Source organism: Pseudoxanthobacter soli DSM 19599, assembly GCF_900148505.1.
GTDB classification, from domain to species: Bacteria; Pseudomonadota; Alphaproteobacteria; order Rhizobiales; family Segnochrobactraceae; genus Pseudoxanthobacter; species Pseudoxanthobacter soli.
In genome coordinates this window covers 172,179-287,521 of record NZ_FRXO01000006.1, presented here as the reverse complement: position 1 = coordinate 287,521, position 115,343 = coordinate 172,179, and the positions used below count along the sequence as shown (strand labels likewise).

The 115,343-nt window shown below is 67.6% G+C and carries 91 protein-coding genes (1 of these 91 only partly in view); 64 read left to right on the top strand and 27 right to left on the bottom strand.

From position 1 onward, the window contains the following. The 7 genes from BUF17_RS16035 to BUF17_RS16005 form a co-directional block, all read left to right on the top strand. Positions 1–870: the 3' portion of a sugar-binding transcriptional regulator gene (locus tag BUF17_RS16035; RefSeq protein ID WP_073630498.1), read on the top strand. 75 nt of this gene lie to the left of the window's left edge; the window shows 870 of its 945 coding nt (coding positions 76–945); its start codon lies beyond the left edge, outside the window; it ends in the stop codon at positions 868–870. 82 nt (positions 871–952) lie between these two features. Next, on the top strand, positions 953–1,582 hold the full coding sequence (locus BUF17_RS16030; protein ID WP_073630496.1) for an SIS domain-containing protein: 630 nt from the start codon (positions 953–955) through the stop codon (positions 1,580–1,582). A 4-nt stretch (positions 1,583–1,586) separates the two neighbouring features. Then, positions 1,587–3,056: a xylulokinase gene (gene xylB / locus BUF17_RS16025; RefSeq protein WP_073630494.1), complete on the top strand. Its 1,470-nt coding sequence runs from the start codon at positions 1,587–1,589 to the stop codon at positions 3,054–3,056. Beyond that, entirely contained in the window at positions 3,053–4,066 is a 1,014-nt protein-coding gene (locus BUF17_RS16020) for an ABC transporter permease (RefSeq protein WP_073630492.1), read from the top strand. Before xylB ends, BUF17_RS16020 begins: the two co-directional genes overlap by 4 nt. 171 nt (positions 4,067–4,237) lie before the next feature. After that, positions 4,238–5,197, top strand: coding sequence for a substrate-binding domain-containing protein (locus tag BUF17_RS16015; protein WP_084564762.1), 960 nt, complete (start codon positions 4,238–4,240; stop codon positions 5,195–5,197). A 181-nt stretch (positions 5,198–5,378) separates the two neighbouring features. Continuing rightward, positions 5,379–6,869, top strand: a complete 1,491-nt coding sequence (locus tag BUF17_RS16010) for a sugar ABC transporter ATP-binding protein (RefSeq protein ID WP_073630490.1) — start codon at positions 5,379–5,381, stop codon at positions 6,867–6,869. Next, positions 6,851–7,588: a beta/alpha barrel domain-containing protein gene (locus BUF17_RS16005; protein WP_073630488.1), complete on the top strand. Its 738-nt coding sequence runs from the start codon at positions 6,851–6,853 to the stop codon at positions 7,586–7,588. The genes BUF17_RS16010 and BUF17_RS16005 overlap by 19 nt, the downstream gene beginning before the upstream one ends. 26 nt (positions 7,589–7,614) lie before the next feature. On the opposite strand, the gene BUF17_RS16000 is transcribed toward BUF17_RS16005, so the two are convergent. Together BUF17_RS16000 and BUF17_RS15995 are read right to left on the bottom strand one after the other, a co-directional pair. Beyond that, a complete protein-coding gene (locus tag BUF17_RS16000; RefSeq protein WP_073630486.1) occupies positions 7,615–8,817 on the bottom strand; it encodes a glycoside hydrolase family protein in 1,203 nt (400 codons plus the stop codon). 79 nt (positions 8,818–8,896) lie between these two features. Beyond that, positions 8,897–10,126, bottom strand: coding sequence for a CaiB/BaiF CoA transferase family protein (locus BUF17_RS15995; protein WP_073630483.1), 1,230 nt, complete (start codon positions 10,124–10,126; stop codon positions 8,897–8,899). Positions 10,127–10,611: 485 nt separating this feature from the next. Here BUF17_RS15995 and BUF17_RS15990 point away from each other — a divergent pair, with 485 nt between their 5' ends. Continuing rightward, complete coding sequence (locus tag BUF17_RS15990) at positions 10,612–12,213, top strand: GMC family oxidoreductase (protein WP_073630481.1); 1,602 nt, start codon at positions 10,612–10,614, stop codon at positions 12,211–12,213. Between the two features lie 67 nt (positions 12,214–12,280). Further along, positions 12,281–13,762 (top strand): aldehyde dehydrogenase family protein, encoded by a 1,482-nt coding sequence (locus BUF17_RS15985; protein WP_073630479.1) that lies wholly within the window; start codon positions 12,281–12,283, stop codon positions 13,760–13,762. 98 nt (positions 13,763–13,860) lie between these two features. Here BUF17_RS15985 and BUF17_RS15980 read toward each other — a convergent pair whose 3' ends face one another. Further along, positions 13,861–15,576: an FAD-binding protein gene (locus BUF17_RS15980; RefSeq protein WP_073630477.1), complete on the bottom strand. Its 1,716-nt coding sequence runs from the start codon at positions 15,574–15,576 to the stop codon at positions 13,861–13,863. 414 nt (positions 15,577–15,990) lie between these two features. On the opposite strand from BUF17_RS15980, the gene BUF17_RS15975 reads away from it, so the two are divergent. From BUF17_RS15975 to BUF17_RS15960, 4 genes are read left to right on the top strand one after another with little or no spacing between them, the layout of a single operon-like run. Next, a complete protein-coding gene (locus tag BUF17_RS15975) occupies positions 15,991–17,205 on the top strand; it encodes a CaiB/BaiF CoA transferase family protein (RefSeq protein WP_244530912.1) in 1,215 nt (404 codons plus the stop codon). A gap of 47 nt (positions 17,206–17,252) precedes the next feature. Beyond that, on the top strand, positions 17,253–18,206 hold the full coding sequence (locus BUF17_RS15970; RefSeq protein ID WP_073630475.1) for a dihydrodipicolinate synthase family protein: 954 nt from the start codon (positions 17,253–17,255) through the stop codon (positions 18,204–18,206). A gap of 35 nt (positions 18,207–18,241) precedes the next feature. After that, complete coding sequence (locus BUF17_RS15965) at positions 18,242–19,072, top strand: enoyl-CoA hydratase/isomerase family protein (RefSeq protein WP_073630467.1); 831 nt, start codon at positions 18,242–18,244, stop codon at positions 19,070–19,072. After that, positions 19,065–20,690: a GMC family oxidoreductase gene (locus BUF17_RS15960; protein WP_073630464.1), complete on the top strand. Its 1,626-nt coding sequence runs from the start codon at positions 19,065–19,067 to the stop codon at positions 20,688–20,690. Before BUF17_RS15965 ends, BUF17_RS15960 begins: the two co-directional genes overlap by 8 nt. A 184-nt stretch (positions 20,691–20,874) precedes the next feature. Here the strand turns inward: BUF17_RS15960 and BUF17_RS15955 are convergent, their stop codons facing one another. Further along, entirely contained in the window at positions 20,875–21,990 is a 1,116-nt protein-coding gene (locus BUF17_RS15955; RefSeq protein WP_073630462.1) for a mandelate racemase/muconate lactonizing enzyme family protein, read from the bottom strand. A 339-nt stretch (positions 21,991–22,329) separates the two neighbouring features. On the opposite strand from BUF17_RS15955, the gene BUF17_RS15950 reads away from it, so the two are divergent. Beyond that, entirely contained in the window at positions 22,330–23,055 is a 726-nt protein-coding gene (locus tag BUF17_RS15950; protein ID WP_073630460.1) for an FCD domain-containing protein, read from the top strand. A gap of 136 nt (positions 23,056–23,191) precedes the next feature. Further along, entirely contained in the window at positions 23,192–24,841 is a 1,650-nt protein-coding gene (locus BUF17_RS15945; protein WP_073630458.1) for a GMC family oxidoreductase, read from the top strand. 105 nt (positions 24,842–24,946) lie between these two features. Here the strand turns inward: BUF17_RS15945 and BUF17_RS15940 are convergent, their stop codons facing one another. After that, positions 24,947–26,008, bottom strand: coding sequence for an aldose epimerase family protein (locus tag BUF17_RS15940; RefSeq protein WP_073630456.1), 1,062 nt, complete (start codon positions 26,006–26,008; stop codon positions 24,947–24,949). A gap of 684 nt (positions 26,009–26,692) precedes the next feature. Here BUF17_RS15940 and BUF17_RS15935 point away from each other — a divergent pair. From BUF17_RS15935 to BUF17_RS15910, 6 genes are all read left to right on the top strand, one after another. Then, positions 26,693–27,151: a MaoC family dehydratase gene (locus BUF17_RS15935; RefSeq protein ID WP_073630454.1), complete on the top strand. Its 459-nt coding sequence runs from the start codon at positions 26,693–26,695 to the stop codon at positions 27,149–27,151. 615 nt (positions 27,152–27,766) lie between these two features. Continuing rightward, a complete protein-coding gene (locus BUF17_RS15930; RefSeq protein ID WP_073630452.1) occupies positions 27,767–28,747 on the top strand; it encodes an ABC transporter substrate-binding protein in 981 nt (326 codons plus the stop codon). 116 nt (positions 28,748–28,863) lie between these two features. After that, the gene (locus tag BUF17_RS15925) at positions 28,864–30,393 is read left to right on the top strand and encodes a sugar ABC transporter ATP-binding protein (RefSeq protein ID WP_073630450.1); all 1,530 of its coding nucleotides are present in this window, start codon (positions 28,864–28,866) and stop codon (positions 30,391–30,393) included. 8 nt (positions 30,394–30,401) lie between these two features. After that, a complete protein-coding gene (locus BUF17_RS15920; RefSeq protein ID WP_073630678.1) occupies positions 30,402–31,409 on the top strand; it encodes an ABC transporter permease in 1,008 nt (335 codons plus the stop codon). Then, the gene (locus BUF17_RS15915) at positions 31,409–32,437 is read left to right on the top strand and encodes an ABC transporter permease (RefSeq protein WP_073630448.1); all 1,029 of its coding nucleotides are present in this window, start codon (positions 31,409–31,411) and stop codon (positions 32,435–32,437) included. Before BUF17_RS15920 ends, BUF17_RS15915 begins: the two co-directional genes overlap by 1 nt. A 173-nt stretch (positions 32,438–32,610) precedes the next feature. Further along, on the top strand, positions 32,611–33,732 hold the full coding sequence (locus BUF17_RS15910; protein WP_084564754.1) for a LacI family DNA-binding transcriptional regulator: 1,122 nt from the start codon (positions 32,611–32,613) through the stop codon (positions 33,730–33,732). A 69-nt stretch (positions 33,733–33,801) separates the two neighbouring features. Here the strand turns inward: BUF17_RS15910 and BUF17_RS15905 are convergent, their stop codons facing one another. Next, positions 33,802–34,566 (bottom strand): SDR family oxidoreductase, encoded by a 765-nt coding sequence (locus BUF17_RS15905; RefSeq protein WP_073630446.1) that lies wholly within the window; start codon positions 34,564–34,566, stop codon positions 33,802–33,804. Positions 34,567–34,691: 125 nt separating this feature from the next. Between BUF17_RS15905 and BUF17_RS15900 the strand changes: the two genes are divergently transcribed. Continuing rightward, positions 34,692–35,633, top strand: coding sequence for a LysR family transcriptional regulator (locus BUF17_RS15900; protein WP_073630445.1), 942 nt, complete (start codon positions 34,692–34,694; stop codon positions 35,631–35,633). Between the two features lie 126 nt (positions 35,634–35,759). On the opposite strand, the gene BUF17_RS15895 is transcribed toward BUF17_RS15900, so the two are convergent. Continuing rightward, a complete protein-coding gene (locus tag BUF17_RS15895; protein WP_139282555.1) occupies positions 35,760–36,740 on the bottom strand; it encodes an AraC family transcriptional regulator in 981 nt (326 codons plus the stop codon). Between the two features lie 324 nt (positions 36,741–37,064). Here BUF17_RS15895 and BUF17_RS15890 point away from each other — a divergent pair, with 324 nt between their 5' ends. Further along, complete coding sequence (locus tag BUF17_RS15890; protein ID WP_073630441.1) at positions 37,065–38,504, top strand: DUF1254 domain-containing protein; 1,440 nt, start codon at positions 37,065–37,067, stop codon at positions 38,502–38,504. A gap of 175 nt (positions 38,505–38,679) precedes the next feature. Further along, positions 38,680–39,483, top strand: coding sequence for a hypothetical protein (locus BUF17_RS15885; RefSeq protein ID WP_084564752.1), 804 nt, complete (start codon positions 38,680–38,682; stop codon positions 39,481–39,483). On the opposite strand, the gene BUF17_RS22625 is transcribed toward BUF17_RS15885, so the two are convergent. From BUF17_RS22625 to BUF17_RS15860, 6 genes are all read right to left on the bottom strand, one after another. Beyond that, a complete protein-coding gene (locus BUF17_RS22625; protein ID WP_139282554.1) occupies positions 39,480–39,716 on the bottom strand; it encodes a hypothetical protein in 237 nt (78 codons plus the stop codon). The genes BUF17_RS15885 and BUF17_RS22625 overlap by 4 nt on opposite strands. A 64-nt stretch (positions 39,717–39,780) precedes the next feature. Then, positions 39,781–40,551 (bottom strand): SDR family NAD(P)-dependent oxidoreductase, encoded by a 771-nt coding sequence (locus BUF17_RS15880; RefSeq protein ID WP_210215455.1) that lies wholly within the window; start codon positions 40,549–40,551, stop codon positions 39,781–39,783. Between the two features lie 90 nt (positions 40,552–40,641). Further along, on the bottom strand, positions 40,642–41,838 hold the full coding sequence (gene lhgO / locus BUF17_RS15875) for an L-2-hydroxyglutarate oxidase (protein ID WP_210215458.1): 1,197 nt from the start codon (positions 41,836–41,838) through the stop codon (positions 40,642–40,644). Continuing rightward, positions 41,838–43,364 (bottom strand): sugar ABC transporter ATP-binding protein, encoded by a 1,527-nt coding sequence (locus BUF17_RS15870; RefSeq protein ID WP_073630437.1) that lies wholly within the window; start codon positions 43,362–43,364, stop codon positions 41,838–41,840. The genes lhgO and BUF17_RS15870 overlap by 1 nt, the downstream gene beginning before the upstream one ends. A 17-nt stretch (positions 43,365–43,381) precedes the next feature. Beyond that, positions 43,382–44,404, bottom strand: a complete 1,023-nt coding sequence (locus BUF17_RS15865) for an ABC transporter permease (protein ID WP_073630435.1) — start codon at positions 44,402–44,404, stop codon at positions 43,382–43,384. Between the two features lie 49 nt (positions 44,405–44,453). Then, complete coding sequence (locus BUF17_RS15860; RefSeq protein ID WP_073630433.1) at positions 44,454–45,545, bottom strand: sugar ABC transporter substrate-binding protein; 1,092 nt, start codon at positions 45,543–45,545, stop codon at positions 44,454–44,456. A 238-nt stretch (positions 45,546–45,783) separates the two neighbouring features. Here BUF17_RS15860 and BUF17_RS15855 point away from each other — a divergent pair, with 238 nt between their 5' ends. From BUF17_RS15855 to BUF17_RS15725, 27 genes are all read left to right on the top strand, one after another. Further along, entirely contained in the window at positions 45,784–46,434 is a 651-nt protein-coding gene (locus tag BUF17_RS15855; RefSeq protein ID WP_210215454.1) for a GntR family transcriptional regulator, read from the top strand. 167 nt (positions 46,435–46,601) lie between these two features. Then, on the top strand, positions 46,602–48,218 hold the full coding sequence (locus BUF17_RS15850) for a GMC family oxidoreductase (RefSeq protein WP_073630429.1): 1,617 nt from the start codon (positions 46,602–46,604) through the stop codon (positions 48,216–48,218). Positions 48,219–48,271: 53 nt separating this feature from the next. Then, positions 48,272–49,060: an AttM family quorum-quenching N-acyl homoserine lactonase gene (gene attM / locus BUF17_RS15845; RefSeq protein ID WP_073630670.1), complete on the top strand. Its 789-nt coding sequence runs from the start codon at positions 48,272–48,274 to the stop codon at positions 49,058–49,060. Positions 49,061–49,070: 10 nt separating this feature from the next. Beyond that, positions 49,071–50,201, top strand: a complete 1,131-nt coding sequence (locus tag BUF17_RS15840) for a glycerol dehydrogenase (protein WP_210215453.1) — start codon at positions 49,071–49,073, stop codon at positions 50,199–50,201. 147 nt (positions 50,202–50,348) lie between these two features. Beyond that, complete coding sequence (locus BUF17_RS15835) at positions 50,349–51,779, top strand: NAD-dependent succinate-semialdehyde dehydrogenase (RefSeq protein WP_073630427.1); 1,431 nt, start codon at positions 50,349–50,351, stop codon at positions 51,777–51,779. A 109-nt stretch (positions 51,780–51,888) separates the two neighbouring features. Beyond that, positions 51,889–53,184, top strand: coding sequence for an NADH:flavin oxidoreductase/NADH oxidase family protein (locus BUF17_RS15830; protein ID WP_244530910.1), 1,296 nt, complete (start codon positions 51,889–51,891; stop codon positions 53,182–53,184). A gap of 455 nt (positions 53,185–53,639) precedes the next feature. Continuing rightward, positions 53,640–55,658: a sigma-54-dependent Fis family transcriptional regulator gene (locus BUF17_RS15825; RefSeq protein ID WP_073630425.1), complete on the top strand. Its 2,019-nt coding sequence runs from the start codon at positions 53,640–53,642 to the stop codon at positions 55,656–55,658. A gap of 313 nt (positions 55,659–55,971) precedes the next feature. Then, on the top strand, positions 55,972–58,125 hold the full coding sequence (locus BUF17_RS15820; protein ID WP_073630423.1) for a hydantoinase/oxoprolinase family protein: 2,154 nt from the start codon (positions 55,972–55,974) through the stop codon (positions 58,123–58,125). Positions 58,126–58,161: 36 nt separating this feature from the next. Next, entirely contained in the window at positions 58,162–60,492 is a 2,331-nt protein-coding gene (locus tag BUF17_RS15815; RefSeq protein ID WP_073630421.1) for a hydantoinase B/oxoprolinase family protein, read from the top strand. Between the two features lie 84 nt (positions 60,493–60,576). Continuing rightward, positions 60,577–61,086, top strand: coding sequence for an acetone carboxylase subunit gamma (locus BUF17_RS15810; RefSeq protein WP_073630419.1), 510 nt, complete (start codon positions 60,577–60,579; stop codon positions 61,084–61,086). 77 nt (positions 61,087–61,163) lie between these two features. Then, positions 61,164–61,889 (top strand): CoA transferase subunit A, encoded by a 726-nt coding sequence (locus BUF17_RS15805; RefSeq protein ID WP_073630417.1) that lies wholly within the window; start codon positions 61,164–61,166, stop codon positions 61,887–61,889. Continuing rightward, entirely contained in the window at positions 61,889–62,533 is a 645-nt protein-coding gene (locus tag BUF17_RS15800) for a CoA transferase subunit B (RefSeq protein ID WP_073630415.1), read from the top strand. The genes BUF17_RS15805 and BUF17_RS15800 overlap by 1 nt, the downstream gene beginning before the upstream one ends. After that, entirely contained in the window at positions 62,530–62,775 is a 246-nt protein-coding gene (locus BUF17_RS15795) for a hypothetical protein (protein ID WP_073630413.1), read from the top strand. The genes BUF17_RS15800 and BUF17_RS15795 overlap by 4 nt, the downstream gene beginning before the upstream one ends. A 301-nt stretch (positions 62,776–63,076) precedes the next feature. Next, complete coding sequence (locus BUF17_RS15790) at positions 63,077–64,399, top strand: ABC transporter substrate-binding protein (protein WP_073630411.1); 1,323 nt, start codon at positions 63,077–63,079, stop codon at positions 64,397–64,399. A gap of 338 nt (positions 64,400–64,737) precedes the next feature. After that, complete coding sequence (locus BUF17_RS15785; protein ID WP_073630409.1) at positions 64,738–65,712, top strand: carbohydrate ABC transporter permease; 975 nt, start codon at positions 64,738–64,740, stop codon at positions 65,710–65,712. Beyond that, positions 65,709–66,662, top strand: coding sequence for a carbohydrate ABC transporter permease (locus BUF17_RS15780; RefSeq protein WP_073630407.1), 954 nt, complete (start codon positions 65,709–65,711; stop codon positions 66,660–66,662). Before BUF17_RS15785 ends, BUF17_RS15780 begins: the two co-directional genes overlap by 4 nt. Positions 66,663–66,670: 8 nt before the next feature. Further along, positions 66,671–66,880, top strand: a complete 210-nt coding sequence (locus tag BUF17_RS15775) for a hypothetical protein (RefSeq protein WP_073630664.1) — start codon at positions 66,671–66,673, stop codon at positions 66,878–66,880. 3 nt (positions 66,881–66,883) lie between these two features. Then, positions 66,884–67,981, top strand: a complete 1,098-nt coding sequence (locus BUF17_RS15770; RefSeq protein ID WP_073630405.1) for an ABC transporter ATP-binding protein — start codon at positions 66,884–66,886, stop codon at positions 67,979–67,981. Beyond that, on the top strand, positions 67,974–68,981 hold the full coding sequence (locus BUF17_RS15765; protein WP_073630403.1) for an ABC transporter ATP-binding protein: 1,008 nt from the start codon (positions 67,974–67,976) through the stop codon (positions 68,979–68,981). Before BUF17_RS15770 ends, BUF17_RS15765 begins: the two co-directional genes overlap by 8 nt. Before the next feature lie 64 nt (positions 68,982–69,045). Further along, complete coding sequence (locus tag BUF17_RS15760) at positions 69,046–70,680, top strand: dihydroxyacetone kinase subunit DhaK (protein ID WP_073630401.1); 1,635 nt, start codon at positions 69,046–69,048, stop codon at positions 70,678–70,680. A 31-nt stretch (positions 70,681–70,711) separates the two neighbouring features. Next, positions 70,712–71,326, top strand: coding sequence for a dihydroxyacetone kinase subunit DhaL (gene dhaL, locus BUF17_RS15755; RefSeq protein ID WP_073630399.1), 615 nt, complete (start codon positions 70,712–70,714; stop codon positions 71,324–71,326). A gap of 2 nt (positions 71,327–71,328) precedes the next feature. Then, entirely contained in the window at positions 71,329–71,736 is a 408-nt protein-coding gene (dhaM, locus tag BUF17_RS15750) for a dihydroxyacetone kinase phosphoryl donor subunit DhaM (protein WP_073630662.1), read from the top strand. After that, positions 71,736–72,086, top strand: a complete 351-nt coding sequence (locus BUF17_RS15745) for an HPr family phosphocarrier protein (protein ID WP_073630397.1) — start codon at positions 71,736–71,738, stop codon at positions 72,084–72,086. The genes dhaM and BUF17_RS15745 overlap by 1 nt, the downstream gene beginning before the upstream one ends. Continuing rightward, positions 72,070–73,704, top strand: coding sequence for a putative PEP-binding protein (locus tag BUF17_RS15740; RefSeq protein WP_073630395.1), 1,635 nt, complete (start codon positions 72,070–72,072; stop codon positions 73,702–73,704). Before BUF17_RS15745 ends, BUF17_RS15740 begins: the two co-directional genes overlap by 17 nt. 3 nt (positions 73,705–73,707) lie before the next feature. Next, positions 73,708–74,118, top strand: coding sequence for a hypothetical protein (locus BUF17_RS15735; RefSeq protein ID WP_073630393.1), 411 nt, complete (start codon positions 73,708–73,710; stop codon positions 74,116–74,118). A gap of 63 nt (positions 74,119–74,181) precedes the next feature. Further along, complete coding sequence (locus BUF17_RS15730; protein WP_073630660.1) at positions 74,182–75,183, top strand: dihydroxyacetone kinase subunit DhaK; 1,002 nt, start codon at positions 74,182–74,184, stop codon at positions 75,181–75,183. Positions 75,184–76,019: 836 nt separating this feature from the next. After that, positions 76,020–82,085 carry an autotransporter outer membrane beta-barrel domain-containing protein gene (locus tag BUF17_RS15725; RefSeq protein WP_073630391.1) on the top strand — a complete coding sequence of 2,022 codons (6,066 nt, stop codon included), beginning with the start codon at positions 76,020–76,022 and terminating at the stop codon, positions 82,083–82,085. Between the two features lie 230 nt (positions 82,086–82,315). On the opposite strand, the gene BUF17_RS15720 is transcribed toward BUF17_RS15725, so the two are convergent. From BUF17_RS15720 to BUF17_RS15695, 6 genes are all read right to left on the bottom strand, one after another. Then, positions 82,316–83,635, bottom strand: a complete 1,320-nt coding sequence (locus tag BUF17_RS15720; protein ID WP_073630389.1) for an NHLP bacteriocin system secretion protein — start codon at positions 83,633–83,635, stop codon at positions 82,316–82,318. A gap of 52 nt (positions 83,636–83,687) precedes the next feature. Then, positions 83,688–86,228: an ATP-binding cassette domain-containing protein gene (locus tag BUF17_RS15715; protein WP_073630387.1), complete on the bottom strand. Its 2,541-nt coding sequence runs from the start codon at positions 86,226–86,228 to the stop codon at positions 83,688–83,690. After that, positions 86,225–88,306 (bottom strand): ATP-binding cassette domain-containing protein, encoded by a 2,082-nt coding sequence (locus BUF17_RS15710; RefSeq protein ID WP_428977658.1) that lies wholly within the window; start codon positions 88,304–88,306, stop codon positions 86,225–86,227. The genes BUF17_RS15715 and BUF17_RS15710 overlap by 4 nt, the downstream gene beginning before the upstream one ends. Before the next feature lie 332 nt (positions 88,307–88,638). Continuing rightward, positions 88,639–89,127: a hypothetical protein gene (locus BUF17_RS15705; RefSeq protein WP_073630383.1), complete on the bottom strand. Its 489-nt coding sequence runs from the start codon at positions 89,125–89,127 to the stop codon at positions 88,639–88,641. A gap of 123 nt (positions 89,128–89,250) precedes the next feature. Further along, positions 89,251–89,760: a hypothetical protein gene (locus BUF17_RS15700; protein WP_073630381.1), complete on the bottom strand. Its 510-nt coding sequence runs from the start codon at positions 89,758–89,760 to the stop codon at positions 89,251–89,253. Positions 89,761–89,922: 162 nt separating this feature from the next. Continuing rightward, positions 89,923–92,403, bottom strand: a complete 2,481-nt coding sequence (locus BUF17_RS15695) for a hypothetical protein (protein WP_073630379.1) — start codon at positions 92,401–92,403, stop codon at positions 89,923–89,925. 835 nt (positions 92,404–93,238) lie between these two features. Between BUF17_RS15695 and ytfQ the strand changes: the two genes are divergently transcribed. The 5 genes from ytfQ to BUF17_RS15670 all read left to right on the top strand — a co-directional run bounded on the left by ytfQ (position 93,239) and on the right by BUF17_RS15670 (position 98,631). Beyond that, the gene (ytfQ, locus tag BUF17_RS15690; RefSeq protein WP_073630377.1) at positions 93,239–94,204 is read left to right on the top strand and encodes a galactofuranose ABC transporter, galactofuranose-binding protein YtfQ; all 966 of its coding nucleotides are present in this window, start codon (positions 93,239–93,241) and stop codon (positions 94,202–94,204) included. A gap of 110 nt (positions 94,205–94,314) precedes the next feature. Next, entirely contained in the window at positions 94,315–95,862 is a 1,548-nt protein-coding gene (locus BUF17_RS15685; RefSeq protein ID WP_073630375.1) for a sugar ABC transporter ATP-binding protein, read from the top strand. 14 nt (positions 95,863–95,876) lie between these two features. Next, complete coding sequence (locus BUF17_RS15680; RefSeq protein WP_073630373.1) at positions 95,877–96,872, top strand: ABC transporter permease; 996 nt, start codon at positions 95,877–95,879, stop codon at positions 96,870–96,872. Further along, a complete protein-coding gene (gene yjfF, locus BUF17_RS15675; protein WP_073630371.1) occupies positions 96,869–97,858 on the top strand; it encodes a galactofuranose ABC transporter, permease protein YjfF in 990 nt (329 codons plus the stop codon). Before BUF17_RS15680 ends, yjfF begins: the two co-directional genes overlap by 4 nt. A gap of 2 nt (positions 97,859–97,860) precedes the next feature. Continuing rightward, the gene (locus tag BUF17_RS15670) at positions 97,861–98,631 is read left to right on the top strand and encodes a FadR/GntR family transcriptional regulator (RefSeq protein ID WP_073630369.1); all 771 of its coding nucleotides are present in this window, start codon (positions 97,861–97,863) and stop codon (positions 98,629–98,631) included. Positions 98,632–98,789: 158 nt separating this feature from the next. Here the strand turns inward: BUF17_RS15670 and BUF17_RS15665 are convergent, their stop codons facing one another. The 5 genes from BUF17_RS15665 to BUF17_RS15645 all read right to left on the bottom strand — a co-directional run bounded on the left by BUF17_RS15665 (position 98,790) and on the right by BUF17_RS15645 (position 103,793). Then, positions 98,790–99,383: a DJ-1/PfpI family protein gene (locus BUF17_RS15665; protein WP_073630367.1), complete on the bottom strand. Its 594-nt coding sequence runs from the start codon at positions 99,381–99,383 to the stop codon at positions 98,790–98,792. A 72-nt stretch (positions 99,384–99,455) separates the two neighbouring features. Continuing rightward, positions 99,456–100,406, bottom strand: coding sequence for a substrate-binding domain-containing protein (locus tag BUF17_RS15660; RefSeq protein ID WP_073630365.1), 951 nt, complete (start codon positions 100,404–100,406; stop codon positions 99,456–99,458). 75 nt (positions 100,407–100,481) lie between these two features. Then, positions 100,482–101,474: an ABC transporter permease gene (locus tag BUF17_RS15655; RefSeq protein ID WP_073630363.1), complete on the bottom strand. Its 993-nt coding sequence runs from the start codon at positions 101,472–101,474 to the stop codon at positions 100,482–100,484. After that, positions 101,474–103,036 carry a sugar ABC transporter ATP-binding protein gene (locus BUF17_RS15650; RefSeq protein WP_073630361.1) on the bottom strand — a complete coding sequence of 521 codons (1,563 nt, stop codon included), beginning with the start codon at positions 103,034–103,036 and terminating at the stop codon, positions 101,474–101,476. The genes BUF17_RS15655 and BUF17_RS15650 overlap by 1 nt, the downstream gene beginning before the upstream one ends. Positions 103,037–103,100: 64 nt before the next feature. Further along, positions 103,101–103,793 (bottom strand): GntR family transcriptional regulator, encoded by a 693-nt coding sequence (locus BUF17_RS15645; RefSeq protein ID WP_073630359.1) that lies wholly within the window; start codon positions 103,791–103,793, stop codon positions 103,101–103,103. Positions 103,794–103,889: 96 nt separating this feature from the next. On the opposite strand from BUF17_RS15645, the gene BUF17_RS15640 reads away from it, so the two are divergent. Genes BUF17_RS15640 through BUF17_RS15625 form a run of 4 tightly spaced genes read left to right on the top strand, consistent with a single transcriptional unit; the run spans position 103,890 to position 108,498 of the window. After that, positions 103,890–104,915, top strand: a complete 1,026-nt coding sequence (locus BUF17_RS15640; RefSeq protein ID WP_073630357.1) for an Ldh family oxidoreductase — start codon at positions 103,890–103,892, stop codon at positions 104,913–104,915. Positions 104,916–104,919: 4 nt separating this feature from the next. Further along, the gene (locus BUF17_RS15635; protein WP_073630355.1) at positions 104,920–106,146 is read left to right on the top strand and encodes an iron-containing alcohol dehydrogenase; all 1,227 of its coding nucleotides are present in this window, start codon (positions 104,920–104,922) and stop codon (positions 106,144–106,146) included. Between the two features lie 41 nt (positions 106,147–106,187). After that, positions 106,188–107,663 (top strand): NAD-dependent succinate-semialdehyde dehydrogenase, encoded by a 1,476-nt coding sequence (locus BUF17_RS15630; protein ID WP_428977655.1) that lies wholly within the window; start codon positions 106,188–106,190, stop codon positions 107,661–107,663. Between the two features lie 13 nt (positions 107,664–107,676). Continuing rightward, positions 107,677–108,498: an alpha/beta hydrolase gene (locus BUF17_RS15625; RefSeq protein WP_073630351.1), complete on the top strand. Its 822-nt coding sequence runs from the start codon at positions 107,677–107,679 to the stop codon at positions 108,496–108,498. Positions 108,499–108,603: 105 nt separating this feature from the next. Here BUF17_RS15625 and otnI read toward each other — a convergent pair whose 3' ends face one another. Then, entirely contained in the window at positions 108,604–109,377 is a 774-nt protein-coding gene (otnI, locus tag BUF17_RS15620; RefSeq protein WP_073630349.1) for a 2-oxo-tetronate isomerase, read from the bottom strand. Beyond that, a complete protein-coding gene (ltnD, locus tag BUF17_RS15615) occupies positions 109,377–110,291 on the bottom strand; it encodes an L-threonate dehydrogenase (RefSeq protein ID WP_073630347.1) in 915 nt (304 codons plus the stop codon). Before ltnD ends, otnI begins: the two co-directional genes overlap by 1 nt. A gap of 200 nt (positions 110,292–110,491) precedes the next feature. Between ltnD and BUF17_RS15610 the strand changes: the two genes are divergently transcribed. The 4 genes from BUF17_RS15610 to BUF17_RS15595 all read left to right on the top strand — a co-directional run bounded on the left by BUF17_RS15610 (position 110,492) and on the right by BUF17_RS15595 (position 114,355). Beyond that, positions 110,492–111,475, top strand: coding sequence for a LacI family DNA-binding transcriptional regulator (locus BUF17_RS15610; protein WP_073630658.1), 984 nt, complete (start codon positions 110,492–110,494; stop codon positions 111,473–111,475). Between the two features lie 53 nt (positions 111,476–111,528). After that, positions 111,529–112,794, top strand: a complete 1,266-nt coding sequence (gene otnK, locus BUF17_RS15605; protein WP_073630345.1) for a 3-oxo-tetronate kinase — start codon at positions 111,529–111,531, stop codon at positions 112,792–112,794. Beyond that, entirely contained in the window at positions 112,791–113,432 is a 642-nt protein-coding gene (gene otnC, locus BUF17_RS15600) for a 3-oxo-tetronate 4-phosphate decarboxylase (RefSeq protein WP_073630343.1), read from the top strand. Before otnK ends, otnC begins: the two co-directional genes overlap by 4 nt. Positions 113,433–113,605: 173 nt before the next feature. After that, complete coding sequence (locus BUF17_RS15595; protein WP_073630341.1) at positions 113,606–114,355, top strand: SDR family oxidoreductase; 750 nt, start codon at positions 113,606–113,608, stop codon at positions 114,353–114,355. Positions 114,356–114,454: 99 nt separating this feature from the next. On the opposite strand, the gene BUF17_RS15590 is transcribed toward BUF17_RS15595, so the two are convergent. Beyond that, complete coding sequence (locus BUF17_RS15590) at positions 114,455–115,204, bottom strand: SDR family oxidoreductase (RefSeq protein WP_073630339.1); 750 nt, start codon at positions 115,202–115,204, stop codon at positions 114,455–114,457. Between the last annotated feature and the right edge of the window lie 139 nt (positions 115,205–115,343).

Genomic DNA, 115,343 nt, shown 5'->3' with positions numbered 1-115,343 from the left:
TCCCAGATCGCCGACGAGCTGGGCATCTCGCGCTTCAAGGTCGCCCGCCTCCTCGATGCCGCGCTCGCCGACGGCATCGTCCGGATCGAGATCAACGACCAGGGCGACATGAACACCGAGCTCGCCGAGAAGCTCCGGCAGAAATACGGGCTGAACGCCGCCTTGGTGCTCGACGGTCCGGACCTGCATTCGCGCGAACTGATCGAGCCGCTCGGGCTTCTCGCCGCGGATTATCTGGAAGAAACCCTGATCGACGGGCAGTTGCTCGGGCTGTCGTGGGGCCGCACGCTGTCGGCGACGGGCAAGGCGCTCGGGCGCCTGCCGCGGGTCGATGTCGTCCAGGCCGGCGGCAGTCCGGCGGGGCTCGATCTCTCGCAGAACCCGACCGAACTGGTCCACCGCGTGGCGCGGGCGAGCGGGGGCGCGGCCTATCCGCTGTTCGGGCCGATGTGGGTCGACGATCCCGATCTGATCGCGCGGCTGCGCAACGAGACGTCGATCGCCAATGCGATGTCGCGCTACGACAAGATCGACGTGCTCGCGGTCGGCATCGGCTCGTGGCGGCCGGCCGAATCGTGCCTCTGCTCCGGCTTTCCGGAGGAATGGCGGCGCGACGCGCTGAAAAAGAAGGTCTGCGCCGACGTCTGCGCGACCCTGATCGACGAGGACGGTGAGGCCGTCCCCAATCCCCTCGACCAGACCGGGCTCTGCCTGAGCACCGAGCAGCTGCGCCGCATCCCCGAGCGCATCGGCATCGGCGGCGGCATCGAGAAGGCCGACGCGATCCGCGCGACCCTGCGCGGCCACTGGGTCACGACCCTCATCACAGACGCCGGAGTGGCAAGGGCGCTGACCGCCGATCAGCAGTAGAAATCGCTCAAATGAGCGTAATGTCACTCACTTGACGGCGTTTATGCCCTGACCTAGTGTCCCCCTCGTCAGGGAGGCACAGATGCAGGCAGAACACGAATGGGTCACGCGCGCCAAGCAGGTGATTCGCGCAGATGCCGCGGCGATTCAAGGAACGCTGGACGGTGTCGACGACGCTTTTCTGGCGGTTGCCCGCAAGTTCGTCGCCTGCAAAGGTAAGATCCTCGTCACGGGCAGCGGAACGTCCGGTGCGATTGCTAGCCGTGCCGCACATCTTCTGTCCGTCGGCGGAACACCGGCCTTTTACCTGCCACCAGCGGACGGTCTTCACGGCGGGCTCGGCGTTCTACAGTCAGAAGACCTCGTTCTCGCGATCTCCAAGGGCGGCAGCTCGGCCGAACTCAACGATTTCTGCGCCCGCGCCAGAACCCTCTGCGCCGGACTGATGTCGATCACGGCCGATCCGTCCTCTGCGCTCGCGAAATTGTCCGACGATGTCATCCGCCTGACGCTGCCCGAAGACAGCGATCTCGGTGCCGTCGTCGCCACCGGCAGCTCGCTCGCCGCCGCAGCGGTGACCGACGCCCTGGTCGAAGTCTGCCGCATCGCGCGTGGCTACGGGTGGGATCGGGTGCTGTTCACCCATCCGTCCGGCGCGGTCGGCCGGGACGCGGAAGACAGCCTGAAGCGCCTTCAGAACGCCGGGGGCTGAGATTATGCAGCGCGATCTCGTCGCGGGCGTCGACTCCTCCACCCAGTCCTGCACCGTCGTGCTGCGGCGTCTGGAGGACGGCGCGGTCGTGGCCGAGGCGCGCAAGCCGCATCCGCCGACCACGCCGCCGCGCAGCGAGCAGGCGCCGGAGGCGTGGTTCGCCGCTCTCGTCGCGGCATTCGGCGACCTCGATGCCTTCCTGCCGCGCATCGCCGGCATTTCGGTCGGCGGGCAGGGTCACGGCCTCGTCATGCTCGACGATGACGACCGGTCGCTGCGTGACGCCAAGCTGTGGAACGATACGGAATCGGCCGGTGATGCGCAGGGGCTGCGCCGGAACCTGCCGATCGCCGAATGGGCCCGCCGGACCGGATCCGTCCCGGCCGCCGCCCTGACCGTGAGCAAGCTCGCCTGGACCGAGCGCGTCCACCCCGGCCTCGTCGCCCGGGCACGGCGGATCATGCTGCCGTCCGACTATCTGCTCTACCGCCTCAGCGGGCGGGCGGCGACGGAACGCGGCGTCGCCTCCGGAACCGGCTATTTCAACCCGTTCACGAACGCCTGGGACCACGCGCTCGCCGACCTGGCGGTGCCGGGGACCGACTGGGCGCGCGTCCTGCCTGACATCATCGATTCGAGCGCCGCGTCGGGTTCGGTGCAGCGCATCGAAGGGCTTGAAGCGCTCGAAGGAGCGGTCACGGCGGCCGGCTCGGGCGACAACATGACCGCCGCGCTGGGTATGGGCATCCGCGAGGGCGACGTCGTCATCTCGCTGGGAACGAGCGGCACCTACTATGGCGTGACGCCGGTCGGCATCCAGGACGAGAAGGGCCTCGTCAACGGCTATGCCGACGCCACCGGCGCCTTCATGCCGATGATCACCACCCTCAACTCCGCGAAGGTCACCGATGCCTTCCGCCGCATCCTGCGCGCCGGGACCGAGGAGTTCGACGCGATGGCGCTGTCGACGGAGCCGGGTGCGCGCGGGCTCGTTCTGGTGCCCTATCTCGACGGCGAGCGGACGCCCGACCTGCCGAACGCCACCGGCATTCTGGCGGGCCTGCGCAGCGATGTCGAACCGGGGCAGATCGCCCGCGCGGCCGTCGAGGGCGTGATCTGCGGCCTCCTGGAAGGCGGCGACTACCTCGCCTCCCTCGGGCTGGAACGCGGCGGCCGGCTGATCGTCACCGGCGGTGCGTCGCGCTCGCGCGCCTATCGCCAGATCCTCGCTGACCTGACCGGCCAGCCGGTCTGGAGCTGCGACCTGCCGGAAGCGGCCGCGGCGGGTGCCGCCGTGCAGGCGGCCGCCGCCGTCCAGGGGCGCCAGGCCGCCGACGTCGCCAGGCAATGGGAGCCTCACTACGCCGTCGTGGCAGAGCCGCGCACGCCGGAAACCGCACGCAGTCAAGACGTGCGGGCCGCCTACAGGGCGGCATTGCCCCTCGCACGGGGCGGGAGGGAGACACCGCAATGACACAGAACCAACCGCAGGGCGGCAGGCAGATCCGCGTTCCCGCCGAGGCCGGCATCGCCTTCGTGCTGGTCGTCGTCATGATCGTCGGGGCGTTCGCCTCTCCGAACTTCCTGACGCTGTCGAACATCTTCATCCTGCTTCTCAACGGCGCGGTGATCGGCTTCCTGTGCCTCGGACAATCCTTCGTGCTGTTTACCGGCGGGATCGATCTCTCCTGCGGCTCGATCGTCGCCATGACCTGCGTTCTGGCGGCGGTGTTCATCGAATATGTCGGCCTGCCGTGGCCCGCGGCGGCGCTTCTCGTCCTCGGCGTCGGGGCGCTGGCCGGCGCGCTGAACGGCGTGATCATCGACAAGACCGGGGTGCCGCCGTTCATCGTCACCTTCGCCATGATGGGCGTCGCCGCCTCCATCCCGCAGATCATCACCGGGGCGGAATCCATCCGCGTGATGGATTTCGGCTACCGCTTCATCGGCCAGTACAAGCTTTTCGGCATTCCGTTTCCGGTCGTTGCGCTGTTCATTGCCGTGGTGGCGGCAGCGCTGTTCATCAAGCGCACGGTGACCGGCACGCACATCTTCGCGGTCGGCGGCAATGTCGAAGCCGCGCGGCTTGCCGGTGTCAACACATCCCGCATCACCGTCCTCGTCTATGCCATCTCCGGGTTCTGCGGCGCCTGCGGCGGCCTGATCTACGGCTCGCGACTGATGACGGGCTATCCGACCGCCGGGCGTGGCGACGAGCTGTTCTTTTCGATCGCCGGCGCGGTGGTGGGCGGCGTCAGCCTGTTCGGCGGCATCGGCTCGATCTGGGGCGCGATGATCGGCGCGACGCTGATCGCGACCATCTCCAACCTCATGAACGTGCTGAACGTCAGCGCCTACTGGCAGCCCCTGGTCATCGGCCTGATCATCCTCGTCGGCGTGACGTTCGACACGATGCGCTCTTCCAGCCGGCTTTCCATGCCCTGGGTCGCGCTCCTCAAGAAGAAGTTCTCGGCCGGCGCCTGATCCGCACGGTCCGAGCCTGTCCCGCACGGATCGGTGCTGTGCGGGCGATGCGAAGACGGCCGCTGTCTCGACCGGTTTCTGCCGGTCGGACGCGTCAGCCGGCCGGACGCGCTCCGCAGATACCGCCGGCGGGCCCGGCGCACGATTTCATCATTCAACCAGGAGGAAACGATGAAGAAAAAATACGTGATCAAGTCGCTCTTGGCGACGCTCGCTGTGTCGCTCGCGTTCGCGGCCCCGGCCGCCCACGCGCAAGACAAGAAGGTTCTCGGCGTGGCGCTGCCGAACCTGACCAATCCCTATTATGTCGCCATGAAGAAGAGCTTCGAGGAAAACGGCGCCAAGCAGGGCTTCGATGTCCGCGTGATGATCGCCGACAACGACGACGCCAAGCAGCTGTCGCAGATCCAGACGCTCGTTCAGCAGGGCGTCAGCGCGGTGGCGCTGAACTGCGTCTCCTCCGGCCCGTGTGTGGCGTCCGTCTCCGAGCTGAACCAGGCCAAGATCCCGGTCTTCACCATCAACCTCCTGCCGGATCCCGAAGGCCTCAAGGCGGAGGGCCTGAAGGTCGAGCAGGCCGTGCAGACCGACCAGAAAGCCGGCGGCGTCTATATCGGTCAACAGCTCCTCAAGGATATCGGCGCGGACGGCAAGGCGGTGATCGGCATCGTCGGCGAGCCGACCTCGGTGTCTGCCAATGCCCGCGACGACGGCTTCAAGGAGGCGCTCGCCTCCAACCCGAACGTCAAGTTCGTGGCGCTGGTGAACGGCAAGGTCGAGGAGACCACGTCGCTCAAGGTCACGACCGAAATGCTGCAGGGCAATCCCGACATCACCGTGGTCTATTCGGACACCGAGCCGGCAGCGCTCGGCGCCATCGCCGCCATCCAGCAGATCGGCCGTGACGACGTGAAGCTCTATGCCTTCGTGGACAAGCTCGGCGTCAAGCACATCGAGGAGAACTCGATCCTGAAGGCCGGTGCCATCCAGGAGCCGGCCAAGCTCGCGCAGATCCAGGTCGAGAACATCAAGAAGTTCCTCGACGGCGAGAAGCTCGAGCCGGTGATCGACAGCCCGCCGCTGCTCGTCAACAAGGACAACGCGGCCGAGGTCGTCGACAAGGCCTACTAGAGCATATCCCGTTCAGATCGAACCGATCTGAACGACAAGGATATGCACAACCCTTTGAATCTGGAGCGAATTCTTGTCGATCTGACGATTCCGTTAGATCGGAAAGCGCTCTGAGAACCCGGGGGGCGCGCCCGATGAAGGCGCGCCCTCCGCCGATCGGTTGTTCTGCGAGGGGCGGGATATGTCGAGCTACAAGGCGACGGGCATCACCAAGTCCTTTGCCGGTGTCGGTGTGCTGCACGGCATCGACCTGACCGTGACGCCGGGGACCATCCACGGGCTGTTCGGCCACAACGGGGCCGGAAAGTCGACATTGCTGAAGATCCTGGCCGGCGCGCTGCCGCAGGACGCCGGCACGCTGAGCGTCGATGGCGAGACCGTCAGCCTTTCATCGCCGCGCGAGGCGCTCGCCAAGGGTATCGGCTGCGTCTATCAGGAGCTGCGCCTGATCCCGAACCTCACGGTTGCGGAAAATCTGTTCCTCGGCCGGGAAATCACGGCCCGCGGCCTGAAGCGCACGGCCGAGATGAACGATTACAGCCGCAGCCTGCTTGCCGGATACGGGCTCCATCTTGATGTGACCCGCACCGTCCAGGGACTGTCCCATCCCGAGAAGCAGCTGATCGAGGTGATCGCCAACCTCGAGGGCAAGGTCCGATATCTCTTTCTCGACGAACCAACCACTGCGCTCGACGGCAACCAGTCGGCGGAACTGCTCGCCCACGTCCGGCGCATCGCGCTGGAGCGGCAGATCGGCATGGTTCTCGTCTCCCACAAGCTCGACGAGGTGCTGACCGTCTGCGACGAGGCCACGGTGCTCTCGGGCGGGCGCGTCGTCTATCACGCGGTGGGTGACGCGGTCGGCAAGGGGGCGATCGTCGACGCGATCGTCGGCGACGCCCACGGCAAGCACGTCGCCAGCCGGCGGAAGGCCGGAGAAACCGGGGATGTTTGTCTTCGCGTGGCAGGTCTTGCGGGCAGCCGCCTCAAGGGTGCCGATCTGGAGGCCCGGTCCGGCGAAGTGCTGGGCCTTTACGGCCTCGTCGGCTCCGGCCGCACCCGCTTCCTGCGCACGCTCTATGGCATGGAGCCGGTGACGGCCGGCACGGTCGACATCCGGGGGCGGCGCTATACGCCCTCGACTCCGACCAGGGCCATCGAAAGCGGCATCGCCTTCCTGACGGAAGAGCGCAAGGTGGATGGTTTCGTCCCCCTGATGTCGTCGCTCCAGAACGTCGTGCTTTCGACCTTGAAGCGCTATCGGCGGAACGGTCTTGTCGATCTCGGTGCGGCACGGGCCGCCGCGCGCAGCACGCTCGCCTCGATCGGCACGCGCGGGCGGCTCGAGGCGCCGACCAAGTCGCTTTCCGGCGGCAACCAGCAGAAGGTCCTGCTCGGCCGCATCATCGAACAGGACGCCGATCTGATTCTGCTCGATGAGCCGACCAAGGGCGTCGACATCGGTGCCAAGTCCGACATCTACGACATCATCCGCCGCCTCGCCGACGAGGGCCGGTGCATCGTCGTCGTCTCCTCGGAAGAGGAGGAACTGATCGAAATCTGCGACCGGATCGCGATCTTTCAGAACGGCTACTGCAACCGCCCGCCGAAGCCGGTGACGGAATGGACGCTCGGAAAGCTCCGAGAAGCGGCATGGGCGCCAGCAGCATGATGGGCACCAGCGGCATGACGGGCGCTGGCGGTGTGCAGGGTCCCGGCGGTACGATGAGAGCGGGCGCGGCAACTCACCTTTCGGCATCCGTCTATGCTGCGGATCCGCTTCATCTCGCGGACGAGATCGAGGCGGTGCTGCCCTATGTCGAGTCCCTGCACCTCGACGTCATGGACGGCATCTTTGCCCCCCAGTATGGCCTCAGCGTCAGAGTGATCAGCGACCTTGCCGCGCGGATCGCGAAGCCGCTCGACGTCCACCTGATGGTTGCGCGGCCGCGGGAGGATGTCATCCGCTTTGCCGAACTCGGGGTCCGGTCGCTCGCCATCCACATCGAGTCGGAAGGGGATTTCGCCGAGCTCGCCGGGATCGCCAGAGCCAACGGCGCGTGCGCGTTTGCCGCACTGCGACACACCACGACCGTCGGCGAACTCGAGCGCCTCGCAGGCCGGGCCGACGGCTGGCTGTTCCTGACCGCGCCCGCCGGCGGCGGCGCCTTCGACGAACGGGCATTCGAACGCCTGTCGCAGCGGCCAGCCGGACTTCCCACGATCGTCGACGGCAAGATCGGGCCGGAGCACTTCGGCCGGCTCGACGCCCTCGGCGTCGACCTCGCCGTGGTTGGCGCCGCCCTGTTCGACGGCTCCAGCGCGCGGGAGCGCGCGAGGCTGTTCGCGGAGCGGCTCAAGTTCGCTTCCGTTCGGACCGATCCGACCTGAGCGGACGATGACCCGGAGGGATGGGCTCAGGCCAAGCCGGAAGGCGACAGCGGCGCCGGGACGGGCAGGAACCGGTCCCCCAGCGCGAGGCGCGCGATGGCTTCGACGAAATAGTAGTCGCCGAACATCACCGCGGCGTCCGGGCCGATATTGTGGGGTTTCGAATAGCAGCCGTGCATCAGCAGGCCGCGATGGGCGTCGTCGCGTGCGAGATGGTTGCGGGCTAGGCCGGCAAGCAGCTCTACGCCGCGCGCCGTCCACCGCTCGCGTTCCGCCGCATCGGGATGGAGCGAGCCGATGTCGAGGAGGCCGGCCGCCATGATGGCGGCGGCGGAGGAATCGAGCGTCGGCTCGGTGCCCGGATCCGTGAAGTCCCAGGGCGGGCAGTCGCGATCGCCGAGTTCCGCCAGCCATCCCGCCGCTATCCGGGCGGCGACGTCGAGCCAGCGCGTGTTTCCGGTTGCCCGCGCCGTGGAGGCGAACCCGAGCACCGCCCAGCCGGCGCCGCGCGACCAGGACGACTCGTCCGAATAACCCTGGAAGGTGTAGCCGCGCCTGCGGGCGCCGGTGATGGTGTCGTACTCGACCGCGTGATAGAGGGTGCCGTCGGGTCGGATGAAGGCGCGCTCGGTCATCGCGGCGTGTGCCTCGCCCGCCAGGCGGAAGCTGGCGTCGCCGGTCATCTCCGCGGCCCAGTAGAGCAGGGGAATGTTCGCCATCGTGTCAATCGCCGAACTCGCCCGCCCGCGAGGATCGTCGAGCGGCCCCCACGAGGAGATGTAGGCGCCGGAGGCGGTCGCCACGAGGCGCAGGCGGAGTTGCACCGCTGCTTCGAGCCCCATCCGGCCGATTTCCTCATCGCCCGTGATGCGGAACAACGGGACCGCCGAACTCCAGAAGATGAATCCGATGTCGTGGGTGTTGGGATCGCCCGCGCGCTGGGCCACGAGGCGCATGCGCTCGCGGGCGATCGCCAGAAAGCGCTCGTCGCCGCTGTGCAGATAAGCAGCCGCCAGGAGCCCGACCCAGAAGCCGCAGAACCAGTTGCCGTGGCTCCACGCCTCGCCGTCATAGCCCGCCGACCGCGAGGCGAGCATCGTGTCCCACGACCCGTCCGGGCGGGTCACATAGGGAAAGCCGACGCCGATGCTTGCCTCGTCCTCCAGAAGCTTGCGGCACAGGAGATCGAGCACCTCGGACGTGAATCTCTGGTCGGCCTTGGGCGACATGACGTTTCCAACCCGGTTCTTGTTGTGATGACATCCGACCGGCATCGTTCCGAGCCGGCACACTTCGCCACTGCGTTGGTCAGGCGGAGAGGTTTTCCGGCTGATCGCGCCGCTCCGGAACGCGCTCACCAGCCACGACGCCGCTCCGGAACAGCGTCTCGATCTCTTCGCCGCCATAGCCGAGTTCGGCCAGCACTTCGGCCGTCTGGGCGCCGAGCTTCTGAGGGGGCAGGCGTACCGCGGGAGCCTCGCCGTCATAGCGCACGGGATGCGCCACGAGCGTCACCGGGGTTTCCGTTGCGCCGTCGACCGTGACGAAGCTCTTGTTGTGGACGATCTGAGGATCGCTCGCGAGCTTCGAATAATCGTTCACGGCGGAATGCCAGATGCCGCGGGCGGTGAAGATCGCGCTCCATTCGGCGGTCGTCCTCGCCGTCAGCGCCCGGGCGATGTTCGCCACCGCCTCATCGCGGCGCTCGTAGCACTCAGCGTTCGGGATGCGCTGTTCGTCCGGCAGGTCGAGCGCATCGGACAGCGCATCGAGGGTACCGAGCGAGATGGCGATGAAGCCGTCCCGGGTGGAATAGATCCCGTAGGGCGCGCTGAAATACCAGCCGGCGAGCCGGCCGGGCTGGGCGACGTCGTCATTCCTCGGGCCGTTCAGGTAGCAGACGAGCGATTCCATCTGCAGGTCGAGCGCGGCGGACAAGAGGCTGACATCCACCCGGCCGCCCTTGCCCGTGCGCTCCCGCCGCAGCAGCGCGGCGAGGATGCCGGCGGCGAACAGGCTGGCGCCGTGATGATCGACCGCAGACACGCCGACGGCGCGCGGACCGTCCTCGCGGGTGCCCGTGATCGTCGCAAGGCCCGACATCGCCTGGATGATCAGGTCCTGGCCGGGTCGGTCGACATAGGGGCCATCCGGACCGAAGCCGGACGCCGAGGCATAGATGACGCGCGGGTTCGTCTCGCGGATATCCTCGAAGCCGAGGCCTAGCTTCGCCATCACGCCCGGCCGGTAGTTTTCCGCCACGACGTCGGCGCCTTCCACCAGCTTGCGGGCGATCGCAAGCCCCTCCGCGCTCTTCAGGTTGAGGGCGACGCTGCGCTTGTTGCGGTTGCCGGTGAGCTGCAGCATCGTCTGGCCGTCTACCTGACGGTTCGCCCCACCCCACTTGCGCTGGAACGCCCCTTCGACGGGTTCGATGGCGATGACGTCCGCCCCGAGATCGGCGAGGAACTGGATGCCGACCGGCCCCATCAGGAAGTGATTGAAGCTGACGATCCGGATTCCCTCCAGGTGTCTCAAGGAACTCTCCGTTCAATATGTGAAAGCGCTTTCAAGAGAAGTACCGTCGAAGCGGGAGGAGCGCAACCGGAAAACGGACCGGACACGGACCGGGGAGGTGCCGGTCGGGATGCGGACTGCAAACCCGCCCTCCATCAGAGCGCAAGGGCGCTGAAGTCTGCGATTTCCGGAGATTAGGGCGCGGTGACAGCCGTCGACGGGGCATCGCAGATGTCCCATGCCATTCCTTGGTCCCGGACCGGAGCGTTCGGTCGGCGACCGACGTTGGAGCGCGAACAGGAACACGTCTGTGCTTTTTTCCACCGCGGGCCTTGAATTCCTGCGGCAACGCCGCGATCATATGAAAACGCTTTCATACTTTAGCGGGCAGGGCGATTCCGCCTCCGCGTCCGACAGGAAGCGCTTGCCGCATCGGTGCAGGAACGCCTTCGCGCGTGGCATGCCGGGAACCACCCGCAGCCGACACCGGGCGCACGGGAGGAAACATGTTCGACTTCATCATCGTCGGCGGGGGTTCGGCGGGATCGGCCCTGGCGGCGCGGCTGTCCGAGGATCCGGATGCCCGCGTTCTCCTGCTGGAGGCGGGGCCCCGCGACTGGAACCCCTACATCCACATGCCCGTCGGCTTCTACAAGACGACCAAGGGCTCGCTGACCTGGCGCTACGAACTGGCGCCGCAGGTCCACCAGAACGGCATCACGCCGCTCTACCCGCAGGGCCGCGTGCTCGGCGGCGGCTCGTCCATCAATGCGCAGGTCTATATCCGGGGCAACGCGGAAGACTACGATACATGGGCTGAAATGGGCTGTCCCGGCTGGGGGTACAAGGACGTGCTGCCCTATTTCAGGCGGGCGGAGAGCAACGAGAAATTCTCCGGCACCTATCACGGCACGGATGGCCCGCTCAGCGTGGTCGACCAGCGTCATCCCCACAAGCTGAGCAAGGCCTTCGTGCAAGCCTGCCAGGATTACGGGATTCCCTACAATCCCGATTTCAACGGTGCATCCCAGCTCGGCACCGGGCTCTACCAGACGACCAACCGCGACGGTCGCCGGTGCAGCGCGGCTGTCGCCTATCTGCGGCCGGCGTCGCGGCGTCCGAACCTGACCATCCGCACCGGCGTCCATGTCAGCCGCATCGTGATCGAGCGGGGCAGGGCGGTCGGCGTCGAGATCGGTAGCGACGGGCGGCTCGTCACCGAGCGCGCCTCCCGCGAGGTCGTCGTCACTTCCGGTGCGATCGGTTCGCCGAAATTGCTGATGCTTTCGGGCATCGGGCCGAGCGCACATCTCGCCAGCCACGGCATCCAGACGCAGGTGGATCTGCCCGGCGTCGGACAGAACCTGCACGACCATCTCGACGTGTTCATGATGTACAATGTGAAGAACGTCGATTCCTACGACGCCTACAAGAAAGCGCGGCGGAAGATCATGCCGGGGCTGCAATATGCCCTGTTTCGGAACGGGCCGGTGGCCGGCACCATCGTCGAGGGCGGCGCGTTCTGCGCCACCAGCAAGGACCTGCCGGCGCCCGATCTCCAGTACCACTTCCTGCCGGGAACCGGTGTCGAGGAGGTCAACGACACCGCCGAAACCGTGACTGGCAACGGGTGCACGCTCAACGGCTACTTCATGCATCCCCGCGCGCGGGGCGCCGTGACGCTGAAAAGCGCCGACCCCCGTGTGCCGCCCTCGATCGATCCGAACTTCCTCGGCGACCCCTACGACGTCGAACGGACGATCGACTGCGTGAAGGTCGGCCAGGAGATCATGTCCCAGCCCTCGATGGCGAAGTTCATCGTCAACGAGTTCATGCCGGGAACCAGGGTTCGCTCGCGTGCAGACTACGAAGCCCTTGTTCGCAAGATCGGGCGTTCGGGCTATCATCCCGTCGGCACCTGCAAGATGGGGCAGGACGAGATGGCGGTGGTGGACCCGCAGCTCCGCGTCCACGGCGTCGACGGGCTTCGCGTCGCCGATTCCTCGATCATGCCCCGGCTCGTTTCCGGCAATACCAACGCGCCGAGCATCATGATCGGCGAGCGCGCTTCGGACTTCATCCGCGGCAACAGGGTCGGCGCGGCGTAGCGCGCCTCCGCCCAACAAATCAGAGGGCCGCACCGGCGGCCACCGAACGTCCTGGGAGGACACGTCCATGAACTATGTCTCTACCGTCCGCGAATACGGCATCGTCGTCGACGGATATTCGACCGGCAGCTTGCAGATGATCGATCGCGTCTCGCCCGCCTCCGGGCGGCTGGTCTCGCGGTTCGTCAGCGGCACCGCGGAAGATGCGGCCGCCGCCATCGCGGTCGCGCGCAAGGCGTTCGACGACGGGCCGTGGCCGCGCCTCTCCGGCCTGGAGCGGGCGGCCATCCTGCGCCGCTGGGCCGACCTGATCGCCGAGGACAAGGAGCGGCTCGCCCGCATCGAGGTGGACGAGGTCGGCAAGCCGATCCGGATGGCGCGGGGTGATCTCGACGGCGTGATCGACCTCTTCCAGTTCGCGGCGAGCCTCGCCATGCAGGTCCACGGCGAGACCTACACCAATCTCGGTCCGGACAAGACCGCCTGGGTGCATCGCGAGCCCGTGGGCGTGGTCGGCATGATCATCCCATGGAACTTCCCGGCGATCATCTACGCGCAGAAGGTACCCTACGCGCTGGCCGCCGGCTGCACGGTGGTGGTGAAGCCGTCGGAATTCACCTCCGGCACCGCGCTCGAACTCACCCGGCTCGCGCGGGAGGCCGGCGTGCCCGATGGTGTCATCTCGGTCGTCACCGGGTTCGGCGATCCCGTTGGCGAGGCTCTGGTGAAGAGCCCCGACGTCGATTTCGTCTCCTTCACCGGCTCGACCAATGTCGGCCGCCGCATCGTCGCCAACTCGGCCGAGACGCTGAAGCGGGTGTCGGTCGAGCTCGGCGGCAAGTCGGCGAACATCATCTTCGCCGACGCGGATCTGGACGACGCGATCGACGGCGCACTGTTCGGCGTGTTCTTCAACCAGGGCGAATGCTGCTGCGCCGGCACGCGCCTTCTGGTCGACGAGGCCATCGCCGACACGTTCGTCGAGCGGCTGACCGCGCGCGCCAAGGCGATGAAGGTCGGCAGCGTCCACGACGACGACAGCGACGTCGGTGCGATGATCAGCGAGACCCACCTCAACCGGGTGTGTTCCTATCTCGACAAGGGCAGGTCCGAAGGCGCGCGGCTCCTTGCCGGCGGAGACGTAGACCGCTCGGGCGGTGGGCTGTTCGTGCAGCCTACGGTGTTCGACCATGTCGCACCGGACATGACGATCTTCCGCGAGGAGATCTTCGGGCCGGTGCTGTCCATCACCCGCTTCAAGACCACGGAGGAAGCGGTCGCGCTCGCCAACGACACCACCTACGGTCTCGCGAACGCGATCTGGACCAAGAACTTCGACACCGCTCATCAGGTCGCGCCGCGGCTGCGCAGCGGCACGGTGTGGATCAACACGGTCGTCGACACCGGGCCTCAGACGCCGTTCGGCGGCTACAAGGCCTCCGGCTTCGGTCGCGAGATGGGACAGGCCGGCTTCGAGGAGTTCACCAACGTGAAGTCCGTGATCGCCCGGCTTGGCAAGCGCACGCCCTATTACGCGACGAAGGGCTGATCGCTCTTATCCCGTCCGAAGACGCAATCGAGCCCGGGGCCGGCAACGGCCCCGGGCTCTTCCATTTCAGGTGTGCCTACGGGCTACCGGACGGGCGTTCAGAGATCCGCCAGCCGCTCCCGGCGGAAACCCTCGGGGGCGCCGATGTTCAGGACGATGTTGTGCTCCAGCGCGGCGCTCGGCTGCGGGTGGTCCTCGCGATAGTGGCTCCCCCGGCTTTCCGCGCGGTTGAGCGCCGCCAGCGCCATCAGATCGCCGACGTCGAGAAGGTTCAGGAGTTCGATGGCGGCGATGGTGTCCGCTGGCGAGGCGATCCGGGCCGTCTGGGTGAGGTCCCGCCGGATGGTCGCGACCTCGCTGCGGAAGGCCGTCAGCCCCGCCATATCGCGCAGGATGAGAAGGTGCCGGTTTGCGGTCCGTTGCAGGCGCGAGCGAAGCGCACCGAGATCCGTGTCGCCCCGTCCCGAGAACCGGCCGAGATAGGCGCCCTGCTCGCGATGGAGATTGGGGATATCGGGATGGTCCGTCGTCCGGGCACGCGCCGCCGCGGCACGGCCGGCGCGTCCGCCAAACACCTGACAGGTCACCGACATATTGCCGCCCAGCCGGTCGGCGCCGTGCGGGCCGGCTGCGACTTCACCGGCCGCGAACAGGCCCCGGATGTTCGATTGCGCGTCGGTATCGATTCTGAGACCGCCATTGATGGCGTGGGCCGAACAGGCGATCTGCACCTTGTCGGTGTAGAGATCGGTGCCGCGCTGCTTGTACCAGTCGTAGGTGAGCGGCCACATGCGCGCGATGCTGCGGCTCTTGTCGGCGAGGATGCGGTCGAAATCGCAGCCGATGAAATCGAGGAACACGCCTCTCTCGTCGGTGCCGCGCCCGTCGTTGATCGCCTTCTGGATGCCGATCTCGATATGGCGCGAGATGTCGCTGGCGCTGAACGGAAAGTGGCGCTGCTTCTCCTGGATCACGGTGTCGAGGGAGAGGCCTTCCGGCAGGTAGTCCTGCAGGAAAGGCACGCCGTCGCGGTCGGTGAGGTTGGGGCGGGCATCCCAGAGATAGTTGCCGAACAGGTTCACGAAGGGCGAGATCGTGCTCACGCCGGCCTGCATGAACTCCATGTTCACGAGGTCGGCGCCCGCGCGGTGCGCCATGGCATAGCCGTCGCCGGTGATGTCGGACGGATAGAGATTGGTGGCGAACAGCTGGCTTGCGCCGCCCGTGGTGAGAATGGTCGCCTTGGCGCGCAGGATCCACGGCTGGCCGTCGGTGCCGATCGCGTAGGCGCCGAAGCACTGCCCGTCGCGGACGATCAGGTCGACGATCATCAGCCGGTCCATTGCCGCGATGCCCCGGCGGGTTGCCTCGGCGCCGAGTGCCTTCACGATCGGCTTGAAGTGGTCCTTGATGACATGGGATCGGGGCTTGCTGGAAAAGCAGGCCCGGAAGGTCAGGTAGCGGTCGGCATCGCGTTCGAATACGACGCCGTAACGCTCGAGATAGCGCAGGGCATCCTCGGCCTCGTTCGCGAGAATGGCGCTGAGTCGCGGATCGGACATCCCCTGCGCCGCGGTGAGGATGTCGTTCAGGAAAACATCCGGGCTGTCGGCCGGATCGCCGGTGCCGTCGGGCACGTTGAAGGCGCCGACCTCGGCGACACTGTGGAAGGTGGCGCCGCTCCGGCGGAATTCACCCTTGATGGCGACCGTGACCTCGGCGCCCTCGGCCTCGGCGTCGAGCGCGGCCCTCAGCGCTGCCGCGCCGCTGCCGACGACGAGTACGTCGGTGCGCAGTTCCCTTGGAGCAAGCATGCCGAATTCTCTCCCGAACGTCGCCGGTGCCAAGCGGCTCCGGTGTTATTGAAAGCGTTTTCATTCTGGTGATACGACGAACCCGGACCGCGCGCAACCGCGCACCCGGCTGGCGGCGGCCTTGCCAACGTGCCGGGTCCGACGCTGGGAGCGGCGCGATGCCGTTAACCGGCTATGCGCAGAAGGTTGTTTTCATGATGATTTTCGGCACTTATCCCGTGCTTTAAAGCATGGCAGGCCACACGATGGGCGCGGAATGGCGGTCGTGCCCGGTGCGCGGGCGATATCGGACGTCGCCGCACGGATACCGGCCGGGGGACTTGATTCCCGCCCCACTTCCCTGCTATTCCACAAACAAATGAAAACGCTTTCAAATGGCGTGGGCGAGCCGCGCGGTCCGGGAGGAAGGACACCATGCTGCTGGACGGTATCCGGGTCGTCAGCTTCTGCCATTTCCTGCAGGGGCCGGCCGCTGCACAATATCTGGCCGACATGGGTGCCGACGTCGTGAAGGTGGAGCCCGTCGATGGCGCCTACGAGCGCCGCTGGTCGGGCGCCAACGTCTATGTCGATGGCATCAGCGGGTTCTATCTCTGCGCCAACCGCAACAAGCGCTCCATCGGCATCGATCTCAAGAGCGCCGACGGGCGGGAGGTCGCGCGCCGCCTGATCGCGAGCGCGGACGTTGTGATGGAGAACTTCCGGCCCGGCGTGTTCGCCCGGCTCGGCTTCAGCGAGGAGGCGCTGCGGGAGATCAACCCGGCGCTGATCTACGCCTCGGCATCCGGCTTCGGTTCGACCGGTCCGATGGCGCAGAAGCCCGGGCAGGACCTGCTCGCGCAAGCCCGTTCGGGGCTCGTCAGCGTGACCGGCACGCCCGAAGGCGGGCCGACCCCGGTCGGCGCGGCTATCGTCGACCAGCACGGCGGCGCGCTGCTGGCGATGGGCATTCTCGGCGCCATCATCCGCCGGATGCGGGAAGGATTAGGCACGCGCGTCGAGGGCAGCCTGCTCAATGCGGGCATCGACCTGCAGGGCGAGGCCCTGGTGAATTTCTTCGCCGGCAATCTCTCGCGCGAGGTGCTGTCGCGCGAGAGCAATCTCGCGACCTGGTTCCACGCCGCGCCCTACGGCGTCTATCCTGCGAAGGACGGCCAGGTGATCGTGTCACTCTGCGATCCCGCCGATCTCGCCGTCGCGCTCGACGACGCCGCGCTGCGCGACGCGGCCTCACTCGACCGCTTCAGGGACCGGGACGAATATGCCCGACGCCTCCGCGCGGCGACGAAGCGCTTCACAAGGAGCGAACTCGCGGAGCGGTTCGATCGCCACAACGTGTGGTGGGCGCCGCTGCACTATTATGACGATCTCCTGTCGGACCCGCAGTTGCAGCACGCCCAGGTGTTCCGGCGGATTACAGTCCGCGGGCATCCGATGGTGCTCGTCAATCATCCGAACCGCTACGACGGCGGCGTGCCGGAGCTGCGCGTGCTCGCGCTTGAGATCGGTGAGCACACCCGCGAGCTGATGGCCGAACTCGGCTACGGCCGGGACGAGATCGAGCGGCTGGTCGCCTCGCAGGCGGTGGCGGCGAGCGAGCTGGCCGAGGCAAACCTCAAGGCCTCCTGACAACATGACGCCGGTCCGATCGGCGGGGACTGAGACGGAGATTTCCCATGCCCAAGCGTGGATTCGATCCGAGAGGCGTCATTCCGGCCTGCCTGATGCCGTTCAAGGCCGACCTCTCGATCGACGAGGGCGCCTACCGGAAGCATCTGGCGGATATCGCCGCGGTGGACGGCATTTCCGGCATCACCATCAACGGACACGCGGCGGAGGTCCACGCGCTGACCATCGACGAACAGCACCGGGCGCTCGTCGTCACGAAGGATGCGCTCGGCGACCGGGTGCCGATCATCGTCGGCGTCTACACAAGTTCGAGCCTCGAGGCCGCGCGGATTGCCGCCGATGCCGAGCGGGAGGGGGCGGACGCCCTGCTCGTCTTCCCGCCGGAGGTGATGGCCATGGGCGGACACCTCAGGCCGGAAATGATCCGCGAGCACCTGCGCCTTGTCACGGACGCCTGCGATCTGCCGATCATCCTCTTCCAGTACCCGGCCGCGTCGAACCTCGGCTATCCGCTGGCGACGCTGCTCGATCTCTGCCGGGAATTCCCGCAGATCCGCGCGATCAAGGACTGGTGCGGTGACGGAAACCTACACGAGCGGCAGATCCGGGAACTGAAGGCACTGGATCGCCCGGTCAACACGCTGACCACCCATAGCGCATGGCTGCTGGGTTCGCTCGCGATGGGATGCGACGGCCTGCTGTCCGGCGCCGGAAGCACCATCGCGCCGCTGCAGGTGGCGCTGTTCCGCGCTGTTCAGGCCGGCGACCTGCGGCAGGCGCGCGCCATCAACGACCGCATCTACCCGACGGTGCGCGCGTTCTACAACGCGCCGCTGCTCGACATGCACAATCGCATGAAGCAGGCCCAGGTGCTGCTCGGCCGCATGGACGCGGCCCATGTGCGGCCGCCGCTGGTCAGGCTGCCGGAAGCCGAGATCGCCGAGATCCGCCGCCTGATGATCGAGGCCGGATTGCTGGAGACCATGGCGGAGCCGGCCTGAGCGGAAGGCCGGATCGCGGGGAGCGGAGCATGCACATGGAAGAGGGCCCTGCGACCGGAATCCGGCTGGAACGGAAAGGCGGCGTTGCGCGGCTGATCCTCGACCATCCGCCGCTGAATGTTCTCGGTCACGGGCTGCGCCAGGCGATGTTCGCGCATGTGCGCACGCTGGAAAGCTGCGACGACATCCATGTCGTCGTGATCGAATCCGCGGTGGCGGCCGCGTTTTCGGTGGGCTCTGACCTGCGCGAATTCCCGCAGGACGAACTCGGCGGGATCGCGAAGATCCGCTTCGAGCAATATCTGCTCGACCATCTGGCGGGCCTGCCGCAGATCGTCGTCGCCAAGCTCGGCGGCTTCGTGCTCGGCGGAGGCGCAGAGATCATGCTGGCCTGCGACCTGCGCATCGCGGGACGGACGGCGCGGTTCGGCTTTCCCGAGATCCGCGTCGGCGCGCTGCCGGCCGCCGGCGGCATCAAGCGGCTGATGCAGGATATCGGCCCCGTCCGGGCGCTGCGGCTCGTGCTGTCGGGCCGCCCGATCGCGGCGGACGAAGCCCTGGCCATCGGCCTCGTGACCGAGGTCGTCGTCGACGAAGCCCTGGACGCGCGCGTCGAGGACATCGTCGCCGAACTGATGGCGCAGCCTCATGACGGCCTGCGTCTCGCCAAGCGGTGCCTCAGGGCGGCGCTGCCGGCGACCGCGATCGACACGGCCGAGGCGGACGCCTTCGGTGCCCTCTATCGCGGCGACAACCTTCGCGAAGGCGTCGCCGCCTTCCTGGAAAAGCGACCGCCCCGCTTCAACCGCCCCACGGCGGACCGACAAGACGGCGGCACGGAAATGTCTGGAGGAAATCGTGGGTAATGTCAGCTCCACGGACTACATCATCGTCGGTGCGGGTTCCGCCGGGTGCGTGCTCGCGAACCGTCTGTCGGCCGATCCTTCCAACCGTGTGACGCTGCTGGAAGCGGGCGGCCCGGACCGAAGCATCTTCATTCACATGCCGGCCGGCTATTTCCAGCTCATGCGGACCGGCCAGATCGACTGGGGATACAACAGCCTGCCGCAGCCGGGCCTCGGCGGGCGGCGGCTTCACGTTCCGCGCGGCAAGGTGCTCGGCGGGTCGAGCTCGCTCAACGGCATGGTCTATGTCCGCGGCGACGCCTCGGATTTCGACCATTGGGCCCAACTCGGCAATCGAGGATGGTCCTATTCGGACTGTCTGCCCTATTTCCGCAGGTCCGAGCAGTTCAGCGGGCCCGCAAATCCCGCACGCGGCCGAGACGGTCCGCTGAAGACGACCCGCAACGCCATCGTGCATCCTCTGGCGAAAGCCTTCGTCGAGGCGAGCAAGCAACACGGCCTGCCCTACAATGACGACTTCAACAGCGGAGCCGACCAGGAGGGCGTCGGCCCGATGGACTGCACCCTGGCCGACAACCGGCGCTACAGCTCGGCCGTCGCCTACCTGCGGCCCGCGCTCGCGCGGCCGAACCTGTCGGTGATCACGCGTGCGCTCGTCTCGCGCGTCCTCGTCGAGAAGGGCCGGGCGGTCGGCGTCGAATACGTGACCGGCCGGGAGAAGCACACGATCCTCGCCGATCGTGAGGTCATCCTCGCCGGCGGCGCGGTGAACTCGCCGCAACTGTTGCAACTCTCCGGCATCGGAAACCCGGATGCGCTGCGCGCCGTCGGCGTGACCCCGATCCACGACTTGAGGGGCGTCGGCCGGAACCTGCAGGACCACCCGGCCTTCTCGGTGAAGCAACGCTGCACCCAGCCGATCTCCTACTATCCGATGACGAAGACGCTGAACGCGGCCGTCTCGCTCGCCCAGTACGCCTTGACGAAATCCGGCCCCGCCGCCGGCAACGGCATGGAGGCGATGGCGTTCGTCCGCACGCGTCCCGGCCTCGCCGCGCCGGACATCCAGTATTTCCTGATGTTCCTGATGTACGAGGACAGCGGCCGGCGCATCCTCCAGGAGCACGGCTTCATGCTGTACTACACCCTGCAGAGGCCGGAGAGCCGCGGCTCGATCATGATCACGTCGAACGACCCGGGCGTCGCGCCCGGCATCGACTTCAACTATTTCGAGCGGGAAATCGACCTCGTCACCATGCGCGAGGCGGTGAAGATCGCCCGGGATATCTTCGCCCAGCCGGCCTTCGATCCCTTCCGGGGCGGCGAGTACGGCCCCGGCCCGGATGTGAAGACCGACCGGCAGATCGAGGAGCACCTGCGCAACAACGCCTTCTCGAACTATCACCTCTCGGGCACGTGCAAGATGGGCCGCGACGCGGATGCCGTAGTCGACGACCAGCTCCGCGTTCACGGCCTCGACGGCCTGCGGGTGGTGGATGCCTCGATCATGCCGACGGTGGTGAGCGGAAACACCAATGCCGCCACGATCATGATCGGTGAGAAGGGTTCCGACCTGATCCTCGGGCACCACACCGCGGAACTGGCCGAGAGTGCGTGAGACCCGGAGGGCCGCCGTTCGGATGAACTCATCCGCACGGCAAGCCTGCTGTCGTCCGGATCGAACGGCGCGCAGATGAACGCTATCCGCGCGCGCCGTGTCATTTTGATGGGATTTAAAGAACTCGCCTACCCTAATGGGGATATGCGGCGAGGCGGCTTTGCGGCGGCTACCGCATCTCGGTCTACAGCGCCTTCCGCAGGGCAGCGTCTGCGGCTTCGAGGCGGTCCCAGTCGAAGTTCACCCCGCAGCCGGGCTCGTCCGGTGCCACCGCCCGGCCGTTCTCGACGACGAGAGGACGGTGGGTGTAGCGGTCGATCTGGAACGCGTGGACTTCCAGCCAGCCGGCATTCGGCACCGCCGGCACGAGGCTGACGTGCAGCTCCTGCATGCCGTGACTGCACACCGGGATGTTCTTCGCCTCGGCCAGCTTCGCCACCCGCAGGAAGCCGGTCACGCCGCCGCAATTGGAGGCATCGGGCTGGATAAAAGACAGCGAGGAGTAGGCGAAGGCGTGCCTGAATTCCTGTTCGGTATGCAGGTTTTCACCCATGGCCAGCGGCACGGTGGTCGCCTTGGCCAGAAGACCGTAGCCGGCGAAATCGTCGGGCTCCATCGGCTCCTCGAACCAGACCAGATCGAACGGCTCGAAGGCCCGCGCGGCGGCGGTGGCGCGCTCAAGATCGTAGCCGAAATTGCCGTCGACCATCAGCTTGTTCGACGGACCGATACGCTCGCGCACGGCGCGCAGACGCGCCACGTCCTCGGCGAGATCGGGCTTGCCGACCTTGATCTTGATGGCCGTGAAGCCCTGGTCGAGATAGCCGCCGACGCTGTCGACCAGCTTCTCCAGCGGATAGTTCAGGTCGACACCGCCGCGATAGGTGAGGGGCGTCTTGCCAGCGCCGCCCGCCATCTTCCACAGCGGAAGGCCGCGTACCCGGCCGCGAAGATCCCACAGCGCGATGTCGATGGCCGAGATCGCGAACGAGGCGATACCGCCGCGGCCGACATAGTGCAGGCGCGACTGCATCTCGTCATAGAGCGTATCGATCTCGTCGGCGTCGCGGCCGACCAGCATCGGCGCCAGATCATGGTCGATCATCGCTCTGGTGGCATGGCCGCCGGTTCCGATCGTGTAGGAATAGCCGATGCCCGACTGCCCGCCCTCGCAGGTGATTTCCGCCGTCACCAGTTCGAAATAGGTCTGCAGGCCGTGCCGCGCATCCTGCATCGGCTCCTCGAGCGGTATGCGGAACACGCGCGCCTCGACGTCGCGGATGATCTGTCGGCTTTCCATGATCCCTCACCGTGGATTTTGTTGATTGTTCCGCCTGCCGCGCGCGCGTCGTGGCATCCCTCGAGCATCGGCCTCTCGCCGGGCGCTCCGGCCGGCCGCACCTGGCCGCAGCCGAGACGAGCCCTAACTGCATTTGGTACGACCAAATATCAAGGAAGAAGGACCACAATCCGGAAGGAGAGTCAATTTTGCGCCGCACAATGCCGGATATTTGACATGGGCGTCCCGATCATGCGTAGTTGACGCAGAGTTTGGTCGGTCCATATTGGTGCGTCGCTGTCACTGCGACGCGCTGCAGGCCGCCCCGCTGCGGCAGTTCACGTCTCTGGATGGTCATCGATGTCGCGCGAGAGAGTGCCGGATGGACAGGCTGCCCGCGCGGGCGACCGCCGGGCCGCGGATGCCGTCGTGGCCGAGATCGAGCGGGACATCGCCGACGGCGCGCTTGAGAACGGCGCTCCGCTGCCGCCGGAGCGCGACCTGATGGGGCGCTTCGGCATGAGCCGGACCGTCGTGCGCGAGGCCATCGCGACGCTGACGACGCGCGGCCTGCTCGACAGCAAGCCGCGCCATCGTCCCATCGTGCGCCGGCCCGGATACGATGCCGCCTTCTCGGCGGTCGGCGGCGTCGTCACCCATCTCCTGCGGCAGGAGAACGGGGTGAAGACGCTCTACGACGTGCGCATCTTCCTTGAGGCATCGCTGGTGCGCCATGCCGCGCTCCATGCCCGCAAGGACGACATCGCGGCGCTGCGCGAGGCGCTCGAACAGAACCGGCTCGCGGTGAACGATCCGGTGGCGTTCGACAATACCGACGTCGCGTTCCACGCGGTGTTCTATCGCATTCCCGGCAACCCGGTGTTTCCGGCCGTGCACCGCGCCTTCGTCGACTGGCTGTTCGAGCACTGGCAAACCATGACGCGCTCTGCCGCGCAGAATCTCGTCTACCACGAGGATCACAGGACGATCTTCGACGCGGTGATCAATCGCGATCCGGACGCAGCGGAAAAGGCGCTGCTGTCGCACCTGAACAAGGCATGGGAGACGGTGCGGGGCACGTTCTGACGCCGCATTTCCGGCCCGACGGGACCGGCTGATCACGTCGGCGCCTTCGGTAGCGGGGCCTTCCCGATGCGGGCGTCCGTCGTCCGGCCGGGAGCGCACCCCAACACACAAGAAAAGACAATCTGGGAGGACCCGAATGGCCCGGGAGGAGTTCGACTACATCGTCGTCGGCGGCGGATCGTCAGGCTGCGTCGCCGCCGCGCAACTCGTGACGAAGGGCAATCATCGCGTCCTGCTGCTGGAAGGGGGCCATTCGCACCATCACCCGCTGCTCGACATGCCGCCCGGCATCTTCAAGATGATCAACGGCAGCAAGTACATGACCTATCATACGACCGTTCCCCAGCCGCATCTGGACGGTCGTGCCCACGACATTCCCCAGGGGAACGTGCTGGGCGGCGGCTCGTCGGTGAATGCCCAGGTCTATATCCGCGGCCGCGCTTCCGATTACGATGCCTGGAACGACATCCTGCGCGGAAACAACGACGGCGCCGACTGGAGCTGGGGCGCCGTGCTCCGGCACTTCAGGGGCATGGAGGGCAACAACCGCTTCAACAACGACGCGCACGGCACGGAGGGGCCGCTTCTCGTGTCCGATCCCGGTCACGTCGATGCCCTGTCGCGCTGGTTCGTGCAGGCCGTGCAGGCCCTCAACGAGCCGTTCAATCCGGACTTCAACGGCGCCACCCAGCGCGGGGTGGGCTTTTACCAGTTCATGAACCGCCACGGAAAGCGCAGCAGCGCTGCCTATGCCTTCATCGAACCGCTGAAGGACGATCCGCGCCTCACGGTGCGGCTCAATGCGCAGGTCCAGCGCATCCTGATCGAGAACGGCGCGGCCGTGGGTGTCGCCTATCGCAAGGACGGCGTGGAGCGGATCGCCCATGCGCGCGGCGAGATCATCGTCAGCGCGGGGGCGCTGGTCAGTCCCAAGCTTCTCATGCTCTCCGGCATCGGTCCGGCGGGGCATCTGGCCGAGCACGGCATCGACTGCCTCGTCGACCTGCCTGGCGTCGGTAGCAATCTCGTCGATCATCCGGAAGTACCGATCACCGGCACCACCAAGGGGCCCTACGGCTATTTCAGGCAGGGCGAGGGCTGGCGGATGATCAGGAACGGCCTCCAGTTCAAGCTGTTCGGCTCAGGCCCGATCACTACGGCGGGCGTCGAGGCGGGCGCGTTCGTCAATCCGCTCGATCCCGACGCGCCGCCGAGCATTCAGGCGTTCTGCGTGCCGATCGTCTATCTCGACCGCGACACGCGCGCGTCGATGAAGGACACCTACGGGCTCACCATCACCACGGTGGTGGTGAAGCCGAAGTCGCGCGGCTACGTCAAGCTGAGGTCGGCCGATCCTGCGGCGATGCCGCTGGTGTCACCGAACCTGCTCAAGGACGAGGACGACATGCGGCAGATGATGGCCGGCCAGCGCTTCTTCCTGCGGGCGTTCCAGACCGAGCCGCTCGCCAGCCGGATCGACCGCATCGCCCTGCCAGCGGACCCAAACCCGGACGACGAGGCGATCCGCACGCACTGCAAGCGCTTCGTGAAGACCAACTACCATCCGGCCGGCACCTGCAAGATGGGAGCCGACAGCGATCCGATGGCCGTGCTGGACGCCCGTATGCGCGTGCGCGGCGTCGACAATCTTCGGGTATGCGACATGTCTTCGGTGCCCGATATCAACGCCGGCAACACCAACGCCCCGGCCATGATGCTGGGCGACCGCTGCGCGGACTTCATCCTGACCGAGAGCCGCACCCGAGTGGCCGCGGCGCTGAGCTGACCGGGCGATGCAGGCACGAGCGCGATGGTGTCCGAAGCACCCGACAGCGAGCGCAGGGAGAGAATACCCGGCAGGCCGGCCAGGGCCGGCCTGCCGGTGAAGCGGTTAACGGTTAGCGAAGAACTGGAACTCCATCAGGTGGCTATAGACCTCGCCGGGGTTCAATCTGGAAGACGGGAAATGGGCGAAGTTCGGCGACCCCGGAAATTTCTGCGTTTCGAACGTCAGGCCGGAATAGGTCTGGTAGGGCCTGTCGCCTTTGCCGATCATGCGCTCGGTGAGATAGCCGCCGGTATAGATCTGCACGCCCGGCTCGGTCGAACGCAGCGTGAAGCCGCGCCCGGATGCCGGATCGCGCAGCGTAGCGACCGACCGCAGTCCCGGCCCGAAATCGCGCAGCACCCAGTTGTGGTCGTAGCCGCCGCCGACGAGGTGGCCGACGCCCACGCTCGGAATATTGTCGATGTCCGCGCCGATCGCCTTCTCCGAGCGGAAGTCGAACGGCGTGCCGGCCACGCTTCGGACTTCGCCCGTGGCGAGGAGGTCCTCGTCGACCGGAGTATAGAAGTCGGCGTCGACCGTCAGCACCTGCGCCGTAACGGGACCGTTCGCGTGGCCGGCCACGTTCCAGTAGGAGTGGTGGACCATGTTCAGGATCGTCGGCCGATCGGTGAAGCCCGACATCTCGATCAGCAGGCGGTCGTCGTCGAGAAGGGTGTATTTCGCCTTGACCACGAGGTTGCCGGGATAGCCCTCGCATCCGTCCGCGACCACGTGGGTGAAAGTCACGGAATTTTCGCGCTCGTCCGCGTAGGCGGCCCACACCACCTTGTCGAAGCCGGCGACGCCACCATGCAGGTGATTCTCGCCCTCGTTGCGCGAGAGGCGGACCGTCGCGCCGTCGAGTTCGAACGTCCCGTCCTTGATGCGGTTGCCGTAATGGCCGCAGGTCGCACCGAAGAACGTATCGGTTGCCTCGTAGGCTTCCAGCGTGTCGAAGCCGAGCACGACATCGGCGAACGTGCCGTCCCGCCCCGGCGTGTGCATCTCGACGAGGCGCGCGCCGTAGGTGATGACGCGTGCCTTCAGGCCGTTGCTGTTCTCGATCGAATAGATGTCTACCTTCTGCCCCTTGTGGACGCCGAAGTCTTCCCGAACGATCGTCATGGTCCCTATCCGTTTCTTGTTCTGCGTCTTGGTGTCTGTCTTGTCGTTGACGGCGTCTTGAGCGGCGCGGACCGGTCGTCTCGATCGAAGCCCGGAGTCGGGTCGCCCCTACATGCCGTGCGGCACGTAGGCCGGCCGCTGTTTGTCCGGTACTGCCGCCGGCGCGCTGGTCTTTCGCACCGGAACAGCCCCCGCCGCCTGCTTCCCCCTAATACAGTCGAACACCCCTCCCGAAATATGAAAACGCTTTCATATGTGAATCCTAACCGCTTTCCCCGCTTCGTACAACGGACGCGGCCAAAACCACGAGCTCATGAGGTTCCTGCGCAAATTTAGGTGTTAATACAAGCCTCTGTCTCTCGCCTGCCGTCAGGGTAGGCCAACCTCCACCGTCGCGCATCGCCCTGGAAGCCACCATTGCCAAGGTGGCGGATATGCGATACGGTTCTGAAATCGCTTTCAGGGATATGAGCGATCAAGGCGGCGTTGCTGCGGGAATCGCCGCCGATGGTCCGTATCCGGATCGACAGACTGATCGAGGAGCGTGACAGCGCAAGCGAATTGCGCGCAGGGCGGTTCGCGGTCTGGACATCCTCCGGCCGGCGCGGCGCGAGAAACGGGCAGGCGGCTCCCGCGGACGAAGGCGCCGGGGAGCCTGCGGAAAAGACGGAAAAGGTGGGAAGAATGAAATCGATGCATGCGGAGATCGGCGATACGGTCCGCTTTTCCAAGACCGTGGCGGAGGCCGACGTCTATCTCTACGCGGGGATCACCGGCGACTTCTCGGGCAACCACGTGAACGAGGAGTTCATGAAGAACTCCATCTACGGTCACCGCATCGCCCATGGCGCCCTGGTGGTCGGGTTCATGTCGACCGCCTCGACGCTGATGGTGGACCGCAGCCTTTCGCAGGGCATCGATTCCACGCCGGTTTCGCTGGGCTATGACCGCGTGCGCTTCCTCAATCCGGTCTTCTTCGGCGACACGATCAACGTCACCTACGCCATCAAGGAGGTCGATACCGAGCGCCGCCGCACGCGGGCGCGGGTCGACGTTCACAACCAGAACGGAACGCTTGTCGCGGTCGCCGAGCACCTGCTGAAGTGGGTGAAGAACGAGACTGCCGAGAGCGAGGCCGCCTGACCGGCGCCGGATGCCAAAAGCGGTGAGGTCCTTGAGGCGAAAGCACGTTGCGGACCGTCCGGGGAGAGGTGACAGTGGCTGCGGCCGAGGTGAGGAGCGAGCTCTGCCTGACGTCCCGGCGGGGGTTGCCGGACGCGGGCGGCTTCGTGCCGCAGGTTCGCGGGATCGACGCGCAGGACCCGATCAATTCGAGGTCGTGCGGTGCTGCCGGGAGCTATCCAAAGCCGTGGGATCGTATAAGGTGGTTGTGGCCTGATTTCGCAGAAAAGAATCCCAGTTCAATGGGGCGCGTCGGGGGGGATCAGATCAGGACTCGTTGAAAGCGACCGGAATCTCCGTTCCTTTGGAGGTGACGCGTCGGACTTTGACAGATGCTGAATAATTCGTAGGAATGTGGCTGCTTTTTCTCTTCCTCGCGAGGACGGGAGAGGTGGCGTCAGGAATGCGAGCATCGCGAAAACGCAACAACAACAATCGCGATATTCGGTCGGAAGACCGGCGAGAAGCCGGAAGAACTTAAGAAAAACGCTTCAGGGGAGGGACTTTTCGCGAGAATGGTCCCGAGCTGACGGACGCGGATATCGGGCCCCGCAGATGGCTCGAGGGAGGAAAAAAATGATCAATCGCCGTTCTTTGTTGCAGATTGCCGCGGGTGGCGCGGTTGTGAGTGCGTTCGGTCTGCGGCCTGCGTTCGCGGACCTGCCGAAGCTGAAGGAGAAGGCCACCTACAAGGTCGGCTTCGCCCAGACCGAGAGCAACAACCCCTGGCGTCTGCAGCAGACCAAGAGCATGCAGGACGAGGCCAAGAAGCGCGGCTGGCAGCTCGTCTACACCGACGCCGCCGGTTCTGCCGCCAAGCAGGTGGCCGACGTCCGTTCCATGATCGCCCAGAAGGTCGACGTCATCCTGCTCGCCCCGCGTGAGGAGCGTCCGCTGATTCCGGCGGTGATGGAAGCGAAGAAGGCCGGGATCCCGCTGTTCCTGATCGACCGCGGCGTCGATCCCAGCCTCGCGCAGGCCGGCAAGGACTATGTCGCCTTCATCGGTTCCGACTTCGTCCAGGAGGGCCGCCAGGCCGCCGAGGTGCTGACCAAGGCGATGAACGGCCAGGCCAAGATCATCGAACTCGTCGGTACCGTGGGCTCCTCGCCCGCCAACGACCGTGCCAAGGGCTTCGCCGATTACATCAAGGACTATCCGGGAATGCAGGTCGTCGCATCCCAGTCCGGCGACTTCGTGCGCGACAAGGGCCGCCAGGTGTTCGAGACGCTCTACCAGGCGCATCCGGAGGCCACCGCGCTCTACTCGCACAACGACGAGATGACGATGGGCGCGATCGCGGCCATGGAAGCGGCGGGCAAGGTGCCGGGCAAGGACCTGATCATCGCCTCGATCGACGGCACCAAGGATGCGGCGCAGGCCGTCATGGACGGCAAGATCCTCGTCGTCGTCGAATGCAATCCGAACTTCGGTCCGGCCGCGTTCGAGGCGATCGAGAAGTACGGCAAGGGCGAGCATATCCCGCCGCATGTCGTCAACAAGGACCGCGTGCTCACCAAGGAAAACATCGAGTCCTACCTCCCCGAGGCGTACTGAGCCTGGCCGGCGGGTGTCCTCCGGGGCACCTGCCTGTCGTTCGGCCTCGATTGTTCCTCGCGACAGCCGGCTTCCCCGGAGGCCCGGCTGTCGCCACGCACATGACAGAAGCGCCCATGGCTAGAACAGACCCCCTTTTGTCGATGCGCGGCATCGACAAGACGTTCGGTAACGTGCCTGCCCTGATCGGCGCCTCGCTCGAGGTGTACGAGGGCGAGGTCATGGCCCTGATCGGCCAGAACGGCGCCGGCAAGTCCACCATGATCAAGGTCCTGAACGGATTCTGCCGGAAGGATTCCGGCACGATCACGTTGAACGGCGAGCCGTGGGCGGCGTCGTCGCCGGAAATGGCGCAGCGCGGCGGCGTTTCCACCATCTTCCAGGAAATCAATCTCATTCCGTTCCGCACCGTGGCCGAGAACATCTATCTCGGCCGCGAGCTCAAGACGCGCCTCGGCCTGCTCGATCTACGCCGGATGCAGGAAGGCGCCCGCAGGCTGCTCGCCGAATTCGACGTCGATGTCGACGTGCGCCGTCCGCTCGGCGATTTCTCCACGGCCATCCAGCAGATGGTCGCCATCGCCCGCGCCGTTTCCCTCGAAGCGCGCCTCGTGATCATGGACGAGCCGACCTCGTCCCTGGACGAGAGCGAGGTGGAGGTTCTGTTCGAAACCATCCGGCGACTGAAGGCCAAGAACGTCGCGGTGATCTTCGTCAGCCACAAGCTCGACGAACTCTATGCCGTGTGCGACCGGGTGACCGTCATGCGCGACGGCCGCACCGTGGCCGTGTCGACGATGGCCGAGATGACCAAGCTCCAGCTCGTCTCCACCATGCTCGGCCGCGACCTGACCGAGGTCAGCAAGGCCGGCGCGACGGCATTCACGTCGGGCGCCCATTCCATCGGCGAGGAACTGCTCGCTGTCGAGGACCTCGCCGTCGGCCGTCGCGTCCGCGACGCAAGCCTCGCGGTCCGGCGTGGCGAGATCGTCGGCCTGGCCGGGCTGCTCGGGGCAGGGCGCACGGAAACGGTGCGTGCGGTCTATGGCGCCGATCCGCATCAGAAGGGCGAGATTCGCCTGTTCGGCAAGAAGGCGGACTTCAAGCGGCCGATCGAAGCCATCGAGGCCGGCCTCGGCTTCTGCTCCGAGGACCGCAAGCACGAGGGCATCATCCCCAACATGTCGGTGCGCGAGAACCTGACGCTGGCGCTCCTGCCGGCGCTGTCGCGGGCCGGCATCGTCGACGAGGCGCGCCAGCGCGAGATCGTGACGCGGTTCATCAAGGAGATCGGCATCAAGTGCTCGAGCCCCGAGCAGAAGATCCGTGAACTCTCCGGCGGCAACCAGCAGAAGGTGCTGCTCGCACGCTGGCTGTGCATGAATCCCAAGCTGCTGATCCTGGACGAGCCGACCCGCGGCATCGATGTCGGCGCCAAGGCCGAGATCCAGCGCCTGATCCGCAAGCTGGCGGATGATGGACTGGGCGTCCTGATGATCTCATCCGAAATCGAGGAAATCGTCGAAGGCGCCGACCGCGTCTTCGTCCTGCGCGACGGCCGCACGGTCGCCGAGTTCGACGGAGATGCGATCACCGAGGGATCGGTGATGGAAGCCATGGCGCATTCGCATGGAGAAGTCGCATGAGTTCGACGATGGAAAACACGTCGTCGCCCGTGCCCGGCGTGGGCGGAACCCGGCGGTCCGGGCTCTCGTCGCTGCTGTCGCGCAATCACGTCGGCACGCTCGCCGCGCTGGTCGCCCTGCTCGTGTTCAATTTCGCGTTCACGCCGCATTTCGCCACGATGCAGACCCTGTCGGTGAACCTCACCCAGGTGTGCGTCATCGTGATCGTCGGTGTCGGCATGACCATGGTCATCGCGACCGGCGGTATCGACCTTTCGGTCGGCTCGATCATGGCGATCGCAGGCGCGTTCTCCCCGCAGATCTTCCAGGGGATGCTGTTCCCGGTCCCGAACCTCTATGTCGGCATCGCCCTCGGCATCATCCTGCCGGTGATCCTTGCCGGCCTGTTCGGCATGTTCAACGGCTGGCTGATCGCGAATTTCCGGGTGCAGCCGATCATCGCCACCCTGATCCTGTTCATCGCTGGCCGCGGCATCGCGCAGGTCTGGACCAACGGCGACCTGCAGGTCTTCAAGGTGCCGGAATTCCAGCAGATCGCCATCGGCCGCGTGCTCGGCGTGCCGTTCCAGGTCTGGATCATGGCGGTCGTCGTGCTCATCGCCGCGTGGGCGCTGCGCAGGACCGTGTTCGGCCGGCAGGTGCTCGCCGTGGGCGGCAACGAACAGGCCGCCTGGCTCGCCGGCGTTCCCGTGCGCCGGATCAAGCTCTTCGTCTACGTCATCTCCGGCGTCTGCAGCGGCATCGCCGGCCTCATCGTGATCGCGATGAACTCGGCCGCCGACGCCAACCTGATCGGCATGGGCATCGAACTCGATGTCATCGCCGCGGTCGCCGTGGGTGGCACCCTGCTCACGGGGGGCCGCGCGACCATCCTCGGCACGCTGCTCGGCGCCCTGATCATCCAGCTCGTCCGCTACACCCTTCTCGCCAACGGCGTTCCCGACGCAGCGGCCCTCGTCGTCAAGGCCGGCCTGATCGTCCTCGCCGTGTGGCTGCAGAGACAGGAGCGCGCCTGATGCCGCGTCTTCACGCTTCCGCCGGCTTCGGCGCCCTCCTCGCCTTCGTGCTGATCATCGCGTTTGGGGCCTGGCGCTATGACGGCTTCCTGACCGAATACAACCTGCTGACGGTGCTGCGCTACAATTCGATGTTCGCCCTCGTCGGGCTCGGAATGTGCTTCGTCATCATGACCGGCGGCATCGACCTGTCGGTCGGCTCGGTGGCGGCGCTGTCGAGCGTGGTCGCCGCCTATCTCAGCCCCTATGGCCTCGCGGCGGGGCTGGCCGGCGGTCTGGTCGCCGGCATCGCGGCCGGCACCATCAACGGCTTCATCATCTCCAAGATGCGGATCCTGCCGTTCATCGCTACCCTTGCCACCATGCTGGCGGCGTCCGGCGTGGCGCTTCTCCTGTCGAACCAGCAATCGGTCCCGGCATCCTACGACACCAACTTCATGGCGATCGGGCAGGGCGATTTCAGCGCATACGCGCCGGAATGGGTCAGCGCCGACGATGCCGGTTTCTTCGGTGGCGTCATCCGCATCTTCTTCGGCTTCCCGATCCCGGCCTGGATCGCGCTGTTCGCCTACCTGATCGGCTCGCTGCTCCTCAACCTCACGGCCTTCGGGCGGCATGTGCTGGCGGTCGGCGGCGGCGAGGAGGCCTCCCGCCTGATGGGCCTGCCGACGGACCGCACCGTGTTCCTGGTCTATGTCCTGTCCGGCATGCTCGCCGGCATGGCGGGCGTCATCCTCGCGGCGCAGTTCGGCGCCGGCCAGCCCATCGAGGGCGTCGGCTGGGAGCTGTTCGCCATCGCATCGGTTGTGGTCGGCGGCACGCTTCTGACCGGCGGCAAGGGCTCCGTCGCCGCGACGCTGGTCGGCACACTGCTGCTCGGCATCCTGTTCACGGTCCTGAACTTCGAGAACGGCATGGGCTGGATCAGCCTCAGCGCCTACTGGCAGTCGGTTCTGCGCGGTGCATTCCTGCTCGTGGTGGTGATCCTGCAAAGCCGGCTGACCAAGTCGGCCGCAGCTCCTGCCTGAGCGGTCGACGCTCCGGCATCCCCCGCTGCCGGAGCGTCGACCGGCCTGCCGCCGGGCCGTGGGCGCGGCCTCGATCAGGAATGGACAAAGCCGCGCGTGGTGCGGATAAAAGCCGCTCCGGAGGCCGGAGCGCATCGCTTGTGGCACTCCGGCTTCTGCTGCAAAGTCCCCGCATGGCCAGATCCGACAAGAAATCGCCGACGCCATCCAGGGACAAGGCCGCACCGCCTTCGCCCACGGCGGCCCGTGCCAAGCTGGAGGACGTGGCGAGCCTTGCGAAGGTCTCGCTGGCAACGGCGTCACGGGCCATCAACCAGCCGGATATCGTCAGACCCTCGATCCGCGAGCGCGTGCTGCGCGCGGTAGAGATGCTCGACTACACGCCGGACCGAACCGCGAAGGCGCTGAGTTCCGGCCGCAGCCATACCGTCGGCGCGGTCGTCCCGACGCTCGGCAACGCCATCTTCGCCGATGGCATCGAGGCCCTGGAAGTGCGCCTGGGTGCGCGAGGCTACACCCTTCTTCTCGCACATTCCCAATACGATCCCGCGCGCGAACTGCGGCAGGTTCGCGCCATGCTGCAATATGGCGTCGACGGACTGGTTCTGGTGGGCGACTCGTTCGCGCCGGAGGTGCTGCCGCTCATCCGCCACCATCGACGGCCGGTGATCACCACCTATATCTGCGCCTCGCGCCAGGAGATTCCGGCGATCGGCCCGGACAACAGGCGGGCAGGCTACGGCATCGCCCGCCACCTGCTCGATCTCGGCCACCGCGAGTTCGCGGTGATCTCGAACACCAGCATGCCGAACGACAGGTCGCAGGCCCGCCTCGAGGGTATCCTGGAGGCGATCGCCGCCGAGGGCATCCGCCTGCCGCCGAGCCGCATTGTCGAGACGGCGATGCCCAGCATCGTCGCCGGCCGCGAGGCCTTCCGCAAGCTTCGCGCCGAGAACCCCGCGGCCACCGCTTACCTTTGCACCAGCGACGCGATGGCGGTCGGCGCGATCGCCGAGGCCCGGCGCGAAGGCATCCGGGTGCCGCAGGATATCTCCGTCACCGGGTTCGACGATGTCGAGATCGCCGCCGAGACCGACCCGCCGCTGACGACTGTGCATGTGCCGGCGGTCGAGATCGGCACGCTCGCGGCCGATCAGCTGATCCGCATCATCGAGGGTGAGGCGGTGCCGATGAGCACCGAACTGGAAGCCCCGCTGGTCGTGCGCGATTCCGCCGGTCCGGCGGCGGACCGGCCGGCCCCGCGCAAGCGCCGCGCCCGCGTCGACGCGGCCTGATCCGCGATCCTCGCGGTCCGCCGCCCTGCGGCGCGGCGGACGGGAGAGGGCGCCCCTTCCCGCCGGCCGCTACGTCCGGGTGATGGAGAGGCCGCCGTCGACGAGTGAGGCCGTGCCGGTGACGAAGCTCGAATCGTCCGAGGCGAAATAGAGCACCGAGCGGGCGATCTCGTCGGGCGATCCCACACGCTTCAGGGCGTGCAGCCCGGTGATGAAGGCCTGCTTTTCGGCGGTGTCGTTCGTGCTCCGGTACATGTCGGTGTCGATCGCGCCGGGCAATACCGCGTTGACGCGGACATTGCGCGGGCCGAACTCGGCGGCCAGCGCCTGCGTCAGTCCGATCACGCCGGCCTTGCTGGCCGCATAGGCCGCGATGCCGGGGAACCCGACCGTGTAGCCGATGAAGGTGGAGGTGAAGATCACCGAACCGCCGCCATTCTCGATCATCCGCGCGATCTGGTGCTTGGCGCCCAGGAATGCCGCCGTCAGATTGACCGCCAGCGTCTCGCTGAAACCGGCCTCGGAAACGCCCGTGCTCGGCCCGGCCTCGCCGATGATGCCGGCATTGTTGAAGGCGACGTCGAGCCGGCCGTAGGTGTCGACGGCCGCGGCGACGAGGGCCTGCTGGTAGTCCTCGGAGCGGACGTCACCGGCGATCGCGACGGCTTCACCGCCCGCATCCCTGATCTCGGCCACGAGGCTGTCCAGTTCGGCCTGCCGCCGGGCGGCCACGACGACCCTGGCGCCCTCCGCGGCGAAGAGCTTCGCCGTCACGCGGCCGATGCCGGCGCTGGCGCCGGTGACGATGGCGACCTTTCCGTTCAAGCGATTCATTGTCCCGATCTCCCTGAATCTCCGGTGGCGGGCGACTGCCGCGCCTTCGATGCTGGAAGATGGTGAAATCGCGTCGTTCGGAATAGCCTATCACTTGAGGAACTGGAATCCGGATTTGCCGAACAATGATCAGGATCGAAGGACTTGCGGCGTTCGTCGCCGTCGTGGAAGGCGGCTCGATCAGCGAGGCCGCGCGGCGTCTTCGGCTATCCAAGTCCGTTGTCAGCGAGCGGCTCGCCGAGCTGGAAAAAACGCTGGGCGGAACCCTGCTGCGCCGGACCACGCGCAAGCTGACGATGACCGAGGACGGCGTCGCCTTTCTCGACCGTGCCCGCCGCATCATCCGCGAGATCGACGATGCCGCCGCAGACATGGCCGAGCGACGGGGCGCGCTGGCCGGCCCCCTCAGGATCGCCGCGCCTGTCACCTTCGGCCGCCTGCATCTCGGCCCCGCGCTCTATCCGTTTCTCGCCCGCAATCCGGGCATCGAGCTGACGCTCGACATCGACGACCGGCGTGTCGATCTCTCGTCGGGCGGCTTTGACGCCGCGGTTCGCCACGGCCCGATCGTCGATTCCCGCATGATCGTGTGGAAACTCGCGCCGAGCCGTCGGCTGCTGACCGCCTCACCCGCCTATCTCGCGCGCCAGGGAACGCCCGCGACCCTCGCCGAACTCGAGGGTCACCGCGGCATTTTCTATACCAACCGCGGCGTCGCAGACTGGCGGTTCCAGACACCGGAGGGCGCAGTCTTGGTCCGCGCCCGGCTCGCGCTTGGCATGAACAACGGCGACATGATGCGCGACGCCGCGATCGCCGGCCTCGGCATCGCGCTCCTTCCGACCTTCATTGCCGGCCCTGCGATCAGGGACGGGGTTCTCGTGGAGATCGATGTCGGCTTCAGGCCGGAGGGGGAGTTCATCTACATGGCGCACGCGGGCGGCAGCGCGCCACCGGCGCGGCTGCGCGCGGTCGCAGAGCATCTTCGAAGGTCGTTCGGCGACCCGCCCTATTGGGATCCCGATCCGCCGGAGGTCGCCATCGGCAGCGACCGACACCCGGTATGAGCGCGACACCCGATTACGCCGGTGAGTTTCCCTCATTCTCCGGGTAATCAGATGCACCCGCCTGATCGCGGGGCCTCTAGAGCGCTTTCCGATCGGATGGAAGCATCTGATCGACAAGGATATGGTCTAGCTGCCGCGAGACCGGCCGCCAGAGTGGGTGGCCCGCCATTGGCTCGGCGCCATTCCCGCCCAGCGCGTGAACGCGTGATCGAACGTGCTGTTGGTGGAATAGGACAGTGCCTCCGCGATCCGTCCGATCGGCAGCCTCGTCAGGGCGAGGAGATCGCAGGCGACGGCAAACCGGACCTCGTCCCGGATCGCCTCGAAGCTCGTGCCCGCCCGCGCGAGGTGGCGGGCGAGCGTGCGTGGGATGAGGCCCATCTCATGCGCCACCGCATCGCGGCTTGCCTCACCGGTCATCAGGCGCGGGCGGAGGAGGTGGCGGACCTGCGCGGCGACGTCGCCGAGGTCCTCGTGCAGCCGCCGGCGGATCTCGGCTCGAAGCTGTCGGTTCCGGGCCGGATCGGCGCCGGGAAGCGGAAGGTCGATATCGCGCGCCGCGATGACGATACCGGTCTGCTCCTGGTCGAACACGACGTCCGTCTTCAGGATGCTGCGATAGGGAGACAAATTGGCCGGCCGCGTCGTTCCGAGCAGCACCTCCGCCGGCTGCGCCCTGCCGCCCGTCAGAACGCGGACCATGTTGCAGCCCATCGCGACGACCAGGTCCTGCACGACCCGGCCGGAGCAGCCCGCGGCATAGAGCCCGTAGCCGACGAGATAGTCCTCGCCGACGGTCTGGAGATAGACCACCGCGCCGCGCGAATAGCCGATCTGAACGCCGACATAGTCGCGGAAGGCGTCACCGAGGGTCGGTGCGCACGCCATCATCTCGCCGACGATACCGAGGGATCCGTGATCGGTGCGCGCACCGACGAGCAGGCCGAGATGGGGGCAGCGGGCCAGTATGGCCGAGCGTTCCAGAAGACCGACGAGAGCGGAGAAGGCGAACCGCGCATCCGGTACCAGTGCAGCCGGCGCGATGCCGGAATCTGCGAAGGCTTCTTCGACGTCGACGCCGAGCGCTTCGAGGACCGCCGGGAGCACCGCGAGCGGTCCGACCCTCTGGGACGGGACGTTGGCCAAAATTGAAGATCCCTGTCCTCGAAAAGCAAGCGACAGGCTTTTTCATAAGATATGCCTTCGCTGGCAGACAAGGCGCCTTTGCTTGGCACCGTCGTCGCACCCAGTTATCGGGCGGCGGGATACGTTCGCGGTGAAGAATAGGCCACGGGATTGACTTGACCGGCCATCGTCGCGAAACGCGCGGACCGTCGGCGCAGGGCAGCCCTGACCGCGCGCCGGCCCGAACCCGCCGGCACCATTGAGAGGGGGGCGCGGCGCGCGCCCACCCCACCGAGGAGAGCTTCCATGAACCTGACGCGCCGGACCATGCTGCTTGGCGGAACCGCGCTCGGCTTCGCCGCCGTCGTCGCCCGCCCGCCCGCGGCCGCGGCCTTCGACGGACCGCTGTTCGACGCGGTCGAGGGAGCCGAAGACTTCGGCATCGCCTCGGACGCCTACGTCTACGGCTATCCGCTCGTCACCATGGAAATGACGCGCCGCGTGATCACCAACGTCGCCGCGCCGGTGGGCACTCGCGCCCCCATGGGAACGCTGATCAAGCTGCGCGCCTATCCGGACGCCAGCTACCGCGACGTGACCGCCCCGAACGCCGATACGCTTTACACCACCGCCTTCTTCGATGTCGGCGACGAGCCTTGGGTGGTGAGCGTTCCGGACATGAAGGGTCGGTATTTCCTGCTGCCCTTCCTGGATGGATGGACCGAAGTGTTCCAGGTGCCGGGCTCGCGCACCACCGGCACGGGCGCGCAGACCTATCTCGTCACCGGTCCTGGCTGGTCCGGCACCGTGCCGGACGGAATGGTGCAGCTCAAGTCGCCGACGAGCATCGTGTGGATGCTGGGTCGCATCTACTGCACCGGCACGCCGGAAGATTACGCCGAGGTGCATGCGTTGCAGGACCAGTTCAAGCTGTTGCCGCTTTCCTCGCTCGGCAAGCCCTATACGCCACCGGCAGGGAAGGTCGATCCCTCGATCGACATGAAGACCCCGGTGCGCGACCAGGTCAACGCGCTCTCGGCGACAGATTATTTCACGCTTCTCGCAGACCTGATGAAGCGCAACCCGCCGCTCGCGAAGGATGCGGATGCCCTTGCGCGCTTCAAGGCGATCGGCCTCGTCGCCGGGGACGCGTTCGATCCGAAAGCGATCAAGCCACGCTGGGAGAAGCGCCTGCCGCAACTGTCGTTCGACCGCATCATGCTGCATTTCAAGGACAGCCATGGCGACGTCGAGCAGGTGAACGGCTGGGGCTACACCATCAAGACCGGCAGCTACGGTACCGACTATCTCCAGCGCGCCCTGATCACGGCGATCGGGCTTGGTGCCAATCGCCCGCAGGATGCCGTCTACCCGACCTCGCTCGAAGACAGGGACCGCCGGGCTTATGACGGCAGGAAGCGCTATAAACTGCGCTTCGCACCCGGCCAGTTGCCTCCGGTGAAGGGTTTCTGGTCGTTGACGATGTACGACGAGAACTACTTCTTCGTCGCCAACCCGATCAATCGCTACGCGATCAGCCTGCGGGACAAGCCGACATTCGAGGCCGATGGCTCGCTGGTGATCTCCATCGGGCACGAAAATCCGGGGGAGGGCAGGCAGGCCAACTGGCTTCCCGCGCCGGCGGGAAAGTTCTACCTCATGCTGCGGCTCTACTGGCCGGACGAGAACGACCCCACCATCCTCAACGGATCGTGGATCATCCCGGCCGTGACGGAGGTCGGCTGACGACGCGGCGCGGCAACGCGGGGCACCGCTGTGCCCGCTGCCGCTGCGTGTTCCGGAACCGCAGGATTTCAGGGGATCGCAGGACGTGACGATGGCGACCGCTCTTCATGACAGTGTCCCGGCCCGACGCCGGGGCGGGATGCGGCCGGCTGGGTTGGCGGTTTGGCTTGCAGTGATGCCGGCCGTCGGCCTGTCGGCGGCAGGCCCTGCGCATGCCGCCGATCTCGCGGCGGTGGCCGATCCCGCGCCGCCGGCGCCAGCGGCACCGACCGTCCGCTCTCCGTCCGACTGGCGGTATCAGGCGACGCTCTACGGCTGGCTGACGGCGATCGACGGCAATGTCGGTGTCCGTCGCCTGCCGTCCGTGGCGGTCGACGCCTCGATATCCGACGTGCTTCGCAATCTCGACGGCGGTCTGATGGGCTCCTTTCTGGCCAGAAACGACCAGTGGCTCGTCATGACCGACCTCGTGCTCGCCCGCCTGTCGCACGACGGCCAGGTCGGCGCCTACGGGCGCAGCGCGCTCGACGCCACCATCTCGCAGACGATCGCGTCCGCGGCGGTGGGCTACTGGCTTCCGCTCGGGATGCCGAACGTCGATCTCGGCGTGACCGCCGGCCTGCGCTACGTGCGCCTGTCGTCCGACGTGACGCTGACGCCGCAGCGGCTGCCATTCGGCTATTCCGGCAGCAGCAGCGCGGGCTGGCTCGACCCCACCGTCGGCTTCGCCGCGAACTGGCGCATTGACGACCGCTGGTTCGTGAACGCGCTCGCCGACATCGGCGGCTTCGGAGCCGGATCGAAGCTGTCCAGCTCGGGCTATCTCGGTGTCGGCTACATGTGGACGCCGTCGATCTCCACCGCGGTCGGCTATCGCTATCTCTACGAGAATTACGAGAGCGGCAACGGCAATGGCGGCTCGTTCCGCTACAACACCACCATGCACGGACCGACGGTCAGCGTCGCCTGGCACTTCTAGAGCGATTTCTGATTTGATGAAATCATCAGATCGAACAGAAATCGCTCCAGATTCGAAAGCTTGAGCCTATCCTTGTCGTTCAGATCGGCTTGATCTGAACGGGATATGCTCTGAGCGATTTCCACCGGGGTGACCGCAGCCGCTGTCGCCCAGGCTTCCGTTTGCGACGCTCTCGACCGATAACAGACGTTATGGAACACACTGCGCAGCCGGCGGCGGGCCGCGAAGTCCATGGGCGTGGACGCTCACAGGCGGTCCGTGGCGCCATCGGGCTGGCGGCCGCGGGGCGTCCCGGCGTCAGGCGATGGAATAGCCGCCGTCGACGGGGATCGATGCGCCGGTGATGAAGGCGGCGGACGGGCCCGCGAGAAACACGGCGAGACCGGCGAGATCGGTCGCCTCGCCCCAGCGGCCGGCCGGTGTGCGGGCGACGATGCGCTCGTGGAGGCCCTGCACCTGCGAGCGGGCGGAAACGCCCATGTCGGTCGCGATCCAGCCCGGCAGCACGGCATTGACCGTGATGCCGTCGGCGGCCCAGGCGGTGGCGAGCGAGCGCGTGAGTTGCACGATGCCGCCCTTGCTGGCGCCATAGGCGGAGGCGAACGGCGCGCCGAACAGCGAATACATCGAGCCGATGTTCAGGATGCGGCCGGCCCCGGAGGCCTTCAGCGCCGGGTAGGCCGCCTTCGCGCAGGCGAAGGCAGCGGTGAGATTGGTCCGCAGAACGGCCTCCCACTCTGCGATGTCCAGGTCTTCCGGCCGCTTCCGGGCCGTGATGCCGGCATTGTTGACGAGGATGTCGAGACGGCCTTCGTCCGCCGCCACGGCCGCGATGCAGCCGGAGGCGGCCTCGGGCTCGCTCAGGTCCGCCGGCACGAAGCGGGCGTCGCCGCCGCGATCCACGATGTGCCGCACGGCTTCGGCGCCCTTGTCCGGATTGCGCGCGGCAAGCATCACGCGCGCGCCGGCCTCGGCCAGCGCTGCCGCCATCGCAAGGCCGATGCCGCCGTTGCCGCCGGTAACGACGGCAACCTTGCCGGTGAGCGCGAACATGGAATCGGTGGTCATCGGATCAGCTCTCGAACTGCGGGGGCGAACGCCATGGAAGGCGAAGGAAGGCGCTCCGGCCTCCCCGGCGGCCGGCCGGCGCATGATGGATCAGGTATTGATCGCCCCGGTGGCCCGGCGCGCGATCATGCGTGCGATCGGCAGCACGGACGTGGCGGCGGGCGACGGCGCGTTGCAGACGTGCAGCATCCGCGCCGTTTCCACGAACAGGAAGTCGTGGACCAGCGTGCCGTCGCGCAGCACCGCCTGCGCGCGGATGCCCGCTTCGCGCGGCAGCAGATCGTCGAGGGTGAGGTCCGGGCAATATTTCCGGCATTCCTCGAGATAGCGGCTGCGGAACAGCGAGTTGCGACCCTCGGACAATCCCGAGCGCCAGTTCTTGCGCATCACCCGCCAGAACCCGGGGAAGGTCACATAGGACCAGACGTCGCTGAGATTGACCGAGAGGCGCGGATAGCCTTCCCGCGCAAAGCCCAGCACGGCGTTCGGACCGAGCGTGAGCGCCCCGTCGATCATCGGCGTCAGATGGATGCCGAGGAACGGCAGCGAGGGATCCGGCACGGGATAGATCAGGTGTCGGACGAGGTTGCGACGCGATTCCGGCAGGGCGTAATATTCGCCGCGGAACGGCACCACCTGATAATCGATGCTCAGCCCCGCCATGCGGGCCAGCCGGTCGGATTGCAGGCCGCCGCAGACGATCAGCCGCTTCGCCTGCCAGCTCTTGCCGCCTCCCGACACGGTGACCGCATTGCCGGTCTCGGCGATGGCCTCGACCTGCACGCCGTAGGTCAGTTCGCCCCCTGCCCGGCGGATGTCCTCCGCCAGTGCCACGCAGACCTGGCGGTAATCGACGATGCCGCTTTCCGCCACGAACAAGGCACCGATGCCGGCGACGTTGGGTTCACGCCGCTTCAGTTCGGTGGCGTCGAGGGTCTCGACGTGAATGCCGTTCGCGGCGGCGTTCTCGCGCAACTGCACCATGCGCTGCAGTTCCAGCGGATTGGTCGCCACGACGAGCTTGCCGCGGGTCTCGAAGGGAATGCCGTGCTCGGTGCAGAAATCCTTGGTCGCCTGCGCGCCTTCGCGGCAGAGCTGCGCCTTCAGGCTGCCGGGCTTGTAGTAGATGCCGGCATGGATGACGCCGCTGTTGTGGCCGGTCTGGTGGCGGGCGGGGCCATCTTCCTTCTCCAGAACGGCCACCGCGGCTCCGGGATGGGTTGCGAGCAGTTCGCGCGCCGTCGCCAGCCCGACGATGCCGCCGCCGATAACGATGAAATCATGAATCATATCGAGACCGCGGTGGAAGCCAGTTGCCGCTTTCCCATGGCGAGCGCGAGCAGGCTGTCGCGATCGAACATCCCGCGCGGTCCGCTGGCGCTCACGGTGCCGTCGTGAATGACGGCGATCGTCTCCGAAAGGGCGAGCAGCTCCTTGATGGAAGTCGAGATCACGACGATGGCGGCTCCGGCCGCTGCCATGCCGAGGATGACCTCGTATATCTGGCGGATCGCGCCCACGTCGACACCGGAGGTCGGTTCGACGAAAACGTAGATCGAGGCCTTGCGTTCCAGCCACTTGCCAATGACGGCCTTCTGCTGGTTGCCGCCGGAGAAGAAGCGGATCGGCCGGTCGGGAGCCTTCGGGAACACGTGCAGGCGGTCGATGATCGCGTCGGCGTAGACCCGCTTTCTCGACGATGAGACGAGACCGAGGCTCGACAACTTGTCGAGCGCCGGCAGGCTGACATTCTCGCCGAGCGACAGGTTCGGAAACAGCGCCTGCTTGCGCCGCTCCTCCGGAATGAGCGCGATGCCGGCCTTCTGCGCCGCGCCGGGCGAGCCGAGCCGCACGGCGGTGCCGTTGACCCGCACCTCGCCCTCGAACGCGCCGAGGCCGCCGAGGATGCGCTCGATCTGCTCCATGCCGCTGCCGACGGGACCGGTGATGCCCAGCACCTCGCCCGCCCGCACCGAAATGTCGAACGGGGCGAGGCGAGCGGTGGAGACCTGCCGCATTTCCAGCACGACGCGCTGCTGCGCCAGCCCGGGGTTGGCGATGTCGAGATCCGATGCGGAGCGGTTGACCATCATGGTCGTCACCACGTCCTCTTGGATCTCGCCGCGCCTCAGCGTGCCCGAAACCCGGCCGTCGCGCAGGATCGTCGCCCGGTCGCAGAGCTGGCGCACCTCGCCCAGACGGTGGGAGATGTAGAGGATGGTGATGCCTTCGCGCCGGAAGGTCTCGATCAGCGCGAACAGGAGATCGGCTTCGGTCGCCGAGAGACGGGCCGTCGGCTCGTCCAGGATGATGATCTTGTATCGGCGGTGAAACAGGGTGGCGAGCGTCACCATCTGGGCTTCGGCCGCGCTCAGCGTCGAGACCAGCCGGTCGGGATCGAGCGTGATGCCGATCTGCGCCATGATCTCGCTCGCCTCGCGGCGGATCGCCTTGCGCTTGACGAACGCTCCGCCGGGTTCGGCGCCGAGGAGGATGCTCTCCGCCACCGTGAACGAGCCGGCGAGTTCAGCATCCTGATAGACCGCGCCGATGCCGTGGCGGCGCGCGTCGGCGGGCTTGTGGATCACCACGGGCTCACCGTTCAGCAGCACGTCGCCGCTGGAGTGGGAATAGACGCCGGTCAGGATCTTGATCAGCGTGGACTTGCCCGCCCCGTTCTCGCCGAGGATTCCATGCACCTCGCCGCGTTCGAACGAGAGGGAGATGCCCTTCAGCACTTCGACGCCGGAGAAGTCCTTGCGGAGATCCCTCAGTTCGAGCACGGGGGCGTCGGCTCTGGTGTTGTCGCTCATGGCCCACCCTCCCCCGGTCAGATGAACTTCAGGTGGATTTCTTCGCGGTTCAGCATCGCGTTGGCACCGACGGCGACCAGCAGCACGAGACCGTTGAAGAGCTGGCGGGTGGCGTAGGAGATGCCCACCATGTTCATGCCCGAACTGACCATATACAGGAAGAACACGCCGAGCAGGGTGCCGAGCAGATGGGGCTTGCCCTTGCCGAGGATGGTCGCCCCGAGGAACACGGCGGCGAACGCCTCCAGAAGGTAGCCCTGCCCGCCCACCGGCTGCGCCGAGGTGGAGATGGAGGTGAGGATGACGCCGCCGATGCCGCTGAACAGTGCCGACAGCACGAAGCTGACGATCACCCAGCGATAGACGGTCAGGCCGGAATAATAGGCCGCCATCGGGTTGTCGCCCACGGCCGAGATGTAGTGGCCGACCTTGGAGCGGGTGGCGAGGATGTGGCCGATGACGAAGACGACAGCGAGCAGGATCACCGGAAAGGCGATCGGACCGACGCGGCCCTGGCCGATATAGCGGAAGCCCGCCTCGCCGTAATCGACCGCCACCTGATAGCCGCCGGTGAGGTACTGGTTGACGCCGCCGAGCAGGAACATCACGCCGAGGGTGGTGACGATGCCGGACAGGCGTCCGTAGGTGACGAGCACCCCGTTCACCAGCCCGACGACGCAGGCGGCGGCGAGGCCGCCCACGATCGCCAGCGGCGCGCCGACCATCGGGATGAGCAGCGCCACCACGATGGACGTGGTGGTCACCGTCACGCCGATCGACAGGTCGAAGCTGCCGACGCGCACGACGAAGGTGAGGCCCATGGAGACCAGGGCGCTCACGATCATCGAGAACAGGATGTTGTTGAAGTTGGAGACGGTGCCGAAATAAGGCGACAGGACCGCGAACAGCACCCCGACCAGGACGATGACGATGATCGTGCCCCACCGCCGCAGCAGGGTGAGCATCACCCCGCTGCGGTCGTTCTGTGAGGGCGCGGTCGCAAGCGCCTTGGGCGCGGTATTGGTGGAAGCGGGCTGCACAGCAAATTCCTCCCTTCGGGACCGTTCAGGCTTTCGCGGACCCGCCGCGTCAGCCGCCGTAGTTCTTCAGGAGGGCGATGGCCTTCTCGTCCATCTCCTTCAGTTCCTTCAGGGCCGCGCCCGCTTCCGCCTTGGTGATGGACGTCACCGGCAGGTGGTAGACGTTCGCCGGCACATCGATGCCCTGGCCGAGCGCGATCGCCAGCTTTCCGACCCAGTCGCCTGCCGTGTGGTAGGGGGTGTCGGTGCTGAACTCGATCTGGCTGTCGGGGGACTGCATCTCGCTCAGGAGCTGCTCGGAGAAGAAGTGGTTGGTGAGGTGGACCTTGCGGCCCATCTGCGTCAGCGCCTGCGAGGCGCCCACCGTCAGCGGCCACCACCAGGATGCGATGGCGTTGAGGCTGTTCGGATCGGGATTGGCCTGCAGCAGCGAGAGTACGTTCTCGCGGCCCTTGGAGATCTGGTCGGAGGTTGAGACGCTGCCCGACATGAACGGCAGCATCTTCATGCGCGGCTCGAACGTGGTCATCAGGTTGAGCTGGTCGACTTCCATGTCGAACGGCGTGTAGAAGCCGCGGTCCTCGGCGGTCTGCACGATGGAGCCCTGACGGCGCAGCACGTTCTGGAGGTAATAGCCGGTCAGCGTCGCCGTACCCCAGGTGTCTTCGGCGACCGACGGAGAATCCTTCACCGGAACCATGAAGCCGACGGTCTTGATGCCGCGGCGCTGGGCGTCCTCGACGATGTAGGCGGTCTCGGATTCCTGGGAATAGATGCCGAGCACCAGCACGTCGATGCCGCGATCCAGAAGCTGGCGGGCGGAATCCTGTTCGCTCTGCTTGGACGGCTCACCGCGCACGGTGACGATCTCACCGCCGGCATCGAGCACGGTCTGCACGATGCGCCAGCAGCCGCGGCGCCAGGGCTGGTTGAACGGGCCGTAGTTGAGGCCGAGGCCGACCTTGACCTTCTTGCCGTTGCTCTCGAACGACGGCGGGTGATCGGCGGCCAGAACCGGCTTCACGCCCATCATGCCGATGGCGCCCGCGGCGCCGGCAGTGACCCCCAGACCGCCAAGGAAATGGCGACGATTCACACCCCCAGCGCCGCCGCGCAGGTTGCGGTCAAAAATTCCAGCCATTCTGAGTATTCCTCCCGGAGCGCCCGCAGCACATCCTGTGCGCTGAGCCGTCAGATCGCCGTCTTTCGCGGCATGGCGGCACAATCGCAATCGCAGACAAGATTGTCAACAATCATGATTGACAAAAATGTCGCCATTCGAAATGGTCTGCAAATCGGAAGGCAACCTTCCGGGACAGTGAGGAGAGATGACGAACGCGATGCCTCAGGGCCAAACGCGGAACCGGAGCGAGGACAAGGTGCAGGGGGTGGTTCGCACCCTTCAGCACGACATCATCTTCGGCCGGCTGAAACCGCGCGAGCGGCTTGTGGAAGAGGAGCTGGGAGCCCGATTCGACGTCGGACGCCATGTCGTGCGCGCGGCCATCGAGGAGCTTGATCGCCTGGGACTGGTGCGGCGTCGCGCCAACCGGGGAGCCGTCGTCAGCGATTATCTCTCGGAGGAAGTGGACGAACTCTACGACATGCGCACGGTGCTGCAGCGTGAGGCCGCGATGCGGATCCCGCTGCCGGCCCCGGCCGAACTCGTGGCGGAGCTTCGCGCCATCAACGACGTCTATATCCGCCACAGCGAGGTCGGCGAACTCGCCGAGGCCGCGGTCGCCAACGACGCCTTTCATCAGGCGCTGTTCGGGGCCTGCGGCAACCGCTACCTGCAGCAGACCATCCAGGAATACTGGCTGAAGACCGCTTCGATCCACTGCTACGCCATCGGCAATCCCGACCTCGCCCGCCAGTCGCGCGACGAGCACATCGGCATGATCGAGGCGCTGGAGGTGGGCGATCGCGAGCGGCTGGTGCAGCTCTGCATCGACCACATGCTGCCCGCACTCGAGGCCTTCAAGGCCGCGCACGGAGGGTGGGCCGTCCGCACGACAAGCAGTCGCTGAGCCGGAGCGGACCGGACGCGGAGATACGGCCCGAAGAGGCCGCCGCGCCGGTCACCGCCCCGGCATCGAAAGGCAAGAACGCGATCCCGGACGACCGCAGGCGGCCAACGCCTGCGGTCCGCCGGGGCGAAGCGGCCGTGAACGGCCGAAGGCGAGGAAACGAGAGCGTGGACACTGCAATCGAAGATGCCGGCTCATACGATTTCATTATCGTGGGCGCGGGGTCGGCCGGCTGCGTGTTGGCCAACAGGCTGACGGCGTCCGGCCGCCACCGGGTGCTTCTGATCGAGGCCGGCGGCGAAGACCGGCATATCTGGATTCACATCCCGCTCGGCTACGGCAAGCTGTTCCGCGACCCCCGCGTGAACTGGATGTACGAAACCGAGCCGGAGCCGGAGCTCGGCGGGCGCCGGGTGTTCCAGCCGCGCGGCAAGGTGCTGGGCGGTTCGAGCTCGATCAACGGGCTCGTCTATATCCGCGGCCAGCGCGAGGACTTCGATCTCTGGCGCGACCTCGGCTGTACCGGCTGGGGCTTCGAGGACGTGCTGCCCTATTTCATCCGCTCCGAGGACCAGCAGCGCGGCGCCGACCGCTATCACGGCGTCGGCGGACCGCTCGCGGTGTCCGATCCCGTCGCGCCGCATCCGTTGTGCGATGCCTTCATTGCCGCCGGCCAGGAGCGCGGCCTGCCGTTCAATCCCGATTTCAACGGCGAAAGTCAGGAGGGCGTCGGCTATTTCCAGACGACCTCGCGCAACGGCCGCCGCTGCAGCACCGCGGTCGGCTATCTGAAGCCGGCCCGCAAGCGGCCGAACCTGACCGTGCTCACCGGGGCGATGGCGACGCGCGTCGTGTTCTCCGGCAAGGTCGCGACCGGCGTCGAGTTCCTCCACCAGGGCCGCGTCAAGCGCGCGAGGGCGGGACGCGAGGTGCTGCTCTCGGGCGGCGCCATCAACTCGCCCCAGCTTCTCGAGCTATCGGGCGTGGGCGACGCCGCGCGCCTCACCGCGCTCGGCGTGCCGGTGGTGGCCGATGCGCCGCGGGTCGGCGAGAACCTGCAGGATCATTTCCAGGTGCGCATGGTGTTCCGCTGCAAGAAGCGCATCACCATCAACGACGCCTATCACAACCTCTTCCGCCGTGCGGGCATGGGGCTCGACTATGCCCTGCGCCGCCGCGGTCCGCTCACTGTCAGCGCCGGCTACGGCACCGCGTTCTTCCGCTCCAACGACCATGTGGCGACGCCGGACGTGGAGGTGCATTTCATCACCTTCAGCACCAACAAGATGGGCGAGGCGCTGCACCCCTTCCCCGGCTTCACGGCCTCGGTCTGCCAGCTTCGTCCGGAAAGCCGCGGCGACATCCACATCAAGAGCCGCGATCCGCTGGCGCCGCCGGCGATCCGCGTCAACTACCTGTCGACCGAGGTGGACCGCCAGACCAACGTCGACGGGCTGAAGAAGCTGCGTCACATCATGCAGGCGCCGGCCATGTCGGACTTCATGGAGACCGAGATCGAGCCGGGCCTCGCGATCGCCAGCGACGCGGATCTGCTCGCCTATTGCCGCCGCGTCGGCAGCACCATCTACCACCCCTCCGGCACCTGCACGATGGGCACCGGAGAGGACGCCGCCGTCACGCCCGATCTGAAGGTGCGCGGCGTCGAGCGCGTGCGCGTGGTCGATGCCTCGATCATGCCGCGGCTGATTTCCGGCAACTGCAACGCCGCCATCGTGATGATCGGCGAGAAGGCTGCCGACATGATCCTGGCCGATGCCCGCTGACGCGGCCGGCTGAGCGAACCACCCCCCAACAAGAACAGATGATGGAGGAAACCATGACGGATATCCGTCTTTACATGTTCCAGACCGGCCGCATCCGCCAGCGCGAGGTCAACATCAAGCTCGGCGCCGGGCAGGACGTGTTCTACACGCCGATCCCGTGGTTCCTCATCACCCACCCCAAGGGCAACGTGGTGATCGACGGCGGCATCGCGGTCGAGGCCGCCCGCGATCCGAAGGGGCACTGGGGCGCAGTGTCCGATGTCTACTGGCCGGAACTCACCGAGGACACCGGCTGCATCAACGCGATGCAGGCCCACGGCTTCGATCCGAAGGACGTGCGCTACGTGCTGCAGTCGCACCTGCATCTCGATCACACCGGCGCCATCGGCCGCTTTCCGAACGCCACGCACATCGTGCAGCGCAAGGAATACGAATATGCCTTCACCGCCGACTGGTTCGCCGCCGGCGGCTACATCCTGAAGGACATCGACAAGCCCGGCCTGAAGTGGTTCTTCCTCGACGGCCCGCAGACCGACGGCTTCGATCTCTACGGCGATGGCGTGATCAAGATGATCTTCACGCCCGGCCACTCGCCCGGCCACCAGTCGTTCCTCATCACCCTGCCGGAAACCGGCGCGGTGCTGCTGACCATCGATGCGACCTACACGATGGATCACTGGAACGAGAAGTGCCTGCCGGGCTTCCTGACCTCCGCCATCGAGGTGTCCCACTCGGTGAAGAAGCTCCGGATGCTGGCCGAGCAGACCGACGCCATGGTCGTGACTGGCCACGATCCCGATGCCTGGCCGTCGTTCCGGCAGGCCCCGGCCTATTATGGTTGAGGCGGGGCCGATGACCGGAACATCTGAGCCCGGCGGCGTGGTCCGCACCATCGGCTTTCCCGGCCGCTACGTGCAGGGGCCGGGCGCGCTGGCCGGCATCGGCCGCCTGTTCGCCGACCTCGGCTACCGCCGCCCGCTGGCGCTCGCCGACGGCGTGGTGAAGGACAAGGTCTGGCCCGCCGCTTCGGCGGCACTGGCGGAGGCCGGCATCGCGCCGGCCCTCGCCGATTTTCCCGGCGAATGCACCCGCGCGGTGATCGCGGCGCTGAGCGAGGCCGCCCGCGCGGAGGGCATCGACAGCGTCGTCGTGTTCGGCGGTGGCAAGGCGATCGATTCCGCCAAGGGCGTCGCCCGGGCGCTGGACCTGCCGATCGTGATCTGCCCGACCGTCGCTTCCAGCGACGCACCGACCAGCCGGCTGATCGTGCTCTATGACGAGACCCACCGTCTCGTCGGCGTCGACTTCACCCGCCGCAATCCCGATGCCGTCGTGGTCGACACGGCGATCATCGCCAAGGCCCCCGCCCGGCTGTTCGCCGCCGGTATCGGCGATGCCATGAGCAAGCGCTTCGAGGCGCGGCAATGCCGCGCGGCGGGCGGGCTGAATTCGTTCGGGACGCAAGCGCTCGAAACCGCGCTCCTCCTGACCGAGACCGTGTTCGATCGGCTGTGCGCGCGCGGCCCGGCCGCCTATGCCGCCGTCAGGGCCGGCACATGGTCGCCGGATGTGGAAAGCGTCGTCGAGGCCACGGTGCTGGTCAGCGGCGTCGGCTTCGAGAGCGGCGGCCTTTCGCTCGCCCACGCGCTCATCCGCGGCCTCACCGCCATCCCGGCCATGGCCGGAATGCTGCACGGCGAGCTCGTGGCCTTCTCCACGCTCGTCCAGCTTTGCGTCGAGGGGCAGGACGAGGCCGCCTGCAACGCTGTGATGGACCTGATGGCGGCCGTCGACCTGCCGATGACGCTCGCCGCCCTCGGCCAGTCCGAACCCTTGACGGAGGCTGAGAAGGCGCTCGTTGCGGAGGCGACGCTCGCGACCAACTACAGCCGTCACATGGCGCCGCCGCTGACGGCCGAGGCGCTCATCCGTGGCATCGAGGCGGCCGACGCTCTCGGCCGCGCCCGTGGCTTGACAGCCTGAGACGCGGGGCGCGCCCGCCGCGACGCGCCCCGTCCCGCTTGCCATCAACGAGATCTGCCACCGCGAGTGCCCCGGCACTTTCGCGGCCGCCCCGGTGCGCGCCCATGCCGGCGCACCCACGCCCCTTGTCGGAAGGACACTGAACAGATGTTGGAGAACGTAGCGCTCATCGTCGGCGGAGAGCATCGCCGCCGCGGATCGGCCGGCGAAGTCGCGCTCATGGATCCGGCGACCGACGAAACCCTGGCGACGCTGCCCCGCGCGGGCAAGGCGGAAGCCCGCGAGGCCGCGGCCCTGGCGCTGGAAGGCTTCGCCGAATGGTCCGCGCTGTCCGCGTTCGAGCGGTACAAGATCATGCGCCGCGCGGCCGACATCATGCGCGGCAAGGCCGAGGAAGCCGCGCGGATGATGTCGCGCGAGCAGGGCAAGGTGGTCGCCCAGGCCCTGCTGGAGTGGAATGCCTCCGCCGATCTCGTCGACTGGTCGGCCGAGGAAGGCCGGCGCACCTATGGCCGCATCGTTCCGCCGCGGCTGAAGGACGTCACGTTGTCGGTCGTCCACCGGCCGGTCGGCCCGGTCGCGGTGATGGCGCCTTGGAACTTCCCGGCCTGGGGGCCGATGCAGAAGATCGCGCCGGCGCTCGCCGCCGGCTGTTCGGTGGTGATCAAGCCGTCCGAAGACACACCCGTCACGGCATGGCTGATCGGCTGCTGCCTCCTGGAAGCTGGGGTGCCGGCGAAAGCGGTCTCCGTGCTGTGGGGCAGCGCCTCGGAGATCTCCACGGCGCTGGTGGAGGCGCCGGAGATCCGCAAGATCTCCCTGACCGGCTCGATCCGCGTCGGCCGCATCGTGGCGGCGGCGGCCGGCAAGGAACTCAAGAAGGTGACGATGGAGCTCGGCGGCCATGCCCCCGTCATCGTCGCGGAGGATGCCGATCTCGACGCGCTGGTGCCGCAGGCGGTGTTCTGGAAGTTCCGCAACAGCGGCCAGGTGTGCGTGTCGCCCACGCGCTTCCTCGTGGCCGATCCGATCCACGATGCGTTCGTCTCCCGCATGGTGGCGGAAACGGAGAAGGTCGTCGTCGGCAACGGCCTCGATCCGGCGACCCAGATGGGTCCCCTGACCACGCTCGGGCAACTCCAGTCGGTCGACCGTATGGTCCACGATGCCGTCTCGAAGGGCGCGACGCTGGAGACCGGCGGCGCGCGCGTCGGCAACATCGGCAACTTCTACAAGCCCACCATTCTCTCCGGCATGACGACGGAGATGGCGGCGATGAACGACGAGCCGTTCGGCCCGCTCGCCCTCGTCGCCCGCATGGCCTCGCTCGACGATGCGCTCGCCGAAGCCAACCGCCTGCCGGTCGGCCTTGGCTCCTATGCCTTCACGCGCTCGGACGCCATCGCCGCGCGCATCGCCGCCGGCATCAAGGCCGGCATGCTCGGCATCAATCACTTCGCGCTGGCGCTGCCGGAAACCCCGTTCGGCGGTGTGCTCGACAGCGGCTTCGGGTCCGAGGGCGGCACCGAAGCGGTCCAGTCCTACATGACGACGATGCTCATCACGCACAAGCACTGACGTCGCCCCCGCCGACGTCACCATCGCGCATGGCATCCGCGGGCGCGCCCTGCGGATGCCCCATCAGGCAAAGACCCGAACACAAGAAAAAACTGGGAAGGAAACGACCGTGGGTGAACACAGGATCCAGCTCGACACGCCCCTGCCGCTGCCGTGCGGGGCGACGCTGCCGAACCGGCTCGGCAAATCCGCCATGACGGAAGGCTGCGCCGATCATCTCGGTCGTGCCACGGCCGATCACGAACGCCTGTATCGCCTGTGGGGACGCGGCGGCACAGGGCTCCTGATCACCGGCAACATTCAGGTCGACCGCCGCTCGCTGGAACGCCCCGGCAATGTGCGCATCGAAGGCCCGCAGGATGCCGAGCAGATGCGCCGGCTGTCCGCCATGGCCGAAGCGGGCCAGGAGAACGGCGCTCATGTCTGGGCGCAGATCGGCCACGCCGGCCGCCAGGCCCCGGCCGGCGCCTGTCCCGAGCCGGTGGCCCCCTCCTCCGTTCCCTTGAAGATGCTGCGCTGGCAGCAGCAGGCGCCGCGCGCCCTCAGGGAAGACGAGATCGAGAACATCATCTGGCGCTTCGGCAATGCCGCCCGGGTGGCGAAGGAAGCCGGGTTCCGCGGCGTGCAGGTCCACGGCGCCCATGGCTACCTCATCAGCGAATTCCTCAGCCCGCGCGTCAACCAGCGCACCGACAAGTGGGGTGGCGATCTCAAGGCCCGCGCCCGCTTCCTGCTGGAAGTGATCCGCACCATCCGCGCGGCCGTCGGCCCGGATTATCCGGTCGGCCTGAAGCTCAATTCGGCCGACTTCCAGAAGGGCGGCTTCTCCCACGAAGATTCGATGCAGGTCGTGGAGTGGCTCAACCACGAGGGGCTCGATCTTCTGGAACTGACCGGCGGCACCTACGAGCACCTGAGCCTTCTCGGCGTGAAGGTCGACAACCAGTTCGAGCGCGAGCCGCCCCGCGCCTCGACCGCCGCCCGCGAGGCCTATTTCGCCGTCTACGCCGCCGAGGCGCGCGGCATCGCGAAGATGCCGGTGATGTCGACCGGCGGGTTCCGCCGCCGCGAATCCATGATCGGCGCGCTCAATGACGGCACCTGCGACCTCGTCGGCCTCGCCCGTCCGCTGTGCGTGGATCCCGACATCTCCGCGAAGCTCATCCGCGGCGACGTCGACGAGACCTCGGTCTACGAGCACACCACCGCGCTCTCCGAGGCGGAAAAGCAGAACCTGCTTCCGGACGAGATCCAGACCGCGACGGTGCTCGGCCAGCAGGCGTTCTTCTTCATGACGCTCTACGACATGGCCGAAGGCCGGCTGCCCCACGTCAACCGCACCCTGCCCGGCGCCCAGGCCGAACTCGTCGCCCGAGAGGACCTGATCACCCGCAACCTCATCTGACGGGACTCCCCCCTTCCCGTCGGCGCGGCGCCGGCCTGCCCCTATGGGCCGGCGCCGCATTCTCTTCACCCGCCCTCGACCTTAACGGGCGCCCCTCCGTCGCCTGTGAGGGCTGACATTTTCGACATCGCTTGCCCGCGGTGCCATCCCGGCCGTATGCTACCGAAGGATGAGCCCATAAGAGCTCACCTTGGAGGAACGTACGGCGAAGGATCTCGGCTGGAGAAAGCCGGGCCCGGCTTCTGAAGTCTCTGTCGCCCCGCCCGGTGTCATCGGCAGCCTGCTCCGCCGGATCGTCATGGTCCGGAAAGCCGGAAGCGGCGTGCAATGGAACTCTTATCTTGTTCCGTCCGGTCCCGCCCGGCGATGGCGCGGGTTGCAGCCGTTCCGGCCCTCGCCGCCCCGACCGCACGTCTTCGCGCAAGCGCGGGCGTGCCCGAGCCGGAGGGCATCGCATGGACCAGAACGCCGACCAGATCGCGATCCGCAGGGCCTGGGAAACGTTTCTGACGGAAGGACGCCGGCCGCCGTCCATTTCCCCCGCGCTCGCCAGTTCCTGGGAGCGCTCGCGAACCTCGGGCGTCGTCAGCCGCCTGACCGAGGCACCCCTGTCCGGCGAGCCGGAGGTGCACCGTCGCCGCCGGCAGAGCGCCGCGCTTCTCGCCGCCGCCAGGCCGGCGCTGACGCGCTCCCATGCCTTCCTCGGCGATGCGTCGTCGATGATGATCCTGTCGGACGCCACGGGCTTCATCGTCGAGACGGCGGGCGATCCGCGCGTCATCGACAACGGCCGGCGCAACCACCTCGAGACCGGCGGGCGCTGGGAGGAGGCCGCGATCGGCACCAACGCCATCGGCACGGCGCTGGTGGAGCGGCGGGCGATCCAGGTGCGCGGCGCGGCCCACTATTGCGAGGACGTGCAGCGCTGGACTTGCGCGGCGACGCCGGTCTGCCATCCGATCGGCGGCGAACTGCTGGGCGTGGTCGACATCTCCGGCCCGATGACCTCGTTCAATCCGCAGAGCCTGGCATTGGCCGTCGCCATCGGGCAGGAGATCGAGGCACAGCTCGGCCGTGTGGCGGAGGCCGAGCACGAGGAACTGCTGCGTCGCTTCCTGTCCAAGCGCTCGATGTGGCTGAGCGAGGAAATGCTGGTGGTCGACCGGCGCGGCGTCCTCGTCCACGGCACCCGTCATGTGCGCCAGAAGCTCGATGCCGCCTCGCCCGAGGGCCTCGCCAGCGACGTTCACGCGCTGATCGGCCGGGCCGAAAGCACGCTCTGGGAGGAAAACTGCCGCCGCCGCTTCCCCAATGCCAGCCTCGAGGTGGTCAGGGTCGACGGCGAGGCGATCGGCTGCATCATCCTGATGCACAACAAGGCGCGCGCCGGCGGCGGCCCATCGGCCACGCCCGCCACGCTGCCATCGGCCGCCGAGCCCTTCTTCGGCTTCGACGAGATCGTCGGGGACTGCCCGGCGATGGAGCAGGCCCGGGAAAAGGGCCGCAAGCTCGCCCGCAATGCCCTTCCTGTGCTGATCGAGGGCGAGACCGGCGTCGGCAAGGAGCTGTTCGCGCGCGCCATCAAGTGCGCCGGGCCCCGCGTCACCGGTCCGTTCGTGCCGCTCAATTGCGGCGGCATGCCGCGCGATCTCATCGCCAGCGAACTGTTCGGCTATGCCCGGGGCGCCTTCACCGGCGCCGACGAGAAGGGCCGCGCCGGGCGCATCGAGAAGGCGGACGGCGGCGTGCTCTGCCTCGACGAGATCGGCGAGATGCCGCTCGACCTGCAATCCTATCTGCTGCGCGTGCTCGAAGACGGCGTCGTCTATCGCATCGGCGACCACGAGCCGCGGCAGGTGGATATCCGCATCGTCTCGATGACGAACCGCGACCTCTCCGCCGAGGTCGAGGCCGGCCGGTTCCGCCGCGACCTCTATTACCGCATCGCCGCCGTGCGGCTCGCCATCCCGCCGCTGCGCGAGCGCGGCGAGGACATCGTGCTGCTCGCGGCGCGGCTCGGCCACGAGGCCGCGATGCGCCTCGGCCGCCCGCCGCCGCGGTTCTCGCCGTCCGTGCTCGACCTGTTCCGCTCCTATCCCTGGCCCGGCAACGTGCGCGAGCTGCGCAACGTCGTCGATGCCATGGTCGCGCTCGCGGACGGCGACGTCCTCGACCTTGCCGATGTTCCCGCCGATATCCGGCGGTCGTCCGGGCGGCCCGAAGGCGCTTGCTTCGCCGCGTCCGCACCGTCGACACCCCCTGCGCCGCCCCTCGCGCCCTGGCCCGCGGTGACGCCGGCGCCCTACGCCATGCCGGCCTCGCGGCGGGAGATGCAGGCAGCGGAACGCGCGGCGATCCTCGCCCAGGTCGAGGCGGCCGGCGGCAACCTCGCCGAAGCGGCGCGCCGCCTCGGCATCGCGCGCTCGACGCTCTATCTCAAGCTCGCGCGCTATCGCGACGAAAGCGACGCCTGACCGGCACCCGCCGGTTGCGCGTCACGGCATCGCCCGGCGCCCTTTCCCCTGCACACTTTCCACCGGGGATCGATCGGTCCGAACGGCGTGCGCCGGTGCCGGCGGATGTTCGATGCCGGACGTTTGATGTCGGTCCGGACGTTCGACCCTGTCCGACATCCGGACACACGCGGACGGCGCCTCCGATCCGTCTCGAAGCATAACTCCTTGATATTGCTCATTCTGCCCCGGTGTGACCGGACTGGCACGGCGCCTGCGATCCTCTCTCATGTCCGGCTCGGCAGAAGCCGGCGTGAATCAGGGAGGACAACCCGTGAATATCCACGCACCGAACAAGCGAAGCGTGCAGGTGCTCGGCATCGATGCCGGCGGCACCATGACCGACACGTTCTTCGTCGATGCGGACGGTGACTTCGTCGTCGGCAAGGCCCAGTCGACGCCGCAGAACGAGGCGCTCGGCCTCATCGCCTCCAGCAAGGACGGGCTCGGCAACTGGGGCATCGGCCTCAACGAGGCGCTGCGCGAGCTGCAGACCGGCGTCTATTCCGGCACGGCGATGCTCAACCGCGTCGTGCAGCGTAAGGGCCTGCGCTGCGGCCTGATCGTCAATCGCGGCATGGAAGACTTCCACCGCATGGGCCGCGCCATCCAGTGCTATCTGGGTTACGCCTACGAGGACCGCATCCACCTCAACACCCATCGCTACGATCCCCCGCTGGTACCGCGCAATCTCACCCGCGGCGTTGTCGAGCGGGTCGACATGTCCGGCCGCGTGGTCATTCCGCTGCGCGAGGAAACCGCGCGGGAGGCCGCGCGCGAACTGATCGCGGCCGATGTCGAGGGCATCGTCATCAGCCTGCTGCATTCCTACAAGAACCCGGATCACGAGCGCCGGGTGCGCGACATCGTGCTGGAGGAAGTGCGCGACAGCGGCAAGGCGATCCCGGTGTTCGCCTCGGCCGATTACTACCCGGTGCGCAAGGAAACCCACCGCACGAACACCACGATCCTCGAAGGCTACGCCGCCGAACCCTCCCGCCAGACGCTGAAGAAAATCTCCGACGCCTTCAAGGAGCACGGCACCAAGTTCGACTTCCGCGTGATGGCCACCCATGGCGGCACCATCTCCTGGAAGGCCAAGGAACTCGCCCGCACCATCGTCTCCGGCCCGATCGGCGGCGTCATCGGTGCGAAATATCTCGGCGAGGTCCTGGGCTACGGCAACATCGCCTGCTCCGACATCGGCGGCACCTCATTCGACGTCGCGCTGATTACCCAGGGCGAACTGACCATCAAGAACGACCCGGACATGGCGCGCCTGGTGCTGTCGCTGCCGCTGGTGGCGATGGATTCGGTCGGCGCCGGCGCCGGCTCGTTCATCCGGCTCGATCCCTATACCCGCGCGATCAAGCTCGGGCCGGATTCGGCCGGCTACCGCGTCGGCGTGTGCTGGAAGGAAAGCGGCATCGAGACCGTCACCGTCTCCGACTGCCACATGGTGCTCGGCTACCTCAATCCCGACAACTTCCTCGGCGGCGCCGTGAAGCTCGACCGGCAGCGCTCGGTCGACGCCATCAAGGTGCAGCTCGCCGATCCGCTCGGGCTCTCGGTCGAGGATGCGGCGGCGGGCGTGATCGAGCTGCTCGATTCCGATCTGCGCGACTATCTGCGCTCGATGATCTCCAGCAAGGGCTACTCGCCGCAGAGCTTCGTGTGCTTCTCCTACGGCGGCGCCGGTCCGGTCCACACCTACGGCTACACCGAGGGCCTCGGCTTCGAGGACGTGGTGGTGCCGGCGTGGGCGGCGGGCTTCTCGGCCTTCGGCTGCGCGGCGGCGGATTTCGAGTACCGCTACGACAAGTCGCTCGACATCAACCTCGCCCCCGATGCGCCCGACGACCAGCGTGAGGCCGCCGCCCGCACGCTTCAGGCGGCCTGGACGGAGCTGACGCACAACGTGCTCGAGGAGTTCAAGCTGAACGGCTACGACGCCGCGCAGGTCAAGCTCCAGCCGGGCTTCCGGATGCAGTACCGCGGCCAGCTCAACGACCTCGAAATCGAATCCCCGCTGCCCTCCGCCGCGACGGCCGAGGACTGGGAGCGCCTCGTCGAGGCCTTCAACGCCACCTACGGCCGCGTCTACGCCGCCTCGGCCCGCTCGCCCGAGCTCGGCTATTCCGTCACCGGCGCCATCATGCGCGGCACGGTGCCGATCCCGAAGCCGAAGATCCCCAAGGAGCCGCTCGAAGGCGAAGCGCCGCCGAAGGAGGCCTTCCTCGGCACGCGCAAGTTCTACCGCAAGAAGCGGTGGGTCGACGCCCAGCTCTACCGCATGGAGGCGCTGCGTCCCGGCAATCGCGTGGTCGGCCCGGCGATCATCGAATCCGACGCCACCACCTTCGTGGTCCCCGACGGCTTCGAGACGTTCCTCGACGGTCACCGCCTGTTCCACCTGAAGGAAGTCTGAGCGGCCGACCGACACCAAGAAACCGGAGGAAACCCCATGAACATCAATATTCGAGACCGCGATCTCGGCACCGACGCGCGCGGCGTCGTCCGCGGCGGCGAGACCCTGAAGCAGCACCGCGACCGCATCATGGAGGCCACGAAGCTCACGAAGCACTATGCCGGCCTGAAGAAGATGGAGCTGCGCGACAGCGAGCCCATTCTCTACAACAAGCTGTTCTCGCGTCTGCGCGCCGGCGTGGTCGATGCCCGCGAAACCGCCAAGAAGATCGCCGCTTCCCCCATCGTGGAACAGGAAGGCGAGCTGTGCTTCACGCTCTACAACGCGGCCGGCGACAGCATCCTCACCTCGACCGGCATCATCATCCATGTCGGCACCATGGGCGCGGCGATCAAGTACATGATCGAGAACGACTGGGAATCCAATCCCGGCGTCCGCGACAAGGACATCTTCTGCAACAACGATTCCCTGATCGGGAACGTCCATCCCTGTGACATCCACACCATCGTGCCGATCTTCTGGGAGGGCGAACTGATCGGCTGGGTCGGCGGCGTCACCCACGTCATCGATACCGGCGCGGTCGGGCCGGGCTCGATGGCGACCGGCCAGGTGCAGCGGTTCGGCGACGGCTATTCCATCACCTGCCGCAAGGTGGGCGCGAACGACACGCTGTTCCGCGACTGGCTGCACGAGAGCCAGCGCATGGTGCGCACCACCCGCTACTGGATGCTCGACGAGCGCACCCGCGTTGCCGGCTGCCACATGATCCGCAAACTCGTGGAGGAGGTGATCTCGGAAGAGGGCATCGACGCCTACTGGAAGTTCGCCTACGAGGCGGTCGAGCACGGCCGGCTCGGCCTGCAGAACCGCATCAAGGCGATGACCATTCCCGGCAAGTACCGCCAGGTCGGCTTCGTCGACGTGCCCTATTCCCACGACGACGTCCGCGTGCCGTCCGACTTCGCAAAGGTCGACACCATCATGCACGCGCCGTCGGAGATCACCATCCGCGGCGACGGCACCTGGCGGCTCGATTTCGAAGGCGCGAGCCGCTGGGGCTGGCACACCTACAACGCCCATCAGGTCAGCTTCACCTCCGGCATCTGGGTGATGATGACCCAGACGCTGATCCCCTCGGAGATGATCAACGACGGCGCGGCCTACGGCACCGAGTTCCGCCTGCCCAAGGGCACCTGGATGAACCCGGACGACCGCCGCGTGGCGTTCTCCTATTCGTGGCACTTCCTCGTCTCGGCCTGGACCGCGCTGTGGCGCGGGCTGTCGCGGTCCTATTTCGGCCGCGGCTATCTTGAGGAGGTGAACGCCGGCAACGCCAACACCTCGAACTGGCTCCAGGGTGGCGGCTTCAACCAGTACGACGAGATCCACGCGGTGAACTCGTTCGAATGCGCCGCCAACGGCACCGGCGCCACCGCCGTCGGCGACGGCCTCAGCCATGCCGCCGCCATCTGGAACCCGGAAGGCGACATGGGCGACATGGAGATCTGGGAGCTGGCGGAGCCGCTCGTCTATCTCGGCCGCCAGATCAAGGCGAGCTCCGGCGGTGCCGGCAAATATCGCGGCGGATGCGGCTTCGAGAGCCTTCGCCTTGTCTGGAATGCCAAGGACTGGACCATGTTCTTCATGGGCAACGGCCACATCTCCTCCGACTGGGGGCTGATGGGCGGTTATCCGGCGGCGTCCGGCTATCGCTTCGCCGCGCACAAGACCGGCCTGAAGGATCTCATCGAGGCGGGCAAGCCGATCCCGCTCGGCGGCGACACCGATCCGGAGCATCCGGTGTGGGACGGCCTCATCAAGGACGCGGTGATCAAGCGCGACAAGCAGGCGATCACCACGGAGGAGATGTTCTCCGACTACGATCTCTATCTCAACTACATGCGCGGCGGCCCGGGCTTCGGCGACCCGATCGACCGCGATCCGCAATCGGTGGCCGACGACCTCAATGGCGGCTACCTGCTCGAGCGCTTCGCCTTGAGCGTCTACGGCGTGGTGACGCGCCGCGAGCATGATGCCTACGTGGTCGACGAAGCGGCGACCGACGAGCGGCGGGCGGCGATCCGCCGCGAGCGCATCGCCGGTTCCGTGCCGGCGTCGGACTGGATCGCCGGCGAGCGGACCCGGATCATCGCCAAGGAAGGCGCCGGCGACCACGTCAAGCAGATGTTCGCGGCCTCGTTCAAGCTCGGCCCGCGCTTCCTCGCCGACTTCAAGGCGTTCTGGGATCTGCCGGACGACTGGACGCTCACCGAGGACGAACTCGACATCCCCCACTACGGGTCGAACTACTCGATGGACCTCTCCGAACTGCCGGACGTGAAGACGGTGCAGTTCGTCGAGGAATGAGCCTGCGACGTCGCGCGGGCGCCGGGCTCTGCCCCGGCGCCCGGCATCGAACCCTCAAAGAACAAGACAGGCGAGGAAACAGCCATGGCCTACACCCGTGCCAAGATCTCCGATCTCATCGACGGCAAGATCGATCACGATACCCTTCACCAGATGCTCTCGACCCCGAAGGATCCCGAGCGCTTCCGGATGTATATCGAGATCCTGCAGGAGCGCGTGCCGTGGGACGACCGTATCGTCCTGCCGCTCGGCCCGAAGCTCTATATCGTGCAGCACAAGACCACGCGGCAGTGGAAGGTGCGCTGCGAGTGCGGCCACGATTTCTGCGACTGGCGGCAGAACTGGAAGCTGCATGCCCGCGTGCGCGTGCGCGACACGCCCGAGGCGCTGGAACAGATCTATCCGCGGCTGATGGCGCCCACCCCGTCGTGGCAGGTGCTGCGCGAATATTACTGCCCCGAATGCGGCACCTTGCACGACGTCGAGGCCCCGACGCCCTGGTATCCGGTGATCCGGGATTTCGAGCCGGACATCGACACCTTCTACCGCGAGTGGCTGGGCCTGCCCGTGCCGGAGCGCGCCGAAGCGGCGTGACGCCGACCTGAGCGCAGCCGGGACCGAGCCCCCGCCGGTCCCGGCCATCCGTCCGCCACGAACTCCCGGATTATCCCATGAACAAGATCTACCCGACCGCCGCCGAAGCGCTGGCGGATGTTCTGTCCGACGGCATGACGATCCTGTCCGGCGGCTTCGGGCTCTGCGGCATTCCCGAAACGTTGATCGAGGCCGTGCGGCTCTCCGGCGTGAAGGGCCTCACCGTCGTCTCCAACAATGCCGGGGTCGACGGCATCGGCCTCGGCGTGCTGCTCGAAAGCCGGCAGATCGACAGGATGGTGTCGTCCTATGTGGGCGAGAACAAGCTGTTCGCCGAGCAATATCTCTCCGGCGTCCTTGCGCTCGAGTTCACCCCGCAGGGAACGCTTGCCGAGCGCATCCGCGCCGGCGGGGCCGGCATCCCGGCGTTCTTCACCCGCACCGGCGTCGGCACCCTCGTCGCCGAAGGCAAGGAAACGCGGGAGTTCGACGGCGAGACCTTCGTGATGGAGCGCGGCATCTTCGGCGACCTGGCGCTGGTCCACGCCTGGAAGGGCGACAGCGAAGGCAACCTCGTCTTCCGCAAGACTGCGCGCAACTTCAACCCGATGATGGCGACGGCGGCCCGCGTGACGGTGGCCGAGGTCGAGCACCTCGTGCCGGCCGGCGGGATCGACCCCGACCACGTCCACACGCCCGGCATCTTCGTGCAGCGGCTGGTGCATGTGCCCGCAAGCCGCAAGCACATCGAGCAGCGCACGGTGCGGCCGCGGTCGACCGCCAGCGAGAAGGAGGCCGTGTGATGGCCTGGACGCGAGACGAAATGGCGGCCCGTGCGGCCCGCGAACTGAAGGACGGCTTCTACGTCAATCTCGGGATCGGCATCCCCACCCTCGTCGCCAACTTCATTCCCGCCGGGATGAACGTCACCCTCCAGAGCGAGAACGGCATGCTCGGCATGGGACCGTTCCCGTTCGAGGGCGAGGAGGATGCCGACCTCATCAATGCCGGCAAGCAGACCGTCACCGAACAGCCGACGACGAGCTATTTCTCCTCCGCCGATTCCTTCGCGATGATCCGCGGCGGCCACATCGATCTCTCCATCCTCGGCGCGATGCAGGTCTCAAGCGAGGGCGACCTCGCCAACTGGATGATCCCCGGCAAGATGGTGAAGGGCATGGGCGGCGCCATGGACCTCGTCGCCGGAGTGAAGCGCGTGGTGGTCCTGATGGAGCACACCGCGCGGGGCGAGCCGAAGATCCTGGAGGCCTGCACGCTGCCGCTCACCGGCCGCCGCGTGGTCGACCGCATCGTCACCGATCTCGGCGTGATCGATATCGGTCCGGACGGCCTGACGCTCGTCGAATGCGCGCCCGGAATCTCCCCCGCGGAAATCGCGGCCCTCACCGCGGCTCCGCTGCGCATCCCGGAAGAGGCGCGGCCATGACGGACCGCCGCCCTGCCCCGCGCGCCGCCCCGCATGACGAGGCCGCCGGCCGCGACCGCCCGCAGGAAGAAGACGCCGGCATCCGCGCCTCCGAGTTCGCGGCGCGGGTCGTCCACCGCGACGACCTCGTCCATCCCGAGGACTGGCTGAAGCCCTGGCTCGTCGTGTTCCCGACCGGCGTCGTGGCGCTCTACGACACCGAGGAGGAAGCCGAGGAAGGCGCCCGCCTCGCCGGCCTCTGATCCGCAGTGTGCGGCGGGGCGCCGGCCGTGCCCCGATGCCGGCCGTCGTCCGCGCTCTCCCCCATGTTTAGTCCCGCGCGCTCCGCCGCGAACGGAGGTCGCTCGCGGGCAGCCACCGGAATTCCCCCCGGAAACCCTTGATCTTCTCCCAAGGTGACGCTGCATCGCAGCATCGAATTGCGCTTGCAATGTTCAGTGATGTCGCCATAACTAAACACAAAGCTAAACGCGACCGGCGTGGCCGGAACGTGGGCGCCAAGGAGGCGGACAATGAATCCGCCTCGATCTCTGGGAGGAGAGCATGCTGAAGAAGTGGATACCCCTTCTCGGGGCGATCGCCGTTGCCTTGCCCTTGTCCATGCCGCAGGCGGCGAAGGCGGAGCAGCTCACGCTCTGCTGGGCGGCGTGGGATCCGGCCAATGCGCTGGTGGAGCTGTCGAAGGACTTCACCTCCAAGACCGGCATCGACATGAAATACGAGTTCGTGCCGTGGACGGCCTATGCCGACCGGTTCCTCAACGAACTCAACTCCCACGGCAAGCTCTGCGACCTAATCATCGGCGACAGCCAGTGGGTCGGCGGCGCGGCGGAGAACGGTCACTACGTCAAGCTGAACGACTTCTTCGCCAAAGAAGGCATCAAGATGGATGACTTCGTGCCGGCGACGGTGGTCGGCTATTCGGAATGGCCGAAGAACACGCCGAACTACTGGGCGCTGCCGGCCATGGGCGACGTAGTGGGCTGGACCTACCGCAAGGACTGGTTCGAACGTCCGGAGATCCAGAAGGAATTCAAGGAGAAGTACGGCTGGGATCTCGCCGCGCCCAAAACCTACGATCAGCTCAAGCAGATCGCCGAGTTCTTCCAGAAGCGGCAGATCGACGGCAAGACGGTCTATGGCGCCTCGCTCTATACCGAGCGCGGCTCGGAAGGCATCACCATGGGCGTGACGAACGTCCTCTACGACTGGGGCTTCCAGTACGAGAACCCGAAGAAGCCCTATGACATGCAGGGCTTCGTCAATTCGCCCGAAGCGGCGAAGGGCCTGGAGTTCTACAAGTCGCTTTATGATTGCTGCACCCCGCCGGGCAGCTCCAACGTCTACATGGTCGAATCCGCCGACGCCTTCAAATCCGGCCAGGTGGCGATGCAGATGAACTTCGCCTTCACCTGGCCCGGCCTCTACAAGGACGAGAAGGTCGGTGGCGACCGCATCGGCTTCTTCCCGAACCCGGCGGAGAAGTTCCACTTCGCCCAGCTCGGCGGCCAGGGCATCTCGGTCGTGTCCTACTCGGACAAGCGCGACGCCGCGCTGCAATACATCAAGTGGTTCGCCCAGCCCGACGTGCAGGCCAAGTGGTGGAAGCTCGGCGGCTATTCCTGCCTCAAGGCGGTGGTCGACGCGCCGGACTTCGCGACGAGCCAGCCCTATGCGCCGGCCTTCCTGGAATCCATGGCCATCGTCAAGGACTTCTGGGCCGAGCCGAGCTATGCCGAGCTGCTCCAGGCGATGCAGAAGCGCGTGCATGACTATGTCGTCGCCGACAAGGGCACGGCGCAGGAAGCGCTCGACGAGCTCGTGAAGGACTGGACCGAGATCTTCAAGGACGAAGGCAAGATCTGATCCAGGATTTGAAGATCTGATCCGAATATCCGGATCGGACGCATTCCGATCGTCGAGACCCGATGATCCGATCCTTCGCGGGCCAGTTTCGGCCGGCCCGCGCATTCCGGGGGGACGGCGCGTCTCCTCTTCTTCCCGCTGAAACTCCCGTGCCGGCGCGTCGCCGCGGCGGTTCCCGGTCCCTCGGCCGCGAACCGCCACGGGTCTCGACAGCCCGGTCCCGCCGCCGCCGGATCGCTCCGGCCGCGGCACTCCTTCCGGGGCCGGCACGGGTCCTTTCGCGCCGACGCGGCCGAACGCCTTCATCCCCGCCCGTGCGCCGGCACGGCTGTCACAGGATGCGACCCTTGAGTTCCAACGACACCTTTGCCGAGAAGGCGCTGCGAAGGGCCGCGGAGGCGGCGCCGGAGCCGCTGGCGGCCAGGATCCGCGGCCTGTCCGACCGCGCGATCGCGTGGCTGTTCATCGCGCCCACCATCGCGCTCCTGCTCGCCATCAACATCTTCCCGCTGGTGTGGGCGATCTATCTGTCCTTCACCAATTACCGCGCCAACCGGCCGAACGCCGTGGTGCAGAATGTCGGGCTCGGCAACTATTCGCGGATGCTCAACGACCCGGACATCTGGGCGGCGATGCAGACGACCGCGCACTTCGTGTTCTGGACCATCGTGCTGCAGACCGTGCTCGGCTTCGGGCTCGCCTATCTCATCGACCGCAAGTTCCGCGGCCACGCCTTCTGGACCACGTTCATCCTCATTCCGATGATGCTGTCGCCGGCGGTGGTGGGCAATTTCTGGCGCTTTCTCTACGAGCCCCAGATCGGCCTGTTCGCCTACGCGGTGTCGTTCGTCAGCGGCATCCCAACCTCCGAGATCCAGATGCTCGGCAGCGTGAAGCTCGCACCCTGGGCGATCATCATCGTCGATACCTGGATGTGGACGCCCTACGTGATGCTGATCTGCCTCGCGGGGCTGCGCTCGATCCCCGATTACATCTACGAGGCCGCCGAGGTCGACCGCGCCTCCGCCTGGCGGCAGTTCTGGTCGATCACGGTGCCGATGGCGCTGCCGTTCATCATGCTCGCGGTGCTGTTCCGCGGCATCGAGAACTTCAAGATGTTCGACATGGTGAACCTCCTGACCGGCGGCGGTCCCGGCTCGACCACCGAGGTCGCCTCGATCACGCTGAAGCGGCAGGCGTTCGAGGCGTGGGCGACGGGCCGGGCCTCCGCCTTCGCCATCGTGCTGTTCGTCGCGGTGTTCGGCCTCGCCAACATCTACGTCAAGGCGCTCAACAGGGTGAAGCAGAGATGAGCTCGGCCAACGCCGCCCACTCGGTCGTCGAACCGAGCCCGACTTCCAAGCGCATCGCCGCCACGCTCGTCATCGTCTATGCGCTGATCACGATGGTGCCGCTGGTGTGGATCTTCCTCACCAGCATCAAGTCGCCGCCGGATTCGATCTCCTATCCGCCGAAGGTGCTGTTCACCCCGTCGCTGGAAGGCTACTGCAACCTCTTCACCACCCGCAGCCGCCAGACGCCGGATTATATCGCCGCGCTGCCGCCGCCGAGCGGCGTGTGCGACGCGGTGACCCGCGAGCGCAACATGGTGATCGTGGGCGCGTCGAACTTCCTGCCGCGCTTCGCCAACTCGCTGATCATCGCGTTCGGCTCGACCTTCCTGGCTGTCCTGCTCGGCACGCTGGCGGCCTACGGGTTCTCGCGCTTCAAGGTTCCGCTCGCCGACGATCTGCTGTTCTTCATCCTCTCCACCCGGATGATGCCGCCTATCGCCGTCGCGATCCCGATCTACCTGATGTACCGCCAGCTCGGCCTGTCCGACACGGCGATCGGCATGATGCTGCTCTACACCGCCGTCAACGTGTCGCTCGCGGTCTGGCTGCTGAAGGGCTTCATCGACGAGATCCCCCGCGAATACGAGGAGGCGGCGATGATCGACGGCTATACCCGCCTGCAGGCGTTCCGGAAGGTGGTGCTGCCGCAGGCGACCACGGGCATCGCGGCCACCGCCATCTTCTGCCTGATCTTCGCGTGGAACGAATATGCGTTCGCGTCGCTGCTGACCTCCGGCAGCGCCCAGACGGCGCCGCCCTTCATCCCCACCATCATCGGCGAGGGCGGGCAGGACTGGCCGGCCGTGGCGGCCGGCACCACGATCTTCCTGATCCCGATCCTCGTGTTCACCATCCTGCTCCGCAAGCAGCTGCTGCGCGGCATCACCTTCGGAGCGGTGCGCAAATGAGCGGTCCCATGCCTGAGGCGACGACAGCCGCGCCGGCGCGGCGGCGGCGGCCCTTCTTCCTCCGCCGAGGCCCCATGGAAGCATTGGCGGTTGCCATCATCGGCGCCGGCTTCCTGATGCTGTTCCAGCCGTTCCTCTTGGTGCTCTACACCTATTCCTTCGTCACGCTGCTCGCCGGCACGGTCCTGTTCATGATCGTGTCGAAGTTTCCGGAGTAGGTCATGGCTGAAATCCGGGTCGAAAACCTCCGCAAGGCCTTCGGCAGCTTTGTCGCCGTCGAGGATTCCACCTTCACCGTCGCCGACGGCGAGTTTCTGGCGCTGCTTGGGCCTTCGGGCTGCGGCAAGACCACCACGCTGCGCATGATCGCGGGGCTGGAACTGCCGACCAGCGGCACCATCCGGCTGGCGGGCGAGGACGTCACCTTCAACCGGGCGCGCGAGCGCGACATCGCCTTCGTGTTCCAGCTGTTCGCGCTCTATCCGCACATGAACGTGCGCAAGAATATCGGCTTTCCGCTCCATGCTCAGGGCGTGCCGCGGGCGGAGATCCGGCGGCGGGTGGAAGAGACCGCGCGGCTTCTCCAGATCGATCACATCCTCGACCGCTCCGTCTCCGGGCTTGCCGGCGGCGACCGCCAGCGCGTCGCGCTCGGCCGCGCCATCGTGCGGCGGCCGAAATGCTTTCTGATGGACGAGCCGCTCGGCACGCTCGATGCCGAGTTCCGCGAGTTCATGGTGCGCGAGCTGCGGGAACTTCACAACCGCATCCGCGCCACCACCGTCTACGTCACCCACGACCAGATCGAGGCCATGGCGATGGCCGACAAGATCGCGGTGATGAACCACGGCGTGATCGAGCAGTTCGACACGCCGCAGGAGATCTACAACCGTCCGGCCTCGATGTACGTCGCCGATTTCATCGGCTCGCCGCCGATGAACTTCATCCGCTTCACGTCCGGCCTCGCCCGCGGCACCAGCGTGGTGCGCATCGGCGAGGCGGAACTCGCCGTGCCGGCGGTCCGCGAGGAGGTCGCCCCGGGCGAACTCGCCCTCGGGGTCCGGCCCGAGCATGTCCGCTTCTCGGATGCGTCCGCGCTGCGCGGCGCCGTCTATGGCAGCGAATATCTCGGCACCAACCAGATCGTCACCGTCGAGACCGCCGGCGGGTTGATCCGCGCGCGCCTGCCGGCGGACCGGCGCTACGGCATCGGCGAGCCGGTGGGGCTCAGCTTCAACAGCGAGCGGCTGTCGCTCTTCAATTGCGGATCCGGCCGTGCCATCCGCTCCGCGCTGCACGGAGAAGGCGCCCATGGCTGACGTTGCGTTGACGGGAATCAGCAAGCGCTTCGGCGAGAAGCAGGCGCTGCAGGGCATCGATCTCCACATCGCCGACGGCGAGTTCGTCGTGCTGCTGGGGCCGACCGGGGCGGGCAAGACCACCACGCTGCGGGTGATCGCCGGGCTTGAGCGCGCCGATACCGGAACCGTGTCGATCGGCGGCGTGGCGATGAACGGCCAGTCTCCGGCCAGCCGCGACGTGGCGTTCGTCTTCCAGCAATATTCGCTCTATCCGCATCTGACGGTGTACGAGAATCTGGCCTTTCCGCTGCGTTCGCCCGCCCGGCGGATGAGCGCCGAGGCGATCGACGCGCGGGTTCGGGCGGTCGCGCGCATGGTGCGCATCGACCACAAGCTCGAGAACCGTTCCACCCGCCTGTCCGGCGGCGAGATGCAGCGCGTCGCCATCGGCCGTGCGCTGGTGCGGCGGCCGGCGATCTATCTCATGGATGAGCCGCTCTCCTCGCTCGACGCCAAGCTCAGGGGCGAACTCCGGCTGGAGCTGAAGCGCATCCAGAAGGAACTCGGCGCCACGCTGCTCTATGTCACCCACGACCAGATCGAGGCGATGACCATGGCCGACCGGATCGGCATCCTCGCCGAGGGGCGGCTGGTGCAGATCGGCACCCCGCGCGAGATCTACACCGATCCCGCCAATCTCCACGTCGCCGCGCGCCTCGGCCAGCCGCACATCAACCTGCTGCCGGCCGATCTTCTGCCCGCTCCGGCTGCCCCCGCCGGCACGCGCACCATCGGCGCGCGCACCGAGCATCTCGACATCGCGCTTGCATCCGATGGAAATGCCGAAATCGACTGGGTGGAACATCTCGGTGACCAGAATCATCTTCATATCCGGGTGGGCGGCCACAAGCTGGTGACGCTGGCCGATCCCGACCGGCCGGTCGGACCCGGCGACCGCATCCGGCTCGCGTTGCGCACGCCGCTCTATTTCGGTGCCGATGGGCAGAGGCTCGTCTGACCGGCCGGGGCGACGATGCCCGCGCCTTGTTACGTTACGGACCGATCGGATCTGGAAGGCAGCGATGAAACACTTCTTCAACCGCCGCGAAAGCATCGTCACCGAGGCGCTGGACGGCCTGCTGCGGACGTCCCCGCCGGGCCGCCTCGCCCGGCTCGACACCTATCCCGACATCAAGGTCGTGCTGCGTGCCGACTGGGACAAGTCGAAGGTGGCGGTGGTCTCAGGCGGCGGCGCTGGCCATGAGCCCTCCCACGCCGGCTTCGTCGGCCGCGGCCTGCTCACCGCCGCCGTGTCGGGCGAGATCTTCGCATCGCCCAGCGTCGAGGCCGTGCTCGCCGCGATCCGGGCGGTCACCGGGGCACCCGGCTGCCTGCTCGTCGTGAAGAACTATACCGGCGACCGGCTCAATTTCGGCCTCGCCGCGGAACGCGCCCGCGCCGAAGGCTTCAAGGTCGAGATGGTGATCGTCGCCGACGACATCGCCTTGCCCGATCTCGACCAGCCGCGCGGCGTCGCGGGCACCCTGTTCGTGCACAAGATCGCCGGTCACCATGCCGAGACGGGCGCGGACCTCGCGACCGTCGCCGCCGCGGCGCGGTCCGCTGCCGGCGACATCGCCTCCCTCGGCGTGTCGCTGTCGTCCTGCTCCATTCCCGGTCAGGCCCACGAGGCTCGGCTCGGGGCCGACGAGGGCGAACTCGGCCTCGGCATTCACGGTGAGCCCGGCGTCGAGCGCATCCCGCTCCAGGCGGCCGAGGCCATCACGACGCTGATGGCGGAGCGGCTCGCCGCGAAGCTCGTGCCCGGTGCCGACCACGCGCTGCTGATCAACAATCTCGGCGCCGTCCCACCTTTGGAAATGAGCCTGATCGCCGACACGGTGCTGCGCTCCCCGCTCGGCGCGCGCGTCAAGCTCGTCATCGGCCCGGCGGCGCTGATGACCGCGCTCAACATGAACGGCTTCTCCCTCTCCCTGCTCCGGCTCGATGCCGGGCGCGAGGCGGCGCTCGTCTCGGCGGTCGAGCCGCTCGCATGGCGCCCGGCCGTCGCGACGAGCCCGGTGCAGACCGTGCCGGCCCCGGCGGCGGTTCACGATGCGGCACCTGCGGCCAGCCGCGATCCGGCGGTGGAGGCCGTGATCCTGTTGGCCTGCACGACCCTGATGGGGCTGGAAGAGGAACTCAACCGCCTCGACGCGCGCGCTGGCGACGGCGATACCGGCTCGACGGTCGCGACCGGGGCGCGCGCGATCGAAGCCCGTCTTGCCGCACTGCCGCTGGCGGACCCCGCTGCCACGATGCAGGCCATCGGCGAGACGCTCGGGCAGGCCATGGGTGGTTCGAGCGGCGTGCTGATGTCGATCTTCTTCACGGCGAGCGCGAAGGCGATGCGCGAGACCGGCGACCTCGCCGCCGCCCTCCTTGCCGGCCTCGACCGCATGACCTTCTATGGAGGCGCGACGCCCGGCGCCCGCACGCTGGTGGATGCGCTCGATCCGGCGCTCAGGGCGCTCGGACCGTCGGGGCTCACTGCCGCGGCCGCCGCGGCCGTCGAGGGCGCCGAGGCAACGCGGGCGATGACCCGGGCGCGTGCCGGCCGGGCCGCCTATGTCGGGGCGCGCGATCTCGAGGGCTCGCCCGATCCGGGCGCCGTCGCGGTGGCGCGGGTGTTCGAGGCGCTGGCGCGCGCCGGCTGAGGACGGCAGCGGCGGGAGAGGAGGCAGACGGATGCAACTCGATCCCGGGGATCTCTCGGAACTGATCTCGCTCTGCCGCGCCGAGATCGACCGGCACGGCGACCACCTGACGGTGCTCGACAGCGCCATCGGCGACGGCGACCACGGCGCCAACATGCGCCGGGGTCTCGAAGCCGTGTTCGCCGAGCGCGAGGCCATCGCCGCCCTCCCCCTCCCCGCCGCACTGGAGCGGATCGGCTTCGTTCTGGTGATGAGCATCGGCGGTGCCGCCGGCCCGCTTTACGGCACGCTGATGATGGAGCTCGGGCGCGGGCTCGCCCCCGACGCCGACGCCGACGGCTTCGCCGCGACGCTGGAACGGGCGATCGCCGCGGTCGCCCGGCGCGGCCGGGCCGAGCCCGGCGACAAGACCCTGCTCGACGTGCTCTATCCTGTGCAGGCGGAGGTGCTGAAGCGCTCGGCGCCGGAGCGCATCGCCGCCTGCGCCCGCTCCGCCGCGCAATCGACCGGGCCGATGCAGGCGCGGCGCGGCCGCGCCGCCTTTCTCGGCCCGCGCTCCATCGGTTATGAGGACCCCGGCGCGTCGAGCTGCGCGCTGCTGGCTGCCGCCATCTGCGGCTATTTCGCGGAGCAACGCGCGTCATGAGCATGACCGGCCCCGGGGAGCGCCCGGCCAATGTGGGCATCGTGATCGTGTCGCACTCGCCCCTGGTGGCGCGCGGCGCGGCCGACATGGTGCGCCAGATGGTGGGCGACTGCGTGCCGCTCGCCTGGACCGGCGGCAATGCCGAGGGCGGCCTCGGCACCCACGTCGCCGGCATTCAGGCGGCGATCGAGGCGGCGTGGTCGGATGCCGGCGTCGCGATCTTCGTCGATCTCGGCGGCGCCGAAACCAACAGCGAGACGGCCGCCGAACTGCTCGGTGCCGCGCGGGCGGCGCGCATCGTCGTCTGCAACGCGCCGCTGGTGGAAGGCGCGGTCGTGGCGGCGGCCGAAGCCTCCGGCGGCTCCAGCCTCGCCAAGGTCGTGGCGACGGCCGAGGAGCTGTCGCCCTGATGAGAGAGTCCAATTCCCGCGTTCCGCGTGAGAATGCCGGCAAGAGCTGGCAGACCGAGGTCGAGGTGACCCACGGCATCGGCCTGCACGCCCGGCCCTCCGTCACCTTCACCCGCCTCGCCAAGAGCTTCCCGTGCCTGATCGAGGTGGCGGTCGACGGCTCGGCCGAGTGGCTGAACGGCAAGAGCATCGTCAAGATCATGGGGGCCCGCATCCGCCGAGGCACGCGCCTGCGCATCCGGGCCGAAGGCTCCCGCGCCGAGGAGGCGATCCTTGCGCTGAGCGAGCTGGTGCGGCGCAATTTCGACGAGGACCGCAAGCTCGGACGGGCCGATGGTCGGCCCGGCTGAGGCGCGGGCGCGCGAGCGTCCCGGCACGCCGGCCTCGCCCGGCCGGGCGTCCGGTCCCGTCTTCCGGGCGCGTGAGGACGGCCCTGCGACGCCCGGTCCGGCCGGCGGCGATGACGGTGCGGCGCTGCGGGCGGCGGTGGAGATCGCCGTCGCCGAACTGCGCGCGCTCGCCGAGGGTACCGGCGGTCTCGGCCACGGTGTGCTCGATTTCCAGATCGAGATGCTGCTCGATGAGGAGATCCTCGTTCCCGCGCTCGCCCGCATCGAGCGGGGAGAGGGGGCGGCGCTGGCATGGGCCGGCGCCATGGCCGACTATATCGACGCCTTCCGCGGTGGCGAGGCCGACGACGATGCCTTCGCCGAGCGGGCGTCCGATCTCGCCGACCTGCGGCAGCGCGTGCTCGATGCGCTTGCCGGAAGTCGCGCGCCGGATTTCCCGGCCGGGACGATCTATCTCGGTCACGATATGCCGCCGAGCCGGTTCCTGGCCCACGACTGGTCGAAGGGTGGCGCCATCGCACTCGGCGCCGGCAGTGCCGCCGGCCATGTCGCCCTGCTGGCGCGCGCCCAGGGCGTGCCCATGGTCGTGGGTCTCGGCGACATCGCCGCGATCGACGGCGATATCATCCTCGTCGACGGCGACCGGGGACTGGTGCGGCCGGGCGCGCTCCCGATGCCGGATACGTCCCCGGGCTTTGTCCCGTCCCCCTTGGGCGGTCCGCAGGCGGCGCCCGGCGAAACCGCTGCCGCCGCGGAACGGATGCGGGTTCTCGTCAACCTCAACACGCTGTCCGATCTCGATGCCGTCGACCCCGCCACGGTGGACGGCGTCGGCCTCGTCCGCACCGAGTTCCTGTTTCTCTCTCTGGCCGAGGCGCTCAGCGAGGAGCGCCACTTCGCCAGCTACCGCCGCATCGTGGAAGGCATGGCCGGCCGGCCGGTGACGGTGCGGATGCTCGATTTCGGCGGGGACAAGCCGCTCCCCGGGCTCGCGGAGGGCGGGCCGGCCTCGCTCCTCGGCCTGCGCGGCATCCGCCTGCTGCTCGCCCACCCCGAACTCGCCCGGACGCAGGCGCGGGCGCTGCTGCGCGCCGCCGCGCTCGGCGACGTCCGCGTGCTCCTTCCCATGGTCACGCTGCCGGAGGAGGTCGCGGCGATGGAAGGGCTGTTCGACGATGAGGCGGCCCGTCTCGCCCGGGCCGGCACCGCCTTCCGCCGCCCGCCGCTCGGCATCATGGTCGAGGTGCCGGCGGTCGCACTGACGCTGGACCTGTTCGACCGGGCGGCCTTCTTTTCGGTTGGGACCAACGACCTGATGCAGTATCTGTCGGCGGCGTCGCGGGACGACCCGGCGGTGGCCCACCTGAACGCGCGCTCCGGGATCGCGCTGTTCCGCCTCTTGGACCGGATCCGCGCCGATGCCGATGCGCTCGGCAAGCCGGTGTCGGTCTGCGGCGACCTCGCCGGCGATCCGGACGGCCTCGCCCGCCTGATCGGGATCGGCTTCCGGGAAGTCTCGGTCGTGCGCGGTCGGCTGGCGGCAATGCGCGCTCATTTGCACGGCCTGAGCGGCGCATCGGCGCTCGTAAACCGCGCATCGGCGCGCACGAAAGGCTAGTGCATGGCGCGGGAACCTATCGACGAAGCGGTGATCGCGTACAAGACGCTTTTGGCCGACATCCTCGACAACCGCCCGTCCGGCACCCGCCAGAGGCTCGCGACGGCGCTCGGCAAGCACCGCAGCTTCGTCACCCAGGTGACGAGCCCGGCCTACGACACCCCCCTGCCCGCCCGCCACCTGCCGACCATCTTCCGCGTCTGCCATTTCAGCCCGGCCGAGCAGGAGCGCTTTCTGGTGGTCTATCAGTCGGCCCATCCCGGACGGTTGCCGGATGCGGGCGGCGGGGAGAAACTGCGTCCGCTGACGCTGATGGCGCCGGATTTCGGTGACGACAAGAAAAACCGCCGGTTTGACGACGCCATCGCCGAACTGGTGCAGAAAATGGCCGCCCTGGTGAACGGAGAGGAGTGACGTGTCCGCCCCGACATCATCGCCATGCCGCTGCTTCTTCTCATCCGTCCGGAATCCGGTGAGATGAAGCGGATCATGAATGCGCCCGAAAGCTTCGTGGCCGAAAGCCTCGCCGGGCTCGTGCGGGCGCACGAGGCGCTGGTGGCCTTCGGCAGCGATCGCAAATTCGTGCGGCGGCGCCATCTGACGCCGGGCAAGGTGGCGCTGATCGCCGGAGGCGGAGCCGGCCACGAGCCGATGCACTCCGGCTTCGTCGGGCGCGGAATGCTCGATGCCGCCTGCACCGGCCACGTCTTCACCTCGCCCACGCCGGACCAGATCGTCGCCGCCATGGACGAGACCGATACCGGCGCCGGCTGTCTGCTGATCGTGAAGAACTTCGACGGCGACGTCATGAACTTCGAGATGGCGGCCGAGATGGCCTCCGGCCGTCACGCCATCGAGATGGTCGTCGTCGAGGACGATGCCGCGACCGGGGCCGGGGTGCGCAGCCGTGGCCGGCGGGGCATGGCGGGAACCATGATCGTCGAGAAGCTCATCGGCGCCGCTGCCGAGCGGGGCGCCGGCCTCGCCGATCTGAGGGCGCTCGGTGAAAACCTCAACCGCCGCATCCGCTCGATGGGCGTGGCGCTCCGGGGCGTGACGGTTCCCAACAATCCGCGCGAAACCTTCTCCCTCGGTCCGGACGAGATGGAGATCGGGATCGGCATCCACGGCGAGCCGGGGCTGCAGCGGGCACGTTTCACCAGCGCCGACGAGATCGTGCGCGTGCTGGGCGAGCGCATTCTGGCGGAAATCCGGGCGGAAATGGCGCTCGGCGTCCGAGGGCGGCCGCTGCTTCTCGTCAACGGCTTCGGCGGCACGCCGCCGATCGAACTCTATCTCGCGCAGGGCATCGCGCACCGGTTCTTCGAGGAAAACGGCATCATGCCGGAGCGGTCGCTGACGGGAACCTTCGTGACATCGCTCGACATGGCAGGGATGTCGATCACACTGGCCCTTCTGGACGACGCGCAGGTCGAACTGTGGACCGCGCCGGTGGAAACCCCCGGCCTGCGCTGGTAGCCCCGCCGAGCCGGCCACATCGGCTCGCCTTTGCGGCGATCCCAGGCTCGTTTCCAGGAACCGGCCGCTACGCCGTCGCCATTCTACCGGTGGCTCGGAGTCCTGTGATACTCGCCAGGGGTGTATTCGTGCATTATAGCGCGCTCCGCGGACGTGAAGTTTCGCTCAATGTTCGAATGGCTCGCGACCGATGGAAATGACCTCTGTCTCGTGAGTCCTGGAGGCATGTCTTTATTCGACGTGTCGCAGTTTTAATCTTTTACGACTGATTCTTTCATTTTATTTCATTGTCGCTGGCCAGCCCTGTCCTGTAGAGCAGAGGCTGGAACTTTGATGCCGGGCGCGCGGGGGCGTGCAGGTCCGGCAATGCGGGGGTCAGAATGTTCGTAAAGAGTGAGTGGTCGCCGCGCGCGGGCGGCGGGGCAGCGCGTTCGGAAAACGAGGCCGGCCGTATCACGCGCCGGTCCCGCATGCGGCGTGGGGGCGCCGCCATGCTGCTCGGCGGGTCGAGCCTTCTGGCCGTTCTTGCGGGTACCGGCGTCCAGGCTGTCGCCGGAGAAAGGGGATACGTTATCCGGGACAACACGCCCAGCCCGAGCGGCCGCGATGGCGATGTTGAAGCTCCGTCCTGGTTTGCGATCTGGGTTCTTGGAGAAACGAAGTCCACCGTCAAAGCTTATCCGCTTGATGGAAGTCCAGGCCGCAGTATCAAGTATGAGAACATCTACAACAGCAATAATACAGGCTGGAGTACGCAGGATTTAATCGGAACGACGTGGAGGAGCCTCGGTTACGACAAGCTCTGGGGTGCGATCGCGTCTCCCAGTGGCGTTGTTGTGCTCGGTTCCGTCGGTGGCCGAGGCGGCGACGGATCGAAGACCTCTCTCGATTCAGAGAAGGACTACGACCTGCAATACCAGAACGGCGCCAACGGCGGACGTGGCGGCGATGTCAGTTTCACCCAGACCACGGTTCTGCCCGCAAAGACCGCGCTCTGGCTTCAGGCCAGCGGAACCGGCAAGGACAACGGCGCCGTAATTCAACTCTATTCGCAGGGCGGCAAGGGCGGCTACAGCCTGTCCGACGCCGGCAAGGGGGGAGATGGCGGGACCGTCAAGCTGGTGTTCGGCAGCGAGACGACGCAGGGAAGCCGCACTGTCATAACGTCGTGGATGAGCCAGTTCGCGGCGGTGTGGGCGCAGTCGCGCGGTGGCGACGGGGGCAACGGCGGCAGTTTCGATCGCGCCACCGGCGGCAAGGCGGGCAACGTGTCGGTCACGCTTCAGGGCGAGACGTCGATGTCCACCAATGGCAGCAGCGCGCCCGTGGTCATCGCGGAATCCCTCGGTGGAAACGGCGGCACGGAAAGCAGTTCAAACACGCTCGGCGTGGCACCTCCGGGCGGAGGCAATGCCGCGGAGGCGAAGCTGACCGTCGGCTCCGCCGTCCAACTCGTCGCCTATCGGGCGTCCTCGCCGGGCGTGATCGTGCAGTCCGTCGGCGGTGCCGGCGGCTACAGTTCCGCGTGGGTGAACGGCTCGGACGGATCGCCGGGTGGCAACGGCGGCGCGGCGATCGCGACGCTTGACGGGACGATCGAGACCAAGGAGGCCGGTTCGCCCGGTCTGATCATTCAATCCGTCGGCGGGGTCGGCGGCAAGGGTGGCCGTGGACTCATCGTGGGCGGCGACGGCGGCAATGCCGGTTCGGGCGGCTCCGTCACTGCCACCCAACGTGGGACGATCGAAACCGACGGAACGGCATCCGTCGGAATCCTCGCTCAGAGCGTCGGAGGCGGCAGCGCCACGGGTGCGTTCAGGTCTGCCATTGCCTCGGCCGGGAGCGGTGGCTCCGGCGGGAACGCGGGAATTCTCTTCTTCGGCTGGGGTGGAGACGGCGGCCGTGGCGGCACCGGCGGCACCGTCACGGTCGAGAACAGCGGCGTCATATTGACCAAGGGGGATCGTGCGGCGGGCATTCTGGCCCAGTCGATCGGCGGCGGCGGCGGTGGCGGCGGTGACGCGACCGCGGTGGGGCTCATCTTCAGTGCCGCACTTGGGGGCAAGGGCGCCGACGGCAATACCGGCGGTGACGTCACCGTCAGGAACGCCAAATCCCAGTCGGCGGGTTCGATCACGACGAAGGGACAGTTCGCGTCCGGCATTCTGGCCCAGTCGATCGGCGGCGGTGGCGGCGTCGGCGGCGATGCCACGGCCATCTCGGCCGGCCCGCAGGTCTCGATCGCGCGTGCCGTGGGCGGTTCCGGCGGCAAGGGCAGCACCGGCGGTACGGTCAGCGTCGTCAACGAACTCAGCGTCAACACCACCGGCCGGAATTCGTCCGCCATCTCGGCCATGAGCATCGGCGGCGGTGGCGGCGCGGGTGGCGATGCACTGGCATTCACGGCGGCCATCGGCGCGAAGACGTATCCGAGCGTGTCGTTCGCCTGGTCCACAGGGGGGAACGGTGGCACGGGCAATCTCGGCGGCAAAGTCAGCGTGACAAATGCCGCGGAGATCAAGACCGAAGGCAGTCTCTCTCACGGCATCAATGCCCTGAGCATCGGCGGGGGCGGCGGCGATGGCGGCACCGCCCGATCCGCTTCGCTGAACATTCCGTTCGCCAGCAACCTCGATTTCAACTTCAACATCACCACCGGTGGCAACGGCGGCTCGGGCGGCAAAGGCGGAACCGTCGAGGTCACGAACAGCAGCGGCATCACCACCAAGGGCACGGCCTCGATCGGTATCGCGGCCTACAGCATCGGCGGCGGCGGCGGCAATGGCGGCAATGCCGAGGTCCTGGCGAAGGATCTCATCGCTCTGGCGAAGGGCTTTTCAATCACGGGGACGTGGAAGACCGGCGGGAAGGGCGGCGACGGCAACGAAGGCGGCACGGTCAAGATCACGAATACCGGCGACATCACGACCGAGCAACTCGCCTCGACCGGCATTGTTGCCGCCAGCATCGGCGGCGGCGGCGGTAACGGCGGCGACACCCGGCCGATCGATCTGGGATCGCTGCTGAGCGGCACCGTCTCGACCGTCTCCTATGTCAATCTCGTCGGACAGACCAAATCGCTTTCCATCAATAACGGCGTCGGTGGAGCCGGTGGCGTCGGCAATATCGGTGGCACGGTCACCGTCGACAACAGCGGCTCGATCACCACCCGGGCCGACGGAGCCGCCGGCATTCTGGCGCAAAGCGTCGGCGGCGGCGGCGGTATCGGCGGGTTGTCGCAGACGGACGGGTCCGGAAATGTCTCGGGCACACTGACCATCGGCGGCAACGGCGGTAACGGCAACAACGGCGGCAGCGTGACCGTTACCACCACGAAGCAGGCAGGCCAGACGACTGAAAAGCAGATCTCCACCGGCGGGAATGCGTCCTACGCGATCTTCGCGCAGTCTATCGGCGGCGGTGGCGGCAGCGGTGGCGCTGCGACCTCCTCTTCCGGCGGGATCGATTCAAGCCAGGCGGGCACCCTGGGTAAGGCCGCCGCCAAGAATCTCCTCGCCTATTATCTGAGCAGCGGCACGAAGGCGAAGATCGGCGTTTTCGCCGAAAGCATCATGGCCCGGATTCCCGGCCTCAGCAAAGTCAGCGGCGCGACACGGGAAGGCATCAAGGGCATGAAGCCCTCGTTTCCGGTCTCGGTCTCCCTCAATCACGCGGTCGGCGGAGAAGGGGGGGCCGGCGGGAACGGCGGCAGCGTGACCGTTACCAACGCCATGAAGCTTTCGACGGGCGGCAACAGCGCCGCGGCGATCTTTGCCCAGTCGGTCGGCGGTGGTGGTGGCAACGGCGGCGTCATGCAGGTTGCGAGCGACAAGCTGTTCACCTATCGCGGCACGACGGGAGGCTCCGGCAGCGGCGGCGGCTCGGGCGGTGCCGTGACCGTCACGAGCACGGGCGTCATCGAGACGATCGGCAAGGCTTCGTCCGGCATCATCGCCCAGAGCGTGGGCGGCGGCGGCGGCATCTCCACCACCGGAATTGATTTCCAGGCGAGCGGAAATGCGTACGACAAGGCTGAAAAGCCCTTCAATTTCACATGGATCTCGGGCGGTACGAATGGCATTGCCGGCGACGGCAAGGCGGTAACCGTCTCGAGTTCGGCGGCCATCACGACCAAGGGCAATGAATCCCACGGCATCGTCGCCCAGTCGATCGGTGGCGGCGGCGGTGTCTCCATCGTCGACGTCTATAATCCGGACAACATCATCGAGGCAAAGAAGAAGCTCGACGAGAGCAGCAAGCAAATCCTCAAATCATACGGTCTGGATATCGATGAGGAATTTGCCAATGCGACGAAAATCATCGCCAACACCCAGAACACGCCTCTGCAGCAGACCGTGGAGCTTGGCGGCAAGTCGAGTGCCCCGAGCGCCGGTGGCATCGTGACGGTGAACCTCAACAGTTCGATCTCCACCGGTACCGACCCGAGCGAAGGCGCAGGCTCCGGTTCCATGGGGGCCATCGGTATCATCGCCCAATCGATCGGCGGCGGCGGCGGCATGATCTCCGCCGGTGGTGGCGCAGGTGTCAGTCTGAAGACGAACCTCGGGGGCATCCTCGGCGGCGTCGGAAGCAGGGGCGACGGCGATGCCGTCACGGTCAATTTCGGCAACGCGAGTTCCATATCGACCAAGGGCGATGGGGCCATCGGCGTGCTGGCCCAATCGATCGGCGGCGGCGGCGGCTATGTGGGCGCGTTCAGTCCCACGCAGGCATCCTTCGGCGCGATGCTGTCCGCTTCAATCAACAGCGCGGGTTCCGGCGGGAAGATCACGATCTCCTCGAAGCAAGACAACGGAACCCGAAACAAGGTGACGATCACCACAACCGGTGCAAAGGCGCACGGCGTCTTCGCCCAGAGCCTTGGCGGCGGCGGCGGCATGGTGTTCGGGGCGGATATTCCGTCCGCGAACACGATCGCTGCCCGACAGGGCGTCTCAGGTTCCGGCAAGCCGATCGAGATCAATCTCGCAGGCACGATCCAGGCGAAGGGTTCGAATTCCTACGGCATCTTCGCGCAGAGCGGTGTCCAGGGTGTCGACGGGCAGGCCATCGTTACCACGACCCGAGGAGCCACCGTCATGAACGGCGGCGGCAGAATCAGCATCGACTACAGCGGAACCATCGTCGGCGGCTCCGGCAACGGCGCGGCCATACGGATCGACGGTGGTTCGATCAAGACGGCTCCCAGCGAGAGCAACAAGATCGTGATCGGCGCCGGCTCCAGCATCAGTGCCGTCTCGAACAAGGCGATCCTGTCGTCGTTTGGCTCCGAAAGCGTCTCGAACTTCGGCACGATCACCGGCGACATCAATCTTGCTACCGGCGGCACGACGGAGTGGAACGAGTTCCGCAACGAGGTCGGCGGCACCTATATCAGCGCCGGCACCGGGACGATCAATGTCAGCAACGGCTCTGGCTGGTTCTACAATGCCGGCACGTTCAATGTCGGTGGGGTCGGCACCATTGCCACGGCGACGGTCAAGACCGTCGATACCTGGCTCGGCGGCGTGCTCATGGTCGACGTCAACAGCGTCGCGGCACCCGGTGTCCAGAATGCCGACGTCCTGAAGACTGCCGCCATGACGCTCGACGGCGTGGCGATCCAGCCGCACGCGGTGGACGGATTGCTGCCCGGCACGTTCACAGTGATCTCGGCCTCGTCGATCGCCAATAACAAGGCACCGAGCGCCGGTGCGAGCCCGGCGAGCCCGATCTCGTGGACCGCGGCCCAGTCCGGGAACACGGTCACCATCTCGCCCTACGCCACGTTCCTGGCGAAGGCCAGCGGCAGCAACCCGAGCGATACGGAGCGCTCGCTGCTCAACAGCCTGCAGACGGCATGGAACACGAGCGACGTCGGCAAGGCGGATACCTTCGCGGAACTCGCCAACGTCGTCTCGGCTGAGCAATACCGCATGAAGATCGAGAGCATGAGCCGGACGGAGAATGTCGGTCAGTCCGCCTCCAGCCAGACGCTCGGCGCCCGCGACGCCACCCGGTTCTCGATGAGCTGCCCGGTGTTCGAGGGAACGACGACGATGGTCGGCGAGAGCCAGTGCGTGTGGTCGCGCGTCACCGGATCGCGCGTGGCGCAGTTCGATGGTGGCGATGCCGATGGCTTCACCGCGACCGCGATGAGCTACCGCGTCGGCGGCCAGTGGGAATTCTCGCCCGACTGGTTCCTCGGCGCGACCGCCGCCTACAACACCGACTGGGTGAAGACCAGCGACGGCCTGACCTCCATCGACGGCAGCGGCGGTGACGTTTCGGTCGCGCTGAAGCACCAGATGGGGCCGTGGCTCCTCGCCGGCGCGCTCAGCGCGGGCTATGGCAGCTACGAGTCCAGCAGCACCTTCTTCATCGGCGGCGACGGGTGGCAGGCGTTGAACACCTCGGACGTCTGGACGGCGAGCCTCAGGCTGCGCGCGGCCTACGAGTTCGCGTTCGCCAACTGGTATGTCCGGCCCTATGCCGATCTCGACGTGATCCACACCTATATGCCCGGCTACACGCTTGCCGGCGACGGTGCGGTGCTGCGGGCGGGCGACATGCGGGAGTGGACGGTGGCGTTCGAGCCGACGCTCGAAGTCGGCGCCCGCGTCAACATCGAGGGCTATGGCTGGCTGCGCCCCTACGCATCGGTGGGCGCGACGTTCATCGGCGGCAACGGCCTCAGCCAGAACGTGACGTTCTCGGACGGCGGCGATTCCGGCCTGAACTTCACCTCGACCACGGATGTACCGGACACGCTGTTCGACATCGGCGCGGGCGTGCAGTTCATGGCCAACGACAAGTACGAACTGCGCGGGGAGTACAAGGCGCAGATCGCCGACGACTATCTCGGCCAGGAAGTCAGCCTTCGCATGGCCATCCGCTTCTGATCGCGGGCGCCTCTCGGCGCGCCATTTCTGACTGCGCTACGGAACCCGCCTCCCTTCGTGGGGGCGGGTTTTTCCGTGCGACCTGGAGAGAGGCGTCTTGGGAGAGGGGCGTTCTGCGACGCCTCGGGCCGCGCGATCGAGACGAGCCCCATATCCGTCGCACCCGGCAAGCCGGCGGCTGCGATTCCGCACGGACCGGCGGGGGGCCACCGCCGCGCGTCGCCCGGACGTCAGTACGAGGCCTTCTCTGCCTCGCCCAGCGACGGGCCGCGCAGCATTTCCTTGACGGCGGGGACGAGGAGACCGAGCAGCGAGACGCGCTCCGTCAGCACCTTGGCGTCGAGAAGCGTGCCGGCGGTGATCTGGGTGTCCGGGCCGGCTGAGGTCGTCCATTTCAGGCCGCTCACCGTGCGCGGGTCCCGCTCCATCTCCACCGTCACCAGGAACGGCGGTCCGCTGGCGGTGAGCTTGCGGACGAGATCGTCGTTGCGCAGCATGTGACGAAGCTGTTCCGGGCTAGCGGCGACGTCGGGGACCCGCACGACGGTGCCCTCAATCGCACCGAACACATCGCGGCGCACCGAGGTCGGATCGATCAGGGCCTGCATCCCGACGCGGACCTTCTTGCCGTCCTTGGCCGGGACGAGCACCGCCGCGACCAGATGGGTTGCGCCCGGGCGCAGGGTCGAGAAGCTCTCGTCCACTGGCAGCAGGCTGACGAGCGGCGTGTCGAACCGCACGAGATCGCCGGGGAACACCTTCAGTTCCGAGACGATGCCGTACTGGGTGCTGCGCACCACGGTTTCGTTGCGAATGCGGTCCTTCAGCCGGTCGACCTGGCGCTGGGCCTGGGCCTTGCGGGCATCGAGCGCCTGAAGTTCGCGCTCGTACTGCGCCTTGCGCTCGCCTTCCGCCAGCAGCATGGCGAGGATGTCGCCCCGCTTGCCGGAGGTGCGCTCCAGAACCTCGGCGAGTTCCGCCTGGACCTGGAGATAGCGGTCAAACGTCGTGTTGCCGCTCCGGCGCAGGGTTTCCTGGCCCTCGGCGAGCTGTTCCAGCAGCGCGCGGCGCTTGTCGAGCAGCGCGATGGTCTCGCGGGCATTGGCCTCCTGCCGGGCCTGGAGGTCGGTGAACAGCCGCGCCGTCTGGTCCTGCAGCGCGCGGACCTTCTGTTCCTCGTGATTGATGAGATCGAGTTCGCTTTCGGCGAGCTTGAGGTCGGTTTCCAGCACCGGCTCGACGATGCGGGCGATCTCCTGCCCAGGGCTGACGCGCTGGCCGATATCGACGAGGACATCGGTGATGCGGCCGTCGTGGTCGGAGGCGACGGTAAATTCCAGCACGCCCTTGGAGCTCAGGATCACGCCCGTGCCGGAGACGGTGATCGGCACGCGGATGAAGATCGCCCCGACCACCGCCGCCACCACGATGGCGCACAGCATCAGCACCACGGCGGCGTAGCCCGGCTTGACCAGACGCAGCGCGGTCGCGAGCTGTTCGGGCCGTTGCAGCTGCGCCTGCGCCTCGGAGCGGAACAGGTTCGTGCTCATGGTGTCTCCGCCCCGTGGATGTGATCGCTTGTTGCGGTCCCGCCGACTGCCGTCATCGCGTCTCCTCCCCCTCCTCGCCGGCGAAGGCGTCGGGATGGGCGATCTCCACCACGCTGCCCTCGTGCATCATCACCAGCCGATCCACGCGCTTCAGGGCGGAGGGATGGTGGGTCACGAGGATGCGGGTCAGGTCGAGCTTTGCCAGCGATGCGAGAATCCTGTCCTTCGAGACACCGTCGAGGGCGCTCATGGATTCGTCGAGCAGCAGCACCGACGGCCGGCGCGCCAGGGCGCGGGCGATGAGAAGACGCTGGATCTGCCCCTCCGCGAGGCCCGCTCCACCCTCACCGACGATGGTGAGGAGGCCCATCGGCAGGGCGCTCAGCTCGTCGGCGATCGCCGCCTGCTCGGCGAAGGCCCAGGCCTCGTCGATGGTGATGTCGCCGACGCCGCGGATGTTCTCGTAGATCGAGGCCGGCAGCAGCCGCGCGCCCTGCATGACGAGCCCGATCCGCCGCGAAATCTGGCGGCGGTCGAGGCCGGAAAGATCGTGCCCGCCAAGAAGGATACGGCCGCTGTCGGGCTTCTCGAGCCCGGCCAGCAGCGACAGAAGCGTGGACTTGCCGCTGCCCGAAGGGCCGACGAGCCCGACGAACTCGCCCTCGCGCACGGTGAGGTCGACGCCCTGTAGGATGCGGCGCGTGCCGTGGAAGAAGCTGACGTCGGAGACGTCGAGCCGGCTCGACAGCGCGACGGCGGGCGCGCCGGAGGCGAGCGGCTCCAGTTCAAACTCGATCAGCGGCCGCGCGAGCTTCGCCATCGGCATCAGCTTTGAGGCCCCGATCAGGTGGTGCGACAGCTCCTTGCCGGACTGGGTGAGCCGGCCGAGCGCCATCACGAAGACGATGGCCTGCCCCGCGCCGATGCTGGCGGTCGAACCGACATAGGCAATCGCGGCGAACGACAGCGCCAGCACGATGGCATCCCACGCGGGCTCGATGACGGGGAGCCGGTTCGAAATGCGGGCCGAGCGCATCAGGCGCGACTGGAAGGCGAGGAAGTTCTCGCCCCACTGGGTGAAGACGCGCTTCTCCATGCGCATGCCGCGCACCACCGGCACGAGGCGGACGAGATCGTAGACGAAGGCGAGCACGATCACGTCCATCCGCTCGCCCTCATAGATCGCCTTGAACTGCGCCCACCCGAGGAAGGCGGTGATCGCGAGCAGGACGAGCACGAGGCCGATGGAGACAAGGCCGGCAAGCGGCGACACGAACGCGACGACCGCCGCCGCGGCAAGGCCGTTGAGCAGCGCGACGGCGCCGTTGGTGGCAAAGCCGAGCAGCGCGCGGCGGAACTTCTCCACCGTCTCCATTTCGGTCGCCAGGATGAGCGTGGTCGAGGAGCGCAGGCTCGCGGGCGTGAGGCGCAGCAACCGGTCGACCATCGCGGCGTGGAGCGCGAGGCCCGCCCGGCCGTTCGCCCGCAGCTCCGCGAGGCGGCCGACGACGAAGAAGGTTGTTTCCGCGACGAGCGCCATCGCCAGCACGAACAGGAGGTCGACGAGGAACGGCACGTCGGCGGTGTGGACGGCGATGTTGGCGATCTGGGCAGAGGCGAGCGGCGGAAGCAGCGCGAGCAGCGCGCCGACGAGGCCGCAGAAGGCGAGCAGCACGAAATCCCACAGGCTGTCGCCCAGGCCGAAGCCGAAGATCGCGCGATAGGTGAGCCGCGTACCCGGCAGGGTACGGAAGAACATGTAGGCATCGTTCTGGAATGCCGCCCAGCCGTTGCGGCCGAGACGGCGCGGCGGCTCCGCACCCGTCGGGTGCTCGACGACGAAGCCCCCCCAGCGGCGCCCCCGCAGCACCCACGGCCGGCCGTCGGCGTCGAAGACGAGCACGGCGGCTTCCCCCTCCGGGAGGGTGCCGGTCCCGAGCCCGACGCGGCGCAGGCGCAGGCCGTGGCCGGCCGCGAACCGTTCGAGGAAATCCTCCCGGCCTTCGCCGGGTTCCTCGCGCACGGGTGCGGCCTTGACGTGCAGCGCCTCCGCGAGTTTTGCGGCGGCTGCGGTCAGCGGTGTGCGGCTGCCGGCGGGCGGGCGGTGGAATGTGCCGTCGAGAACGCGTCGGAACCCCTTCAGCGTCTCGGCGAAGGCGCCTTCCATGCGCTCTGCCTGTGCCGCGCGCTCGGCCTCGGCGCTGCGCTCCTCGGCGGCGAGGCGTGCGGCGACCGCTGCGAGGAGTTGGCGGCTGATGTCCTCGAAGGAGCCCTCGTCCTCGGGCTCCGGCACGGCAATGCCCCCGGGGGCGACGGCGCGCGCGAGCGCCGCGATCCAGACCTGGGCTCCGTCGGAATTGCCGCCCAGTTCCAGCGCCGCCGCGAGCCGCGGCTTCAGGAACAGCTCGACGCCCGGCACGGCTTCCGGCAGCAGCGCTCCTTCGGGAATGGTGGCGACGAAGCGCTTCGCCTCTGTCTCCGCCAGCGCGAGATAGAGATCCGCGGAGGACCCGGCGAGGGTGTAGGGCACCGGCAGGGCTATCGGCGCCAGCACGCCCCCGGGCAACGGGATGAACTCCGGCACCCCGGTCATAGCTGCTGCTCCGCCGCGGCGAGGATCGAGCTCATCGACGCGCGCGCGGCTGCATGGGCTTCCTCCATCGCAATCGGATAGAGCCGGCCGCCATGGAGCGCCATCACGCGGTCCATGTGCTGGAGGGCGCTGGCGCGGTTGGTGAGCAGAAGCAGCGTGGCGCCGCGGCGGCGCAGGTTTTCGAGCACGCGCGCTTCGGTGTCCTCGTCGAGCGCGCTGGTGGCATCGTCGAGCACGAGGATGCGCGGCGCGTGCACCAGCGCGCGGGCGATGGCGAGCCGCTGCCGCTCGCCGCTGCTGAAGCCGACACCGTTCTCGCCAACCTGCCCGTCCAGCCCTCCCTGCCGGCTGGCGATCGCTTCCAGAAGTTCGGCGTCGGCGAGCGCGCGCGCGATATCCTCGTCGGTCTCGCCCGCATCCCACAGCGTCAGGGCCGACCGGATCGGTCCCTTCGGGAAGAACGGCGCCTGATCGACGAAGCCGACGGCATCGCATTTCGGCACCCAGGCATCGGTCCCGGCGTCTGGGCTGGCCTCGAAGCGGATGGTGCCGCGGGTCGGCGCGGCGAGCCCGACGACCAGCCGGGCGAGCGTGCTCTTGCCGGCGCCGGAACCGCCCATGATGCCGATGCACTCGCCGGGCGCGATGGCAAGCTCGATCCCCGACAGCACCGGCTGGCCGTGGGGGTAGGAAAAGCCGACATCCCTGAGCGCGATGCGCCCGGTCGGTAGCGGCAGGGGCGGGCGTCCGGCATCGTCGGCATCGTCCTGCGCCCCGATATGGTCGAGCACGTCGCCGAGGCGGCCTATGCCGGCGGTGGACTGGCCGATCGCCGTTCCGAAGCCGGTCAGCGCGCCGATGGAGGCGGAAAACAGCCCGGACAGCATGAGGAAGCCGAGCAGCGTGCCGAGCGTGGTTTCCGTCGTCATCACCACGAGGGCGCCGACGCCGAGCACGGCGAGCGTCGTCAGGCGGCTCATGGCAAACGGCAGCGCCATCAGCATCCGGGTGGTCCAGCCGCTCTTCTGCTCGGAATTGATCAACCGCACTTCCGCTTCGACCATATGGCTGAAGAGCTGGGTCTCGCTGCCGTTGACGCGGGCCTGCTCCAGCAGGGCGGCGCCGCGCACGGCGGCGGAATGGGCCTGCCCCGCCGCCATCTGCAGGTGAACCGCCTCGTCCTGCACCCGGCGGGTGACGAGCCTGAGGACGAGAAGCTCCAGCGCCGCGAAGCCGACGCAGACGGCCGTCATGGCGACGCTGTAGAGCAGCATGATGACGACATAGCCGGCGACCGCCAGCACGTTCACTGCGGTCTGGGCGAACGGGCCGGCGACGATGCCGCCGAGCTGGCCGGCATATTGCGTGCGGGCGGAGATCTCCACCGGGCTGCGGCGGACGAAGAAATCGTAGGGCAGATGAAACAGCCGCCATACGAACCGGGCGCTGACGACCGCCGTCACCTTCGTCTGCACGAGCAGGAGGCCGCGGGTATAGAGCGCCGCGATCACCGAGCGGAACGCACCGATGGCGATGATGCCGCCGAGGAGCGGAAGCAGCCATTCCCGGTTGCCCTGCACCAGGTAATCGTCGACGAACACCCGCGTCAGCCCCGGCAGCACCACGCCGAGCGCGACCATCGCGAGGCTCGTGAGCACGATGCAGGCGAACATGCCCCACGAACCGCCGAGCACGGCGGCGAGCCGGCGGGCGACGCCGGGCGGCCGTCGGGTGCGCTGGAACGCGGGGCCGGGGCGGAAGGTCAGCGTCACCCCGGTGAAGCGGCGGCCGAATTCCTCGCGGTCGACGACGCGGCGGCCGTGGGCTGGATCGTTGATGACGAAGCCGTCGCGGCCGACCGCCTCCAGCACCACGAAGTGATCGAAGCCCCAGAACAGGATCTGCGGCAAGCCGAGGGCGGCGAGGCCGTCGACGTCGCGGCTATAGGCGTCGGCCTCCATGCCGCGCCGGCGTGCGGCCTCGACGATGTCGGCGGCGGAGGTGCCGTCGCGCGACACGCCGCAGCTGTCGCGCACGGCATCGAGCGTCTCCCAGCGCCCGTAGGCGGCAAGCACCATGGCGAGGCAGGCCGGCCCGCACTCCGCCGCTTCCATCTGCAGGATGGTGGGAACCCGGCGGGCGCGGCCCCGCCCTGCCCTCACCGCCGCCACGGCCGCGAGCCTCCGGGCGATGCCGCGACGTGGCCGGACTGGAGCGGTATCGTCAGGTGCATGGAAAGAGCCCACTCACTTCCGAAAGCCCGGGAAAGCATCCGGCATTGCCCCGGCGATGATCCATCTGCGTGGAAAGGCCCGGCTGCCCGGATCGATCGGCGAAAACGACGGTGCGGCCCGTGCCGGCCCCGACCGGACCCGCGGGCCGGCCTGACACGGGCGATGTGGCTGCCTCGCTATTGCAGCTTCGCCGCAAGAAGCCGCAGCACCTCGAAACCGGCCTCGATCTGCTCGTTGCTGGAGAGCCCCTTCTCGTTCGCGAGTTCGACAGCGTCATAGGCCTTCTGTACCGCCTCGTCCGAATAGTCCGGCGGAGCGAGATTCGCCCGCATCATGACCTGCTTTTCGAGATCGATGACGGTGAGGAACGCGACGAGCCGGCTCTTGCCATTGGCGAGGGCGTTGTCGAAATAGGCCGCTGTCAGCGCCTGCCGGCCGGCCGAATAGGCGGCATCGACATCCGCCTTCGACGAGGCGCTGGCATCCGGCTTCTCGGCGATCCCGAGCTTGCCGATCCAGCCCGCCTGGGAGTCCGACCAGCCGTCGGCTTTCGCGCGGGCGACGAGTTGGTCCTCGACCGAGGCGGTCTCGGCGGCGGCCTGAACGAGCATATAGGCAGGCGGCTGCTGCGGAACGCTGGGAGGCAGGTCCAGAGGGAGAAACATGACTTTTCCGTTTGAACGCGGACAGACGGCGCCTGCGGGTGCGCCGCGCCGGCGGTTCCCGGGAGCGCACCGGGAAGGACCGGCGGGGCGGGCTGGAGGCCGTGCCCGCCGGGAGAGCCGGATTCAGTTCAGGCCCTTGCTCGAAAGTTCCCGGATCACGGCGAAGCCGGCGCCGATCTGGTCCTCGCTGGACAGGCCCTGCTGGGCTGCCAGTTCGACCGCGTCGCAGGCCTGCATCAGGATGGAGTCCGGATAGGCAGGGGCCACCTCTCCGCGGCGCTCTGCGAGCTGCTTCTCAAGATCGATGATCGTGAGGAAGGCGGTGTAGAGGTTCTTGCCCTGCTCCAGGGCGTGATCGAAATAGCCGACGGTGAGCTGGCGCCGGGCGCGGTCGTAGGCGGTTTCCAGCGCCTCCACGCCGGGGGCGCCGTCGATCGCGGCCTGGATGAACGGCTCCTGGGCGAGGCGGTCGATCCACTCGGCCTGGGACTGAGACCAGCCTTCGGACAGCGCGCGCTTGATGATCTTCTCGTGGGCGAGCGCGCTCAGCTTCTCGACCTCGGGGGCCAGCTTGGTTTCGACCTCGGACTTGGCCTCGGCCAGTTCCGCTGCGGTGGGGTTCTTGTCGCTCATGACGCGATCCTTTGAAACTCGATCGATGCCGATCGGTAAATCGTCGTGCCCCCGGCCCGTCCCGGCGGCGGACCGGTCAAGGTCCTGTCCGCGGGGAGCCCGGCGCACCTTACATCAGGGCCGTCCGTCCTTCATCGCCTCGCGGCACGAAGGAAGGCGGCATCAGCCGAACAGGCCGCCGAAGAAGCCGCCCACCGCCTTGAACGGCGACAGCACGGCGTCGCCGACATCCTCGATCTCGGTGAAGGCCTTGGCCACGTTCTTGGTCGCCTTGCCGACGTCCATCGCGAGGTTGACATTGTAGCTCGCGCCGATGCCGAGCGAGGCGCCGATCTGGAAGCCGACCTGCAGCTTGCCGTCCTTGAACTCGACGTCGCCGTCGAACTTCGCGCCGACCTTGCCCGCATAGACGCCGCCGCCGATCTCGACACCGGTGCCGTTGGCGCTTTTCAGGCCGACATTGCCCTCGGCACCCACGCCGGCGGACGCTTCGGCACCAACACCGACCTTCGCCTTGACCTTGCCGTCCTTGGCGAACGGGTTGAACGCGACCTCGGCATCGGCTTTCGCTTCTGCCTTCGCAGCCGCATAGACGGCCGCCTTCTCCTCGATGGTGACGCTGCCGACCTTGGTCTCGTTGGTGATGCCCGCCTTGATCGACGCCTCGGCGACCGCCTTGGCCGACGCGGAGATGCCGTCATAGCCGAGGTGGACACCGGCCTTGGCGCCGGCCGAGGCATCGCCCGCGACCCCGAGGGTCGTGGTGTTTTCCACGTCACCGTTCTTGTAGGCGTAGGACTTGTTGGCCTCGGCGTGGACCGCAACCTTGGTCGAGGCCTCCGCCGTCAAGGCATTGTGGGTGAGCGTGACGCCGGCCTTGTTCTCGAACGAGGCCGAGGCATTCACCTTGTTGGTGGTCGTCAGCGACTTGCCGTCGCCGAGGTCCGTCGTGTTCTTGACCTCCTTGCCGGCCTCTGCGCGCACGGCCCAGTTGGCGCTGGCGCCCTTGCCGAGATCGGACGAATAGCTTGTCGCGCCACCCTCGATCTTGACCTGGGCGACGGTGGTGGACTCGCGCACCTTGTTGCCGTCGGTATCGACGGTCTTGGAGACGCCGCCGGCGACGATCTTGTCGATGGTCGATTCGTGCAGGTTGTTCTCGGCCTTCGCCTTTTCCTTGGCGGCCGAGTTGAGCATGGCCTCAACGCCCTTGGTCGCGACCTTCCAGCCCTTTTCCGAGGCCACGTCCTTGATCTTGTCCTTGGCCTTGTCGACCATGGACTTCTGCGGGTTCTCGGTGATGGCGTTGGCGCGCGGGCGCGTCTCGTCCGGCTTCTCGGCGCCCTTCGCCGAGCCGTCGACGGACTTGGAGCGCTCGCGGCCTTCCTCGCCCTCGGCCTTCTTGGCGGACTTGTCGCTGCCGTCGACCGACTTCGAACGTGCCCGGCCGTCGTCGGAATCGGCGCTCTTCATCGCCTTCTTGCCGGCGTCGTCGCTCGTCACCTTCGCCTTGGCGTCGTCGACGGCCTTCCTGGCGTCGGCAAGCTTCTGCTCGCCGGCCTTCAGCGCTTCGCCGGTGGCCTTCACCTTCTGCTCGCTCGCCCCGTGGGCCATCTGCGCCTTGGCGAGATCGCTGCCCGCCTTGCCGCTCGGATCCGACTTCGGGTCCGCCACGGCGTTCTTGAACTTCGCCTCGGCGGCGTTCAGGTTCGCGGTCGCGGCCTTGTGGTCGTTCTCGGCCTTGTCCTGCGCCTTGGCGAGGGTCTTCACCGCATCGGCGGCGCCGGTCGCGGCGCGGCTGCCGTCGCGCAGGTCCTTGTAGGCGCGGTCGAGATCCTGCTGCGGCTTGGCCTTCTGCTCCTGGGCCTTCTGTGCATCGGCCTTCTGGGCATCCCACGACGTGGTGTGCTTGTCGGTGTTCTCGGCGACGGTCTTTGCCTTGTCAGCCGCCGCCTTCTCCGCGTCGAGCTTGGTCGACTTGGTTTCCTTCTCGACGTTGCCGTCGCTGTCGATCTTGTAGGTGGTCTTCGTATAGGTCTTCGCGGCCTGGAGATGGGCGTCGACCTCCACCGCGGTGGAGCGCATGCTCTTCTCGATGTCCTTGGTGAAGTTCGGATCGGTCTTCTTGCCCTTGCCGTCGAGCTCCTTCAAATGGTCGGAGATCTTCTGGTAGAGCGCATCGCCGGCCTTGGCCTTGAGGGCGACGTCGCCGGCACTCAGCTCGACGGTCTTGCCGGCCTGATCCTGAACCGACACCTTCACGCCGTCGGGATTGCCCTTCACGCCGGAGATCGAAACATCAGCCGTCTTCTGCAGGAGCTGCTTGCTGTTCGGGTCGAACTGCGCCGCGGACAGCGTCAGCTTGGACGTGAATGCACCGCCCTCGCCCACCCGCGTGTCGGCCTTCAGAACGTCCACGGTGGATTTTTCCGCGGCGGCGCCCTTGGCCTCGCCCGCCTTCGCGGCGTCGTTCTCGGCAAGCTTGGCGGCTTCGGCACCGGCGGTCAGACCGATTGCGGTCTCGCCGTCGACATGGGCGTTCTCACCGGAGCGAGCGCCGCCCACGATGGACTTCAGAATATCGGAAGACAGCGCATCGTTGCTGTTCTCCGAACCGGGAACGGCATCGTCATTGTTCTTCATGATCAAACATCACCCTGAGGGATATAATTCACGCGATTGAGACGACGACCGGAGCCGGAGCGAGATCTTGCCGGACGATCGTCCGGTCGAAGACGCCCCGGAACGGATGCGATCCGCATCGTCGCGGCGGACGCCCCATCGGCCTTGTCTCGTTCGAAAAGGAAAACAGCCCGGCATCCGCTCGCAGTCCGCGCCCTTCGACGGGGCCAAACGCACCTGCGGAAACAAGGGAGCCGTTCTCAGCAGTCATGCGGGCTTTGGCGCCCGCGCCCGGGCAAGACGCCCGGCACACGGCGCCGGGAGGCCTCTACACCGATTGGCCGCAGGCGGGACCTCGCCACGGCCGAGCGTTCCTTGGTCTTCACGATCACATCTCCTATGCGACGCCCCCGCCGCATACGCGATGAATTCCGACCTGCGCCCGTCGCCTCTGTACTGAGGTGGCGGCAAACAATCGGCGCCCGCTCATCTGTACGTTTGACTATCATGGACAGATTTATGGCGCAATCCGTTCGAAAAACCGAGTTAATTAATCGTCATGATAAAATGACCCTCTGAAACAATCTGAAAGAAAAAGTGGATTTCCTTCACTGTTGGTTGCAGTGGAGAGGCCGACCCGCTCACGCCGCGTGGTCGTGGTCGTGGTCGTGGTCGTGGTCGTGGTCGTGCGGCGCGAGTGCCCGCTAGCTTCCGCCGATCACGCCCTTTCGCACGCCCTCGTTCGCGCAAAAAGTAAAACTGTATGACTATTAAACCGTGAACCCTTATGGCATAAGGAGGCCGTCAAGCGGCGCTCATCAGAAGCGCGATCAAGTTTCACGGGAGAAGAACGCCTATGGGTCTCAAGACCATTTTGCTCGCGACCGCCGTGGCCTGCGCCCTGTCCACGACCGCCGTGCGGGCGGACGAGCTGACGGTCGGCTTTTCGCAGATCGGATCGGAATCGGGCTGGCGCGCGGCGGAAACCACCGTCTCGAAGTCCGAAGCCCAGAAGCGCGGCGTCAATCTCAAGATCGCCGACGCCCAGCAGAAGCAGGAAAACCAGATCAAGGCGATCCGCGCCTTCGTCGCCCAGGGCGTCGACGCGATCTTCCTCGCCCCCGTCGTCTCCACCGGGTGGGACACGGTGCTGAAGGAAGCCCAGGAAGCCGAGATCCCGGTCATCCTGCTCGACCGTGACATCGATCCGTCCGGCAAGGACCTCTACCTGACCGCCGTCACCTCCGACAGCGTTCATGAAGGCAAGGTCGCCGGCGACTGGCTCGTCCAGACGCTCAACGGCAAGCCCTGCAATGTGGTCGAGCTCCAGGGCACGGTGGGCGCCAGCGTCGCCACCAACCGCAAGAAGGGCTTCGAGGACGCGATCGCCGGCCATTCCAACGTGAAGGTCGTGCGCAGCCAGACCGGCGACTTCACCCGTGCCAAGGGCAAGGAGGTGATGGAGAGCTTCATCAAGGCCGAAGGCGGCGGTAAGGACATCTGCGCGGTCTACGCCCACAACGACGACATGATGGTCGGCGCCATCCAGGCGATGAAGGAAGCCGGCCTGAAGCCGGGCTCGGAGATCCTGACCGTTTCCATCGACGCCGTGCCGGACATCTTCAAGGCGATGGCCGCCGGGGAGGCGAACGCCACCGTCGAGCTGACACCGAACATGGCCGGCCCGGCGCTCGATGCGCTGATCGCCTACAAGAAGAACGGCACCGTGCCGCCGAAGTGGATCCAGACCGAATCCAAGCTCTATACCGCCGCCGACAACCCGCAGGCGGTCTACGAGAGCAAGAAGGATCTCGGCTACTGACGGATCGGCGTCGTGCCGGCCCATTGGCCGGCACGCCTGCGTCCCGGCGATCCGCGGGCCGCGCCGATGCGCGGCCCCGCTGAAGTCCACGTGCTGCAAGGCCGTCCGAAATGACCGTGCTCTCCCCGACAACGACCGCGCCGGAGGCAGGCGCGGAGCCGCTGCTGTGTCTGCGCGCCTTCTCCAAGGCCTTCGCGGGCTTCAAGGCTCTCGACGGCGTGGATTTCACCCTGAGGCGGGGTGAAATCCACGCGCTGCTCGGCGAGAACGGCGCCGGCAAGTCCACCCTCATCAAGACCATGACGGGCGTGGTGGCGCGCGACTCGGGCACGATGACGCTCGACGGGCAGGAGATCGCGCCCCGTTCGGCGGAGGATGCCACCCGGATCGGCATCGCGACGGTCTACCAGGAGGTGAACCTCGCGCCGAACCTGACGGTGGCTGAAAACCTGTTTCTCGGCCGCCAGCCGACCCGGTTCGGCCTCGTGCGCGGCGGCGAAATGCGTCGCCGGGCGCGTGCGGTCCTCGCCGGGTTCGACCTCGACATCGACGTCGCCGCACCGCTGGAGCGCTATTCCGTCGCCGTCCAGCACATCGTCGCCATCGCCCGCGCGGTCGACCAGTCGGCGCGCGTGCTGATCCTCGACGAGCCGACCGCGAGCCTCGACGCCCACGAGGTGGGAACGCTGTTTGCCGCCATGCGGCGGCTCGCGGCACGGGGCATCGGCATCGTGTTCGTGACCCACTTCCTCGATCAGGTCTATGCGGTCTGCGACCACATCACCGTGCTGCGCAACGGCTGCCTCGCCGGCTCGGCGCCGGTTGCCGACATGCCGCGCCGGGACCTGGTGCGCACCATGCTGGGCCGGGAGCTGAGCGAGGCGACTTCGGTGCGGCCGCCGCGCCAGACCGCCGACGGTCCGGCGCTGGCGGTCTTCCGCGGCTTCGGCAAGGCAGGCGAGATCGCTCCGTTCGATCTCGAACTGCACGCCGGTGAGGTCGTCGGTCTCGCCGGCCTGCTCGGTTCCGGCCGCACCGAAACCGCCCGCCTGGTGTTCGGCGCCGAGCGGGCCGACAGCGGCACCGCGACCGTCGACGGGCATGGGGTCAGCCTGTCCGGCCCGCAAGACGCCGTTGCCCTCGGGTTCGGTTACTGCCCCGAAGAGCGCAAGACCGAGGGCATCGTTCCCGAACTCAGCGTGCGGGAGAACATCGTGCTGGCGCTCCAGGCCAAGCGCGGCGTGCTGAAGCCGCTCTCCCGTCGCGAGCAGGACGAGATCGCCCGCCATTTCATCCGCCTGCTCGACATTCGCCCGCCGGATCCCGAGCGCCCCGTCGGCCTGCTGTCCGGCGGCAACCAGCAGAAGGCGCTGCTGGCGCGCTGGCTCGCCACCAAGCCGCGGCTGCTCGTGCTGGACGAGCCGACGCGCGGCATCGATGTCGGCGCCCACGCCGAGATCATCCAGCTCATCCGCCAGCTTTGCGCGGAAGGCATGGCGTTGCTCGTCGTCTCTTCCGAACTGGAGGAGATCGTGACCTACGCCGACACGGTGATCGTGCTGCGCGACCGCGCCCACGTCGCCCGCCTCGACGGGGCGGAGATCAGCGAGGCCGCCATTCTTGCCGCCATCGCCGACGACGTTCCGGCGACCGTCTGAAGGAGCGTTGCGTCATGGCCTTTCGTCTTCCTCGCGTCGGCACGGCTCAAGTCGTCGGCCTCGCCGTGATCCTCGCGATCAACTGGATGGTGTCGCCGCAGTTCTTCGACCTGCGGATGCAGGACGGCCGCCTGTTCGGCAGCCTGATCGACGTGCTGAACCGCGGTGCCCCGGTCGCGCTGCTTTCGCTCGGCATGGTGCTCGTGATCGCCATGCGCGGCATCGACCTGTCGGTCGGCGCGGTCATGGCCATCGCCGGCGCGGTCGCCGCGAGCCTCGCCGACAGCCATGCGCTGCCGGTCGCGGTCGGTGCGGCACTCGGCGTCGGGATCCTGTGCGGTCTCTGGAACGGCTTCCTTGTCGCCATCCTCGGCATCCAGCCGATCGTCGCGACCCTGATCCTCATGGTCGCCGGCCGGGGCATCGCCCAGCTCATCACCGAGGGACGCATCGTCACCTTCTCCTCGCCGGCCCTCGCCTGGTTCGGCGGCGGCGCGGTGCTGGGGGTGCCGGTGCCGGTTGTCCTCACGCTCGCCATGCTGGGGCTGACGCTGCTCGCGGTGCGCGGCAGCGCGCTCGGACTGATGATCGAGGCGACCGGCGGCAACCCGCGCGCCAGCCGGCTCGCCGGCATCGGCACCCGGCTGATCACCGTTTCCGTCTATGTCTGGTGCAGCCTGTGCGCGTCGCTCGCCGGCGTCATCGCCGCCGCCGACATCCTCGGCGCGGACGCGAACAATGCCGGGCTCTGGCTCGAGCTCGACGCCATCCTCGCGGTCGTCATCGGCGGAACGTCGCTGTTCGGCGGCCGCTTCAGCATCGTCCTGGCGCTGGTCGGCGCGCTCATCATCCAGGCGATGAACACCGGCATCCTGCTGTCGGGCTTCCCGCCGGAAACCAACCTCATCGTCAAGGCCGTCGTCGTGCTGGTGGTGCTGCTCGCCCAGTCGCCGCGCATCGCCGGCCTCGGCGTCCTGTTCGCCAGACGCAGCCCGGAGCGCCGGCCATGACCCGCCAGTTCAGCCGTCTCGTTCCGGTGCTCGCCACGACCCTGGTGTTCCTGGTCGGATTCGCCCTCTGCTCGCTCACGTTCCACAACTTCGCGACGCCGCGGGTGGTGATGAACCTGCTGACCGACAACGCCTTCCTCGGCATCGTCGCCGTCGGCATGACCTTCGTCATCATCTCCGGTGGCATCGACCTCTCGGTCGGCTCGGTGATCGGGTTCACCACCGTGTTCCTCGCCGTCGTCATCGAGCAGCACGGCGTGCCGCCGCTCGCGGCCTTCGTGATGATCCTCGTCATCTGTGCCCTGTTCGGCGCGCTGATGGGGGCGACGATCGAATATTTCGCGCTGCCGCCGTTCATCGTCACGCTCGCCGGCATGTTCATGGCGCGGGGCGCGAGCTTCCTGCTCTCGACCGATTCCATCCCGATCAACGCCGAGCTCTACACGACGCTGGCGGACCATGCGATCCGCCTTGGCGGCGGCGCGCGGCTCACGGTGCCGGCGATGATCATGCTCGCCGTCGTCGCCGGTGGGATGGTGCTGCTCCACTTCACCCGCTTCGGGGCCAACGTCTACGCGCTCGGCGGCAGCCGCACCTCAGCCGCCCTGATGGGCATCAGCGTCCCCCGCACGACCGTGCTGATCTACACCCTCTCCAGCACGCTGGCCGGACTTGCCGGCATCGTGTTCTCGCTCTACACCTCAAGCGGTTATTCGTTGTCCGCCGTGGGGGTGGAGCTGGATGCCATCGCCGCCGTCGTCATCGGCGGCACGTTGCTGTCGGGCGGGTACGGTTTTGTCTTCGGCACCTTCATCGGGGTGCTCATCCAGGGCCTTATCCAGACCTACATCAGCTTCGACGGCACGCTGTCGAGCTGGTGGGCCAAGATCGCAACCGGGCTTCTTCTGTTCGCCTTCATCGGATTCCAGCAGGCGGCGCTCGGCCTCGCACGCCGCAGGCGCCCTGCCACAGCGGGGGTATCCTGACCGTGACGGCCGATGTCCTTGTCATTCCAACCCGGCGGGCAAACTCCAATCATGCGGAGGTCGCCCGCTCCGTCGGCAGGGACATCATCGGCGGCCGCTTCGCTGAGGGCGCCAAGCTTCCCGGGGATTCCGATCTGACGGCGCGGTTCGGCGTCTCGCGGCCCGTGCTGCGCGAGGCCGTCAAGACGCTGGTCGCCAAGGGACTTCTCTCCACCAAGGCGCGCGTGGGTACGGTGGTGCGCGAGCGCGCGGCCTGGAACATGTTCGATCCGGACGTGCTGGCCTGGCACCTCGACGCGGGCATCGACAAGCGCTTTCTGCGGGACCTGGCCGAAATCCGCCTCGCGGTCGAGCCGCGCGCCGCGGCCCTGGCGGCGGAACGGCGCTCGGAGGCCGATCTCGCCATCATGCGGCAGGCGGTCGAGCGCATGAAGACGGAGTCGGGAACGGCGAGGGCTTTCGCGGAATCCGACCTCGCCTTCCACCTCGCGGTGGCGAGCGCCTCCGGCAACGCCTTCATGCGGTCGATCGGGGCGGTGATCGAGGTGGCGCTGCGCGCTTCGTTCGCGCTCAGCGCACCGGACGACGACCTTGAGCACGATGTTGTCGTGATCGCCCACGAGCGCATCGTCGAGGCCATTGCCGCCGGCAGCGGCGAAGAGGCCGCCGCCGCGATGACGAACGTGATCTTCAACGGCCTGCGGCGGCAAGGCGCCACCGACCGGCCGGGCGCTCTGGCGGCAGCGGGTGCCGAGATCGCGGCCCGGCCCTGAGCGGCCCCACACCGAAAGGAAGCGATCCGCGCATCTGGCATGCGGCACTTGGCCTGCGCCATCGGTCACCGCATCGAAGGAGGCGCCGGACCCGCGAAGGTCCGGCACGGCGGTGGAACGCCCGCCCGGATCATGGAATCCGGCCGGGCAGGGTCTTCTCAGGTGTGGCGGATCTCGGTGCCGAGCACCTTCAGGCATTCGCGGATGAAGGCCGCGAGCGCGGTCCAGCCCTTGGCCGAGACCATGGTGCCGTCGACATAGGCCTCCGTCGGCGACAGGTCGATATAGGTGCCGCCCGCCAGCGTGACTTCCGGCTCGCACGCCCCGAGGGCGCCGACCTTCTTGCCCCGGACCACGCCGTCGACGGCGATCAGGATCTGCACGCCGTGGCAGATGGTGAAGATCGGCTTGCCGGTCTCGTGGAAGTGACGGACGATCGCCTGCACGCGCTTGTCGGTGCGGATATATTCCGGCCCGCGTCCGCCGGCGCAGTAGACCGCGTGGTACTGGTCGAGCTGCTTCTCGGCTTCCGAGAACGTCTTGTTGATCAGCGCGAAATGGCCGAGCTTCTCGGTGTAAGTCTGATCACCCTCGAAATCGTGCAGCGAGGTCTTGATCAGGTCTCCGGCATTCTTGTCCGGGCACACGACGTGAACGGTATGCCCCACCGCTTCCATCGCCTGCTGATAGACGAAGATCTCGTATTCTTCGGTGAACTCACCGGTCAGCATCAGTATCTTCTTGCCCTGCAAGGTCAGGTCCTCCTCACGTTTTGTTGGTGGCGGGCGATTTCAGCCGCCCGCCCTTGAAGCGCTTTCCGGTGCTCAGAACGGAGAGTCCGGGAAGTAATATTCCTGGGCGTTTTCCTTGGTGATCAGCGGCGCGTCGAGCTTCACGGTTCCGCGAGCGGGCGCGTGGCCGACGAGATGCGCGACGGTCAGGTAAACCGCCGTCTTGATCATCGAGGGCGGATAGGGCGTCTCGACGGGCGTCATCGCGTCGCCGTCGATGACCTTCTTGATGATCTCCTTCATGCCGTTGCCGCCGAGCGCGAACTTGATGTCGGTGCGGCCGGACTGCTTGATCGCCTCGAGCACGCCGAGCAGCATGTCGTCGTCGTTCGCCCACACCGCATCGATCTGCGGATACTTGGCGAGATAGTCCTGCATCAGCTTGAAGGCGTCGTCGCTGTTCCAGTTGGCGTACTGGATGTCGAGGATCTTGAGATCCGATCCCTTGATGCCGTCCTGGAAGCCCTCGATGCGCTCGTCGTCGATCACGGTCGGAATGCCGCGCAGCACGACGAGGTTGCCCTTGCCGCCGAGTTTCTCCACCAGGAACTTCGCGGTGTTGCGGCCGACCGCGATGTTGTCGCCGGCCACATAGAGGTCCTGGATGCTCGGGTCGTTCAGGCCGCGGTCAACGACGGTGATGAAGGTGCCGGCATCCTTGACCGCCTTCACGGGGGCGGTCAGCTCCTCGGAGGTGTAGGGCAGGATCACGAGGGCGTCGAGCTTGCGGCTCGCCGAGAGGTCCTCCAGCGCGCTGACCTGGGCGGAGGCGGACGGAGAGGTCTTCACGACCACGTCGATGTCCGGGAACGCCGCGTTGAGTTCCTTCGCGGCGGCCTGGGCGTGATAGACCACGCCCGCGGTCCAGCCGTGGTCGGCGGCGGGGATCGACACCGCCACCACCTTCTTGTCAGCGGCCCAGGCCTGCCCGGTCACCAGCATCGCGCCGAGCGCTGCGGCGGCAATCCATGTCTTCTTTTGCATTCGTTCCTCCCTGTTTTTAACCGTTGTGTTGACCCGTTATGTCGACGTCACACCGCGCGGGGTCCTGGCGTGGCGCTATTTCGAGAACCTCTGGATGAGCATCGCGATGATGATGATGACGCCCTGCACGGCGGCCACGAGGTACTCGGAGACGAAGTCCGAGAGGACCATCAGGTTCGCGATGAGTTCGAGGATGACGGCGCCGGCGACGGTGCCCCAGATGCGGCCCTTGCCGCCGCGCAGAGTGGTTCCGCCGATCACGACCGCGGTGATGACCTGAAGTTCCCAGAGCTGCCCGGTGGTGGGCGTCGCGGCGCCGAGCCGGGGCACGTAGCAGATCGCGGCGATCGCGACGCAGGCGCCCTGGATCACGTAGGCGATGGTGCGGGTGCGGACCACCGAGATGCCGGAATAGCGCGCGACGTCCTCGTTGGCGCCGGTGGCGGCGCAGCGGCGGCCGTACTTCATCTTGTAGAGGACGACGGCGCCGATCGCGGCAACGGCAAGCGAGATCAGGATCGGGATCGGGATGCCCGCGACGGTGCCGAAATAGACCGGCCGGTAGGCGTCGCGCAGGCTGCGATCGATCGGGATCGTGCCGCCGTCGGACATGTAGGTGATCAGCGCGCGGAAGATGCCCATGGTGCCGAGCGTGGCGATGAACGGCTCGATCTTGCCGACCGTCACGATCGCGCCGTTGACGAGGCCGCAGGCGAGCCCCACGACGAGCGCGAACGCCATGCCCGCGGGGATCGACCAGGTGCCGAAATCCGGCGCCATCATGTTCATGAACATGATGGTGACGCCGGTGATGAAGGCCGCCATCGAGCCGACCGAAAGATCGAGCCCGCCGGAGGAGATCACGAAGGTGGCGCCGACGGCGATGATGGCGATGAACGCGCTGCGCGTGATGACGTTGCTGAGATTGGTCACCGACAGGAAGTCGGGATTGATGATGAAGCCGATCAAAAGCAGCGCCGCGAGCGCGAGGAAGGGCCCGGCATCGACCCAGGAGATATTGAACTCCCTCTCGTGCGTCAGCGGGGCGGTCTGCGTGACGGCCGTCATTATCTTCCTCCCTGAAGGCTGCGCTCGGGCTGCCACGCCGCCGGCTCTGCGGCCGCGTCGCTGGTGGCAAGGAACGCGATGTTGTTTTCAGTCATCTCGTCTCCGGAGACCTCGCCGCTGACGCGGCCACGCCGCATCACGATGATCCGGTCGCAGATGCCGATGAGCTCCTGCATCTCCGACGAGATGACGATGCAGGCGCGCCCTTCCGCGACGAGGTCCTGGATGAAGGCGTAGATCTGGGCCTTGTTGGCGATATCGATGCCGCGCGTCGGCTCGTCGATGATCACGACCGACGGGTCCGTCAGGAGCACCTTGGCGAGCAGCAGCTTCTGCTGGTTGCCGCCCGAAAGCTGGCCGGCGCGGACCTTCAGGCTCTTGAGGCGGATGTCATAGGATGAAACCGCCTCATCGAGCGCGGCGGCCTCTCGCCGGCTGCGCAGATAGAGCCCGGGATGGAAGGTGCGCAGCGCCGACAGCGTGAGGTTCGGCGCCAGCCGTTCCTGCAGCAGCAGCCCCTTTCCCTTCCGGTCTTCGGTGAGGTAGCCGATGCCGGCGGCGATCGCCTGCTGCTGCGACCGGATGGCGATCGGCTTGCCGTTCAGCTCGACTTCGCCGACGGCGTGCCGAAGCCCGATCAGCCCCTCGAACAGTTCCGTCCGCCCGGCACCGATCATCCCCGCGAAGCCGAGGATCTCGCCCCGGCGCACCGAGAAGGATACATCCTCGGCAAAGCCCGCGACGGTGGCGTTGCGGACGGCGAGGATCGGCTCACCGCTCGGAACCGCCTTCTTCGGCGGGTAGAGCGCGGCGAGTTCGCGCCCCACCATCAGGTGCGCCATCTCCATCTGGCTCAGCGTCTGGCCGGGATAGGTGCCGACCATCCGGCCGTCGCGCAGCACCGTCACCTTGTCGGCGAGCCGCTGCACTTCCTCCAGGCGGTGGCTGATATAAAGGACCGCGATGCCCTGTTCCTTGAGGAGCAGGATGATGTCGAGGAGCCGGTGAACCTCCTCGTCCGTCAGCACCGCGGTCGGCTCGTCGAAGATCACGAGCCGGCGGGCATCGAGCAGCGCGCGGGCGATCTGCACGAGCTGGCGGTCGGCGAGCGCGATGTCCCGCACCAGCGCGTTCGGCGAGATGCGGCATCCGAGTTCGGCGAGCTTGGCGGCGGCGATCCGCTTCATCGTGCGGTCGTCGACGATGCCGTTGCGCGTGAGTTCGCGGCCGAGGAACAGGTTCTCGGCGACGGTCAGTCCGTCAGCGAGCAGAATTTCCTGGTGAACGAGGACGATGCCGGCGTCCTGCGCCTGATGCGGGTTGGCGAAGCGGACCGGCGCGCCGTCGAGAAAGAGGTCGCCGGCGGTCGGGTCGGCATAGCCGGCGAGCAGGCGCATCAGCGTCGACTTGCCGGCGCCGTTTTCACCGATGATCGCGTGGATCTCGCCGGCCACGATGTCGAGCGTGACGTCGGAAAGGACGGTCACCGGCCCGAATTGCTTGGAGAGTCCCTCCGCGCGCAGCACGACGTTCGCCGATATGCGTCTCTCGTCCCCTGGCACGGTTAAGCCTCCCCTTCTTCGTTTGTTGCTTTTCGTGCGGCGATGCCGGGCGCCTGCCGGTCGCTCAGTCGAATGCCGGCAGCAGCCGGTCGCGCGAATGCTCGATGTGCGCCCGCATCGCCCGCGAGGCGGCATCGGCATCGCCTGCGGCGAAGGCGTCGAGAAGGGCCTGATGCTCGTCCAGGGCTTCTTCCGTCACCCGCCAGTGGAACATCAGCCTGAAGATGTGGAAGTGGGTGTGCTGGAACCCGATGGTCTCGCGGATCAGCTGGTTGCCCGCAAAATCCATGATCTTGTCGTGGAATTCGGCATCGTGGCGCGCGAAGGTCGAGTAGTGCAGCCGCTCGTCCTTGCCGTCGCGGCGGCTCATCACGCCGGCGGCCTCGCGCAGGATCGCCAGCCGTTCGTCCGTGATCGAAACCGCCGCCTTCGCCGCGGCGTCCGGCTCCAGCAGCAGGCGCAGTTCGTAGAGTTCGGCGAAGCGCTGCCGCGTGATCTGCGGCGCGGCGCGATAGCCGACGAGATGCGTCTTCACGACGAGCCCTTCACCCTCCAGACGGCCCAGCGCTTCGCGGATCGGCGTCTGCGAGACGTTGAATTCCTTCACCAGCGTGTCGACCGTGATCCGCGCGCCCGGCGGGATCTTGAGCGACATCAGCTGCGCGAAGATCGCCTCGTAGACATCGTCCGACAGGCTGTTGGCCCGGTGGATGGGGGTGCCGCCCTGAGGGGCGTCCGTGAGTTTCGACGAAAGCATGGCTGCCGACTTTTGCCTCTTGACACCATCAACCGCTAACACGATGCTCCGCCCAATTCAATACTATATCCTATAGGATTTTTTATAGGGGCCACCGTGAACGTCACCGAACGAGCCTCGCTCGATCTCGGCACCGAGCTTCTGGAGGCGCGCGGCGCCCCTAAGGCGGCTGCGCGCCTCCAGGCCGGCGTGCTGGTCGAGGCCGAGTTGAAGGGGCATCCGTCCCACGGGCTGCAGCGGCTTCCCCGCCTTCTCGCGCGCATCGAGCGCGGCCTTGCCGATCCGCGCGCGGAAGGTCGTGGGCATTGGCGGGCCGAGGCGCTTTATGAGGTCGATGGCGAGAACGGGCTCGGGCCGGTGGTGGCGATGGCTGCGCTTGCCCGCCTCGACGAGCGCGTGGCGGCGTCCGGGCTCGCGCTGGCGGCCATCCGCAACAGCAACCACCTCGGAATGCTCGCCTATTATGTCGAGCAGGTCGCGGCGGCCGGCCGCATCGGCGTGGCGATCTCGTCGAGCGAGGCGCTGGTGCATCCCTTTGGCGGCACGCGGGCGATGCTCGGCACTAATCCGATCGCCATCGCGGTGCCCACGGGCGCCCGCCCCCTCGTGGTGGATCTCGCGACCAGCGTGGTCTCGATGGGCAAGATCCATCACTACGCCGCGACCGGCCGGCCGATTCCCGATGGCTGGGCGCGGGACGCCGACGGCCTTCCAACCACGGACGCGGCCAGTGCGAGCCACGGTGCGATCGCCCCGTTCGGAGAAGCGAAGGGCTACGGCCTCGGCATTGCGCTCGAACTTCTCGTTTCGGCGATCGCCGGTTCGCCGCCGGCGCCGGAGGTGCGCGGTACTCTCGACGCGGATTCGGTTTGCAATAAGGGCGACATCCTGCTCGTGATCGAACCATCGGCTGCGCCGGGCGTCGCCGCCGGTCTTGCCGCCTATCTCGATGCCGTGCGGGCCTCCCCGGCGGCCGATCCGGCCTGTCCGGTCCGCATTCCCGGCGACGATGCCTCAAGACGGCGTGCCCGTGCATGCGAAGACGGGTTCGAGATCGATTCCCGCCTCTGGGGCGAACTCAACGCCCTCCGCATCCGGGCCCCGTCCCATCTCGAAGGATAACGACATGACCTTGTTCGCCGCCTTGAGGCTGCCGCGCGAAATTCTCTTCGGCACCGGCCAACGCCATGCCCTGCCGGCAGTCGCGAGCCGGATCGGCAGGCGGGCGCTGATCTGCACCGACGAGCGGTTCGCCGGAACGGCAACCTTCGCGGAGATCCGGGCGGGCTTGCATGCGGCCGGCATCGAGGTGTTCGTCCACGACCGCGTCCTGCCCGACGTGCCGCGCGACAGCGTCGCAGTCGCCGTCGAAGAGGCCCGTCCGTTCGCACCGGACATGGTGATCGGCATCGGCGGCGGAAGCTGTCTCGACGTGGCGAAGTGTGCCTCGCTGCTGCTCGCCCACGGCGGCGCGCTCCAGGACTATTACGGCGAGTTCAAGGTGCCCGGCCCCGTGCTTCCGGTGATCGCGGTGCCGACGACGGCCGGCACCGGGTCGGAAGTGACCCCGGTCGCCGTGATCTCGGATTCCGACCGGGTGCTGAAGGTCGGCATTTCGAGCCCGCACCTCATCGCCGCCGCCGCGATCTGCGATCCTGACCTGACACTGTCCTGTCCGCCCGGCCTGACCGCCATCGCCGGCGCCGACGCGCTGACCCATGCCATCGAGGCCTATACGGCCGTGCGACGCGACGGCGGCCCCGACCTTGCCCAGCGGCACGTCTTCGTCGGCAAGAGCGCATTGACCGACCATTTCGCGCTCCTGGCCATCCGGCTTCTTGGCCGCAGCCTGGAAAAGGCCTGCCGCGACGGATCCGACGCGGCCGCGCGTGCCGACGTGATGATGGGTGCCCTTGCGGCGGGCTGCGCGTTCGGCACGGCCGGCACGGCGGCCGCGCACGCGATCCAGTACCCGGCGGGCGCGCTGACCCACACCGCCCACGGACTCGGCGTCGCGACCATGCTGCCCTATGTCATGAGCTACAACCGCGCGGCGGCGGCCACGGAGATCGCGGAGGTCGGCGCCGCCCTGGGGCTCGAAGCCGGCGGACGCGATACCGGCGCCCTCGCCGAGGCCACGATCGGCGAGGTCAGCCGCCTGTTCGCGGCCATCGGCATCACGCCGACCCTGGCGGCGCTCGGGCTTCCCGCCGACAAGCTCGACTGGACGGCGGAACAGGCGCTCGGCATCGACCGACTGATCAAGAACAATCCGCGTCCGTTCGACCTTGCCGCCATGCGCCGCCTCATCCAGGCGGCGTTCGACGGCGATCTCGCGGCCGCCGCCCTCTGATGGCCCCCAATCCGGCAGACGACAGGTAGAGAGAGATGAACATGTCCCCGCACGCTTCCGGCGCCGCTGCGCTCGATCCTGCCGCGTTCGCCCGCGGCCTCCACATCGCGGGCGCGTGGAAGCCGTCAGGGAGCGGTGCCTCGATCGACGTGGTCGATCCCTCGACGGGCGCGAAGATCGCGACCGTGCCGGATGCCACCGTCGAGGACGCCGCCTCAGCCGTCGAAGCCGCCGCTGCCGCGGCACCGGGCTGGCGGGCGACCGCGCCCCGCAAGCGCTCGGAGATCCTGCGGCGCTGCTTCGAACTGATGACGGAGCGGGCGGAAATGCTCGCCACCCTGATCTCGCTCGAGAACGGCAAGGCCCTGTCGGACGCGCGCGGCGAGGTGGCCTATGCCGCGGAGTTCTTCCGCTGGAACGCCGAGGAGGCAGTGAGGATCACCGGCGAGTTCGGCCTCGCCCCCGGCGGCGCCAACCGCATCGTGGTCGACTACCAGCCGATCGGCATCTGCGTTCTCATCACGCCGTGGAACTTCCCGGCTGCGATGGCGACGCGCAAGATCGCGCCGGCCCTTGCCGCGGGCTGCACCGTGATCCTGAAGCCCGCGACCGAGACGCCGCTCACGGCCTACGCGCTCGCGGCGCTCTATGAGGAAGCCGGTGTGCCGCCGGGCGTCGTCAACGTGCTCACCACGTCGGCCCCGGGTCCGGTGACGGCTGCCATGCTGGCCGATCCGCGCGTCCGCAAGCTGTCGTTCACCGGCTCCACCGGCGTCGGCCGCACCCTTCTCGCCGAGGCGGCGAAGCACGTGATTTCCAGTTCCATGGAACTCGGCGGAAACGCGCCGTTCGTGGTGTTCGACGATGCGGACCTCGACGCCGCGCTCGACGGCGTCATGATCGCGAAGATGCGTAATGCCGGAGAAGCCTGTACTGCCGCAAATCGCATCTATGTGCAGTCCGGCCTGTACGACGCCTTCGCCGAGCGGCTGACGCAGCGCATGTCGGCACTCCGGGTCGGCCCGGGCACCGATGCCGCCACGGAATGCGGGCCGATGATCACGCGCAAGGCCGTCGACAAGATCGACCGCCTCGTGCAGGACGCGGTCTCGCGCGGCTCGCGCGTGCTCTGCGGTGGCAGCGTCCCGCAGGGATCCGGGTTCTTCTATCCGCCGACGGTGCTCGCCGACGTCCCGCCGGAGGCCGAGATGGCGCACGAGGAAATCTTCGGCCCGGTGGCGGCACTGTCGCGCTTCGACACCGAGGCGGAGGCGATCGCGCGGGCGAACGACACCGAATACGGCCTCGCCGCCTATGTCTATACCCGCGACCTCGCTCGCGGAATGCGGGTCGCAGCGGGGATCGATGCGGGCATGATCGCGCTCAATCGCGGCCTCGTGTCGGACCCCGCGGCGCCGTTCGGCGGCATGAAGCAGAGCGGGCTCGGCCGCGAAGGCGGGCAGCATCACGGCATCGCGGAATTCCTGGAGATGAAATACATAGCGGCGAGCTTCTGAGGGAGACGCCGCCGTGAGCCTCGATCCTTTCCGCATCCGCGATCATGTCGCGGGCTTCGATGCCATCGTGGGCGACCTTCTCGCCCGCAGCGCCGCGACGCGGCAGCGGGTGCGCTTCCTCGCCGGGGTTTCCTATGGAGAAGCCCCGACCGAGACGCTGGACATCTTCTTCCCGCCGGAACCCCGGGCGGATGCCCTGCCCGTGCATATCTTCATCCATGGCGGCTACTGGAGGATGTTCTCCAAGGAGGACTATTCCTGCGTGGCCGACACGGTCACGGCTGCCGGGGCGATCGCGGTCATCGTCGATTATGCGCTGATGCCGTCGGTGCGGATGGACACCATCGTCGACCAGGTGCGACGGGCGAAGGTCTGGGTGACCGGGCATATCGCCGAACACGGCGGAGATCCCGGCCGTCTGACGATCAGCGGCCATTCGGCCGGGGCCCATCTCGCCACCTTCCTCTTCAACGAGGGCGGCGGGTCGTCAGGGGTCAAGGCGGCACTGCTGCTCGGCGGCCTCTACGATCTCGCGCCGCTGCAATCGTCGTTCCTGCAGGCGGAGATCGGCCTGACCGACGCGGAGGTGGCCTCGTTCACGCCGCTCGGCCACCGTCACGATCCTTCGACCGCGGCGGCTGTGCTCGTCGGCGCCGATGAGACGCCGCCGTTCCATGCGCAGGCCGATGCGTTCGCCGCCCTGCTGCGGGAGCAGGGCCTTTCCGTGACCCGGCGCGCTATCGCCGGGCGCAATCACATGGACAGCGTGCGGGATCTCGGCTTGCCGGACTCCGAAGCGGGAACGGCGCTCGCCTCCCTCATCGAGGCCGCCTGAACGGCGGTTGAAAATCCGGCGCGGCGACCCGCGCCGGGGTGGCTTCAAAAGCCGCTCGCGCGGGACATCGCGCCGTATCCGGCGATGCGGGGCGTCCGCCCGCCCTCAGGCCGAAACCCTTTCGAGCCACCCGAGGCCCTCCACGGTGCCGGCGGCCGGGCGGTATTCGCAGCCGACATAGCCGTCATATCCCAGCCGGTCGAGGGCCGCGAACACGCGGAAATCGTCGAGTTCGCCCGTGCCCGGCTCGTTGCGGCCGGGGACCGACGCGGTCTGCACGTGGCCGATCACCGGCATCAGAGCCTCCAGCGACTTGAGAACGTCGCCGTGCAGGATCTGGCGGTGATAGAGGTCGTATTGCAGGCGGATGTTCGCCCGGCCGAGCTCCGCGATCAGGTCGGCGGCGCGCGAGAAGTCGTTGAGGAAATAGCCGGGCATATCGCGCCCGTTGAGCGGTTCGATCAGGATCGTCCGCCCGGCCTCGCCCGCCCGGTCGGAGGCAAACAGCAGCGCATCGCGATAGCGCGCCGCGGCGGCGCCGTCCTCCGGATCGGCGAGACCCGCCATCAGGTGCAGGCGCCGGCAGCCGGTCGCGGCGGCATAGCCGAGCGCGAGATCGACGGTCGCACGGAATTCCGGGCTGTCGCCGAGGCGGACTGCGATACCGCGCTCGCCCTTCGCCCAGTCGCCCGGCGGCAGGTTGAACAGCGCCAGTTCAAGTCCGTTGGCCGTCAGCCGGTCGGCGATCTCTTCCGGTGCGTGCTCATAGGGGAACAGGAACTCGACCGCCCGGAATCCGGCGGCGGCAGCGGCCTCGAACCGGTCGAGAAACGCGTGCTCGTTGAACATAAGGCTGAGATTGGCAGCGAAGCGGGGCATCAGTGGGCGCCTTGTTCGGGAAGCTCGAGGCCGGCGATGAGTGCATAGAGCCGGGCGACCGAGGCGTCGTCGTCCCGTCCCATGCCGGCCGCCGCGGTCATGATGAAGAGCTGGAGTGCCGCTCCGGTGAGCGGCAGCGGAAAGGACAGCCTGCGGCCGATGTCCGAGACGATGCCGAGATCCTTGGTGAAGATGTCGACGGCGCTGCGCGGACGATAGTCGCCTTCCAGGATGTGGGGCACGCGGTTCTCGAACATCCAGCTGTTGCCGGCGGAACCGGTGATGACTTCGAACACGCGGGAGATGTCGAGGTCGAGCCGGCTCGCAAACGCGACGGCCTCGCAGGCGGCGGCGATGTGGACCCCGGCCAGAAGCTGGTTGACGATCTTGAAGGAGGAACCGATGCCCGGCGCCGAGCCGAGATCGTGGACTTTCGCGGCCATGGCGTCGAGCACGGGCCGCGCCGCTGCGAAGGCCTCGGCCGATCCCGAGGCCATCACGGTCAGGTCGCCGCTTTCCGCCTTGGCTGCCCCGCCGCTGATGGGGGCATCGAGGAAATGCAGCCCCGCTTCGGCCGCGCCGGCGGCCAGCCGCTTGGCCTCGTCCGGCGCCATGGTGGCGCAGGAAATGACGACCCCGCCCGGCCGAAGCGCGGATGCGGCGCCGTCCGGTCCGAACAGCACGGCCTCGGTCTGTGCCGCGTTGACGACGACGCAGACGAGCGCGTCGGCGCCGGCCGCGGCCTCTGCGACGGTTGTGGTGACACGGCCGCCCGCCGCCGCGAAGGCGGCTCCCGCTGCCTGCGAGACGTCGAAGCCGACGGTATCGAGCCCTGCTCGCAGGAGCGATTTCGCGATGCCGAGCCCCATAGAGCCAAGCCCGGCGACGGCGACCGTCCTGATCGATCCGCCCATGAAGTCTCCCCGGAATGATTTTGTGTTAGCGCTGTCATTTTCTATGGCACGGAAGGCTAGCCCCTTACAATCGTTTTGTGTTAGCGCTGTCATAAGCGTGGAACGGACACACGGGAAGGCAAGCGGTCGTGCGCAAGGGCACGCGCCGGAAGGTGCGATCTCCAGAGGTCGGGGACGAAGGGACGCCGCGCGGCCAGCCGCTGCTCGCCGACGTCGCGCGCGTGGCCGGTGTCAGCGAGATCACTGTCTCGCGGGTGGTGCGCGGCCTCGAACGAATCTCGCCGCAGACGCGGGCGCGCGTGCTGGCCGCGATCGAGACGGTCGGCTACGTGCCCAACCGGCTTGCCGGCGCGCTTGCCTCGTCCGGCTCGATGCTCGTCGGTGTGGTGCTGCCCTCCCTCTCGAACATCGTGTTCGCGGACGTGCTGCGGGGCGTCCATGCGGCGCTGGCGGGCACGGGCTACCAGCCGGTGGTCGGCGTGACGGAATACGCCCCGAACACCGAGGAACGGGTGGTCCGCTCGATGATGGCGTGGCAGCCGCGCGCGATGATCGTTGCGGGCTTCGAGCACACCGCCCCGGCGCGGCGGATGCTGGAGGCGAGCCCGGTCCGGGTCGCCGAGATCATGGACATCGACGCCGCACCGATCGACGTCGCCGTCGGGCTGTCCCATCGCAAGGCCGGCTACGATTCCGCCCGTCATCTCGTGTCGCGCGGCTATCGCCGCTTCGGCTATGTCGGCCACGACTGGGAGCGCGACCGGCGCGCGCGGCTTCGCTACGACGGCATGCGGGCCGCGCTCGGCGAGGCCGGGCTCGACCTCGTCGACGAACGGCGGGTGGACGGACCGAGCACGACCGCCGACGGCCGCGCCATGACCGCCGCCCTCCTCGCCGGCGACGGCCGGCCGGACGTCGTGGTGTTCTCCAATGACGACATGGCCGTCGGAGGCGTATTCCACTGCTTCGCGACAGGCCTCGTGCCCCGCCGCGATATCGGGCTGTTCGGCTTCAACGGCCTCGATATCGGTCAGGCCCTGCCGCTGCGGCTTTCCACGGTGCGCTCTAACCGCTTCCTGATCGGCCGATCCGCCGCCGAGACGCTGATCGCGCAGGCGGCGCGCCCCTCAGACCCCACCATCATCGACACCGGCTACGAGATCGAGGCCGGCGAAACCGCGTGACCGCGTCGCGCGGCGGAACAACCAAGAGACCAGCTTTTCGGGAGGAATTTGCCATGTTGCTCGGGGCGATCGCGGACGATCTGACCGGCGCGTCGGATCTCGCGCTGATGCTGTCGCGCGAGGGCATGAAGACGGTGCAGACGGTGGGCATTCCCCCGGCCGGCTTCGATGCCGGTGCAGCCGATGCGGTGGTGGTTTCGCTGAAATCGCGCACCATCCCGGCGGCCGAGGCGGTCGAACAGTCGCTCGCGGCGGCGGAATGGCTGCTCGCCACCGGGGCGCGGCAGCTGTTCTTCAAATATTGCTCGACCTTCGATTCGACCCCGGTCGGCAATATCGGCCCTGTGACGGAAGCCCTGCTCGGCCGCCTCGGTGCCGGGCTTACCCTCGCCTGCCCCGCCTTCCCCACCAACCGGCGCACCGTCTATCTTGGCTATCTCTTCGTCGGCGACGAACTCCTGTCGGAGAGCCCGATGAAGGATCATCCGCTGACGCCGATGCGCGATCCGAGCCTCGTCCGCGTGCTGCAGGCCCAGACCACCCTGCCCGTGGGCCTCGTCGCCCACGAGCGCGTCCGCCGCGGGGCGGATGCCGTCGCGGCCGCCTTCTCCCAGGCCGAACGCGCCGGACAACGCATCGTCATCGTCGACGCCATCGACGACACCGACCTCAGAGCCATCGGCACCGCCGCCCGCGACATGGCGCTCGTCACCGGCGGCTCCGGCATCGCGATCGGCCTGCCGGAGAACTTCCGTCGTGCCGGTCTACTCGCGGCCGCCGCGCCGTCGGCGCGGATGGTGGCCCCGCCCGGCCGCGCGGTGATCCTTGCCGGCTCCTGTTCGGCCGCGACGCGCAAGCAGGTCGCGACCGCCGTCGCCTCCGGCACGGCGGCGCTCCGCATCGATCCGCTCGCGGTGGCGTCGGGTTCGCTTGGCGTCGAGGAGGTCGCCGCCTTCGCCGAGACCGCGACCGGCGGTCCGCCGCTGATCTATGCCAGCGCCGATCCGGCCGAGGTCGCCGCCGTCCAGGAAAAGCTCGGGCGCGAGCATGCCGGCGCGCTCGTGGAAGGCCTGATGGCGGGCGTCGCCTGCCGGCTCGCCGAGCGCGGCTTCACGCGCTTTCTCGTGGCGGGCGGCGAGACCTCCGGGGCGGTGGTTCAGGCGCTCGGCGTCGAAGGCTTCGCCATCGGTCCCGAGATCGATCCCGGCGTTCCGTGGATGCTGAGCCTTGGTGCCGGGCGGCCGCTCGCGCTTGCGCTGAAGTCGGGCAATTTCGGCGCGCCGGACATCTTCGCCAAGGCCTGGGACCTCCTGGCATGACCGCGCTTCTTTCCGAGGAAACCCGCGCCCGCGACGAGATCGCCCGCATCGGGGCATCGATCTTCTCACGCGGCCTCACCTTCGGCTCCACGGGCAACATCAGCGTGCGGCTTTCCGACGGCAGCCTGCTGATGACGCCGACCAACGCCTGCCTGGGCGAACTGGAGCCGGCGCGGCTGTCCCGTTTCACCGCCGAGGGCGTGCATGTGGACGGCGACAAGCCCACCAAGGAAGCCTTCCTCCACCGCTGCATGTATTGCGCCCGGGCGGATGCGGGCGCGGTGGTCCATCTCCACTCCACCCATTCGGTCGCCGTCAGCATTCTGGCCGATGTCGATCCCGCGGACGTTCTGCCGCCGTTGACCGCCTACTATGTGATGCGGGTCGGCACGCTGCCCCTGGTGCGCTATTTTCCGCCGGGCGACGCGCGCCTCGCCGAGGCGGTGGGCGAGGAGGCCGGCCGCCATCACGCGGTGCTGCTTGCGAACCACGGCCCCGTGGTGGCGGGCAAGACGCTGCGCGAGGCGCAATATGCCGTCGAGGAACTGGAAGAGACCGCGCGGCTGTTCCTGATGCTCGACGGACGCCGGGTGCGGCCGCTCACCGCCGATCAGGTCGCGGAGCTTCGCCGGCGCTGATGCCGACAGACGTGGATGCGGATGCCCCACAGTACCGGCGCGCCGGATAGACGCGTCGCGCGGGCTGTGGTGCAGTCGCGGCCGAATCGATGATGTCGCGCCCGGCGGGCGTCTTGAGCGACCGCTGCTCGCGGCGGCCATCGGAAGAAGACGGATTTGGGAGGAAGACGGAAATGGGTGCGTTGAACGGCAAGGTCGCCTGGGTCACGGGCGCGGGAAGCGGCATCGGCGCGGCAGCGGCGGCGGCCCTCGCGGGCGCCGGCGCCCGGGTCTTCCTCACGGGAAGGCGTGTGGATGCGCTTCAGGGCGTCGCTGACCGGATCGATGCCGCTGGGGGCCAGGTGAGCGTTCTGCCGGGCGATCTGTCTTTGCCCGGCGTGGCGGCCGGGATCGCCGGCGCCATCGAGCGCGAGGCCGGGCGGCTCGACATCGTCGTCAACAATGCCGGCACCAACATTCCGCGCCGGAGTTGGCAGGAACTCGACGAGGCCGGCGCTGAAGAGGTGCTGGACGGCAACCTGAAGCTCGCCTTCCACACCGTCATCGCTGCGCTGCCGATCATGCGCCGGCAGAAGCAGGGCCTGATCATCACGACCGGCTCGATTGCGGGCCGCCATGTCGGGGCGATATCCGGCTCGTCCTACACCGCGGCGAAGCATGGCGTGGTGGCGATGAGCCACAGCATCAATCTTGAGGAAATGCACAACGGCATCCGCGCGACGGTGATCTGTCCGGGCGAAGTCGCCACGCCGATCATCGACAAGCGGCCCGCACCCGCGGATGCGGAAGGCCGGCGGCGCATGCTGCGCCCGTCGGACCTCGCCGATCTCGTGCTGCACGTCGCAACGCTGCCGGCCCACGTCTGCGTCAGCGAACTCGTCGTCATCCCGACCGGCGCCGTCGCGGAGACGGAAGGCGCCTGAGACGGCGGCACCGGAGCCGCGTCATCCCGTAAACGAAATCTGCCGGGGGAATGCCGTTCTGAACCCCCCGGCAGGATGTGCGCGTGCGCGTTGTCGTGGTCAGCCGCGGCCGACGAGCGGCATCTTGGTGGCCATCACCGTCATCTGCAGCACGTTGGCGTCGAGCGGCAGCCCGGCCATGTAGAGCACCGCGTCGGCGACGTGGCTGACGTCGAAGGTCGGCTCGACCTTGATGGAAAGGTCGGGCTGCAGCACGCCCTTCTTCATCTGCGAGGCCATTGGCGTCTCGGTGTTGCCGATGTCGATCTGGCCGCAGGCGATGTCGTACTTTCGCCCGTCGATGGCCGTCGAGCGCGTGAGTCCCAGCACCGCATGCTTGGACGCGGCATAGGGCGCCGAATTCGGCCGCGGCCTCTCGGACGAGACCGAGCCGTTGTTGATGATGCGGCCGCCGCGCGGGTTCTGGTCCTTCATCAGCCGGAACGCCGCCTGCGTGCAGAGGAAGACGCCGGTGACGTTGGTATCGATCACCGTCTTCCACTGCTCGACTGGCAGGTCCTCGATATTGACCGGCGGCGCGATGGCACCGGCATTGTTGAACAGCACGTCGAGCCGGCCGAACCGCTGCCGGATCGCCTCGAACAGCGCCGCGACCGAGGCCGGGTCCGTGATGTCGGCCGGGATGGCGACGGCCTCGCCGCCCGCCTCGGCGACGACGGCCTCCAGCGGCTCGCGGCGCCGGCCGGTCACCACCAGCCGGTACCCGGCGGCTGCGAGCGCCAGTGCCACGGCCTTGCCGATGCCCGTGCCGGCGCCCGTGACGAGGGCGACCTTTCCGCTGTCAGTCATGATCGATCATCCTGCTTTCTCGATTGTCGGGTGCCGCGTGAGAGCGCTTGCCGATCTGATGGACCTCATCAGACCGGAAAGACATCGCTCCAGATTCAAAGACTTGAGCCTATCCTTGTCGTTCGGAGCGGTTCGATCC

Coding starts and splice junctions, on each gene's coding strand:
- BUF17_RS15985 (WP_073630479.1), top strand. CDS start 12,281: ATGAACTATGTCTCTACCGTCCGCGAATACGGCATCGTCGTCGACGGA.
- BUF17_RS15785 (WP_073630409.1), top strand. CDS start 64,738: ATGCGACCCTTGAGTTCCAACGACACCTTTGCCGAGAAGGCGCTGCGA.
- BUF17_RS15700 (WP_073630381.1), bottom strand. CDS start 89,760: ATGAGCGACAAGAACCCCACCGCAGCGGAACTGGCCGAGGCCAAGTCC.
- BUF17_RS16005 (WP_073630488.1), top strand. CDS start 6,851: ATGGGCGCCAGCAGCATGATGGGCACCAGCGGCATGACGGGCGCTGGC.
- BUF17_RS15730 (WP_073630660.1), top strand. CDS start 74,182: ATGAAGCGGATCATGAATGCGCCCGAAAGCTTCGTGGCCGAAAGCCTC.
- otnI (WP_073630349.1), bottom strand. CDS start 109,377: ATGCCCCGCTTCGCTGCCAATCTCAGCCTTATGTTCAACGAGCACGCG.
- BUF17_RS15950 (WP_073630460.1), top strand. CDS start 22,330: ATGTCGCGCGAGAGAGTGCCGGATGGACAGGCTGCCCGCGCGGGCGAC.
- attM (WP_073630670.1), top strand. CDS start 48,272: ATGACGGATATCCGTCTTTACATGTTCCAGACCGGCCGCATCCGCCAG.
- BUF17_RS15680 (WP_073630373.1), top strand. CDS start 95,877: ATGGCCTTTCGTCTTCCTCGCGTCGGCACGGCTCAAGTCGTCGGCCTC.
- BUF17_RS15935 (WP_073630454.1), top strand. CDS start 26,693: ATGAAATCGATGCATGCGGAGATCGGCGATACGGTCCGCTTTTCCAAG.
- BUF17_RS15775 (WP_073630664.1), top strand. CDS start 66,671: ATGCCTGAGGCGACGACAGCCGCGCCGGCGCGGCGGCGGCGGCCCTTC.
- BUF17_RS16010 (WP_073630490.1), top strand. CDS start 5,379: ATGTCGAGCTACAAGGCGACGGGCATCACCAAGTCCTTTGCCGGTGTC.
- otnC (WP_073630343.1), top strand. CDS start 112,791: ATGACCGCGCTTCTTTCCGAGGAAACCCGCGCCCGCGACGAGATCGCC.
- BUF17_RS15635 (WP_073630355.1), top strand. CDS start 104,920: ATGACCTTGTTCGCCGCCTTGAGGCTGCCGCGCGAAATTCTCTTCGGC.
- BUF17_RS15975 (WP_244530912.1), top strand. CDS start 15,991: ATGCTGCTGGACGGTATCCGGGTCGTCAGCTTCTGCCATTTCCTGCAG.
- BUF17_RS15980 (WP_073630477.1), bottom strand. CDS start 15,576: ATGCTTGCTCCAAGGGAACTGCGCACCGACGTACTCGTCGTCGGCAGC.
- BUF17_RS15660 (WP_073630365.1), bottom strand. CDS start 100,406: ATGCAAAAGAAGACATGGATTGCCGCCGCAGCGCTCGGCGCGATGCTG.
- BUF17_RS15835 (WP_073630427.1), top strand. CDS start 50,349: ATGTTGGAGAACGTAGCGCTCATCGTCGGCGGAGAGCATCGCCGCCGC.
- BUF17_RS15720 (WP_073630389.1), bottom strand. CDS start 83,635: ATGAGCACGAACCTGTTCCGCTCCGAGGCGCAGGCGCAGCTGCAACGG.
- BUF17_RS15595 (WP_073630341.1), top strand. CDS start 113,606: ATGGGTGCGTTGAACGGCAAGGTCGCCTGGGTCACGGGCGCGGGAAGC.
- BUF17_RS15905 (WP_073630446.1), bottom strand. CDS start 34,566: ATGAATCGCTTGAACGGAAAGGTCGCCATCGTCACCGGCGCCAGCGCC.
- BUF17_RS15880 (WP_210215455.1), bottom strand. CDS start 40,551: ATGACCACCGATTCCATGTTCGCGCTCACCGGCAAGGTTGCCGTCGTT.
- ytfQ (WP_073630377.1), top strand. CDS start 93,239: ATGGGTCTCAAGACCATTTTGCTCGCGACCGCCGTGGCCTGCGCCCTG.
- BUF17_RS15890 (WP_073630441.1), top strand. CDS start 37,065: ATGAACCTGACGCGCCGGACCATGCTGCTTGGCGGAACCGCGCTCGGC.
- xylB (WP_073630494.1), top strand. CDS start 1,587: ATGCAGCGCGATCTCGTCGCGGGCGTCGACTCCTCCACCCAGTCCTGC.
- BUF17_RS15900 (WP_073630445.1), top strand. CDS start 34,692: ATGATCAGGATCGAAGGACTTGCGGCGTTCGTCGCCGTCGTGGAAGGC.
- BUF17_RS15790 (WP_073630411.1), top strand. CDS start 63,077: ATGCTGAAGAAGTGGATACCCCTTCTCGGGGCGATCGCCGTTGCCTTG.
- BUF17_RS15970 (WP_073630475.1), top strand. CDS start 17,253: ATGCCCAAGCGTGGATTCGATCCGAGAGGCGTCATTCCGGCCTGCCTG.
- BUF17_RS15770 (WP_073630405.1), top strand. CDS start 66,884: ATGGCTGAAATCCGGGTCGAAAACCTCCGCAAGGCCTTCGGCAGCTTT.
- dhaM (WP_073630662.1), top strand. CDS start 71,329: ATGACCGGCCCCGGGGAGCGCCCGGCCAATGTGGGCATCGTGATCGTG.
- BUF17_RS15955 (WP_073630462.1), bottom strand. CDS start 21,990: ATGGAAAGCCGACAGATCATCCGCGACGTCGAGGCGCGCGTGTTCCGC.
- BUF17_RS15795 (WP_073630413.1), top strand. CDS start 62,530: ATGACGGACCGCCGCCCTGCCCCGCGCGCCGCCCCGCATGACGAGGCC.
- BUF17_RS15910 (WP_084564754.1), top strand. CDS start 32,611: ATGGCCAGATCCGACAAGAAATCGCCGACGCCATCCAGGGACAAGGCC.
- BUF17_RS16030 (WP_073630496.1), top strand. CDS start 953: ATGCAGGCAGAACACGAATGGGTCACGCGCGCCAAGCAGGTGATTCGC.
- BUF17_RS16015 (WP_084564762.1), top strand. CDS start 4,238: ATGAAGAAAAAATACGTGATCAAGTCGCTCTTGGCGACGCTCGCTGTG.
- BUF17_RS15870 (WP_073630437.1), bottom strand. CDS start 43,364: ATGAGCGACAACACCAGAGCCGACGCCCCCGTGCTCGAACTGAGGGAT.
- ltnD (WP_073630347.1), bottom strand. CDS start 110,291: ATGGGCGGATCGATCAGGACGGTCGCCGTCGCCGGGCTTGGCTCTATG.
- BUF17_RS16020 (WP_073630492.1), top strand. CDS start 3,053: ATGACACAGAACCAACCGCAGGGCGGCAGGCAGATCCGCGTTCCCGCC.
- BUF17_RS15920 (WP_073630678.1), top strand. CDS start 30,402: ATGGAAAACACGTCGTCGCCCGTGCCCGGCGTGGGCGGAACCCGGCGG.
- BUF17_RS15735 (WP_073630393.1), top strand. CDS start 73,708: ATGGCGCGGGAACCTATCGACGAAGCGGTGATCGCGTACAAGACGCTT.
- BUF17_RS15990 (WP_073630481.1), top strand. CDS start 10,612: ATGTTCGACTTCATCATCGTCGGCGGGGGTTCGGCGGGATCGGCCCTG.
- BUF17_RS16000 (WP_073630486.1), bottom strand. CDS start 8,817: ATGTCGCCCAAGGCCGACCAGAGATTCACGTCCGAGGTGCTCGATCTC.
- BUF17_RS15915 (WP_073630448.1), top strand. CDS start 31,409: ATGCCGCGTCTTCACGCTTCCGCCGGCTTCGGCGCCCTCCTCGCCTTC.
- BUF17_RS15805 (WP_073630417.1), top strand. CDS start 61,164: ATGAACAAGATCTACCCGACCGCCGCCGAAGCGCTGGCGGATGTTCTG.
- otnK (WP_073630345.1), top strand. CDS start 111,529: ATGTTGCTCGGGGCGATCGCGGACGATCTGACCGGCGCGTCGGATCTC.
- BUF17_RS15645 (WP_073630359.1), bottom strand. CDS start 103,793: ATGCTTTCGTCGAAACTCACGGACGCCCCTCAGGGCGGCACCCCCATC.
- BUF17_RS15945 (WP_073630458.1), top strand. CDS start 23,192: ATGGCCCGGGAGGAGTTCGACTACATCGTCGTCGGCGGCGGATCGTCA.
- BUF17_RS15825 (WP_073630425.1), top strand. CDS start 53,640: ATGGACCAGAACGCCGACCAGATCGCGATCCGCAGGGCCTGGGAAACG.
- BUF17_RS15705 (WP_073630383.1), bottom strand. CDS start 89,127: ATGTTTCTCCCTCTGGACCTGCCTCCCAGCGTTCCGCAGCAGCCGCCT.
- dhaL (WP_073630399.1), top strand. CDS start 70,712: ATGCAACTCGATCCCGGGGATCTCTCGGAACTGATCTCGCTCTGCCGC.
- BUF17_RS15655 (WP_073630363.1), bottom strand. CDS start 101,474: ATGACGGCCGTCACGCAGACCGCCCCGCTGACGCACGAGAGGGAGTTC.
- BUF17_RS22625 (WP_139282554.1), bottom strand. CDS start 39,716: ATGGACTTCGCGGCCCGCCGCCGGCTGCGCAGTGTGTTCCATAACGTC.
- BUF17_RS15885 (WP_084564752.1), top strand. CDS start 38,680: ATGCCGGCCGTCGGCCTGTCGGCGGCAGGCCCTGCGCATGCCGCCGAT.
- BUF17_RS15715 (WP_073630387.1), bottom strand. CDS start 86,228: ATGACCGGGGTGCCGGAGTTCATCCCGTTGCCCGGGGGCGTGCTGGCG.
- BUF17_RS15940 (WP_073630456.1), bottom strand. CDS start 26,008: ATGACGATCGTTCGGGAAGACTTCGGCGTCCACAAGGGGCAGAAGGTA.
- BUF17_RS15965 (WP_073630467.1), top strand. CDS start 18,242: ATGGAAGAGGGCCCTGCGACCGGAATCCGGCTGGAACGGAAAGGCGGC.
- BUF17_RS15780 (WP_073630407.1), top strand. CDS start 65,709: ATGAGCTCGGCCAACGCCGCCCACTCGGTCGTCGAACCGAGCCCGACT.
- BUF17_RS15710 (WP_428977658.1), bottom strand. CDS start 88,306: ATGGTGCTTGCCGCCTACGGGCGCTGGGAGACGCTCGATGCCGTGCGC.
- BUF17_RS15800 (WP_073630415.1), top strand. CDS start 61,889: ATGGCCTGGACGCGAGACGAAATGGCGGCCCGTGCGGCCCGCGAACTG.
- BUF17_RS15930 (WP_073630452.1), top strand. CDS start 27,767: ATGATCAATCGCCGTTCTTTGTTGCAGATTGCCGCGGGTGGCGCGGTT.
- BUF17_RS15815 (WP_073630421.1), top strand. CDS start 58,162: ATGAACATCAATATTCGAGACCGCGATCTCGGCACCGACGCGCGCGGC.
- yjfF (WP_073630371.1), top strand. CDS start 96,869: ATGACCCGCCAGTTCAGCCGTCTCGTTCCGGTGCTCGCCACGACCCTG.
- BUF17_RS15860 (WP_073630433.1), bottom strand. CDS start 45,545: ATGGCTGGAATTTTTGACCGCAACCTGCGCGGCGGCGCTGGGGGTGTG.
- BUF17_RS15695 (WP_073630379.1), bottom strand. CDS start 92,403: ATGAAGAACAATGACGATGCCGTTCCCGGTTCGGAGAACAGCAACGAT.
- BUF17_RS15685 (WP_073630375.1), top strand. CDS start 94,315: ATGACCGTGCTCTCCCCGACAACGACCGCGCCGGAGGCAGGCGCGGAG.
- BUF17_RS15925 (WP_073630450.1), top strand. CDS start 28,864: ATGGCTAGAACAGACCCCCTTTTGTCGATGCGCGGCATCGACAAGACG.
- BUF17_RS15760 (WP_073630401.1), top strand. CDS start 69,046: ATGAAACACTTCTTCAACCGCCGCGAAAGCATCGTCACCGAGGCGCTG.
- BUF17_RS15840 (WP_210215453.1), top strand. CDS start 49,071: ATGACCGGAACATCTGAGCCCGGCGGCGTGGTCCGCACCATCGGCTTT.
- BUF17_RS15765 (WP_073630403.1), top strand. CDS start 67,974: ATGGCTGACGTTGCGTTGACGGGAATCAGCAAGCGCTTCGGCGAGAAG.
- BUF17_RS15810 (WP_073630419.1), top strand. CDS start 60,577: ATGGCCTACACCCGTGCCAAGATCTCCGATCTCATCGACGGCAAGATC.
- BUF17_RS15740 (WP_073630395.1), top strand. CDS start 72,070: ATGGTCGGCCCGGCTGAGGCGCGGGCGCGCGAGCGTCCCGGCACGCCG.
- BUF17_RS15590 (WP_073630339.1), bottom strand. CDS start 115,204: ATGACTGACAGCGGAAAGGTCGCCCTCGTCACGGGCGCCGGCACGGGC.
- BUF17_RS15630 (WP_428977655.1), top strand. CDS start 106,188: ATGTCCCCGCACGCTTCCGGCGCCGCTGCGCTCGATCCTGCCGCGTTC.
- BUF17_RS15745 (WP_073630397.1), top strand. CDS start 71,736: ATGAGAGAGTCCAATTCCCGCGTTCCGCGTGAGAATGCCGGCAAGAGC.